The organism is Variovorax sp. Root318D1, assembly GCF_001424835.1.
In the GTDB taxonomy this organism is placed as follows: domain Bacteria; phylum Pseudomonadota; class Gammaproteobacteria; order Burkholderiales; family Burkholderiaceae_C; genus Variovorax.
Genome location: NZ_LMCQ01000001.1, coordinates 450,581 through 562,073 on the forward strand (window position 1 = coordinate 450,581; position 111,493 = coordinate 562,073).

At 65.9% G+C, this 111,493-nt stretch carries 106 protein-coding genes and 1 pseudogene (1 of these 107 only partly in view); 62 read left to right on the plus strand and 45 right to left on the minus strand.

All coding sequences use genetic code 11. The features are described 5' to 3' along the window. Positions 1–956: 956 nt before the first annotated feature. Positions 957–1,130, minus strand: coding sequence for an HHHH-motif protein (locus ASC78_RS27680; protein WP_200934241.1), 174 nt, complete (start codon positions 1,128–1,130; stop codon positions 957–959). A 271-nt stretch (positions 1,131–1,401) separates the two neighbouring features. On the opposite strand from ASC78_RS27680, the gene ASC78_RS02080 reads away from it, so the two are divergent. Then, entirely contained in the window at positions 1,402–1,980 is a 579-nt protein-coding gene (locus ASC78_RS02080; RefSeq protein ID WP_055795652.1) for a hypothetical protein, read from the plus strand. Between the two features lie 303 nt (positions 1,981–2,283). Here the strand turns inward: ASC78_RS02080 and ASC78_RS02085 are convergent, their stop codons facing one another. Then, positions 2,284–4,680, minus strand: a complete 2,397-nt coding sequence (locus tag ASC78_RS02085) for a DNA polymerase II (RefSeq protein WP_055795654.1) — start codon at positions 4,678–4,680, stop codon at positions 2,284–2,286. A gap of 235 nt (positions 4,681–4,915) precedes the next feature. Here ASC78_RS02085 and ASC78_RS02090 point away from each other — a divergent pair, with 235 nt between their 5' ends. Continuing rightward, on the plus strand, positions 4,916–5,374 hold the full coding sequence (locus tag ASC78_RS02090; RefSeq protein ID WP_055795656.1) for a hypothetical protein: 459 nt from the start codon (positions 4,916–4,918) through the stop codon (positions 5,372–5,374). Between the two features lie 183 nt (positions 5,375–5,557). On the opposite strand, the gene ASC78_RS02095 is transcribed toward ASC78_RS02090, so the two are convergent. Next, positions 5,558–6,085: a nuclear transport factor 2 family protein gene (locus ASC78_RS02095; RefSeq protein WP_055795658.1), complete on the minus strand. Its 528-nt coding sequence runs from the start codon at positions 6,083–6,085 to the stop codon at positions 5,558–5,560. Positions 6,086–6,194: 109 nt separating this feature from the next. Here ASC78_RS02095 and ASC78_RS02100 point away from each other — a divergent pair, with 109 nt between their 5' ends. Together ASC78_RS02100 and ASC78_RS02105 are read left to right on the plus strand one after the other, a co-directional pair. Then, entirely contained in the window at positions 6,195–6,878 is a 684-nt protein-coding gene (locus tag ASC78_RS02100) for a hypothetical protein (protein WP_157634352.1), read from the plus strand. A 224-nt stretch (positions 6,879–7,102) separates the two neighbouring features. Next, positions 7,103–8,149: a class I SAM-dependent methyltransferase gene (locus ASC78_RS02105; RefSeq protein WP_055795661.1), complete on the plus strand. Its 1,047-nt coding sequence runs from the start codon at positions 7,103–7,105 to the stop codon at positions 8,147–8,149. A 597-nt stretch (positions 8,150–8,746) separates the two neighbouring features. Here the strand turns inward: ASC78_RS02105 and ASC78_RS02110 are convergent. Together ASC78_RS02110 and ASC78_RS02115 are read right to left on the minus strand one after the other, a co-directional pair. Further along, positions 8,747–9,010: a hypothetical protein gene (locus ASC78_RS02110; protein WP_055795663.1), complete on the minus strand. Its 264-nt coding sequence runs from the start codon at positions 9,008–9,010 to the stop codon at positions 8,747–8,749. Positions 9,011–9,725: 715 nt separating this feature from the next. Beyond that, on the minus strand, positions 9,726–10,619 hold the full coding sequence (locus ASC78_RS02115; RefSeq protein ID WP_055795664.1) for a LysR family transcriptional regulator: 894 nt from the start codon (positions 10,617–10,619) through the stop codon (positions 9,726–9,728). 135 nt (positions 10,620–10,754) lie between these two features. Between ASC78_RS02115 and ASC78_RS02120 the strand changes: the two genes are divergently transcribed. Continuing rightward, positions 10,755–11,681 (plus strand): class I SAM-dependent methyltransferase, encoded by a 927-nt coding sequence (locus tag ASC78_RS02120; RefSeq protein WP_235504957.1) that lies wholly within the window; start codon positions 10,755–10,757, stop codon positions 11,679–11,681. 18 nt (positions 11,682–11,699) lie between these two features. Here the strand turns inward: ASC78_RS02120 and hmpA are convergent, their stop codons facing one another. Then, on the minus strand, positions 11,700–12,890 hold the full coding sequence (gene hmpA, locus ASC78_RS02125; RefSeq protein WP_055795666.1) for an NO-inducible flavohemoprotein: 1,191 nt from the start codon (positions 12,888–12,890) through the stop codon (positions 11,700–11,702). Between the two features lie 144 nt (positions 12,891–13,034). Between hmpA and norR the strand changes: the two genes are divergently transcribed. Next, positions 13,035–14,615 carry a nitric oxide reductase transcriptional regulator NorR gene (gene norR, locus ASC78_RS02130; RefSeq protein WP_055795667.1) on the plus strand — a complete coding sequence of 527 codons (1,581 nt, stop codon included), beginning with the start codon at positions 13,035–13,037 and terminating at the stop codon, positions 14,613–14,615. Here norR and ASC78_RS02135 read toward each other — a convergent pair. Further along, positions 14,604–15,728 (minus strand): substrate-binding domain-containing protein, encoded by a 1,125-nt coding sequence (locus ASC78_RS02135; RefSeq protein WP_055795668.1) that lies wholly within the window; start codon positions 15,726–15,728, stop codon positions 14,604–14,606. The genes norR and ASC78_RS02135 overlap by 12 nt on opposite strands. A 123-nt stretch (positions 15,729–15,851) precedes the next feature. Here ASC78_RS02135 and ASC78_RS02140 point away from each other — a divergent pair, with 123 nt between their 5' ends. The 9 genes from ASC78_RS02140 to ASC78_RS02180 are packed head-to-tail and all read left to right on the plus strand — an operon-like array spanning position 15,852 to position 25,285. Beyond that, a complete protein-coding gene (locus tag ASC78_RS02140; RefSeq protein WP_055795670.1) occupies positions 15,852–16,316 on the plus strand; it encodes a formate dehydrogenase subunit gamma in 465 nt (154 codons plus the stop codon). Next, on the plus strand, positions 16,313–17,869 hold the full coding sequence (locus ASC78_RS02145; protein WP_055795672.1) for a formate dehydrogenase beta subunit: 1,557 nt from the start codon (positions 16,313–16,315) through the stop codon (positions 17,867–17,869). Before ASC78_RS02140 ends, ASC78_RS02145 begins: the two co-directional genes overlap by 4 nt. Positions 17,870–17,897: 28 nt before the next feature. After that, on the plus strand, positions 17,898–20,780 hold the full coding sequence (fdhF, locus tag ASC78_RS02150; RefSeq protein WP_055795674.1) for a formate dehydrogenase subunit alpha: 2,883 nt from the start codon (positions 17,898–17,900) through the stop codon (positions 20,778–20,780). Continuing rightward, on the plus strand, positions 20,777–21,613 hold the full coding sequence (gene fdhD, locus ASC78_RS02155) for a formate dehydrogenase accessory sulfurtransferase FdhD (protein ID WP_055795676.1): 837 nt from the start codon (positions 20,777–20,779) through the stop codon (positions 21,611–21,613). Before fdhF ends, fdhD begins: the two co-directional genes overlap by 4 nt. Before the next feature lie 11 nt (positions 21,614–21,624). Then, positions 21,625–21,849, plus strand: coding sequence for a formate dehydrogenase subunit delta (locus tag ASC78_RS02160; protein WP_055795678.1), 225 nt, complete (start codon positions 21,625–21,627; stop codon positions 21,847–21,849). A gap of 46 nt (positions 21,850–21,895) precedes the next feature. Beyond that, positions 21,896–23,116, plus strand: coding sequence for a hypothetical protein (locus tag ASC78_RS02165; protein WP_055795680.1), 1,221 nt, complete (start codon positions 21,896–21,898; stop codon positions 23,114–23,116). Between the two features lie 51 nt (positions 23,117–23,167). After that, entirely contained in the window at positions 23,168–23,851 is a 684-nt protein-coding gene (locus ASC78_RS02170) for a Vgb family protein (RefSeq protein WP_055795682.1), read from the plus strand. Positions 23,852–23,869: 18 nt separating this feature from the next. Next, a complete protein-coding gene (locus ASC78_RS02175) occupies positions 23,870–24,667 on the plus strand; it encodes a DUF899 domain-containing protein (protein WP_055795684.1) in 798 nt (265 codons plus the stop codon). A 21-nt stretch (positions 24,668–24,688) separates the two neighbouring features. Further along, a complete protein-coding gene (locus tag ASC78_RS02180) occupies positions 24,689–25,285 on the plus strand; it encodes a hypothetical protein (RefSeq protein WP_055795685.1) in 597 nt (198 codons plus the stop codon). Positions 25,286–25,308: 23 nt separating this feature from the next. On the opposite strand, the gene ASC78_RS02185 is transcribed toward ASC78_RS02180, so the two are convergent. The 4 genes from ASC78_RS02185 to ASC78_RS26800 all read right to left on the minus strand — a co-directional run bounded on the left by ASC78_RS02185 (position 25,309) and on the right by ASC78_RS26800 (position 30,744). Continuing rightward, positions 25,309–26,289, minus strand: a complete 981-nt coding sequence (locus ASC78_RS02185) for a tripartite tricarboxylate transporter substrate-binding protein (RefSeq protein ID WP_055795687.1) — start codon at positions 26,287–26,289, stop codon at positions 25,309–25,311. A 55-nt stretch (positions 26,290–26,344) separates the two neighbouring features. Then, positions 26,345–27,847 (minus strand): aldehyde dehydrogenase family protein, encoded by a 1,503-nt coding sequence (locus ASC78_RS02190; RefSeq protein WP_055795689.1) that lies wholly within the window; start codon positions 27,845–27,847, stop codon positions 26,345–26,347. Positions 27,848–27,894: 47 nt separating this feature from the next. Next, the gene (locus tag ASC78_RS02195) at positions 27,895–29,484 is read right to left on the minus strand and encodes a GMC family oxidoreductase (protein WP_055795691.1); all 1,590 of its coding nucleotides are present in this window, start codon (positions 29,482–29,484) and stop codon (positions 27,895–27,897) included. A gap of 231 nt (positions 29,485–29,715) precedes the next feature. Next, the gene (locus ASC78_RS26800; RefSeq protein WP_162246076.1) at positions 29,716–30,744 is read right to left on the minus strand and encodes a helix-turn-helix domain-containing protein; all 1,029 of its coding nucleotides are present in this window, start codon (positions 30,742–30,744) and stop codon (positions 29,716–29,718) included. 220 nt (positions 30,745–30,964) lie between these two features. On the opposite strand from ASC78_RS26800, the gene ASC78_RS02205 reads away from it, so the two are divergent. Genes ASC78_RS02205 through ASC78_RS02245 form a run of 9 tightly spaced genes read left to right on the plus strand, consistent with a single transcriptional unit; the run spans position 30,965 to position 38,937 of the window. Then, entirely contained in the window at positions 30,965–31,492 is a 528-nt protein-coding gene (locus ASC78_RS02205; protein WP_055795694.1) for a 2,4'-dihydroxyacetophenone dioxygenase family protein, read from the plus strand. 5 nt (positions 31,493–31,497) lie between these two features. Further along, positions 31,498–32,556: a 2,3-butanediol dehydrogenase gene (locus tag ASC78_RS02210; RefSeq protein WP_055795696.1), complete on the plus strand. Its 1,059-nt coding sequence runs from the start codon at positions 31,498–31,500 to the stop codon at positions 32,554–32,556. Continuing rightward, positions 32,553–33,278 carry an SDR family NAD(P)-dependent oxidoreductase gene (locus ASC78_RS02215; RefSeq protein ID WP_055795698.1) on the plus strand — a complete coding sequence of 242 codons (726 nt, stop codon included), beginning with the start codon at positions 32,553–32,555 and terminating at the stop codon, positions 33,276–33,278. The genes ASC78_RS02210 and ASC78_RS02215 overlap by 4 nt, the downstream gene beginning before the upstream one ends. Positions 33,279–33,325: 47 nt before the next feature. After that, complete coding sequence (locus ASC78_RS02220) at positions 33,326–34,600, plus strand: ABC transporter substrate-binding protein (protein ID WP_055795700.1); 1,275 nt, start codon at positions 33,326–33,328, stop codon at positions 34,598–34,600. A gap of 26 nt (positions 34,601–34,626) precedes the next feature. Then, positions 34,627–35,322, plus strand: coding sequence for an ABC transporter ATP-binding protein (locus ASC78_RS02225; RefSeq protein WP_235504958.1), 696 nt, complete (start codon positions 34,627–34,629; stop codon positions 35,320–35,322). Further along, complete coding sequence (locus ASC78_RS02230; RefSeq protein ID WP_055795703.1) at positions 35,319–36,059, plus strand: ABC transporter ATP-binding protein; 741 nt, start codon at positions 35,319–35,321, stop codon at positions 36,057–36,059. Before ASC78_RS02225 ends, ASC78_RS02230 begins: the two co-directional genes overlap by 4 nt. Further along, positions 36,046–36,909, plus strand: coding sequence for a branched-chain amino acid ABC transporter permease (locus ASC78_RS02235; RefSeq protein WP_055795705.1), 864 nt, complete (start codon positions 36,046–36,048; stop codon positions 36,907–36,909). Before ASC78_RS02230 ends, ASC78_RS02235 begins: the two co-directional genes overlap by 14 nt. Beyond that, on the plus strand, positions 36,906–37,922 hold the full coding sequence (locus tag ASC78_RS02240; RefSeq protein WP_055795708.1) for a branched-chain amino acid ABC transporter permease: 1,017 nt from the start codon (positions 36,906–36,908) through the stop codon (positions 37,920–37,922). The genes ASC78_RS02235 and ASC78_RS02240 overlap by 4 nt, the downstream gene beginning before the upstream one ends. A gap of 37 nt (positions 37,923–37,959) precedes the next feature. Continuing rightward, positions 37,960–38,937: a helix-turn-helix domain-containing protein gene (locus ASC78_RS02245; protein ID WP_055795709.1), complete on the plus strand. Its 978-nt coding sequence runs from the start codon at positions 37,960–37,962 to the stop codon at positions 38,935–38,937. A gap of 100 nt (positions 38,938–39,037) precedes the next feature. On the opposite strand, the gene ASC78_RS02250 is transcribed toward ASC78_RS02245, so the two are convergent. The 5 genes from ASC78_RS02250 to ASC78_RS02270 all read right to left on the minus strand — a co-directional run bounded on the left by ASC78_RS02250 (position 39,038) and on the right by ASC78_RS02270 (position 44,369). Next, entirely contained in the window at positions 39,038–39,976 is a 939-nt protein-coding gene (locus ASC78_RS02250; RefSeq protein ID WP_157634354.1) for a pectate lyase family protein, read from the minus strand. A 660-nt stretch (positions 39,977–40,636) separates the two neighbouring features. Further along, positions 40,637–41,437, minus strand: coding sequence for an SDR family NAD(P)-dependent oxidoreductase (locus tag ASC78_RS02255; RefSeq protein ID WP_235504959.1), 801 nt, complete (start codon positions 41,435–41,437; stop codon positions 40,637–40,639). A gap of 92 nt (positions 41,438–41,529) precedes the next feature. Next, positions 41,530–42,516 (minus strand): acrylyl-CoA reductase (NADPH), encoded by a 987-nt coding sequence (gene acuI, locus ASC78_RS02260; protein ID WP_055795712.1) that lies wholly within the window; start codon positions 42,514–42,516, stop codon positions 41,530–41,532. 102 nt (positions 42,517–42,618) lie between these two features. Continuing rightward, a complete protein-coding gene (locus ASC78_RS02265) occupies positions 42,619–43,218 on the minus strand; it encodes a TetR/AcrR family transcriptional regulator (RefSeq protein ID WP_055795714.1) in 600 nt (199 codons plus the stop codon). An 89-nt stretch (positions 43,219–43,307) separates the two neighbouring features. Continuing rightward, the gene (locus ASC78_RS02270) at positions 43,308–44,369 is read right to left on the minus strand and encodes an AraC family transcriptional regulator (RefSeq protein WP_162246077.1); all 1,062 of its coding nucleotides are present in this window, start codon (positions 44,367–44,369) and stop codon (positions 43,308–43,310) included. Between the two features lie 153 nt (positions 44,370–44,522). On the opposite strand from ASC78_RS02270, the gene ASC78_RS02275 reads away from it, so the two are divergent. From ASC78_RS02275 to ASC78_RS02305, 7 genes are all read left to right on the plus strand, one after another. Then, on the plus strand, positions 44,523–45,410 hold the full coding sequence (locus ASC78_RS02275; protein WP_055795718.1) for a TauD/TfdA dioxygenase family protein: 888 nt from the start codon (positions 44,523–44,525) through the stop codon (positions 45,408–45,410). Positions 45,411–45,428: 18 nt separating this feature from the next. Continuing rightward, positions 45,429–47,033, plus strand: coding sequence for a phytoene desaturase family protein (locus ASC78_RS02280; RefSeq protein ID WP_055795720.1), 1,605 nt, complete (start codon positions 45,429–45,431; stop codon positions 47,031–47,033). A gap of 123 nt (positions 47,034–47,156) precedes the next feature. After that, positions 47,157–47,399, plus strand: coding sequence for a helix-turn-helix domain-containing protein (locus tag ASC78_RS02285; protein WP_055795722.1), 243 nt, complete (start codon positions 47,157–47,159; stop codon positions 47,397–47,399). 1 nt (position 47,400) lies between these two features. Then, positions 47,401–48,741, plus strand: coding sequence for a type II toxin-antitoxin system HipA family toxin (locus tag ASC78_RS02290; protein ID WP_055795724.1), 1,341 nt, complete (start codon positions 47,401–47,403; stop codon positions 48,739–48,741). A gap of 114 nt (positions 48,742–48,855) precedes the next feature. Then, a complete protein-coding gene (locus ASC78_RS02295) occupies positions 48,856–49,488 on the plus strand; it encodes a TetR/AcrR family transcriptional regulator (RefSeq protein ID WP_055795726.1) in 633 nt (210 codons plus the stop codon). Next, entirely contained in the window at positions 49,469–51,166 is a 1,698-nt protein-coding gene (locus tag ASC78_RS02300; protein WP_082517391.1) for a PEP-utilizing enzyme, read from the plus strand. Before ASC78_RS02295 ends, ASC78_RS02300 begins: the two co-directional genes overlap by 20 nt. Before the next feature lie 15 nt (positions 51,167–51,181). Next, positions 51,182–52,042, plus strand: coding sequence for a PEP/pyruvate-binding domain-containing protein (locus ASC78_RS02305; RefSeq protein WP_055795734.1), 861 nt, complete (start codon positions 51,182–51,184; stop codon positions 52,040–52,042). 408 nt (positions 52,043–52,450) lie between these two features. Here ASC78_RS02305 and ASC78_RS02315 read toward each other — a convergent pair whose 3' ends face one another. Next, positions 52,451–53,410 carry a LysR family transcriptional regulator gene (locus ASC78_RS02315; protein WP_157634355.1) on the minus strand — a complete coding sequence of 320 codons (960 nt, stop codon included), beginning with the start codon at positions 53,408–53,410 and terminating at the stop codon, positions 52,451–52,453. 42 nt (positions 53,411–53,452) lie between these two features. Between ASC78_RS02315 and ASC78_RS02320 the strand changes: the two genes are divergently transcribed. Both ASC78_RS02320 and ASC78_RS02325 read left to right on the plus strand, forming a co-directional pair. Next, positions 53,453–54,619 carry a mandelate racemase/muconate lactonizing enzyme family protein gene (locus ASC78_RS02320; RefSeq protein ID WP_055795742.1) on the plus strand — a complete coding sequence of 389 codons (1,167 nt, stop codon included), beginning with the start codon at positions 53,453–53,455 and terminating at the stop codon, positions 54,617–54,619. 29 nt (positions 54,620–54,648) lie between these two features. Then, a complete protein-coding gene (locus tag ASC78_RS02325; protein WP_055795975.1) occupies positions 54,649–55,626 on the plus strand; it encodes a tripartite tricarboxylate transporter substrate-binding protein in 978 nt (325 codons plus the stop codon). Positions 55,627–55,638: 12 nt separating this feature from the next. Here ASC78_RS02325 and ASC78_RS02330 read toward each other — a convergent pair whose 3' ends face one another. Then, the gene (locus ASC78_RS02330) at positions 55,639–56,583 is read right to left on the minus strand and encodes a LysR family transcriptional regulator (RefSeq protein ID WP_082517392.1); all 945 of its coding nucleotides are present in this window, start codon (positions 56,581–56,583) and stop codon (positions 55,639–55,641) included. Between the two features lie 90 nt (positions 56,584–56,673). On the opposite strand from ASC78_RS02330, the gene ASC78_RS02335 reads away from it, so the two are divergent. Further along, positions 56,674–57,093, plus strand: a complete 420-nt coding sequence (locus ASC78_RS02335) for a nuclear transport factor 2 family protein (protein WP_055795744.1) — start codon at positions 56,674–56,676, stop codon at positions 57,091–57,093. A 21-nt stretch (positions 57,094–57,114) separates the two neighbouring features. On the opposite strand, the gene ASC78_RS02340 is transcribed toward ASC78_RS02335, so the two are convergent. The 5 genes from ASC78_RS02340 to ASC78_RS02360 form a co-directional block, all read right to left on the minus strand. Next, positions 57,115–57,600 (minus strand): DoxX family protein, encoded by a 486-nt coding sequence (locus ASC78_RS02340; protein WP_055795746.1) that lies wholly within the window; start codon positions 57,598–57,600, stop codon positions 57,115–57,117. After that, positions 57,597–58,385 carry an HvfC/BufC N-terminal domain-containing protein gene (locus ASC78_RS02345; RefSeq protein ID WP_055795748.1) on the minus strand — a complete coding sequence of 263 codons (789 nt, stop codon included), beginning with the start codon at positions 58,383–58,385 and terminating at the stop codon, positions 57,597–57,599. The genes ASC78_RS02340 and ASC78_RS02345 overlap by 4 nt, the downstream gene beginning before the upstream one ends. Further along, positions 58,382–59,224: an MNIO family bufferin maturase gene (gene bufB / locus ASC78_RS02350; RefSeq protein ID WP_055795750.1), complete on the minus strand. Its 843-nt coding sequence runs from the start codon at positions 59,222–59,224 to the stop codon at positions 58,382–58,384. Before bufB ends, ASC78_RS02345 begins: the two co-directional genes overlap by 4 nt. 25 nt (positions 59,225–59,249) lie before the next feature. Further along, positions 59,250–59,537 (minus strand): BufA1 family periplasmic bufferin-type metallophore, encoded by a 288-nt coding sequence (locus tag ASC78_RS02355; protein WP_055795751.1) that lies wholly within the window; start codon positions 59,535–59,537, stop codon positions 59,250–59,252. A gap of 206 nt (positions 59,538–59,743) precedes the next feature. Next, complete coding sequence (locus tag ASC78_RS02360) at positions 59,744–60,634, minus strand: MBL fold metallo-hydrolase (RefSeq protein ID WP_055795753.1); 891 nt, start codon at positions 60,632–60,634, stop codon at positions 59,744–59,746. A 116-nt stretch (positions 60,635–60,750) separates the two neighbouring features. Between ASC78_RS02360 and ASC78_RS02365 the strand changes: the two genes are divergently transcribed. The 3 genes from ASC78_RS02365 to ASC78_RS02375 are packed head-to-tail and all read left to right on the plus strand — an operon-like array spanning position 60,751 to position 62,002. Then, on the plus strand, positions 60,751–61,077 hold the full coding sequence (locus tag ASC78_RS02365; protein ID WP_055795755.1) for an ArsR/SmtB family transcription factor: 327 nt from the start codon (positions 60,751–60,753) through the stop codon (positions 61,075–61,077). After that, the gene (locus ASC78_RS02370) at positions 61,074–61,508 is read left to right on the plus strand and encodes a YeeE/YedE family protein (protein WP_055795757.1); all 435 of its coding nucleotides are present in this window, start codon (positions 61,074–61,076) and stop codon (positions 61,506–61,508) included. Before ASC78_RS02365 ends, ASC78_RS02370 begins: the two co-directional genes overlap by 4 nt. A gap of 11 nt (positions 61,509–61,519) precedes the next feature. Next, on the plus strand, positions 61,520–62,002 hold the full coding sequence (locus ASC78_RS02375; RefSeq protein WP_055795758.1) for a YeeE/YedE family protein: 483 nt from the start codon (positions 61,520–61,522) through the stop codon (positions 62,000–62,002). A 62-nt stretch (positions 62,003–62,064) separates the two neighbouring features. Here the strand turns inward: ASC78_RS02375 and ASC78_RS02380 are convergent, their stop codons facing one another. Next, the gene (locus ASC78_RS02380) at positions 62,065–62,868 is read right to left on the minus strand and encodes a Crp/Fnr family transcriptional regulator (RefSeq protein ID WP_055795760.1); all 804 of its coding nucleotides are present in this window, start codon (positions 62,866–62,868) and stop codon (positions 62,065–62,067) included. Between the two features lie 219 nt (positions 62,869–63,087). Here ASC78_RS02380 and ASC78_RS02385 point away from each other — a divergent pair, with 219 nt between their 5' ends. The 5 genes from ASC78_RS02385 to ASC78_RS02405 all read left to right on the plus strand — a co-directional run bounded on the left by ASC78_RS02385 (position 63,088) and on the right by ASC78_RS02405 (position 68,049). Then, positions 63,088–63,597, plus strand: a complete 510-nt coding sequence (locus ASC78_RS02385; protein ID WP_055795761.1) for a hypothetical protein — start codon at positions 63,088–63,090, stop codon at positions 63,595–63,597. A 141-nt stretch (positions 63,598–63,738) separates the two neighbouring features. Next, positions 63,739–64,599, plus strand: coding sequence for an FAS1-like dehydratase domain-containing protein (locus ASC78_RS02390; RefSeq protein WP_157634356.1), 861 nt, complete (start codon positions 63,739–63,741; stop codon positions 64,597–64,599). A 36-nt stretch (positions 64,600–64,635) separates the two neighbouring features. Next, a complete protein-coding gene (locus tag ASC78_RS02395) occupies positions 64,636–65,826 on the plus strand; it encodes a CaiB/BaiF CoA transferase family protein (protein WP_055795764.1) in 1,191 nt (396 codons plus the stop codon). A 10-nt stretch (positions 65,827–65,836) separates the two neighbouring features. Further along, complete coding sequence (locus ASC78_RS02400; RefSeq protein WP_235504960.1) at positions 65,837–66,664, plus strand: HpcH/HpaI aldolase/citrate lyase family protein; 828 nt, start codon at positions 65,837–65,839, stop codon at positions 66,662–66,664. A gap of 38 nt (positions 66,665–66,702) precedes the next feature. Further along, complete coding sequence (locus ASC78_RS02405) at positions 66,703–68,049, plus strand: class-II fumarase/aspartase family protein (RefSeq protein WP_055795767.1); 1,347 nt, start codon at positions 66,703–66,705, stop codon at positions 68,047–68,049. A 4-nt stretch (positions 68,050–68,053) separates the two neighbouring features. Here the strand turns inward: ASC78_RS02405 and ASC78_RS02410 are convergent, their stop codons facing one another. After that, entirely contained in the window at positions 68,054–69,001 is a 948-nt protein-coding gene (locus tag ASC78_RS02410) for a LysR family transcriptional regulator (RefSeq protein ID WP_055795769.1), read from the minus strand. Positions 69,002–69,134: 133 nt separating this feature from the next. Between ASC78_RS02410 and ASC78_RS02415 the strand changes: the two genes are divergently transcribed. The 3 genes from ASC78_RS02415 (at position 69,135) to ASC78_RS02425 (ending at position 73,542) form a co-directional block, all read left to right on the plus strand. Beyond that, positions 69,135–70,106, plus strand: a complete 972-nt coding sequence (locus ASC78_RS02415) for a Bug family tripartite tricarboxylate transporter substrate binding protein (RefSeq protein ID WP_055795771.1) — start codon at positions 69,135–69,137, stop codon at positions 70,104–70,106. 1 nt (position 70,107) lies between these two features. Next, entirely contained in the window at positions 70,108–72,132 is a 2,025-nt protein-coding gene (locus ASC78_RS02420; RefSeq protein WP_055795773.1) for a 4-oxalomesaconate tautomerase, read from the plus strand. Positions 72,133–72,249: 117 nt separating this feature from the next. Then, on the plus strand, positions 72,250–73,542 hold the full coding sequence (locus tag ASC78_RS02425) for a porin (RefSeq protein WP_055795775.1): 1,293 nt from the start codon (positions 72,250–72,252) through the stop codon (positions 73,540–73,542). A 408-nt stretch (positions 73,543–73,950) separates the two neighbouring features. Here ASC78_RS02425 and ASC78_RS28320 read toward each other — a convergent pair whose 3' ends face one another. The 3 genes and pseudogenes from ASC78_RS28320 to ASC78_RS02435 all read right to left on the minus strand — a co-directional run bounded on the left by ASC78_RS28320 (position 73,951) and on the right by ASC78_RS02435 (position 75,614). Then, positions 73,951–74,301 carry a LysR substrate-binding domain-containing protein gene (locus ASC78_RS28320; protein WP_268810379.1) on the minus strand — a complete coding sequence of 117 codons (351 nt, stop codon included), beginning with the start codon at positions 74,299–74,301 and terminating at the stop codon, positions 73,951–73,953. Beyond that, positions 74,302–74,595, minus strand: a pseudogene (locus ASC78_RS28325) (LysR substrate-binding domain-containing protein); the annotation flags it as partial. A 38-nt stretch (positions 74,596–74,633) separates the two neighbouring features. Then, positions 74,634–75,614: a ferritin-like domain-containing protein gene (locus ASC78_RS02435; protein ID WP_055795981.1), complete on the minus strand. Its 981-nt coding sequence runs from the start codon at positions 75,612–75,614 to the stop codon at positions 74,634–74,636. A gap of 374 nt (positions 75,615–75,988) precedes the next feature. Between ASC78_RS02435 and ASC78_RS02440 the strand changes: the two genes are divergently transcribed. The 3 genes from ASC78_RS02440 to ASC78_RS02445 all read left to right on the plus strand — a co-directional run bounded on the left by ASC78_RS02440 (position 75,989) and on the right by ASC78_RS02445 (position 78,468). Continuing rightward, positions 75,989–76,615: a hypothetical protein gene (locus tag ASC78_RS02440; protein ID WP_327198104.1), complete on the plus strand. Its 627-nt coding sequence runs from the start codon at positions 75,989–75,991 to the stop codon at positions 76,613–76,615. Next, entirely contained in the window at positions 76,531–76,869 is a 339-nt protein-coding gene (locus ASC78_RS28275; RefSeq protein ID WP_327198105.1) for a sensor histidine kinase, read from the plus strand. The genes ASC78_RS02440 and ASC78_RS28275 overlap by 85 nt, the downstream gene beginning before the upstream one ends. Positions 76,870–77,112: 243 nt before the next feature. Continuing rightward, a complete protein-coding gene (locus ASC78_RS02445) occupies positions 77,113–78,468 on the plus strand; it encodes a tyrosine-type recombinase/integrase (protein WP_235504962.1) in 1,356 nt (451 codons plus the stop codon). A 27-nt stretch (positions 78,469–78,495) separates the two neighbouring features. On the opposite strand, the gene ASC78_RS02450 is transcribed toward ASC78_RS02445, so the two are convergent. The 5 genes from ASC78_RS02450 to ASC78_RS02470 form a co-directional block, all read right to left on the minus strand. After that, positions 78,496–79,182 carry a GntR family transcriptional regulator gene (locus ASC78_RS02450; protein WP_055795779.1) on the minus strand — a complete coding sequence of 229 codons (687 nt, stop codon included), beginning with the start codon at positions 79,180–79,182 and terminating at the stop codon, positions 78,496–78,498. Positions 79,183–79,252: 70 nt separating this feature from the next. Continuing rightward, a complete protein-coding gene (hydA, locus tag ASC78_RS02455) occupies positions 79,253–80,707 on the minus strand; it encodes a dihydropyrimidinase (protein ID WP_055795780.1) in 1,455 nt (484 codons plus the stop codon). Positions 80,708–80,720: 13 nt separating this feature from the next. Then, a complete protein-coding gene (locus ASC78_RS02460; RefSeq protein WP_055795782.1) occupies positions 80,721–81,449 on the minus strand; it encodes an amino acid ABC transporter permease in 729 nt (242 codons plus the stop codon). A 38-nt stretch (positions 81,450–81,487) separates the two neighbouring features. Continuing rightward, positions 81,488–82,318: an ABC transporter substrate-binding protein gene (locus ASC78_RS02465; protein WP_055795786.1), complete on the minus strand. Its 831-nt coding sequence runs from the start codon at positions 82,316–82,318 to the stop codon at positions 81,488–81,490. A gap of 63 nt (positions 82,319–82,381) precedes the next feature. Further along, positions 82,382–83,278: a dihydrodipicolinate synthase family protein gene (locus ASC78_RS02470; protein ID WP_055795788.1), complete on the minus strand. Its 897-nt coding sequence runs from the start codon at positions 83,276–83,278 to the stop codon at positions 82,382–82,384. Positions 83,279–83,383: 105 nt separating this feature from the next. Here ASC78_RS02470 and ASC78_RS02475 point away from each other — a divergent pair, with 105 nt between their 5' ends. Continuing rightward, positions 83,384–86,332 carry an FAD-dependent oxidoreductase gene (locus ASC78_RS02475; RefSeq protein WP_055795789.1) on the plus strand — a complete coding sequence of 983 codons (2,949 nt, stop codon included), beginning with the start codon at positions 83,384–83,386 and terminating at the stop codon, positions 86,330–86,332. Positions 86,333–86,336: 4 nt separating this feature from the next. After that, positions 86,337–87,614 (plus strand): M20/M25/M40 family metallo-hydrolase, encoded by a 1,278-nt coding sequence (locus ASC78_RS02480; RefSeq protein WP_055795791.1) that lies wholly within the window; start codon positions 86,337–86,339, stop codon positions 87,612–87,614. Here the strand turns inward: ASC78_RS02480 and ASC78_RS02485 are convergent. The 3 genes from ASC78_RS02485 to ASC78_RS27845 all read right to left on the minus strand — a co-directional run bounded on the left by ASC78_RS02485 (position 87,591) and on the right by ASC78_RS27845 (position 89,033). Continuing rightward, complete coding sequence (locus tag ASC78_RS02485; protein ID WP_055795793.1) at positions 87,591–87,965, minus strand: YbaN family protein; 375 nt, start codon at positions 87,963–87,965, stop codon at positions 87,591–87,593. The two genes, ASC78_RS02480 and ASC78_RS02485, sit on opposite strands and share 24 nt — an antisense overlap. Positions 87,966–88,074: 109 nt before the next feature. Beyond that, complete coding sequence (locus tag ASC78_RS02490; protein WP_055795795.1) at positions 88,075–88,647, minus strand: RNA polymerase sigma factor; 573 nt, start codon at positions 88,645–88,647, stop codon at positions 88,075–88,077. After that, a complete protein-coding gene (locus ASC78_RS27845) occupies positions 88,644–89,033 on the minus strand; it encodes a YgaP family membrane protein (RefSeq protein ID WP_235504967.1) in 390 nt (129 codons plus the stop codon). Before ASC78_RS27845 ends, ASC78_RS02490 begins: the two co-directional genes overlap by 4 nt. Before the next feature lie 114 nt (positions 89,034–89,147). Here ASC78_RS27845 and ASC78_RS02500 point away from each other — a divergent pair, with 114 nt between their 5' ends. The 7 genes from ASC78_RS02500 to ASC78_RS02530 all read left to right on the plus strand — a co-directional run bounded on the left by ASC78_RS02500 (position 89,148) and on the right by ASC78_RS02530 (position 94,718). Then, positions 89,148–89,798: a hypothetical protein gene (locus tag ASC78_RS02500; RefSeq protein WP_055795797.1), complete on the plus strand. Its 651-nt coding sequence runs from the start codon at positions 89,148–89,150 to the stop codon at positions 89,796–89,798. Positions 89,799–89,893: 95 nt separating this feature from the next. Next, on the plus strand, positions 89,894–90,562 hold the full coding sequence (locus ASC78_RS02505; protein WP_055795798.1) for a hypothetical protein: 669 nt from the start codon (positions 89,894–89,896) through the stop codon (positions 90,560–90,562). After that, a complete protein-coding gene (locus ASC78_RS02510; protein ID WP_055795800.1) occupies positions 90,559–91,029 on the plus strand; it encodes a hypothetical protein in 471 nt (156 codons plus the stop codon). The genes ASC78_RS02505 and ASC78_RS02510 overlap by 4 nt, the downstream gene beginning before the upstream one ends. A gap of 62 nt (positions 91,030–91,091) precedes the next feature. After that, entirely contained in the window at positions 91,092–91,844 is a 753-nt protein-coding gene (locus tag ASC78_RS27325; RefSeq protein WP_055795802.1) for a hypothetical protein, read from the plus strand. Then, positions 91,841–93,931 (plus strand): SdrD B-like domain-containing protein, encoded by a 2,091-nt coding sequence (locus tag ASC78_RS02520; protein WP_055795804.1) that lies wholly within the window; start codon positions 91,841–91,843, stop codon positions 93,929–93,931. The genes ASC78_RS27325 and ASC78_RS02520 overlap by 4 nt, the downstream gene beginning before the upstream one ends. Before the next feature lie 225 nt (positions 93,932–94,156). Beyond that, the gene (locus ASC78_RS02525; RefSeq protein ID WP_055795805.1) at positions 94,157–94,399 is read left to right on the plus strand and encodes a hypothetical protein; all 243 of its coding nucleotides are present in this window, start codon (positions 94,157–94,159) and stop codon (positions 94,397–94,399) included. A 61-nt stretch (positions 94,400–94,460) separates the two neighbouring features. Then, on the plus strand, positions 94,461–94,718 hold the full coding sequence (locus tag ASC78_RS02530) for a hypothetical protein (RefSeq protein ID WP_157634357.1): 258 nt from the start codon (positions 94,461–94,463) through the stop codon (positions 94,716–94,718). 21 nt (positions 94,719–94,739) lie between these two features. Here ASC78_RS02530 and ASC78_RS02535 read toward each other — a convergent pair whose 3' ends face one another. Then, on the minus strand, positions 94,740–96,725 hold the full coding sequence (locus ASC78_RS02535; RefSeq protein WP_055795809.1) for a sensor histidine kinase: 1,986 nt from the start codon (positions 96,723–96,725) through the stop codon (positions 94,740–94,742). 193 nt (positions 96,726–96,918) lie between these two features. On the opposite strand from ASC78_RS02535, the gene ASC78_RS02540 reads away from it, so the two are divergent. Next, positions 96,919–98,058, plus strand: a complete 1,140-nt coding sequence (locus ASC78_RS02540) for a hypothetical protein (protein ID WP_055795987.1) — start codon at positions 96,919–96,921, stop codon at positions 98,056–98,058. 96 nt (positions 98,059–98,154) lie between these two features. Further along, positions 98,155–99,279 (plus strand): 3-deoxy-7-phosphoheptulonate synthase, encoded by a 1,125-nt coding sequence (locus ASC78_RS02545; RefSeq protein WP_055795990.1) that lies wholly within the window; start codon positions 98,155–98,157, stop codon positions 99,277–99,279. A 10-nt stretch (positions 99,280–99,289) separates the two neighbouring features. Here the strand turns inward: ASC78_RS02545 and ASC78_RS02550 are convergent, their stop codons facing one another. The 3 genes from ASC78_RS02550 to ASC78_RS02560 form a co-directional block, all read right to left on the minus strand. Continuing rightward, on the minus strand, positions 99,290–100,102 hold the full coding sequence (locus ASC78_RS02550) for a class I SAM-dependent methyltransferase (RefSeq protein ID WP_055795812.1): 813 nt from the start codon (positions 100,100–100,102) through the stop codon (positions 99,290–99,292). Between the two features lie 75 nt (positions 100,103–100,177). Next, on the minus strand, positions 100,178–101,089 hold the full coding sequence (locus ASC78_RS02555; protein WP_235504963.1) for a hypothetical protein: 912 nt from the start codon (positions 101,087–101,089) through the stop codon (positions 100,178–100,180). Between the two features lie 44 nt (positions 101,090–101,133). Then, the gene (locus tag ASC78_RS02560) at positions 101,134–102,471 is read right to left on the minus strand and encodes a glycosyltransferase (RefSeq protein WP_055795816.1); all 1,338 of its coding nucleotides are present in this window, start codon (positions 102,469–102,471) and stop codon (positions 101,134–101,136) included. A 132-nt stretch (positions 102,472–102,603) separates the two neighbouring features. Here ASC78_RS02560 and ASC78_RS02565 point away from each other — a divergent pair, with 132 nt between their 5' ends. Beyond that, positions 102,604–103,188, plus strand: coding sequence for a Bug family tripartite tricarboxylate transporter substrate binding protein (locus ASC78_RS02565; protein ID WP_443082701.1), 585 nt, complete (start codon positions 102,604–102,606; stop codon positions 103,186–103,188). A gap of 3 nt (positions 103,189–103,191) precedes the next feature. Here the strand turns inward: ASC78_RS02565 and ASC78_RS02570 are convergent, their stop codons facing one another. Further along, complete coding sequence (locus ASC78_RS02570; RefSeq protein ID WP_055795820.1) at positions 103,192–104,328, minus strand: YihY/virulence factor BrkB family protein; 1,137 nt, start codon at positions 104,326–104,328, stop codon at positions 103,192–103,194. Positions 104,329–104,459: 131 nt separating this feature from the next. After that, positions 104,460–105,992, minus strand: a complete 1,533-nt coding sequence (locus ASC78_RS02575; RefSeq protein ID WP_055795823.1) for a sensor domain-containing diguanylate cyclase — start codon at positions 105,990–105,992, stop codon at positions 104,460–104,462. Positions 105,993–106,191: 199 nt separating this feature from the next. On the opposite strand from ASC78_RS02575, the gene ASC78_RS02580 reads away from it, so the two are divergent. Further along, entirely contained in the window at positions 106,192–107,961 is a 1,770-nt protein-coding gene (locus ASC78_RS02580) for a tannase/feruloyl esterase family alpha/beta hydrolase (protein WP_055795826.1), read from the plus strand. A 44-nt stretch (positions 107,962–108,005) separates the two neighbouring features. Here ASC78_RS02580 and ASC78_RS02585 read toward each other — a convergent pair whose 3' ends face one another. The 3 genes from ASC78_RS02585 to ASC78_RS02595 are packed head-to-tail and all read right to left on the minus strand — an operon-like array spanning position 108,006 to position 110,471. Then, complete coding sequence (locus ASC78_RS02585) at positions 108,006–108,716, minus strand: substrate-binding domain-containing protein (protein WP_082517396.1); 711 nt, start codon at positions 108,714–108,716, stop codon at positions 108,006–108,008. 20 nt (positions 108,717–108,736) lie between these two features. Further along, complete coding sequence (gene ligK, locus ASC78_RS02590; RefSeq protein ID WP_055795832.1) at positions 108,737–109,438, minus strand: 4-carboxy-4-hydroxy-2-oxoadipate aldolase/oxaloacetate decarboxylase; 702 nt, start codon at positions 109,436–109,438, stop codon at positions 108,737–108,739. A gap of 4 nt (positions 109,439–109,442) precedes the next feature. Next, on the minus strand, positions 109,443–110,471 hold the full coding sequence (locus tag ASC78_RS02595) for an amidohydrolase family protein (protein WP_055795994.1): 1,029 nt from the start codon (positions 110,469–110,471) through the stop codon (positions 109,443–109,445). Positions 110,472–110,666: 195 nt separating this feature from the next. Here ASC78_RS02595 and ASC78_RS02600 point away from each other — a divergent pair, with 195 nt between their 5' ends. Then, on the plus strand, positions 110,667–111,493 hold the 5' portion of the coding sequence (locus tag ASC78_RS02600; RefSeq protein WP_055795834.1) for a LysR family transcriptional regulator. It continues 466 nt past the right edge of the window; the window shows 827 of its 1,293 coding nt (coding positions 1–827); its start codon is at positions 110,667–110,669; its stop codon lies beyond the right edge, outside the window.

Sequence of the window (111,493 nt, forward strand, 5' to 3'; positions counted from 1 at the left end):
CCGATTTTGGTGGCGATTTCAGTGGGTCCTTTGCGCACTAGAACAGCGTGAGCACGTGGATCCTGTGCTCGGTCGGAAGGTACTTGAGGCCGCAGCGCACGCGTGCATTGTCGAGCGCTTCTATCACCACCTTGAATTCCGTTAGCCGAATGTTGTCGGCGGAAGATAGTTCGTGTCGAGGAAGGCCGTTTTCGATGTGCAACTTTCTGTCGGCCGACTCTTGTGAGGGGTTCTGCGCCGAGCGTCCCATATCATTTAACATAACATACATTGTGTTATTTATGCGTGTAGCGGCTGATTAGTAATGTCGCGTTTGGCCCGAATAGAAATGTCGCAAAGTTGGCCGCCTCGAGTTCGAAGGCATGGCCGTGGCGACATCTGCAGCGACGGATGACGCATGTCGCTGCGCGAAGCCGATCGCCTCAAGACCCTTCGGCCGCGTAGCGCTCGATCAGCCGCGACACCTGCCTACGCTCAAGCTCATCCGCTGCGCGGCCTGGCCCACGCGCGCCACCGGTCGACCACGCCCGGATGGGACCCGTCGACCTGGTGTCGGGCGAACTCGGGCGCCCGAGCATCCAGGACCAGCGCCTAAAGCGACTTGTTTGATCCGCGAGCGTCGACGCGCGGTCCTGGGTCGATCTTGGCGATCCAACAGCAGGTTGCATGAGGGGCTGCCGCCGGCCATGGCATTCGCGGTGCCGTCCGGCTACCTCGGCTCACGGATCGCGAAGGTCGTGGCCACAGAAATTGTGGGTGCCCTCCTCTCTTCGCGACTGGTCCGACGCGCCGCGGAGATCCTCGTCTCCTAGACTTGGAGTTCGCCAAGATCGTCGCGCAGTCGCGTGGCGAGTTGCAGAAGTTCCCCACTGTCCGCGGCGACGGCAGGAAAGCGCTGGCAAGCGTGGGATTAAGCGCGCCGCGCACACAGGGCACGCGTCTCGGCGCCCGTGAACTCAGCGCACCCAATGGCAGACGCGATGATGGCGGTGCGCGTCCCATTTGCATACCTTGTGCGCACGCTGTGCCTCGTGGCCGCGGTACGGCGCGGCCGCGGCCATGCTCGGCGCCAGCACTGCGAGGCTGGCGAATGCGACAGCGCTGGAGAGAATGATTTGCTTGATCTGCATGAAGTTCTTTCTGGGCAACAACGATGATTGAAAAAAGACCGCCCGGCGCTCGGCTCGGAGGAATCGGCGCACAGGTACGAACGATGCGCGCGCACGGCTCGTTCCCAGCCTTCAGAGGACTCTAAGGGTTCAACAATGAGCGCACGATGAGCGTGAGCCGCGCGTCTGCAATCCCGTCACGAAAGACGAATTCGAATCGATACCTGGAAACCGACCGCGTCTATCCTGAACCTGGTCGGTCTGGCGCGGAATCGGCCCGCTCAACGTGAGGATGAATCTGCGCGGCAACATGCGGCTGTATGGCATCGACTCGGCCATCCAGGCGCGCATGACTCTGTGGACCTCCGGCCTGCAGCCCTGCAATCTTTCCGCGGCTACCCTATTGCCCATGTTTGCCAAGCCCCTGTGCGCCGCAGCGCTATTCGCGTGTCTTCTGTTCCTGCTTGGAAGCGTCACACAATCCCCGGACCCGTGTGCGGCCACCCAAGACTTCGTGTACCCCCTCGCCGCGCCTTTGTTGATCCTGGGATCCTTCGGGTGGCTGGGGGTGTCTTGTTGGTGCCTTCCCTTTGCCGGACGCTGGCCAACTCGCCTTGGCTACGCCGTCCTGTATGCGGTCGTTTCGGTGGTGCTGGCAGTCGGCCTCTGGATGGGCGCGATGTTGGCCGTTCTGAGATACGAACACCTGATGCCGTTTCTGCTGGAACACGATTGCTATGGGGATGCCACCCCCTCGATGCTGGGCGTGACCGTGACGGGCGCGATCGCAATGTTCCTTGGATTGTTGAGCATCAACCGTGCGGTATTGGCCCTGCAAAGCCGTCATCGCAAGTCTGTCGGGGCGCGTTGAACCACCGGGCGTCCAACCATGGCTCGATCAAGGTGGCTCATAGCAGGACCCCAGGTATCGTTTCACGCGACTACCGCACAGACTTCACGCCGGCTTCACTCGCCTCGCGCACACTGCCTCTCGACAGCGGTCGGCGCCGGTAGAGGCAAGGGGAGAAAAGCAATTGCTCAGGGAAACGCCTCGATGCCGACCGCTGTCACCTCGATCGCTGTCACCTTCACCTTTGCATGCGCGAAGCCCGCAAGGCCCACCAAGGCTCAGTGACCGAGCGCGAAGAACGCTTGAGAACTCCCATCCGCCCGGCTAGAAGAGCCCGCGTCGCGGAGTCGTCAAGGCCATGAAACTTTCCCCGAGGGGCTGAAGAATGGCATCGGCGATCGGCTGGAGCTGCCGGGTGAGGTAGTGCTCGTAGTCGATGCGCGAACGGCGGATTTCCAGCGGCTCCGGCCCGTTCCGCGTCATGACGTATTCGATCCAGCCGCCCTTCTGGTATTGCATGGGCCGGCCGAGCCGGCCATTGTGTTCGTCGGCCATGCGGGCGGCCCGGACCTGCGGCGGCACGTTGACCAGGTAAGCGTCGAGCCGATGGCGCAGGCGCTTGCGGTAGATGAGCAGTGCATCCTTGTCGCCAGCCAGCGTCGACTTCGCATAGTCGGTCACGAACGGCTTGTAAGGCTCGCCCTGAAAGATGCGTGAAAGCAGGCCCTCCTGGAACTGCCGCGCCAGCGGCGTCCAGTCGCTGCGCGCCATCTCCAGTCCGCGGTACACCATCGCCTCCTTGCCCGTGGCATCGGCACTTAGCCCCGCGTAGCGCTTCTTGCTGCCGACCTCCGAGCCGCGAATGGTGGGCATGAAGAACTTCTTGTAGTGGGTGTCGACCTCGATCTCGAGAAAGCTCTCCAGGCCTTGCTCCGCCCGCAGCCCGCGGGCCCACCAGTCGTTGATGTCGGCCGCCAGGCTGGCCGCGACGGCATGCGCCGCCTCGTTGGTGTGGGGGCGCTTGAGCCAGACGAAGATGGAATCGGTATCGCCATAGATGGCCTCGTAGCCCCGCTTCTCCACGAACTCGCGCGTGCGCTTCATCATCTCGTGGCCGCGCAGGGTCACGGCGGACACCAGCGCGGGATTGAAGAACCGGCACTCGGCCGCACCCAGCACGCCAGCGAAGGAGTTCATGAGCAGCTTCAGCGCCTGGGACAGCGGCTCGTTCTTCGCCTGCTTCGCTTCGTCACGGGCGCGCCAGAGCGTGGTCACGATCTCGGGCAGGCAATGCCTGTCGCGCGAAAAGACGGTCCCCTGCGGCCCCTGGACGCGCATAGCCGGGTCGCCGGCGTCCAAGCCTTCGACGAGGCCTACCGGATCGACCAGGAAGGTCCGGATGATCGAGGGATAGAGGCTCTTGTAGTCCAGCACCACGACCGAGTCGTAGAACCCCGGCTTCGAGTCCATGACGTAGCCGCCGGGATAAGCCTTGCTCGGAATCTCGCCCACGTTTGGCGCCACGTAGCCCAGCCGGTGCATCCGCGGCAGGTAATGGTGGCTGAACGCGGCGATGGAGCCGCCGAAGTGATCGGCCTGCAGGCCGGTGGCCTGGGCCCGCTCCATCGCGAACTGCAGCAGCTTCGCCTTGTCGAAGATGCGCAGGACCAGCTCGCAGTCCTTGATGTTGTAGCGCGCGAGTGCGGGCTTGTCTTCCTGGTAGCGCCGCTCGATCTCTGCCATCTTGTCGTAGGCGTCGCCAATGGCCTTGCCTTCGCCGAGCAGCGCCTGCGAGACGGTCTCGAGGCTGAAGGACGGGAAGCTCCACACGGCGGCCTTGAGTGCGTCGATGCCGTCGATGACGACCCGCCCCGGTGTGGGCGCGAACAGATAGCCCTGCTTGCCCGGATGGGTTCGCCACTCGATGGGTCGGCGCTCCCGCCCCAGAAGGAGCTGCACGTCGCAGTTGTCGGCCGTCTTCTGCAGCACGCGCAGGTCGAACTGGATGACATTCCAGCCGATGACGACGTCGGGGTCGTTCCGCTCGAACCAGTCGTTGAGCTTCTCGAGCATGACTTGGCGCGACGAGCAGTAGATCAGCGAGAAGGCCATGGGCTCATCCGGTCCGGATGATGCCTCCGATGTCCGCATCGGTAACGCCTCGCCCAGCATGAAGACGACACGCTCCGGCATGCCATCCAGCGCGATGGAATAGAGCGCTTCGTTCTGGCTCGTCTCGATGTCCAGCGACACGACCTTCAACGCGGGCCGGAATTCGGGCGCGGGCTTGAGTTTGCAGTCGACGATGGTGGCGCGCTCTGAACGCCCTCCTTCCACCCGCACGCCCGCGGTGATGAAGCGTTCCATCAGGTATCGGTCGTGCGGCCGCACGTCGGCTTCGAACAAGGGAATGCCCTGCGCCTCGAGGGCGCGTGCCAGCCGACCAAGCTGGCGGAAGTGCTTCGCATAGACGCCGAGGACAGCTTCCCGTTGGAAGGTCTTGAGCTCGAGCGCGCGCAGCTGCATGCCCGGCATGGCCGCAAGTTCGGCATCGACTGCCGTCCGGTGCCGAGAGGCGACGAACGCGACGCTGGTCCGCGAGGTCAGGACCACTTTCCTCGGCCCCGCGGCGGTGGCCAACCAGTACTCGATCTCCGTTCCGGCGGGCGCATCGCGCCAGTGGCGCGTGAGGATGAAGCCCTTGAGTTCAGTGGATGTCACGAGAGCTGGAGAGTCGGGTCAAGCGGGAAGGTGGACTTGGGGTCGGGTGATTTTCACCTGACCGTGTGCAGCTGCTATCTGCAGGAGACGGATACGTCCGGCCAGTCGGAGGTGCAGAACCGTGAGGCTCGAGGGGCACTTTAAGGGTTTGCGTTGACAAGATAGGGGTCAAACCCTGTTCCGGAGCACGGTAAGAATTACGTAAGATTCGCGCCCGCACCCAACCAAGGTACTCATGCTCGACGTCGACTTGCCAGCGCCCGCCGCGACCGTTCGCAGCCTTCTTGCCAGCCGCGGGATCGTTCCGGCGCTGGCCTTGCTCAACGATAGGACGTCTTATCGGTTCACGGCGATCTACAAATTGAACGGCGACGTGATGCGCGCGGCGCATGCCTTCGACCGCGACTCTGAATACCGCACCTGGCTGAAGGTCGTGCCTCTGGGTAAGAGCTTCTGCCAGTACGCGCTCGAGCATGGCGAGTTCGTCACCAGCCATGCCTCCGGAGATCAGCGCCTGACGAACCGACCTTATGTCGGCATGGTCGAGTCGTACTACGGCCGGCTGCTGACGCGAGGATGCGGCACGCCCTATGGCACCTTCATCCATTTCGACTTGGAGTCGCGCAGCATTCCTACAGAGGAAATTCGCTTCCTGCGCGAGGTCATCCCGCAGTTCATTGACTACTTGGAATGAACAGGCGAGAACAAAGGCCCATCAAACGAGCGACTGGTGTTGAGGCCGAATCCGGCTGTCGACATGCGATCAGGGCTGAACCGAGCGCCAAGGCAATTCAATGCGTTGATCAAGCTACGTTCAACCAGATTTTCAACATAGCCACCACGTCCATGCTGGCTGCGTAGTGAGGGCGTGGCATGACTATTCCAGCCCGTCTTTCTTCATCTCAGCCAGCGCCAGCCCCTTGTGCGACGTGAAGTAGAACAGGCGCCACTTTCCGTTGACCAAGCGCCATCGAGACAAGCTTGGCTCGCTCACATCTTCACGCTTGTACTTTCCGTCGACCTTGGGCAGCAGCAGCGCGGTATGACGCAGTACCACGCTGGCTGTGCCGTCAGGCATCATCCGGAGCCGTTGGATTTCCCAACGCAGGTCCGTGTTCTTGACGTCGTACTCGAAGGTGGTCTTGACCGCCTTCTTCCCCTTCATCTGGCCGTACAAATCCTCCGCTGCGGTAAACCAGATATCGTCGGTCATCATCGCGAGCCAGGCCCTCACGTCGTGCCTGTTCCAGACTTTCTCGAACTCGGCCACAGTCCCCCGAAGCAGCGCCTCACTGCCTGGCGCTTCAGGTTTTCCGGATTTTTCCTGTTGCGCAAGTGCCCCTGACCAAGGGGCAACGAACGCGGTCATCAACAGGCTGAGCAAGACGAAGCGACGAAGTTGCATGGCGGCTACCTCCGGGCGCGAGCATGCGCCGAGTGTGCCGCTTTTCCGTCTTGCCCTGTCCCCAAAAAGGTACTAGATTGGTGTGAGTCGCCTGCAAAAAGGACAGCACATGCTGCACCTCTGGAAGTACCGATGCTCGCGTGTTTTGGTATGCGCGGCGCTCTCGTTTGGGCTGGCAGGACCGGCGGTCGGCAAACCTCCAAAAGAGTTTTCCATGTTCTTCGGTCAGCGCGTGCAGATCTGCCAAGGCTGCCACGGTGCACCGCCGTCCCTTCCCCATTCCGATAGCGCGAGCCGTATCGTCGCCACTGGTGCTGCAACGAAGAGCGGCGCCGAGATGCGCAAGCTGATGGGATCCAAACGCCTGGGTGTCGCGATGGAATTGGTGCTTGCCGACCCCGATCTCACCGACGACAAGTTGGAGACCATCCGGCTCTATCTGGTGAAGGTCCGGGATGGAGACGCACCAGCGGCGCTTGAATTCCCGCAGACCCAGGTCGGCGCGACCAGCGAGCCGCTCGTCGTGACCATCGTCAATGAGCGCGCCGCACGCGATCCGCCCGCAACCGTAGCATCCATTCGAATCACTGGCGACTATGCAATGGCACCCGGCGGCACCTGCTCTGCGAACGGACCCTTTAAGGGCGAGAGTTCCTGCGTGGTAAACGTTAGGTTCGCGCCAAAGAGCAAGGGTACGCGCAGCGGGCGGCTGGAGTTTCTCTTCGCCCCCACCCCAGGCCTGACGCCGAAGGCTCGCGTCACCAAACTGACGGGAGTTGGCGTGTTGCCTTAGCACGTCGCGACAGGCGGGCACGTGAGGGTCCAGCGGTCTGCCCATAGGCCTCGGCGCTTGTCGCGTCGGATGCGTACGGGGTCGGGCCACGGGGGCTGCATGCCGCGTTGACCCATCTAACTTAACGGTAGGAGAATTCTTCGTGCACCGGGTGGTGCGCTCACCGGCCGAGTCGCGGGCTACCCGCGCCGATGGTGTCATCCAAGCCCGCGAAGGACGATGTGATGGACGAAGCCAAACTTAACGAGTTCATGGGCAAGCTCGTCGTCGACATGGGTGGTGCAGCCATCATGGCCAACGTGATCCTCGGCGAGGAATTGGGCTTGTACCGGGCGATGGCCGACGGAAACCCGGTTACGCCAGAGCAACTGGCCGAGCGCACCGGCTGCAACGCACGGCTCGTGCGTGAGTGGCTCAGCGGCCAGGCGGCGAGCGGCTACGTCGAACACGACCAGGGCCGGTTCAGGCTGCCCGAAGAGCAGGCCATGGCGCTGGCGCAGGAGGACTCGCCGGTCTATGTGGCCGGCGGAGCGGTCGTGCTTGCCAGCATGTACTTCGACAAGGACAAGGTGGTCACGGCAATGCGTGGCGACGGTGCACTGTCATGGGCCGATCACCACCCGTGCCTCTTCTCCGGCACCGAGCGCTTCTTCCGGCCTGGCTATCGCGCCCACCTGGTCAGCGAATGGCTGCCGGCGCTCGACGGCGTGGTGTCTCGGCTGGAACAGGGCGCAAAGGTCGCCGACGTCGGCTGCGGTCACGGTGCGTCCACAGTGATCATGGCGAAGGCATATCCGAAATCGACCTTCCACGGCTTCGACTTTCATGATCCCTCGATCGGGCAGGCTCGCCAGCGCGCGGCGGACGCCGCTGTCGGGGATCGGGTCCAGTTCACCCGGGCGACCGCATGCGATTACCCGGGCACCGATTTCGATTTGGTGTGCTTCTTCGACTGCCTGCACGACATGGGCGACCCGGTTGGCGCAGCCCGGCGCGCACACGAGGCGTTGAAGCCAGGAGGCTCCGTGCTGCTGGTCGAGCCCTTTGCCAACGACGAGCTCGACGAGAACCTCAATCCCGTGGGCCGGCTGTTCTACGCGGCGTCGACTTGCATCTGCACGCCCAACTCGCTTTCGCAGGAGGTCAAGCTGGGGCTAGGAGCGCAGGCTGGCGAACGCCGGCTGAGACATGTCTTCGCTGAGGCGGGCTTCTCCAGCTTCCGGCGCGCGACCGAGACGCCGTTCAACTTGGTGCTGGAGGCGCGCAAGTAGCACCCGGCCAAGCTCGTTGACGTGGGCTCCTCCGCTGTGACCGGCTTCTGCCAGTACCACGGCGGACCCATGACGCGGCTCGAATGTTCAAGTGCAGATTCAGTCAAGACCAGATGATCGGCGACCTGCGCGGCAGTGCCGCACACCCGCGCGTTGTCCTTGAAGAACCGGGCCCAGGCCGCTGCGCGCGGCGCGTCGGAGGGCGCAGCGCAGATTGGCGCCGCTGTCTGAGCTGTTCTGGGACATGGGAAGAACTCCAGGGATGACGGCAATGCCGATCGCAATGAGCATAGATGCGGCTGGCTGCATGTCCGCGTCGAACCGGGTGCGTACTGCGGCACAGGATTTCGTTGTCGCCCTTCGTCCGGCATCTTCTTCTGCTGGTTCGAAAGCCGGGCAATGGCCGGTGCTCAAGCAATGGAAGGGAACTTCGGCTGGGAGAGCGACCCTGCGCTCTGCGTGCTGCAACCGCCAGGGCGGCCCGTCGCGAGCCGCCTGGGCTGGTGGAGAACGTCAGACGCAGCCACATCACCGGCGTAGCCGCGATGAAATGCTGGCGCATCTGCGCCGAATGAAGCCAGGCGGTTGACCCAGCCCTCAGAAGCTCGGCGAATCCTTTTCCGGCGGCTTGCCGGCGAGGACTCTTTGCTGCTCCGCGAACATTTCGCCGATGTACGTCAAGAGGTTGTCGTCCGCGATCTTCGGCGCCGCTGCGCGCACGCCACTCGGTGCGGACTTGGCTTCGTCGGCCGGAGCCCCAGCGCCCGCAGCTTCAAGCTGCGGGCCGCTTTGCTGACACGCAGCGGCAGCGAGGGTGAGACCCGTGAGCGCTGCCGCCTGGCATATTCTGGTGAAGTCCATATCGACTCCTTGGTGGTTGGGTGGCGGAGAAATTGGAATGCCGTTCGTGGCGGCCAGGCCGTTCGCACCGAAGCGCGCGTCCCGGCTTCCTTGCGCAGCAGATCGAGCCCGGACGTGGCCATGGGATTGGCGCGCGGGGGCTTGCGGGTCGCGGCAACTGCCGCGGTGGAACCGTGCATCGCCGACGCCATGAGGGCGCCGGAGAGAAGCGCGCCGCTCGCGAAGGCGCCAATGAGCTGGATCCGCTTCGAGCGCCGGAACTTGAATGCGCCCTGCGCCCCTGCGGACAGGCTTCGAACGGTGCGGTGGAACATGGGAAGGACTTTCTCGAGGCCGCTTGGATGCTTGCGCAAGGGTAGGCTTTCGACGTGGCTGGCGCGTCATCGGAATCGATGATGCGGCGCTGAGTTGCTGCTCGTCGTGGCGCCTTGAAGCACTGCCGTTGGGCGAGCGGACTTTCAAGGTTCGCGCCACGCCATCCCGTTTCTACCGCGCGGTAGAAACCCCGCTGTCGACCGTTGCAAAGGTCTCAGGTCACGGCAAAGAGGCTGCTCATGGGCGGGCACTCGTCAGCGCAACCGAGCGCAGATTACTCCTCGCGTGCGGTGCCTGCAATGGAACGAAAGGCATAGAGCGACCGAAGAATTTTCAGTAATAAGAACACTGGAAATTTTTCGGTAACGACGGTGACACTTCACTCGGAGCAGATCGAAATCTATCCCGTGATGATCGGACGCAGCGTATCGATCTCTTCGATCATGAAGTCGAAGAACGCCGACACGCGCGGCGTGTGCCGCAGGTCGGCGCGGGTGAGAATCCGCCAGATCCGCGCCAATTCAGGAATGGGCCCGAGCACCCGCACGAGCTCGGGCTCCGCATCGGCAATGGCGGTAGGCAGCGGCGCAATGCCCACGCCGGCTTTCACGGAATAGAGCAGGCCGAGCACGCTGTTGTTGCGCGCGACCACTCTGCCGTGGGGAGCCACGTCGCGCAGCCATTGGGCCGCACGATGGTTGGCCATCGTCTCGTCGAATCCGACCAGATCGTGCTGCCCGAGCGCCTCGATCCCATCGGGCTGGCCGCAGCGTTCGATGTATTTGCGGCTCGCATATACCGCCCACAGCGAGTCCCCGATCTTGCGTCCGACCAGTTCGTTGTCCACGGTATCGCCCGAGCGCAGGGCGACGTCGGCTTCGCCCTTCATCAAGTCGAGATACTTGTCGCTCATCACGAACTCGACGCGCAGTCCGGGGTACCGCGCATGAAAACGGTCGAGCAGCGTGGTCTGGGTGATGCGGTAGACCAGCGGCTCGGGGCAGGTCACGCGGATGACACCCACCGCTTCGAGCTGGGCCGATTCGAGCTGCTGTTCGAGCGCGGCGACGGCTTGCGCCACGCTCTGTGCATAGGGCAGCAGCGCCTCGCCGAACTCCGTCAGCCGGTAGCCGGTGGGATGGCGCTGCACGAGTGGTCGCCCGAGGCGGCGCTCCAGCTCGGCGAGCCGGCGCTGGACGGTGGACTGGTTCACCTGCAGCGCACGGCCGGCCGCCAGCGTGCTGTGGTGGTGGGCAACCGCCAGGAAGTACTTGAGGTCGTTCCAGTCGAACATGGCGCGAGCTATGCGTTTGTGCGGCCCCATTCTGCATTCCTGCGGCTTACGCTGGGGCATCTCGGCGCCTATGCTGGATTTAAACAGGGAGTGACAGCCAGCCGATGCCGCCCGACCCGGCGAATGAAAGGATCGATGATGACCAACCCGTTGATCGCACCCGAAGTGGACGCCCAAGCGTTCAAGACCGCCATCCGCAGCGAGTGGGACCGCGCGGCCCCGGGATGGAACGGCCATGCCCCGCAGTTACGGCAGTGGCTGGATCGCGCCACGGAGGCCATGCTCGAGATGGCCGGCGTCACGAAGGGTGCGCGCGTTCTGGACGTTGCCGCCGGCGCCGGCGACCAGACCCTGGACGTGGCGCGGCGCGTCGGCCCCGATGGCTTCGTGCTCGCCACCGATCTGTCGCCCGTGATCCTGGCGCTGGCACAGGACAACGCCCGGCGCGCCGGCCATGCCAACGTGCAAACCGAAGTGTCCGACGGCGAAAAGCTCCCGGTCGAGACGGCCAGCTTCGACGCCGTGGTGTGCAGGCTCGGTTTGATGCTTTTCCCGAATCCGCTGGATGGCCTGCGCGAGATGCACCGTGCGCTCAAACCCGGCGGCGGCGCCTGCACGCTGGTGTTCGGAAGGCCCGAGCGCAATCCGTGCGTCACGACCCTGATGTCGACGGCGATGAAGCATGCGGGACTGGCACCGCGCGACCCGTTCCAGCCCGGCACCCTGCTGAGCCTGGGACGCCCCGGGCTGATCGACGGGCTGTTCAAGGAGGCCGGCTTTACCGAGGTGGCCACTACGACGATCGATGCGCCGTTCAAGCTGCCCTCGGCGCGCCACTATCTGGATTTCGTCCGGGCATCGGCAAGCCCGGTCCGGCAGATCCTTGGCCGTTTGAGTGACAGCGCCGCGGCCGCCGCGTGGGCCGAGATGGAGGAGCGCCTCGCCGCCTTCAACACCCCGTCAGGCTGGGAAGGCCCGAACGAACTGTTGCTGACGGCCGGGCGCCGATCGCCGCCTCAGCAGCCTTCGACCGCCACCAGCGAGTCGACCGCCGCCGGCTGACGCAGCCTGCCGGCGTCCTCAGGCCTCCAGCGCCTCCAGCGGCCCGAAGAACTCGTAGCGCAGCTGCTGCTTCGGAACGCCGAGCGCCAGGCCGTTGGCGTACACCGCCTTCATGAAAGGTTTCGGCCCGAGGAAGTAGAGGTCCACGTCGCGGTCTTCAGGCAGCTGCTGCGCGAGCAACTCGCGGGTCACGAAGCCCGTAGCGTGCGGCCGGTCGGCATCGCGCGGCGTGTCGTACACATAGACAGGCTTCACGTTGGCATGCTTGGCCGCCAGCGCGTCGACGCGCGCGCGGAACGCGTGGGCGCCGCCATGCCGCGCCGCGTGAATGAAATGCACCGGCCGGCCGGTGTGCGCCATCGACTCGAGCATGCTCATGGCCGGCGTGATGCCGACACCGCCGGTCACCAGCACCAGCGGGCGCGCGCTTTCGCCGGTGGCCGTGGGCTGCAGCACGAATTCGCCGCAGGGCGCCTGCACCTTCAGCAGCGTGCCGACAGTGGCGGCCTGATGCAGCCAGTTCGATGCCTTGCCGCCCTCCTCCTTCTTGACGCTGATGCGGTACCAGGCCTTGCCCGGTGCATCGGACAGCGAGTAGTTGCGCCGCAGGGGTTCGCCGTCGATGTTCAGCACCAGCGTGAGGTACTGGCCCGGCGAGAACGTGAGCAGTGGACCGCCGTCGGTCGGCTCCAGGTAGAACGAGGTGATGACTTCGCTCTCGTCCTCGCGCCTCGCCACGCGAAACTCGCGCTCGCCGCGCCAGCCGCCGGTCTGCGCGGCGTTGGCGCGGTAGACCTCTTCTTCCGCGGCAATCAAGAGTGACGCCAGCGATTGGTAGGCCTCGCCCCATGCCGCGATGATCTCGTCGGTTGCGGCGTCGCCGAGCACGTCCTTGATGGCGCGCAGCAGGCAGGCGCCGACGACCGGGTAGTGCTCGGGCAGCACGCCCAGCGCGGCGTGCTTCTGGATGATGCGCGGCAGCGCACCGGCAATTTCATCGAGGCGGTCGATGTACGTGGCATAGGCCAGCACCGCGCCCGCGAGCGCACGCGCCTGGCTGCCGGCGGCCTGGTGCGCCTCGTTGAAGAACGCCTTCACCTCCGGATGGCTCTCGAACATGATCCGGTAGAAGTGGCTGGTGATGGCCTCTCCATGTGCCTGAAGCGCGGGCACGGTGGCTTTGACGATGGCGATGGTCTGCGGGTTCATGGTGGGTCTGTCTCGGGTTGAAAAAATGAAGCTTGCTGTTCCCTCTCACGTTCCGTGCCAGCCGGCCGGCCCCTCGCAAGTGCCCGTGGGCACTGGGGATTCTCAATGCGTGGTCAAATTCGCAACAGAACCAACGTTGCGTTTATGACCACAGACAGTGTCAATCGGACCACGGCGAGCGAAGGCAGCCGCTATCGCCCGCTCCTTGCCGCGGCGCGCGAACTCGTCCGGTGCGACGCCGCCGCGCTGCTGCAGCTCGACGGCCAAGTGCTCAGGCCGATCGCGGTGGATGGGCTGAGCGACGAGACGCTGGGGCGTCAGTTTCCGATCGCATCGCACCCGCGCTTCGCACGCCTGCTCGAAAGCGACCGGGGCTTGCGCTTCGCCCACGACTGCGGCCTGCCCGATCCCTATGACGGCCTCGTCGCGGGACAGCCGGGCATCCTGCCCGTGCACGACTGCATGGGGGCGCCGCTTCGGCTGCGCGGTGTGGTCTGGGGCTTGCTGACACTGGACGCGCTCGAGCCCGGCGCGTTCGAGACCGTGACGCCGGCGCAGCTCGACGCCATGGTCGCGCTGGTCGAGACCGGTATCGAGGCCGCCCACACGATCCAGGAAATGGAAGCGCGCGCCCTGCGCGAGCACGCCGTCGCACAGGCCCTGCGCTCGGGCCGCGGCACCACGCGCGAGCTGCTCGGGAGCAGCGCCGCGATGAAGCAGTTGTGCAGCGAGATCGACACGGTCGCGGTGTCCGACCTCACGGTGCTGCTGCTCGGCGAGACCGGCGTGGGCAAGGACCTGGTGGCGCAGCGGCTGCATGCGCATTCACGGCGCCGCGAGCAGCCGCTGGTGCAGGTGAACTGCGCGGCGCTGCCCGAGTCGCTGGCCGACAGCGAGCTGTTCGGCCACAAGCGCGGCGCATTCACCGGCGCGGTGCAGGACCGCGACGGCAAGTTCGAGATCGCCGACGGCGGCACGCTCTTTCTCGACGAGGTCGGCGAACTGCCGCTGACGGTGCAGGCCAAGCTGCTGCGCGTGCTGCAAAGCGGCGAGGTGCAGCGGCCGGGCAGCGACCGGACCCTGAAGGTCGACGTGCGCGTGATCGCGGCCACCAACCGCGACCTGCCCGCCGCCATTGCGCAGGGCCGCTTCCGCGCCGACCTCTACCACCGGCTCTCGGTCTATCCGCTGGTGGTGCCGCCGCTGCGCGAACGCGGGCGCGACGTGGTGGCGCTGGCCGGCGGCTTCCTCGAAGAGAACCAGCATCGCCTGGGCGCGCGCAACCTGCGGCTGTCGCCGGCTTCGAAGGCCGCCCTGCTGGCGCACAGCTGGCCCGGCAACGTGCGCGAACTCGAGCACGTGATCAGCCGCGCATCGCTTCGGGCCTTCACGGAGCAGCGCCGCGGCGCGCGCTGGACGGCGATCGAGCCGCATCACCTGGCGCTCGACGCTGCGGCAGTCGGCATTTCGGAGGCGCTGTCTGCGCCGCCCCTGCCCTCCCCCGCGCCCACGGCGGTTCCAGCAGGCGACCAAGCGGGCCTTGCCGCCGCGGGCGGCACGCTGCGCGAAGCCACGGAAGCCTTCCAGCGGGCGTGGCTTGCGGACGCGCTGGCGCGGCACCACGGACACGTGGCCAACGCCGCGCGCGAGGCCGGCATCGACCGCAGCAACTTTCATCGGATGCTGCGCAAGCTCGGCATGAAGCCGTCCGCGTCAGGCGCTTGAACGCGCGCCGCGCTTCGGGGCCGGCGTCGGCGCTGGCGCCGGCCGAAGCGATTCGAAGGCCTCCGACAGCGACAGCACGCGGCCGCAGTTCACCGCCTGGTAGCCCGGCAGCCGGTTCACCGCCTCCTGGTAGGCATCGCTGCGCAGGATGGCCAGCATCCGCTGCACGATGGGCGCGGTGAGCGAGCGCTCGTCGCACAGCAGGAAGTAGCGCTCCACCTGGTTGGAGATGAAGTCCAGCTTGAACTGGCGCGCCGGCGTCTCCACGCCATAGCCCGCATCGGCCATGCCGCTGGCCACGAAGGCCGCCACGGCCGCATGCGTGAACTCGCATTGCTCGTAGCCCTTGATCGTTTCGGGCGCGATGCCCTGCTCGCGCAATTGCAGGTCGAACAGGTAGCGCGTGCCCGAGCCCGCCTGCCGGTTGATGAAGCGGATACCGGGACGCGCCAGATCGGCCAGCGTGTAGATCTTCTTCGGGTTGCCCGGCGCCACCATCAAGCCCTGGTGCCGCGTGGCCATGCCGATGACTTTCTGCGTGTCGGGGTTGAGCCAGGCGCCGTAGTGGGCGATGGCTTCGGCCTCGAACGCCCCCAGCGGCACGTGAAAGCCCGCCACGTCGCAACTGCCGTGGTGCAGCGATGCCACGGCTTCCTCGCTGCCGCAGTAGCGCAGATCGCCCGGCACCTGCGCCGCGGCCAGGAAGCCGTGCAGCGCCTCGATGGCGAAGCCGTGGCTCGCGTGGATGCGCAGCAGCGTGGGCGCGGTGGGAATCAGCTTCTCGATCTCGGCGCCGAGTTCGGAAGCCAGCGAATCGAGCAGCGGCGACAGGCGCGCCGTGATGCGGCGGTCGGCCCACACCAGCTTTTCGCCCAATGGGGTGAGGCTGGAGCCCTTGCCGCGCTGCATGGCCACCAGCGGCTGGCCGAACATGGTTTCGCCCTGGCGGATGAGCTCCCAGGCATGGCGGTAGGACACGCCGCTTGCGGTGCACGCGCTCGACAGGCTGCCGTGCTCCAGCACCTTCACCAGCAGTTCGATCACCCGCGGCGCCAGCGCCGCGCCGTCGGGCTGGCGAATGGTCCATTGCGGCTTGATGTGCACTTCATGCATGAGTTTCGGCTTTTGAAAGCATATTTATTGGGTTGTGCGCTTCATATTGTGGCGTCTTCAGTCGCTCCATACACTCGCGCAACCACGAATATCGCAACTCCGAATTTAGGAGGTTGAAGGCATATGCAAAACCTGGGCATCGCGACCACCATCGCCGCCGCGCACAAGGATGTTCCCGGCGGGCTGCTGCCCGCGCTGCACGGCATCCAGGATGCGCTGGGGCACATCCCGCCGGAGGCCGTGCCCCTCATTGCCGAGCAGTTCAACCTGTCGCGCGCCGAGGTGCATGGCGTGGTCAGCTACTACCACCACTTCCGTTCCGCGCCGGCCGGCCGCGTGCTGGTGCAGGTCTGCCGGGCCGAAGCTTGCAAGTCCATGGGGGCGGATGCGCTGCTCGCGCATGCGGCGGATCGGCTGGGCTGCGACGTGCACGGCACCTCGGCGGACGGCCAGTGTTCGCTGGAGCCGGTGTTCTGCCTCGGCCTGTGCGCCTCGTCGCCGGCCATCGCGGTGAACGACGAGGTGCATGCGCGCATCACGCCGGCGCTGTTCGACGCCATCGTCGAAGAAGCACGGAGCGCCTCATGACCGTCACCCTCTATGTTCCACGCGACTCCGCGGCACTGGCCGTCGACGCCGAGCGGGTCGCCCGACGGATCGCGGCGGAAGCCCGTGCGCGCCATGCGGATGTGCGCATCGTGCGCAACGGCTCGCGCGGCCTGTTCTGGCTGGAGACGCTGGTCGAAGTGGCCACGCCGGCGGGCCGCGTGGCCTACGGCCCGGTCTCGCCGGCCGATGTCGCCGGCCTGTTCGATGCCGGTTTTCTTGCCGGCGGCGCCCATGCGCTGAACCTGGGCCTGACCGAAGAGATTCCCTACCTGAAGAAGCAGGAGCGCCTGACCTTCGCCCGCATGGGCGTGACCGATCCGGTTTCGGTGGCCGACTATGAGGCGCATGAAGGCTTTGCGGGACTGCGCCGCGCGCTGACGCTCGCGCCTACGCAAATCGTGCAGCAGGTGCTCGATTCCGGACTGCGTGGCCGCGGCGGCGCCGCCTTCCCGGCCGGGATCAAGTGGAAGACCGTGCTGGCCGCGGAGGCGCCGCAAAAATACATCGTCTGCAATGCGGACGAAGGCGACTCGGGCACCTTCTCGGACCGCATGACGATGGAAGGCGATCCGCTGATGCTGGTCGAAGGCATGGTCATCGCCGGCCTTGCGACCGGCGCGACCGAAGGCTACATCTACGTGCGTTCGGAATACCCGCATTCCATCGCCACGCTGAACGAGGCCATCCGCAACGCGGAGCAGGCGGGCTTTCTCGGCGACGACATCCTGGGGTCGGGCCGCCGCTTCCGCCTCATCGTGCGCAAGGCGGCCGGCGCGTACGTGTGCGGCGAGGAGACTGCGCTGCTCGAAAGCCTGGAAGGCCGCCGCGGCATCGTGCGCGCCAAGCCGCCGCTGCCGGCGCTGCAGGGGCTGTTCGGCCAGCCGACCGTGATCAACAACGTGATCACGCTGGCCTCGGTGCCCCTCATCCTGGCGCGTGGCGCGGACTTCTACAAACACTTCGGCATGGGCCGCTCGCGCGGCACGCTGCCGTTTCAGCTGGCCGGCAACATCCGGCATGGCGGCCTGGTCGAAAAGGCATTCGGCCTGAGCTTGCGCGAACTGCTCTACGACTTCGGCGGCGGCAGCGCGAGCGGCCGGCCGATCAAGGCGGTGCAGGTGGGCGGTCCGCTGGGTGCCTACGTGCCCGAATCGCAATGGGATCTGCCGCTCGACTACGAGGCCTATGCGGCCGTGGGCGCAGTGGTCGGGCACGGCGGCATCGTGGTGCACGACGACACGGCCGACATGTCGCAGCTGGCCCGGTATGCGATGGAGTTCTGCGCGATCGAGTCCTGCGGCAAGTGCACCCCCTGCCGCATCGGCTCCACGCGCGGCGTGGAAGTGATCGACAAGATCACCAGCAACCAGAACCGGCCGCAGCAGGTCATTCTCCTGCGCGACCTGTGCGACACCATGCTGCACGGTTCGCTCTGCGCCATGGGCGGCATGACGCCCTACCCCGTGCTGTCGGCCATCAATCACTACCCCGAGGACTTCGGCATCGAAGCCCCCGACCGCGCTGCGGCCTGACCGGCAAGACGAACAGGAGACACACCCCATGCTGAACCCATCGCAAGAGATCGACTACGGCACGCCCAGGCGCGAGTCCACCGAGGAAGTCACACTCGAGATCGACGGCACGCCGGTGACGGTGGCCAAGGGCACCTCGCTGATGCGCGCGGCCGTCGATGCCGGCGTGCAGGTGCCCAAGCTGTGCGCGACCGACAGCCTGGAGCCCTTCGGCTCCTGCCGGCTCTGCCTGGTGGAGATCGATGGGCGCAAGGGCTATCCGGCGTCGTGCACCACGCCGGCCGAGGCCGGCATGAAGGTGCGCACGCAAAGCCCGAAGCTGCAGGAACTGCGCAAGGGCGTGATGGAGCTCTACATCTCCGACCATCCGCTCGACTGCCTCACCTGCGCCGCCAACGGCGACTGCGAGCTGCAGGACATGGCCGGCGTGACCGGGCTGCGCAATGTGCGCTACGGCGACGGCGGCGCCAACCACCTGAACAATGCTAAGGACGAATCCAACCCCTACTTCACCTACGACCCGTCCAAGTGCATCGTCTGCAACCGCTGCGTGCGTGCGTGCGAAGAGACGCAAGGCACCTTCGCGCTCACCATCAGCGGCCGCGGCTTCGAGTCGCGCGTGTCGGCGGGGCAGGACCAGCCCTTCATGGAATCCGATTGCGTGAGCTGCGGCGCCTGCGTACAGGCCTGCCCCACCGCCACGCTGCAGGAGAAGTCGGTGATCTGGCTGGGCCAGCCCGAGCACAGCGCCATCACCACGTGCGCCTACTGCGGCGTGGGCTGCGGCTTCAAGGCCGAGATGAAGGGCAACGAAGTGGTGCGCATGGTGCCCTGGAAGGACGGCAAGGCCAATGAAGGCCATTCGTGCGTGAAGGGCCGCTTCGCTTGGGGCTACGCCACTCACAAAGACCGGGTACTCAAGCCCATGATCCGCAGCAAGATCACCGACCCGTGGCAGGAGGTGAGCTGGGACGAAGCCGTCAATTACGCCGCCAGCGAGTTCCGCCGCATCCAGGCCAAGTACGGCACCGATTCCATCGGCGGCCTGGTGTCCTCGCGCTGCACCAACGAAGAGGGCTACCTGGTGCAGAAGCTGGTGCGCGCGGCCTTCGGCAACAACAACGTCGACACCTGCGCGCGCGTGTGCCACTCGCCCACCGGCTACGGGCTGAAGCAGACCATGGGCGAATCGGCCGGCACGCAGACCTTCAAGTCGGTCGAGAAGTCGGACGTGATCATGGTGATCGGCGCCAACCCGTCGGATGGTCACCCGGTGTTCGCGTCGCGCATAAAGCGGCGCCTGCGCGCCGGCGCTCGGCTGATCGTGATCGACCCGCGCACCATCGACTTGGTGAAGTCGCCGCACGTCAAGGCCGACCATCACCTCAAGCTCAAGCCCGGCACCAACGTGGCGGTGATCAGTGCGATGGCGCACGTGATCGTGACCGAAGGTTTGGTCGACGAAGCCTTCGTGGCCGAGCGCTGCGAGGCCAAGTCGTTCAACGAGTGGCGTGAATTCGTCGCGCGCCCGGCCAACTCGCCCGAGGCGATGGAACCGGTGACGGGCGTGCCGGCCGCCGACCTGCGCGCCGCCGCGCGGCTCTTCGCACTGGGCCATGACGGCAAGCGGAATGCCGCCATCTACTACGGCCTGGGCGTCACGGAGCACAGCCAGGGCTCGACCATGGTGATGGGCATCGCCAACCTCGCCATGGCCACCGGCAACGTGGGCCGCGAAGGCGTGGGCGTGAATCCGCTGCGCGGCCAGAACAACGTGCAGGGTTCCTGCGACATGGGGTCGTTCCCGCATGAGTTGCCGGGCTACCGCCATGTGTCCGACAGCACCGCGCGCGGCAGCTTCGAATCCGCGTGGGGCGTGGAGCTGCGGCCTGAACCGGGCCTGCGCATTCCCAACATGTTCGATGCCGCCATCACCGGCAGCTTCAAGGGCCTGTATTGCGAAGGCGAGGACGTGGTCCAGTCGGACCCGAACACGCAGCACGTGGCCGAGGCCATGATGGCGATGGAATGCATCGTGGTGCAGGACCTGTTCCTGAACGAAACCGCCAAGTACGCGCACGTGTTCCTGCCGGGCGCGTCGTTCCTGGAGAAGGACGGCACCTTCACCAATGCCGAGCGCCGCATCTCGCGCGTCACCAAGGTCATGCCGCCCAAGGCCGGCTATGCCGACTGGGAGGTGACGCAGCTGCTCTCGAATGCGCTGGGCTACCCCATGAACTACGCGAGCGCCGAGGAGATCATGAACGAGATCGCCGCGCTCACGCCGACCTTCACGGGCGTGAGCTACGCCAAGCTGGCAAAGCTGGGCAGCGTGCAGTGGCCGTGCAACGAGGCCGCGCCGGAGGGCACGCCGACCATGCACATCGGCGAGTTCGTGCGCGGCAAGGGCAAGTTCATCATCACGCAGTACGTGCCGACCGACGAGAAGGTCACGCGCATGTACCCGCTGATCCTGACCACCGGGCGCATCCTCTCGCAGTACAACGTGGGCGCGCAGACCCGCCGCACCGAGAACAACCAGTGGCACAGCGAGGACCGGCTGGAAATCCATCCGAACGACGCCGAGGACCGCGGCATCGGCGAGGGCGACTGGGTCGGCATCAAGAGCCGGGCCGGTGAAACCGTGCTGCGGGCCACCATCACCGAACGCGTGCAGCCGGGCGTGGTGTACACCACCTTCCACTTCCCCGAATCGGGCGCCAACGTGATCACCACCGACAACTCCGACTGGGCCACCAACTGTCCCGAGTTCAAGGTGACCGCGGTGCAGGTGATGCCGGTGATGCAGCCTTCCGAATGGCAGCAGGAGTACAGCCGGTTCAATGCCCTGCAGGAAGAGCTGCTGAACAAGCGGCTCGAACAGGCGGCAGAAACGGCGGCAACCAAATGAACCTGGCCGACGTACCGCTGCGGCCTGGAGGCGCGGAGCTCTTGCCCGTGCGCGGCGTGCGCGCACGTCAGGCTTTCGACAACCGCGACTGGGTGGCCGTGGAGGTGCCGGTCGCGCTGGAGTTCAATGGCATTGCGCACGCCGTGATGCTTGCAACGCCGACCGACTTGGCCGACTTTGCGCTGGGCTTCGCGCTCAGCGAGGGCATCCTGCTCGGGCGCGGTGAGCTCTACGGCATCGAGGAGGAGTTCGCGCCCGAAGGCATCACGCTCAAGCTCGACGTGGCGAGCGCGGCCTTCGCGCGGCTGAAGGAACGCCGCCGCTCGATGGCCGGACGCACCGGCTGCGGGTTGTGCGGCACCGAAAGCCTGGCGCACGTCGCGCGTGCGCTGCCTCCCCTGCCGCGCGGCCCGGCGCTTTCGAAGAACGCCGTCGCCCGCGGCATGCGGGAGCTTGCATCGCTGCAGGTGCTGCAGAAGGTCACCGGCGCCGTGCACGCGGCGGCCTGGTGCACCGCGAATGGCGAAGCCCTGCTGGTGCGCGAGGACGTCGGGCGGCACAACGCGCTCGACAAGCTCGTGGGCGCGCTCGCAAAAAGCACGGTGGATGCCGCCACGGGCTTCATCGCCGTGACCAGCCGCGCGAGTTTCGAGATGGTGCAAAAGACCGTCGCAGCCGGCGTGCCGCTGCTGGCGGCGGTGTCGGCCTCGACCTCGCTGGCCACGACGGTGGCGCTAGACGCCGGCCTGACGCTGGCGGGCTTCGTGCGCGGCGACGACCTGGTCATCTACACCCACCCGTGGCGGCTGAACGGCTCGCCTGCCAACGTCTGAGGTTTTCTGCAATGCACGTCGAACAGTTGATTCGCATGGTGAACCAGATGGGCAGCTTCTTCGAAGCCATGCCCGACCGCAGCGAGGCCCTGCATGACCTGGCGCAGCATCTCAAGCGATTCTGGGAGCCGCGCATGCGCAGGGAGCTGCTCGCGCACCTGGATGCCGACGGATCCGGGGAACTGAACCCGGTCTCGGCCGAAGCGATCCGGATTCACCGGGCGCTGCTCGAATAGCGCGTCCGCCCGTATCCAGCGCTGCGCCCCGGGGTAACCTCGCGGCATGGATTCCCTGATTGCCGCCTCCGCGCGCGCGCTCGCGGCCGGCGACGCACTCGGCGCCCTCAAGCGGGTCGCCCTGCGCGAAGACCCGCCCGCGCTGGCCCTGCGCGGCATCGCGATGGCCCAGCTGGGCGAGCATCCGCGCGCGCGCGAACTGCTGCGGCGCGCCAGCCGCGGCTTCGGGGTCCATGAAGAACTGGCGCGCGCACGCTGCGTCGTGGCCGAGGCCGAGGTGGCCATGGCCATGCGCGATTTCGGCGGCTCGCCGCGCGCGCTGGCGGCGGCGGCGGATACGCTCGATGCGCACGCTGACCGCGCCAATGCGTTGCAGGCGCGGCTCATCGCGGCGCGGCGGCTGCTGCTGCTCGGCCGATTGGAAGCGGCCGCGGCTGCACTGGCGCCGCTGGACGCACGCGACCTGCCTCCTTCGCTGGCGGCGGTGGCCGAACTCACCACGGCAGAACTGGCGCTGCGCTCGCTGCGCATCGGTCCGGCACGCGCTGCGCTCGCCCGCGCGCACGAGGCGGCCGGCCGCGCGCGCGTGCCGGCGCTGCTGGCTGAGGTTGCGGAGACGCAGGCCGCACTCGACCGCCCCGCCGCCCGGCGCCTCTTTCCCGGTGGCGAGCAGGCGCTGCGTCTGGGTGAAGTCGCGGCGCTGCTGGCATCGAATGCGCTGGTGGTCGACGCCTGCCGCCGCGGCGTGGGTGCCAGCGATTCTTGGCGGCCGCTGGCGCGCCGGCCGGTGCTCTTTGCACTGGCGCGTGCATTGGCCGAGGCGTGGCCCGGGGACGTCGATCGCGAAGCCTTGATCGCTTACGCGTTCAACACCCGCCGCCCGGACGAGACGCATCGCGCGCGCCTGCGGGTCGAGATCGGCCGCCTGCGCGCGCTGATCGCCCCGCAAGCCGGCATCGAGGCCACGGCACGCGGCTTTGCGCTCAAGCCGCGCGACACACGCGACGTGGTCGTGCTCGCACCGCCCATCGACGGCGAGCAGGCCTCTCTGGTGGCGCTGTTGTCCGATGGCGCGGCGTGGTCGACCTCGGCGCTCGCGCTGGCATTGGATGCGAGCCAGCGCACAGTCCAGCGCGCGCTCGTCGAGCTGGAAGCCGAAGGCCGGGTGCGCTCGATCGGCCGGGCGCGGGCGCAGCGCTGGCTGGCACCGCCGCTCGCGGGATTCACGACGATCTTGTTACTCCCCGCCGCGCTGCCGATTGAATAGAGTTGTCTCCACGGCACCGATCCCGGCGCCCGCCCACACAAGGAGCAACTGATGAACAGCACCACAGCCAGCAAGAAAGACAAGTCCCCGGTCGTGCCGCGTGCGGCCGAGATCGTGCGTGAATACGGGCCCTTTGGCGGTGACGGCAGCGTGGCCGGCGTGACCCACGACGGCCAGCGCGTCTGGGCGGCCGCGGGGACGAAGCTGGTCGCCTTCGATCCTGCGAGCGGCGAGACCACGCGCACCCTCGATTGCGTCTGCGATGCGGGTACCGCCTTCGACGGCACCTATCTCTACCAAATTGCCGAGGCGCGCATCGACAAGATCGATCCGGCCAGCGGCAAGGTGCTGTCATCGATCCCCGCGCCCGGCCACGGCGGCGACTCGGGCCTGACCTGGGCCGAGGGCAGCCTGTGGGTCGGGCAGCATCGCGATCGAAAGATCCATCAGATCGATCCGGTGAGCGGCGCAGTGTTGCGCACCATTGAATCGAACCGCTTCGTCACCGGCGTGACCTGGGTCGATGGCGAGCTGTGGCACGGCACCTGGGAGAACGACGAGAGCGAGCTGCGCCGCATCGACCCCGCCGACGGCGCCGTGCTCGAGCGCCTGGAGATGCCGCGTGGCGCAGGCGTGAGCGGGCTCGAGTCCGATGGCGCCGACCTCTTCTATTGCGGTGGCGGCGGCAGCGGCAAGGTCCGCGCCGTGCGGCGCCCGAGAGCCACCAAGGCCTGACAAGCGAAGGAGAAACGCATGAACACCGCCATCGCCGAAACCAGTGCCGCCAACCATCCCGTCGTGTCCAAGGACCGATGGCTCGCCCAGCACAAGGCGCTGCTGGCGCGCGAAAAGGAACTGACCCACCTGCGCGACCAGATCGCCCGCGAGCGTCGCGCGCTGCCGTGGAGCCGCATCGACAAGAGCTACGTCTTCGACACACCCGAGGGCCCGCGCGCGTTGGCCGACCTGTTCGAAGGCCGGCGCCAGCTGCTGGTGCAGCACTTCATGCTCGGCCCCGATTGGGAGCAAGGCTGCCCAAGCTGCTCCTTCATGTCCGATCACCTGGACGGAATGAAGGTGCACCTGGAGAACCGAGACGTCACGCTGTTGGCCGTCTCGCGCGCGCCGCTGGACCAGATCGAGCGCTTTCGCCGTCGCATGGGCTGGCAGTTCAAGTGGGTGTCGTCGCATGGCAGCGACTTCAACTATGACTTCAACGTCAGCTTCAAGCCGCAGGAGTGGGCCGATGGCAAGGGCGAGGTCTACTACAACTACAGCGTGCGCCCCTTCCCGGCGCAAGAGGCACCCGGCATCAGCGTGTTCTACAAAGACGATGCGGGCGAGGTCTTTCACACCTACTCGACCTACGAGCGCGGCGTGGAAGCCATGATGGGCACCTACAACCTGCTCGACCTCACGCCCAAGGGAAGGAACGAACCCAACCCGGTCCATGCGATGGACTGGGTGCGGCACCACGACCGCTACGAGTCCCCGGCGTCGGCCGCGAAGCCGGCGGCCGCTGCGGGCTCGTGCTGCCACGGATCCGACTGAACCTGTCCTCGAGAGCGTCTCATGGCAAACCTTTGGCCATGGCTCGTGGTGGCAGGCGTCGGTGCCCTTCACGGCCTGAACCCCGCCACTGGCTGGATGTGGGCCGCGGCCTGGGGTGTGCGCTCGCGCGACCGCACGCAAGCCTTGCGGGCGCTGGTGCCGATCGCCATCGGGCACGCCGCCTCGGTGGCGTTCGTGGCCGCGGCGGTGGCCTTCGGGCTGTCGATGGACCGCGTCGTGCTTCAGATTTCGGCTGGCGTGCTGATCGTCGTCTTCGCGGCGCTTCACTTGTCGAGCCGCACACCGGGTGCGGCGCGCGGGCCGGCCGGTCACGCCGGGATGGCGGTCTGGTCCTTCATGATGTCCACCGCGCACGGCGCGGGCCTGATGCTGGTGCCGGCGCTGATCCCGCTGTGCATGGGTGACGCGTCGGCCCGCGAGATCGGCGCATCGGGCTCGCTGCTGCTGGCGTTCGCGGCGGTCGGCGTTCATACCGCGGCCATGCTGGCCGTGACCGGTGCGATCGCGGTCGGTGCCTGCCGCGGCTTCGATGCCGGCGCGCGCTGGCTGTCGAAGCTCAAGCGGAAGCCGTCAGCTGCGCCCGCGCATCGCTCTTGACCCGGCCCATTCGACGAAACGTATCAGGACTCCGCCGTAAAGCCGACGAGTTTGATCAAGCGGCGCCATTCCTCGGTATCGGCCTTGATGAGGTCGGCCAGAGCTTGCGGAGTGCTGGATTTCGCAGTCATGCCGACGTCTCCCAATGCAGCGATCATTTCCCCCTGCGCCAGAACTGGCTGAACATAGGCAGCTGCGCGACGCACGATATCTTGTGAGGTCCTTCCCGGAAGGAACAAGCCAAACGACTCCGTGGCCGTGATTGCATATCCCTGCTCACGGTACGTGGGCACTTCGGGAACGAACGCGTTGCGGCCATTCCCCGAAACAGCGATGAGTCGAAGCCTTCCGCTTTTGAGATGCGGCAGGAAGCTTCCCACGGTCGATGAATAAGCGGACACCTGGCCGCCCATCAGGTCCTGCAGTCCGGGCGCGTCTCCGCGATAGCCGACATGCGTCAATTCGGTGTTTGAAAGCTTGGATAGCAGGATGCCAAGCAGATGGGGCGTGGAGCCTGCGGCGGGCGAGCCAAAGTTGGCGTGGGTCGGATTCGCCTTGCACCAGGCGATGTAGTCCTTGATACCCCGTACGCTCGCAGGTACTGCCGGGCCCACGGCGAACCCGAAGGCGAACGAGCAGATCGAAGACACGGGCGCCACGTCCTCTGCGACGTAGGGGAGCTTGCGGTAGGTAAAGGGATAGACGGAGAACGGCGCGGTGGGCGACAACAGCAAGGTGTTCCCATCCGGCGCACTGTCCTTCAGCGCCGAAATGGAAATTTGCATGGCCGCGCCTGGCTTGTTTTCGACCACGACGGTGTTTGCGTAGCTGCCTCGCAGCTTTTCGGCCAAACGTCGCGCCACCGCGTCCGTGGCGCCTCCTGGCGGAAAGCCGACCAGTATTCTCGCGAGCGGCGTGCCTTGCGAATGCGCATCGCGCATCGGGGTCGTGCCGAGGGCCGCCATGGCGGCGAGCTGGCTTGCAAATGTGCGGCGTGTGGGCATCTCTTTGTCTCCTGGCGTTGGCCGTCGGCCTTGTTCTTGTAGATAGAGCGGCACGCTAGATGGACATGCAGACGCTCTTCTGTTCCGTATAAGACTCGACCGCAGCGCGACCAAGATCGCGGCCGAAACCGCTTTGCTTGTAGCCACCGAATGGCAGGTTCGCGTCGAGCAGGTTGTGGGTGTTGACCCAGACCGTGCCGGCCTTGATGCGGGGGATCATCCGGTGCACGGCGGACAGATCGTTCGACCACACGCTGGCTGTCAGTCCGAACGGGGTGTCGTTGGCCTGGCGGATGGCGTCCTCCACATCGTCGAATGGCATGGCGACGAGCACGGGTCCGAAAACCTCTTCGCGCACAACCTGCATGCCGGGGTTCACGTCGACGAACACCGTGGGCTTGATGAAGCAGCCGGCATCGCGTGCGCGCTCGCCCCCGGTCAGTGCCGTGGCTCCGTCGCGGAGTGCGCCGTCAATGAAACCCATGACCCGGTCGAAATGGCGGCGTGAGACAACGGGCCCCAGCTGCGCGGTCGCGTCGAACCCGGAGCCGATACGCATTCCCTCTGCCTGGCGTGCCACTTCGTTCACGACCTGGTCGAACAGGCTGCGGTGAACATACAACCGCGAACTTGCGGCGCAGACCTGGCCCTGGTTGAAGAAGATGCCCATGGCGGCGCCTGCGGCGGCGGCGACAGGGTCGGCATCCGGCAAGACGATCATGGGAGACTTTCCACCCAACTCCAGCGTGAAACGTGCCATGCGGTCAACCGCGGTTCGGCCGATGGCACGTCCGGTTTGCGTGCTGCCGGTAAAGCTGATCTTGTCGACACCCGGGTGCGCGCACAAGGCTGCGCCAGCGGTGCTGCCTCCACACACGACGTTGAGTGCACCCGCGGGAATGCCCGCCTCCAGCGCGAGTGCGGCCAAGCGCAAGGCGGTCAACGGCGTCTCGGGCGATGGCTTGAGCACCACGGTGCATCCCGCTGCCAAGGCAGGTGCAATCTTCCAGAGCGCGATCGCCAGCGGGAAGTTCCAGGGCACGACCGCGCCGACCACGCCGACGGGTTCGCGCTGCGTGTAGGTGTGGTAGCGGGCTCCTGGCGGAAACGGAATCGAGGGCTGCAGCGTGCTGCCTTCGAGCTTGGTGGCCCAGCCGGCCATATAGCGCACGAACTCGGCAGAGAAGCCCACGTCGATCATGCGCGCAACACCCTGCAACTTGCCACTTTGCAAGGTTTCCATGGCGCTCAGTTCGTCCGCGTGATCTTCGATCAGTTGGGAGAGGCGGAACAAGGCGCGCTCGCGGTCAGCGGGCCGCATCCTGGACCAGGCGGAGTCCTCCAATGCCCTTCGCGCCGCCGCGACTGCGGCATCCACGTCGCCCGCGTCACTGTCGGGCGTGGTGGCCACGACCATTTCAGACGCGGGATCGACGACATCGATGCGCTTGCCGCTGCGGGATTCCCGGAATACGCCGTCGATGAAATTGTCGAAGCTGCGCCGCGAGAGGAAGCCGATGCGTGCCAACTCCTGCTGGGAAAGGTCTTTGGGGTTCATGGTGCGGGATGTGGTGGTTGCTGAACAGAGAGAAGAGATCGCACCGCTCAGCGGCCGAGCATGAACTCGGCACCGCGCTCAGCGATCATGATGGTGGGCGCATTGGTGTTGCCGCTGCAGATGGTGGGCATCACCGAGGCATCGCACACGCGCAGGCGTCCCACGCCGCGCACGCGCAGCCTGGAATCGACGACAGCCATCGGGTCGCTTCCTATCCGGCAGGTGCCCACGGGGTGATAAACGGTCTTGGCGTACTGGCGCACGAACTGCTCCAGTTCGCTGTCGGGCAGATGCTCCTGAGGGCCGGGGTAGATTTCCTCGGCGACAACCTTGCGCAGCGAGGGCATCCGCATGATGCGGCGTGCCAGCTTGAGGCCGCGCACGAGCGTATCCACGTCTTCCTGCTCCGACAGGAAGCCTCCATCGAACTGAACCGGATCCATGGCATTCGCACTGATGGCCCGCACGCATCCACGCGACTTCGGGCGCAAGAAGCAGGGGTCGATCGAAATGCCATGCACCTCCGGCATGGGGCGGTCCACGTCGCCCACCAGAACAGGCAACACGTGGAACTGCACATCAGGACGTCCAGTTCCGGCTGTGTCGACGAAGCCGCCGCTCTCGACCACGTTGGAGGTGAGAAGGCCAGTCTTGAACAGCTCCCATTGCACGCCGTGCTTCAAAGCCGTGAGGCCCTTGTCCTGGCCGAGCAGACTGATCGGCTCCTTGCAGCGGCCATGCGCAATGATTTCCAGATGGTCCTGGAAGTTCTCGCCTACGCCCGGCAGGTCGCAATGCACCGGGATACCCAGTTCCCGCAGCAATTCGCCCGGGCCGATGCCCGACACCTGCAGCAGCTTGGGCGACGCGAGTGCACCCGCGCTCAGCACGACCTCGCGGTTGGCAAGCGCCTTCACCGTTCCACCATCATCTCGGCGGTACTCGACGCCGGTCGCGTTGCCATCCTCGATGATCACGCGCAGCACATGGGCACCATTGACCACAGTGAGCTTCGGGTCGCCGAGCACGGCGGCAAGGTACGTCGCCGCCGTGCTGCCGCGCGTGCCGTTGATCGTCGTGGTCTGGTAGAAACCTACGCCTTCCTGGGTGCCGCTATTGAAGTCATCGTTGTACGGAAGGCCCGCCTCCTGCGCGGCCTTCAAGAACGCCAGGCTCAGAGGGTGCCGGTACTTCGTGTCGCTGACTTGCAGAGGGCCGTCGGTGCCATGCATCTCACCGGAGAAGCGCATGTTGCTCTCGGCTCGCTTGAACGCAGGCAGGACATCCTTCCAGCCCCAATCGGCGCAGCCGGCGTCGGCCCATGCGTCGTAGTCCGCGGCCGCGCCACGGATATAGATCATTGCGTTCAGAGAACTGCCGCCACCGTTCATGCGCCCCTGCGGCACATACATCTTGCGGCCGTTCGCGTGCGGCTGAGGGATGGTTTCGTAGACCCACGAGCGCTCCGTCCCGATGACACGAACAAATGTCGCCGGCATCTTCACAAACTTGCTCGCATCGGTCGGACCCGCCTCGAGCAGCAAAACGGAGTGACCCGCCTTGACGAGGCGGTGCGCGATCACACATCCGGCCGAGCCGGCTCCGACCACGATGTAGTCGACAACTTGAGTCTCCAATGTCTGTCTCCGGTCTTTTTAGGTACTGAGACAGATGGTCGATCGACAACCAGTTCGCTCAAAGGCAATCCGCACCGAGTGCGCTCTGAATCAACTCAGAGGACTCGATGGGACAGTCAAGCCGACGCGAAGGGGATTGAGACACGCGTGCAACTGCGCAAGTTGCAGGGTTCATCGCCCGCTAGCAGGTACTTCTTTGCGGTGTTGCGAGACAGGCCTGTGCCTGAAAATTCACCTGCCTCGCGAATCTTTCGATCCGTCGAACAGGCTTGCGCTGGACGGGGCCTCGCGATACTGCGTTGGAGTCAATCCGTAACGCTGCTTGAACTCGCGGGCGAAGTGCGCTTGCGTGGAGAAGCCGCAGTCCAGCGCGATGTCGCCGATTGACCTGGAAGCGTAAGCGGCGTCGGCGAGCTTGCGTTGCGCCAAGGCAAGGCGCTCCTGCCAGATCCACTGCGTGACGCTGCGCTCGTATTTCTCGAACATCCGGTTCAGATTTCGCAACGACATGGCCACGTGGTTTGCGACCGCTTCGGCGTCGAGTTCGCGATTCCCCAGGTGTTCGGCGATAAAGCGCTCGGCCCTTAAGAGTCGCAGAGCGTTGACGTCATCTCCTCGAGGCGCGTCATGCGCCGACGGGCGAAGCAGCATCCGCAACCTCGCGCGAATTTCCTCATGCAAAGCTGGAGCGGTATCGGCAAGCGGGTTGTCTATGAAACCAATGATCCCGTCTCGCAATGGCTGTGTGAGCAGCTGTCCTGCACGAAGGCTGCCATCGATCTTGAGTAACGAAACTCGCGAAATGTCGTCGCCGGACTCGAACAGTTCGTCTGCCTTGACGTCGATCAGCAACTGGCGCATGGGCCGCGTGAACCCATACAGGTACGGCTTCGCCGTGCTGTAGATGATGAGGTCGCCACTGCGGACTAGGTCACAACGGCCGGACTGGTAAAAAAAGGCCTCGCCTTCCAACAGCAGACAGGCAAAGAGCGAGTTCTTCGGATGGCGGCGAACGATGGGCATCGTGCGCTCCACCACGTGTTCGTTTCCGACGATCTCGGCGATGCGCAGCGCGCTCAAATCGAAATTCCGCTGCCGCGCGTTGAGGCCTTCTTCTGCATAGGAAGAACAGCGCAGGCCGACCAGTTCGGACGCGGTATACGACTCCCAGTAGCGCAAGCGCTCTCGCGCCGGCGCGAACTCCGTTGCGCCTTCCCTGAAGGGGACGCAACGACCCTTCTCCGTGGCGGTGGATTGCATGGTGTGGACGACAGGCCGACTGCAGTACAGGAGCGTACAAAGGTTCTCGAAATCCATCTTATCTGTCGAACGGCTGCAGCACGTGGCTGCCCCATCAGGGGAATCCCTAGGGGCATGCCGATTGTCCAAGTCAGGCAAACAGATCGTCCCGCCTGGAACAGCGTCTGCGTTCGTTCGCAGACAAAGTCGCGTCTCCACACCTGTTTGCACGGAGACGACGATGAATGCCGAAACTGAGTTCTGGCGGGGTATTCCCCCGATCGCTAATGTGTTCAAGCCCGACGCCAAGCCGGAGGTGCACATTCCCGATGCAGCGACGGACGACCTGCGCTACTACGTGCCCTTCAGCGAAACCGTGTCCTCACGCCCGCTGTGGATCTCGCCCAGCGAGAACAGGTGGGCCGATGTGCTGCGTTCCGACAAGCCGGGCCTTGTGAACCGGCATTACCACCCGCACGAGGTCTTCGCGTACACGATCTCGGGCAAATGGGGCTATCTCGAACATGACTGGATCGCAACGGCCGGTGACTTCGTCTACGAGACGCCGGGTGAGGGACATACGCTGGTTTCGTATGAGCACGCCGATCCGATGCGGGTGTTCTTCATCGTGAAGGGACCCCTGATCTGGCTCGATGAGAACGGCGGATCGACCGGCCACTTCGACGTGCACGACTACATCCAGATGTGCCGCGAGCACTATGAGAAGGTCGGTATCGGCGCCGCGTACGTCGACACGCTGTTCCGCTGAGCGCCATGAAGGCACTGCGTTGGCACGGGCCACGGGATCTGCGGCTGGTGGACCTGGTGGACTCCGCGTTGCAGCCTGGCGAGGTGCGCGTCCGCGTTGCCTATTGCGGCATCTGCGGAAGTGATCTGCATGAATACGTCGATGGCCCGCACGCCATTCCCGTCGAATGCGCACATCCCATCTCGGGGCGGCGCGCACCGCTGACGCTGGGGCACGAGTTCTGCGGCACGGTGGTCGAATCGGCTGCCCTGGACGTGCGTATCGGCGCGCGTGTTGCGATCGAGCCGGAGTACCGCTGCGGCACATGCGACTACTGCCGCCAGGGACAGTACAACCGCTGCATCTCCATGGGGTTCGTCGGGCTCATGGGCGATGGCGCACTTGCCGAGACGGTCGTGGTACCTGCGTACACCGTCCATGATCTACCGGAGCAAGTGCGCTTCGATCAGGCTGCAGTCCTCGAGCCAGCTGCCGTCGCGCTGCACGCCGTGCGAACCAGCGGGCTTCGGCCGGGCGATGCCTGTGCGGTCTTCGGCATGGGACCTGTGGGCCTGTTGACCGTTGCCATGCTGCGCCAGTGCGGTGCCGGCGAGATCATCGCAGTGGATGTCCATGCCGGACGCCTGGCGCTCGCCGCGGCGATGGGGGCCAGCAGGGCCATTGATGCTTCGCGCCACGACAGCACCAGCGAAATCCTCGCAGCCACTTCAGGCCGGGGGGCTGCACTCGCATTCGAAGTTGCGGGCTTGCAGGCCACCATCGACTCGACGCTCGCGTGTCTACGCAAAGGTGGAGAGGCGGTGCTCGTCGGCCTCATGGGCAAGGCCCAGGTGGACATCTTCGACATCGTCAATCGAGAGCTGCGGCTGACGGCAAGCGTTGGCTACCGGGATGTCTTCCCAACGCTGATTGCGTGGACGGCCAAAGGGCTCATCGACCCGTCCGCGATCGTCACCCGAAAAGTGTCGCTTTCGCAGGCCGTATCCCAAGGATTCGAAGCCCTGATTTCCGACAAGGACCAAGTGAAGGTCCTGGTCGCACCCAATGGAGAGGATCTGAGATGACTTTTACACCGACACTTTTCGACGGGCGCCACGCCCTCGTCATCGGCGGGACTTCGGGCATTGGCGCCGGCACTGCGCTGCGCCTGGCAGAACTCGGGGCGACCGTGCTGGCCGCGGGCCTGAAAGCCGATGGGGAGCACGCACCGATGCACGACCGCATCCGCTGCGTCGAACTCGATGTGACCGACGGGCCGGCGCTGCAGGCGATGCTGTCGCAGCAGGGCTCGATCGACATTCTGGTCCACTGCGCCGGCATCAGCCGCGACCGGGCGGAGTATGAGTTGGACGTGTTCGAGCACGTGCTGGACGTCAACCTCACATCGATCATGCGCGCCTGCAATGCGGCCGTGCCTGCGCTGATCCGCTCCCGCGGCTGCGTCGTCAATGTCGCCTCGATGTTCAGCACCTTCGGCAGCGCGGACCGGCCCGCCTACGCGGCAAGCAAAGGCGGCGTGGTCCAACTGACCAAATCCCTGGCCCAAAGCTATGCGCCCGCGAAGGTTCGTGTGAACGCTGTTGCACCGGGCTGGATCACCACACCGCTGTCGGAAGCGCTGAGCCGCGACGAAGACGCCAGCCGGCGAATTCTGGACCGGACGCCGCTCGGGCATTGGGGCGAGCCCTCCGACGTGGCCGACGCCATCGTCTTTCTCTGCTCACCTGCTGCCAGGTACATCACCGGCGTCACCCTGCCCGTGGACGGCGGATACCTGACCGTCTGAATGAAAAGGCGCATCCGCGCTCCCTCGTAAAAATCCAAGGAGACAACATGACACCCCACGCTCGCAACCGCCGACTCGTTCTTCAGGGCACTGCAGCCGCTGCCTCCGCCGCAGCACTTGGCCTTCCCGGCCTGGCTTTCGGCCAGGAAAAATCCATCAAGCTGGGGTTTGTCAGTCCGCTGACCGGACCCTATGCACTCTTTGGCGAGACCGACCAGTACATGGTCGGCAAGGCGCGCACCTTGCTGGCGTCGGGCATCACCACTGGAGGCAAGACCTACCCGGTCGAGATACTCGTGCGTGACAGCCAGTCCAACCCGAACAAGGCGGCCGAACTTGCCGGCAATCTGATCCTGAAGGACAAGGTGCAGCTGATGCTGCCCTCGTGCACGTCGGAAACCATCAACCCGGTGGCCGACCAGTGCGAGCTCAACGGCGTTCCCTGCCTGTCGACCGTGCAGCCATGGCAAAGCTACTTCTTCTCGCGCGGCGGCAAGCCGGACAAGCCCTTCGAGTGGACCTACCACTTCTTCTGGGGGCTGGAAGACATCATCGCCGGCTTTGTCGGCATGTGGGGTTCCGTTACTACGAACAAGAAGATCGGGTTCCTGTTCGAGCGCAGCACGGACGGCGAAGCCTGGGCCAGCAAGGAGTTCGGCTTTCCGCCGGCGGTCACCAAAGCGGGCTACACCTTCGTGACGCCTCCATTCTTCCAGCCGCTCACCGCTGACTTCTCTCCGCAGATCGCCGAGTTCAAGAAGGCCGGCGTGGACATCATTGCCGGCATCACTTTGCCGCAAGACCTGAAGACCTTCATGGCCCAGTGCCGGCAGCAGGGCTTCAAGCCGAAGATCGTCACGGTCGGCAAGGCCTTGCTGTTCCCCTCCGCGGTGGAGGCGATGGGGGACCTCGGTGAAGGGATGAGCAGCGAGGTCTGGTGGACACCGACTTTCCCTTTCAAGTCGTCGCTGACCGGAGAAACCAGCGCCAAGATTGCCGCCGACTACGAAGCGGCCAGCAAGAAGCAATGGACGCAGCCGCTCGGCTACTCGCACGCGCTGTGGGAGGTCGCCATCGACGTGCTCAAGCGCAGCGGCAAACCGCACGACCCGAAGGCCGTGCGCGATGCGATCCGCGCAACCGATCTCACGACGGTGGTCGGGCCGGTCAACTGGAAAGGGGGACCGGTCGCCAATGTGGGCAAGACCCCGGTGCTGGGCGGCCAATGGGTCAAGGGGCAGAAGTTCAAGTACGAGCTGGCGATCGTGGACAACAGCACCGCGAAGATCGTGCCAGCGGCGGCCAAGCTGAAGCCGCTGTGAGCAAGGTGTTGCTGTCGGCCCGAGGCTTGCAGAAGGCCTATGGCGCGAATGTCGTCACATCCGACGTCGACTTCGATGTCAGCCAGGGCGAGGCCCTGGCGATCCTCGGCCCCAACGGGGCCGGCAAGACCACGCTGTTCAACCTGATCAGCGGCGACGTGGTCGCCGATGGGGGCGAACTGACGTTCGACGGACGTCGGCTGCGGCGCGAGCGCCCCTTCGAGCGATGCCGGCTTGGCATCGGGCGCACGTACCAGATTCCGAAGCCCTACGCCGGAATGACAACCTTCGAGAACCTGCTCGTCGCCGCCATGTTCGGAGCCCGCCTGGACGAAGCCGGTGCCAGCCGGCACTGTGCCGCGGTGCTCGAGCAATGCGAACTCCGGTCCAAAGCGAACATCCCGGCAGGCCAGCTCACGCTGCTTGACCGCAAGCGGCTCGAACTGGCGCGCGCGCTCGCGAGCCGCCCGAAACTTCTGCTGCTCGACGAGATCGCGGGCGGGCTGACCGATGAAGAGGCTGACAAGCTGGTGCAGCTCGTGCTCGACATCAAGCGGCAAGGCGTGACCGTCGTCTGGATCGAGCACGTGTTGCGCGCGGTGATGGCGGTGGCGGATCGCGTGATGGTGCTGGACTCGGGCCGCAAGCTCACGGAGGGGCTTCCTCAAGAAGTGATGGCGGATCCGGCAGTGCAGCGCATCTACATGGGAATCGAAGCATGAGCCGCAATCCGCTGCTTTCCACGCACGGTCTTACCGCGGGCTACGGCGACTTCCAGGCGCTCTTCGGCATCGACTTCGAGATTCATCGCGGAGAGGTCGTGGCTTTCATCGGCGCCAACGGCGCAGGCAAGTCCACGTTCCTGAAGTGCCTCATGGGACTGGTGTCGACCCCGCCGGGCACGGTGCGGCTGGACGGTGAACCCATTGCTCGCCGATCGCCGCACGAATCGGTCAAGCTGGGCCTTGCGATGGTTCCCGAGGGGCGGCGACTCTTCGCCGGCATGTCGGTCGAAGACAACTTGCTGGTGGCGCGGGACCATGGGCGCCGCCTCCCCGAGAACGGCCGCGCGTGGACGCTGGAACGCGTGCATGCGCTCTTCCCCGTGCTGCGCGACAAGCGGGACGCGCGGGTGGAGTCGCTCTCTGGCGGGCAGCAGCAGATGGTGTCGATCGGCCGGGCGCTCCTGTGCAATCCGCGGCTGCTGCTGTGCGACGAGATCTCGCTCGGCCTCGCGCCGCTGGTCATCCGCGAAATCTATGCGGCGCTGCCCACCATCACGGCCGAGGGCACCGCCGCCCTGATCGTCGAGCAGGATGTCGGCCTCGCGAAATCGGCCTCATCGCGCCTGTACTGCCTGCTTGAGGGCCGGGTCACTTTGCACCGCCCTTCGAACGAGGTCAGCCGGGCGGAAATCACGGAAGCCTACTTCGGAACTTCTCACCATGCAGTGGCTTGACGCAGCGATACAGGGCGTGCTCCTGGGAGGCCTCTATGCGCAATACGCGCTGGGGATGTCATTGATGTTCGGTGTGATGCGGATCGTGAACACTGCCCACGGCGATCTCTTGATCCTGCTGTCCTTTGCGGCGATTGTCATCGCCACCTACCTGGGTATCGGACCCTACGCGACGATGTTCGTCCTGGTGCCTCTGGCCGCCGTCGCCGGGTATGCGCTTCAGCGGCTGGTGTTGAACCGCGCGGTCGGAAGCGACCCGCTGCCTTCGCTGATCGCGACGTTCGGCTTGTCGATCACGATCCAGAACGCGCTGCTCGCCGGGTTCACGGCCGATGCGCGATCGTTGCCAGGCAACGGGCTGGAGTCGGCGAGCCTGTCCATCGGACCGCTCTTCGTCGGCCTGCTGCCCGTGCAGATCTTCTGTGCGGCACTGGTGCTGACCGGGGCCATCCACGTGCTGCTGCGCCGCACGCGCTTCGGTCGCGCACTGCGGGCGGCGGCGGCCGATGCCGACGCGGCTTCGATGATCGGCGTGAACCCGCGCCACGTTTACGCGGGCGCCACGGCGCTGGCGGTGGGCGTGCTGGGGGTGGCGGCCGTGTTCCATGCCTTGCGGGTCACCGTCTCGCCCGCCGATGGTCCTGGCCAGCTGATCTACGCTTTCGAGGCGGTCATCATCGGCGGCATGGGGTCGCTCTGGGGCGGGTTCCTCGGCGCACTGCTGCTCGGCGTCGCGCAAGTAGTCGGCGGACGGATCGATGCGGGCTGGGGCTCGTTGGCCGGCCATCTGGTTTTTCTCGCCGTGTTGGCGGTCCGGCCCCAGGGCCTTTTTGGTGGAGGCAGCCGATGACGCAACCAGTCACCCCGCAGGGCGGACTCGTCTCGCGGCAGACGCGCGGGGGGCGTGCTGCACTCGCCATTGCTGCGGTGGCCCTGCTGCTGATGCTTAGCTTGCCCTGGTGGGCCGATTCGGGGGTCACTCGCTCGGTCGTCGAGTTCAGCTGCTATCTGGCATTCGCGTCGATGTGGAACCTGCTCGCGGGCTACGGGGGGATGGTCTCCATCGGGCAGCAGGCATTCCTGGGCGTTGCCGCCTACGCGATGTTTGCGCTGGCCAATCACTTCGGAATCGACCCGTTCGCCGCCGCAGCGCTCTGCCTGCTGGCCCCCGCGCTGCTTGCCGTGCCCACGTACGCGCTGCTGCGCCGTCTGGAGGGGCCGTATTTCGCGATTGGAACCTGGGTGGTTGCCGAAGTGTGCCGGCTCGCTATATCGAACACGGAATGGCTGGGCAGCAGTTCGGGCATGACGCTCCGGGCCATGCAGAAGTACACCCTGGAGGAGCGCCAGGTCGGAGTCCTCTGGTTGGCGGCATTGATGCTGGTGTTGACGGTTGGCGGCAGCTATTGGCTGTTGCGGTCGCGGCACGGGCTGGCGCTCACTGCCATGCGCGATAACGCGGTATCCGCCATGAGCCAGGGCGTCGACGTCGGGCGATTGCGCTTCCTTGTCTTCCTGGGCGCGGCGGTCGGAACCGGTCTTGTCGGAGCGGTCTACTACCTCAGTGCGCTGCGACTGTCGCCGAACGCCGGCTTCGATCCCAACTGGATCGCCATCGTGATCTTCATGGTCATGGTCGGCGGCATCGGAACGCTGGAAGGACCGCTGATCGGTGCGGTGCTTTACTTTGCGGCCGATCGCCTGTTCTCGAACTACGGTGCCGGCTACATGATCATGCTGGGCCTGCTGACGCTGGTCGTCGCGCTTTATGCCCGAGGCGGACTGTGGGGCGCGACTGGCGGCCGCTGGGCATGGCATTGGTTCCCGACGCGGTGGTGGCTTCGGTCTCGCGAAGGCGAATGAAGGACTACTGCCCCGTCCTCGATTTCTGAGGGTCACCATGCACACTACCCATTGGTCAACAAACCGCGTGTTCGCCTGTGAACGCGCCGATGCCTGGAGCAGCATCAACACGCGGTACTTTGGTCGCTTGAGGGTGTCCAGCCTGGATGACGAGCCCCTCGATGCGTCCCTCGATACCTACGATGTGGGTGCCCTGCGCATGTTCAGCATCACCGCGCCAGCGCATCATGTGGCGCGCGACAACACTTGCGGTGAGCTTCCGACGGACGAGTTCTACAAGCTGGTCCTGCAAGTTTCCGGTCGCGGTGTCGTCGAGCAAGAGCACCGGCGCGTGGAGCTTCAACCAGGAGAGTGGATCCTCTACGATCCCCGCGCACCGTACGCGATCACCAACCGAGAGCGTTGCGCGCTGCTGGTGACTCAGGTGCCGCGCGCACTCCTTTCAGGTCTGAAGCTTTCCGGGCCCCTCGCCGGGCAGGCGGGCCACGACAACGTGGCGGGCCTGCATGGTGTTTTCGGCACCTACCTGCGTGCGTTGAGCGAGCAATTGCCCAGCCTGCCCGATGGCGTCGGGCAAGCCATCAGCGAATCGGTGATGGGTCTGCTCGGCTCGACGCTGGCCGAGGCCTTTCGCCGGACCGGTGAGCCGCTCCCCCTGCCCTCTGTCCTGAAGCTGCGGGCGCAGCAGTACATCCAGGCCCATCTTTGCGAGCCGGACCTGAGTATCCAGGGGGTCGCCGACGCGCTACGCTGTTCCAGGCGCTATCTGCATAAGGTCTTCGAGACCGACCCGGTCGGCCTCGAGCGGCAGATCTGGAATGCACGGCTCGAGCGCTGCCATAAGGCACTCATGCACGAAGCCCACCTGGGTCGATCCGCTGGACAAATCGCCTACGCGTGGGGATTCAAGAGCACTGCCCACTTCTGCCGGCTCTTCAAGCAGCAATACGGCATGACACCAGGCGAGTGCCAGCGCCTGTCCTTCGATTCGCGCCGCACCGCGCTTCTACAGTAAGCGACGCTCTCCGCAGCGCGCCTCGGATCGGACCATCGGCCGCGGTTTTCGGATGAGCGACCGGCCCGCCCAACGGGCTCTGGTCGCCACGGCGCCGCCGTCAGCTGCAGCTGAGACGGGCGAGCGCCTTGCCCGCGCCGGCCACCGCGGGCAGCTTCTGCTTCACGCAGGCCGGGTCGTGCGCCGTGTAGGCGTAGGGGATGCCCACCGGGAACACGCCGGTCGTGATCCAGTCGGTCGCGTCGCGCGACGGAGAGGACGAGCTGGCCACCCAGGTGATCCCGAAGGTGCTGAAGTCGGCCGGCGTCTTGATGTTGTTGTTGCGCAGTTCCCAGAAGCCGATGGCCGAGCTGTCGCGAGAGGTCACGGGGTTCTTCGCGTTCTCGAAGTAGTTGCCTTCGATCAGCGAGAAGCCGCCCATGCGGATGTTGGCACCCGAGGTGGTCACGCCGCTATACAGGTTGTTGTAGAGGTGCGTGTAGCCGCCGCGTTGCAGCGGCAGGCGTGAGCCGACGTTCTCGTAGACGTTGTGATGGAAGGTGATGAAGCGATCGCTGGAATCACTGTCGCTCGAGCCGATGAGGCCGACCTTGTGATGGTCGTGGATGTGGTTGTAGGAATAGGTGATGTGGTGCGCGCCGGCCTTGTTGTCGAGCAGGCCGTCGAACTCCAGATCGCCCGCGCCCGAGCACTCCTTCAAGCTGCTGAACAGGGTGTTGTGGTCGATCCAGATGTGGCCCGGGAACTTGCCGCTCTGTCCCTCGATGCCGATCGCATCGATCGAACCCGGCAGCAGGCCAATCGTCATGTTGCGGATGATGATGTTGGTGGCATCGGCCTTGATGGCCAGCCCGAAGTTGGCCGATGAGTTGTCCGCGCCCTCGATGGTGATGTTGCTTTTGTCCTCGATATCAACGATGGCGCCCGCGGGCAACTTCCACTGCGTGCAGGCATCGGTGATGCTGGCGAAATCGAACGTTCCGTTGTAGCGGATCACGAGCCCGCCGTTGCCGGTGTAGCCGTCAATTGCAGCCTGCATCTGCGCCGCGGTAGACACCGTGACAGCCGCGACCTTGCCGCCTCCGGTGACCTCGCCGGCAAACCCGCCGCTCAGACTGTCCGAGGTGAGAGCAGGTCCTGGCCCGGGAGCAGGAGCAGGAGCAGGAGCAGGAGCAGGAGCAGGAGCAGGAGCAGGAGCGGGAGCGGGTGCAGTTGCTGGTGCTGGTGCTGGTGCACTAGCAGTATCGGGAGTCGGAGCCTGAGTAGGCGCAGGAGCTGCAGACGCGGTGAGTGCGGATGCAGTGGCCACCGGGGGCAAGCCCGTCCCGCCGCCACCACCACCACCACCGCAGGCCACCAGCACGAACGGCGCCAATAGAGCACCCGCAGCGCGCGACCGGTGGCTTCTTTGCTTCATTTTCTTCATGGGATTTTTCTGTGTTGATGCCCCGCATGGAATGACGAATGTCAAAGCGGGAGACCACGTCGATACGCACGCTGTGTGCCGGCAATGCATTTCGATTTCTTGTCGCCGATGTGGACGCAATTTGTCGGAAACAGTCGAGATTTCGATGGGAGGGGCAGCCGGCGCGACCCCGTGGACGACAATTTGTGTCTCTTTGTGACAAAACAAAGCAGTGGGAGGCGCTGCTTCGGTGCCATTGCGAACTCGGGCCACGTCAAGGGGCCCGGAGTGCTCTCAAGTCGCTGTTCGCGCCGGTAGCGCCAGCCGCGGCCTACCCAGCACTTGAGTCGCCACCCGCGACGCGAACCGCCGCGTCAAGAAGCGCACACCGAAGCACGACAGCTTGTTGAACAGGCCAGGCACAACCGTTCGCTCGCCGCGCAGCATCGCGCGGATCGCGGCGTGCGCCACAAACTCCGCGCTTTTGGTCGACGCGTTCGCGATCCACGAGTAGTCGCCCCCGCCTGACGCGGCGTGGAACGCGGTTTCGGTGCCGCCAGGGCAGATGCAGGTCACCGAAAGCGAGGTGCCGCGGTGCTCGTCATGGAGACCCTCGCTGAAGTTGCGGACGAACGCCTTCGACGCGGCGTACAGCGCCATGTTCGGCACTGACTGGTACGCGCCGGTCGACGCGATGTTCACCATGTGCGCGGGTCTGGTGCTTGCCTTGTGCGCGTCGACGAAGCACCGCGCGAGCGCGACGAGCGAGGTCATGTTGAGTTGGACGAGCTCCGCGTCGCGCGCCCAGTCGACCTCGTCGAAGCGGCGGAAATAGCCGAACCCGGCGTTGTTGATCAGGATGTCGATGGGCCCGCCGGCGGTCGCTGCGTCCCACAGTGCACGCGCAGCATCGGGCTGGCCGAGATCTGCGGTGACGATCTCGACCTTCACGCCCTTGCAGGTCGCAGCGACCGCGTCGAGTGCGTCGCGGCGCCGCGCCGTCAGCACGAGATCGACGCCGAGCGCCGCGAGCTCACGCGCGATGGCCGCGCCGATGCCGCTGGATGCGCCGGTCACCAGTGCGCGCTTGCCCACGCTGGCGTTTGTGTGTGTACTCAAATCATTCTCCTGGTCGACTTGGCGTTTGCTTTCATGTCTTCCCTAATTCGGAGCAGGCCTCCGCGTACTCATGCGTTGACGTCGACAACGGTGCGGCCCTGGACTTGTCCTGCGAACATTCGCTCAACGACTGCGGACACCTCGGCAAGGCCAACCACGTGTGTCGTTCGCGCGAGCTTGTCCAGATCCAGGTCCCGCGCCAAACGTGACCAAGCCTCGATGCGCACCTGTTGCGGTGCATTGACCGAATCGATGCCGGACAGCGTCACGTTGCGCAGGATGAAAGGCAGCACCGAGGCCGGAAGATCCATGCCCTGGGCCAGGCCGCAAGCCGTGACCACGCCTCGATACTTCGTCTGTGCCAGCACGTTGGCCAGCGTGTGGCTGCCGACCGAGTCGACGGCGCCGGCCCACCGTTCGGTGGCTATCGGCGCTCCCCGTTCCGAAAGCGTGCGGCGATCGATGATGTCGGCTGCCCCCAGGCTGCGCAGATAGTCGCTTTCCTCCAGTCGCCCCGTGGAGGCAACGACCCGGTAACCGAGACCGGACAGGAGGGCGATGGCGATGGAACCAACGCCGCCATTGGCGCCCGTCACGAGAACGTCGCCATGCTGGGGCGTGAGCCCGCCGTGCTCAAGCGCCAGCACAGACAGCATCGCCGTGTACCCCGCCGTTCCGATGGCCATCGCGTCTTTGGTGGACAGGGCTGCCGGGAGCTTGACCAGCCACTCACCTTTCACGCGGGCCTGCTGCGCATAGCCACCGTGATGGGTTTGGCTCAAGCCCCAGCCATTGGCGACGACGCGGTCGCCTGCAGCGATGCCGGGGTAGGAAGAAGTCTTGACCGTGCCGGCGAAGTCGATGCCGGGAATCAACGGGAACCGGCGAATGACCTCCGCGCGGCCGGTGATGGCCATCGCGTCCTTGTAGTTCACGGTGGAGTAATCGACGTCGACCACGACGTCCCCGGGCATGAGGTCTTGTTCATTCAGCGAGACCACGCTGGTGGTGATCTTGTCACCTGTCTTGCTGGCGAGCAGTGCTTGGAATGTCATCGTCTTCTTTCAGGTGGAGTGTTGTTGAGAGTCAGTGGTTGATATGTCGCATGATGCTCGTCATATTCTTGAACGAGCAAAAATCGATGGGTGTCAGTGGCCTCAGGCAATAGGCAGGTGCTTCAGGGCAGCCTCGCGCAGGCTGTCGGATAGCGCAGGCTCGTCGACGACGCGGGCCAACAGCAAGGTGCCGACCATGGTGGCGACGGTCACGAGGGCGCGCTCGTGAACACCGGCCTGCCCCCAATCTGGCGATTGGCGGGCCACGAGATCGACCATTTCCTTGATGTACCGGGTGGTCACGCGCCGGACTTCGGGTGTTTGGCGCACGGTTTCCGAGCCCAGCGCGACCAGGGGGCATCCCCGCTCCACCTGCGCCAGGTTTTCTCGCGAGAGATAGGCGTGGAGCATGTAGGTCAAAGCCTGTTCCGGGGGCACGCTGGCAACCGCATCTGCCACTATGGAGGCCGAATCTGTACAGGCGCGCGCCGCTGCTTCCGCCAGCATGGCCTCGCGCGAGGCGAAGTGGGCGTAGAAGGCGCCATGGGTCAGGCCGGCCTCCTTCATGATGTCGGCCACTCCCGTTCCCTCGTAGCCGCTGCGGCGGATTGCCCGCGCAGCGACGGACACGATGCGCTCGTGAGAGGCTTCCTTGGCTGCTGTCCTGACGGTGTGTTTTGCTCGTCGCATGATGTGCATCATACACATTACCAAAAAAATACTTGATGCAATTTGTGAGCGGGACCCCGGACCTATCTCACCTTTGACAACACGCGGCTACGGGGCGCCACTCAGGACCATGCGCCGGCTGTCGAGGGCGTGGGGCGCCGCTGCATGTCGGCGCCGGCCTCATGCAGGTCCCTGGAGTTGCTTCTCAACGCGCGAGGTGTCGCGCCCCAGCAAGACTTCACCGCATGCCAGAAAGAGCTGGGCTCCGCGTAGCCCAGCCGCTCGGCGATTTCCGGAAGAGGCATGCTTCCCTGCGTCAGCAGAAAAAGCGCTTCATCCATGCGTGCGGCCTCGAGCACCCTGCGAAAGGGCATGCCGGTTTCGCTGAGCCGGCGCTGCAGCGTGCGCGGCGCAACGCCCAGGCTTTTTGCCACGTCGCCGCATGACACGCGGTGAAAGCCGAGGTTGCCCACCGCGGCCCTGACGGCCGCCTCGAGCGACTCGGATGAATTCTGCGCGCGGAGCATGCCGTCGGCCTGCGCACGAAGCACCGCCAGCAGCGCGGGATCGGCGCCCTGGAACGGCGTATCCAGCGTGGCGTCGTCATAGCACACGCGCACCTGCGCTGCGCCCAAGGTGACGGCGCAGCCGAGCAGGTCGACATAGCGCGGCGCGAGCCGTGCGTCCGATCCCGTGAGTTCGATGAGGCGCGGTGCCACGTTCCGCGTGCTGCAGCGCTTCCAGAAAGCCAGCAGCCCACCGAACAGCGAATCGATCTGCATCGAGTGCATGGCGACATGGCAGGGCGTCACGGCATAGCGCAGCTCCAGCCCTCCTTTCACCTTGTGGACGCCAATGCGCCCGCTGTTGCTCACCAGTTGCTGGTAGCGCTCCATGTGCCACACCGCATCCCGCAGCGACGCGCTGTGCATCATGAGGAGCCCGGCCACGTTCATTGCCTGTAGCGGGAGACTCGTGCCGACCTTCACGCCCAGCAACGGATCCGTCGTCAGCCGGGCCGCGCGTTGCCAGAGCCGGCGCGCAAGCACCAGGCCCACCTGGCGTGTCGGCGCCATGCGAGCCGAACCGGGGCCCCAAAGCCCCGCGGTGAGGCGTGACGGATCCAGGTCCTGAAGCTCCAGCTGATCGATCACGGCGTCGAGCCACGTCGAGAGGATCGTCATGTGCGCGGCCATGGCGGGCAAGGCTAGAGGGGCGCGTGTCCTGCGTCAATGAGGGTTGGTATCTCAAGACAATTTTCTGTCGCGCCGAAGCAATGACAGTCCTGCGCGCGCCCCTGAAACTGATACCGCGCAGACAACAACGAAGGAGACAACATGGCAGTGGAAAACCACTACGAGTACATCCGCGTGCAGCCGCAGCCGCACGGCTTCGGCGCCGCCATCACGGGCCTATCGATCGCAGAACCCCTGCCGGCGCCGGTGTTGGGCGAAGTGAAGAAGGCCTGGGCGGCGCATTCGGTCATCTGCTTTCCGGACCAGCCGCTGACACACTCGCAATTGGAGGCGTTCACGCGCCAGTTTGGCGAGTTCGGCGTCGACCCCTACATCGTCCCGATGGAGGGGCATCCGCACATCCTCGAGTTGCGGCGCGAGCCCGATGAGAAGGCGGTCAACTTCGGCGCGCAATGGCATTCCGACTGGAGCTTTCAGGAAGAGCCGCCCGCCGGCACCATCCTGCACGCCAAGGTGACGCCGCCGGTGGGCGGCGACACGCTCTATGCCGACTGCTACCGTGCCTACGAAGATATGTCGGACACGATGAAGCGGCTGCTCGATGGCCTGGTCGCGATCCACTCCGCCAGCTTGCCTTACGGCAAGGAAGGCCTGTTCGCCAAGGAAACCGAGGCGCGCACGATGAAGATCGTGGTGAGCGAAGAGGCCGACAAGACCTGGCCCCATCCGCTGGTTCGCGTTCACCCCGTCACGCGGCGCAGGGCGCTGTATGTGAGCCCCGTCTACACGCTGGGCATCGAGGGCATGACGCGCGGCGAGTCGGCTGCCATGCTGGCCTACCTCTACCAGCATATGGTGCGCGATGAATACGTATATCGGCATCGCTGGTCGCCCGACATGCTCACCCTCTGGGACAACCGCTGCACGGTGCACAACGCCGACGGCGGCTATGACGGGCACTTGCGTGTCATGCACCGGACCACCATCGCCGGCGAACGCCCGATCGGCGTTTCGGCGGCCTCTGCGTAGCTTTGACCTGGATAAAAAATGAACACTCCTGACCTGAGCTTCAAGCGGGCACGCGACCGTGGCGAATTGCATGGCAGCTTCGACACCATCGTCATCGGCTCGGGGGCCGGCGGCCTGACGACTGCCGCGCTGTTGGCGCTGGACGGTCAGCGCGTGCTCGTGCTGGAGCGTCATGCGGTCCTGGGCGGCTGCCTTCAGTCTTTTGCGCGCAAGGGCTTCGAATGGGACGTCGGCCTGCATTACATGGGCGAGGTTCACCGCAAGAGCAGTGGCCTGTATCGCCTTTTCGACAAGGTCTCGCGCGGGCAGCTCGAGTGGGCACCCATGCCGGCGGTCTACAACCGCATTGTGGTGGGAGAGCGAAGCTACGACCACGTGGCCGGTGCGGAGGCTTACAAGGAACAGCTCAAGGCCCATTTTCCGGACGAGGCCGCAGCCATCGATCGCTATGTGGAATTGGTCGTCGATGCGAATCGCGCCGCCAAGGCATTCTTTGGCGAGCGTGCGCTCCCGCATAGCCTGTCCGATGCTTCGGCCAGCGCGCCGCAGACCGCTTTCGCTCTCTATTCCCAGCGCACCGTGCTGGAGGTGCTGAACGAATTGACTGGCAACGCCGAGCTCAAGGCGGTCTGGTGCGGCAACTATGGCGATTACTGCAACTCTCCCGCCGAGGCGTCCTTCGCCATTCATGCGATGGTTTTTCATCACTACATAGACGGAGCGAGCTATCCCGTGGGCGGTGCGCCGCGCATTGCCGAAGCCATGGCGGAGACGGTGCGTGCCGCCGGCGGTGCGTGCCTGGTGGCAGCCGATGTCGTGGGCCTGAAGATGCACGAGGACCGCGTCGTGGGCGTGGTGACTGCCGATGGCAGCGAGATCGAGGCGCGCCGTGTCGTCAGTTCCATCGGCATCGCGCAGACCCTGCCGCTGCTGGCGCACGCCAATTCCGAACTGGGCCGGACGCTGGCGGAAGCCAGCAACGCCCTGGGAACGACACAGTGCTTTGCGGTGCTGAACATAGGGTTGGGTGCCGGCAATGGCGAGCTCGACATCCACCCGTGCAATCTCTGGGTCCACCCCGGCAACGACCTGACGGGCAATCTGGCGCGCTACAAGGCCGATCCCGCGGGCCAGTCCATGCCGCTCTACTTCATCACGCACCCCTCGCTGCGCGACCCGAGTTGGGCGCAACGCTACCCCGGGCGCAGCACCATGGACGTCTGCGGCCTCACCGACTGGTCGGTCTTCGAGCGCTTTGCCGGCACCGAATGGATGCGCCGGGGTGCCGAGTACGCGGACATGAAGGCGCGGCTGACCGAGCATCTGCTCGCGGAGGCTGTTCGCCGCTACCCGCAGATACAGGGACGCGTCGCCCACACCGAACTGGCGACGCCGCTGAGCTTCAATCACTTCCTCAACCGTACGCAGGGCAACTTCATGGGCTTCGAGCAGACGCCGCGGCGTTTTGCGCAGCGATGGATGCGCGCCCATGCACCGGTCGAAGGCTTGTATTTCAGTGGCCAGGACGTTGCCGCCGCGGGTGTCAGCGGCGCCATGGTCGGGGGACTGGTGGCCGCCAGTGCCGTGCTCGGGCGCGATCTGTTTCGCGAACTCAGAGGCTGAAGCCCGGCCGCCTGACGCATTCGGCGGCAGTCCCGGCATTCGCTGTTTTATTCGTCAAGGAGATATTTGACAAATATTCGTTAGGAAGATAAAGTGCACTTATTCGCATCCCGAATAATTTGCATGCAATACCCCTTGTCGAATCCGGTGCAGCTGGCTCACCTTCTCATGTCCGCCCGCAAGGCCAAGGGCTTGACGCAGGCTGCGGCGGCGGCGCGCGTGGGCATCAGCCAGAGCCGCCTCTCGGTGCTCGAAACCGATCCTTCGTCGCTGACGTTCGAACAGCTGCTCGCCTTGATGAGCCTGTACGAACTGCGCGTGGCAGCGCAAGACAAGCGCCCGGCCAGCGCACCGGGGACCTGGTGACATGGGCAGGAAATCCCACGCCCAGACGCTTTCGATCTGGGCCAACGGTTTGCGGGTCGGCACCTGGCGCATTCCGGCGCGCGGCGCGGTCGAGCTCCAGTACGACCGGGCCTGGAAGGATTCGCCGGCTGGCCGGCCGCTGTCGCTCTCGCTTCCTTTCGGCGTCGACGACGCGCCGCTCAGGGGCGAGCGGGTGCAGAACTATTTCGACAACCTGCTGCCCGACAGCGACGCCATCCGCAAGCGCATTGCCAGCCGGTTCGGCACAGGCTCGGTCGATCCCTTCGACTTGCTGAGGGCCATCGGACGCGACTGCGTCGGTGCTGTCCAGTTGCTCGAAGAAGATGAAACACCGGGCAACGTGCAAGGCATCGACGCCACAGCGCTCCGCGACAAGGACATCGAGCAGCTCCTCGAGCAGACGGTTTCCTCCGCGACCCTCGGCGCGAACGTGGACGAAGACGACTTCCGCATCTCGCTGGCCGGTGCGCAAGAAAAAACAGCGCTGCTGCGGCACAAGGGAAAGTGGCTGCGCCCGCATGGCGCGACGCCTACCACGCACATACTCAAACTGCCGCTGGGCCTGGTGGGCAACAGGAAGATCGATCTCGGCACCTCGGTCGAGAACGAGTGGCTGTGCCTCAACATCCTGCGGGAGTACGGGCTGCCGGTCGCGCAGACCGACATCCACACCTTCGGCCGGCAGAAGGTGCTGAGCGTCACGCGCTTCGACCGCCAGCTGCATCCCGACGGCAGCTGGTATCTGCGGCTTCCGCAGGAGGATTTCTGCCAGGCCCTGGGCGTGCCGCCCCACGCCAAGTACGAGGCCGATGGCGGCCCAGGCGTCGAGCACCTCGCCCGCATCCTGCGGCAATCGGAGAATGCCGAGGGGGACCTGCGCACGCTGCTCACCGCGCAGATCCTGTTCTGGATGCTGGCCGCGCCCGATGGCCATGCCAAGAACTTCAGCCTGCACTTGCTTGCGGGCGGCCTGTTCAAGCTGACGCCGCTCTATGACGTGATGTCGATCTGGCCCGCAGCGGGCGCAGGCCCCAACCAGTTCAACTGGCACCGCACCAAGCTGGCCATGGCCGTCTCGGGCAAGAACCGGCACTACCTGATGAAGGACATCCAGCGCCGGCACTTCAATGCCATGGCGGCCAGGTGCTTCTTCGCGCCTTCGGCGGAACCGATCATCGAGCGCATCCTGGAACAGACGCCCGCCGTCATCGACAAGGTAGCGGCCGCCCTGCCCCGCGGCTTTCCGGGCCACGTCAGCGACGGCATCCTGAATGGGCTGCGCGGGTCCGCGAAGCAACTCGCAGGGATGGCGGCGGGCTGATCTTTTCCAGTACCGGGCTCGCACGCCGCATCGACGCCGTGAGGCGGCGCGGCAATTGACGACACGTCAGCATGCCTTCTTGACACGATGCCGTGACATGACTATTCTTTTGTCATGAGCACGACCACCACGTACGAGAGCCCGCTCCGCGCAGAACAGATGGAGCAGACGCGCCTTCGGATACTGGAGGCCACGGCAGATGTGCTGGCGGACGAAGAGGTCAACGAGGTCACGGTTCCGCTTGTCGCTGTGCGCGCCCGCGTGTCGGTCCGGACCGTCTACCGGCACTTCCCGACCAAGGAGGCTCTCTTCGACGAGTTCGGTGAGTGGGCGGAGGAGCACCTCCGGGTCGTCCTCCTTTCCTACCCGGACACGCTCGAGGGCGTCCGCGAGATGGCGCCGGCGCTCTATCGCATGTACGACGAGCGAGCGCCGCTGATCCGTGCCCTTCTATCGAAGCGCGGACAGGAGATCCGGGCCCGCACGCGGCGCCGGCGGCTGGCGACGTTCGAGAAAGCGATGCGGGAGGTCACCGACGGGCTCGAGCCGGCCGAGCGCCAACGCGCCCTTGCGGTGATCTACCTGCTCGTGAGCGCGCCCGCTTGGCAGGCAATGCGCGACCAGTGGGAGCTCGAGGGCCAGGAGGCCGGCAAGGCCGCCGCCTGGGCCGTACGCGTGCTGACGGACGAACTTCGCCGCAATCCGGCAAGCTTGAAGGAGGTTGGTAATGATGACACTCGTCGCTGAACAGACCTTCGCCCCACCCGGTCCCGGGTCGTGGTTCCTCGACCCGACTCACTGGACGCGGCCGGTGACCCGCTTCCAAGCGGAGATCTTTCCCGAGCCGTTCCAGCGCGGCTTCGGCGAGAGCCTCAGCCGCTACGGATCGTTGCTCGAGTACCTGGAGGCGGGCTTCGTCAACGGGTTCCCGTACTATTGCGCCCGTGCCGCCGGTGCGCCGAGGGACGCGGTCGGTCACCCTCCGAAAGAGGCGTGGGACGAGCTCGCCCGCAGTCTCCCCATGATTCGGCGCCGGCTCGAGACAAGCGCGACCGTCTTCGAGCGCAAGCTCTGGCGCGAGGACCTCGAGCGCTGGGACCGGGAGGTGAAGCCCGCGGCGATCCGGGCTCACCTCGCGCTGCTCGCGGTCGACCCGGCGGCGCTCGACACACCTGCGCTCCTCGCATACATCGATCGCTGCCGCGAGAACCAGATCCGTGGCGCGTACATCCATCACCTCTTCAACGTGCCGGCGCTCCTGCCGGTGGGCGACTTCCTCGTGCACGCGCAAGAGTGGACAGGCCGCTCGCCGGCCCAGTTGCTCAGTCTCCTCCAGGGCGCGAACCCCGACCCGCTCGGTGCAGGCGAGGAGCTCGAGCGACTGATCGGCGCGCTCCTACTGGATATGACGGCGACGGCCTTGCTCACGTCGGCCGGAGAGCCGGGCGAGGTGGTCGCCGCGCTTCGCTCGCTGTCCGGCGACACGGGCCGGCTCGCTTCGGCATACGTCGATCGTGTCGCCTGGCGGCCGGTCAACGGCGAGGACGTGGGCGACCCGTCGGTGCACGAGCTTCCGGAGCTGATCGTCGGAGCGATCCGCGCAGCATTCGATCGCCTCGACGCTCCACCGGCGAACGACCTGGACCGCAAGACCTCCGAGTTGCGCGACGCAGTGCCCGCTCGGCATCGCGATGCCTTCGACGCGCTGCTCGAGGAGGCTCGGGCGACCTACCGGCTACGCGACGAGCGGGGCATCTACGCCGACCTCTGGGCGATCGGGATCATGCGGCGCGCGATTCTGGCGGCCGGCCGCCGGCTTGCGGCGGCGGGGCGGCTCGCCGATCCCGGCCATCTCGTCGAGGCGGGCTACGCGGAACTGCGAAGCCTCGTCGAGTCCGGCGACGGCCCATCGGGCGAGGAACTGGCCGAGCGTGCGCGCTACCGGCTCAAGGCGCGCTACGCGGATGCGCCGGCGTTTCTCGGTGGCGAACCGGGCGACCCGCTGCCGCCCGAGTGGCTGCCGCCCTCGGCGGCAAGGCTGGAGCGTGCGATCGGTGCAGCCGTGCAGGCGATGTTCGAGGCGCCGAAGCCACGCACCGATGAGCGAAAGGTTCATGGTCTCGGCGCCAGCCCAGGCGTGTACGAGGGAACCGCACGGGTGATTCACGGCACCGAGGAATTTGGCCGCATCGAGCGGGGCGACATCCTCGTGACGAACTCCACGACGACGGCATTCAACATCGTGCTGCCGCTCCTCGGCGCGATCGTGACCGACCGGGGCGGTCTGCTCTCGCACGCCGCGATCGTCGCGCGCGAGTACGGGCTGCCAGCGGTCGTCGGGTGCACCGATGCAACCTCGGTGCTCCTGGACGGCGCGAGGGTCATCGTCGATGGCACCGCGGGCGAGGCCGAGCTCGTCGCATGAGGGAGGCAGGCGGCGATGAAACCGGCAGCGCTTACCGAGGAGCTCGAGGAGAGCCTGTTCGGCGGCAAGGCCGCGCAGCTGGCCGCCGCGACGCGTGCGGGCCTGCCGGTTCCCGCGGGTGTCGCGCTTCCGTACGGGTTCGTGGATGCAGTCGTTGCTGACGAACGCGACGCGAAGCAGCAGCTGGCTGCAGTCTTTCGCACGCTTTGCGCCCCGCTCGTGGCGCGCTCGTCCGCAGTGGGTGAGGACTCCGAGCAGGCGAGCTTCGCAGGGCAGCACCTGACGCTGCTGAACCTGCGCTCCGAGCCCGAGCTCGTTGACGCCGTGTCCGCCATCTGGCAATCGGCGCGCTCGCCTTCAGCGTTCGCGTACCGCGAGCGCCTCCAGCTGCCCCGCGAGCCGAGAATGGGCGTCGTCGTGCAGGAGCTCGTCGACGCGGACTCCGCCGGCGTGCTCTTCAGTCGTAACCCCGTCAACGGATCGGACGAGCTCGTGGTCGAGGCGGCCTGGGGGCTCGGGGAGTCAGTCGTTGCCGGTCTGGTCATCCCGGATCGGTTCCGCCTGAGGCGTGACGGTGCCGTCGTCGAGCGCATCGCCGGACTGAAGGACGTCGCCATACGCACCGACCCGGAAGGCGGCACAAGCAGCACACACGTTTCCGAGGGGCTCGCCCGCGTGCTCTGCCTGGGCGATGCGCAGCTCGCCGCACTTCATGCGCTCGCGCTCCGCTGCGACGAGGTGTTTGGCGGATGCCACGACATCGAGTGGGCGTTCGCCGGCGGCCGGCTCTACCTTCTGCAGCGGCGAGCGCTTACGGCGATCCCAAGTCCAGCTGCAGGCGGCCACACCGACGAGCAGGTGCGCTTGCCCAACTAGCAGACCCGAAACGACCGGCCGCTGTTGGCCGTTTGCGGCATCACGGGGCGAATCCGTTGATGCTCCAGAAGGCTCGCAGAATCAGCGCCTCCACAAACCACCACTGGCCGAGGAGAAAGCCTATTGCTACCACCGCGATGGGCACGGCCTTCAGTTTGGTTTGTCTAAGAAGCCGCGCCGCAAGTACTACGCTGAACATCATAAGGGCCGCCAAAAACGCGTAATACCATTTGCTTCCGGCAAGACTCTCTCGCACAAGAGCGGTGAGTCCAGAAGCAAGGGCAAACGCCGCCCATGGCCCAACGCTCCGCAATCGACTCGTCGTTCGTCTTACCATGACTGGTTGCTCATTTTCTATGTCCTTGCTCTATCCCCGTCGCGACGAACGAGGAACCAGAACGAGGCCGCTCATTCCCTGATCGCAGCAGTCCAGAATTCATTCGCCGCCTTCCCCAGGAGCTCGCTGTCTCGATAGAGCCTGATTTCCAGCGGAACGGCCCACTCGCTGCTCGCTGCGGCGACAAGGCGCCCTTGGCCGATGTCTTCCTCCACGAGGGTCTGCGGCAGCCATGCGATGCCCCTGCCTTCCAGCGCCATCGTCCTGAGGACCGAGGCGAGATGCGCCGTGAAAACGACCTGGACAGACAGCGGCTCCAGCCGCCGGCTGACCAGGGTACGCATGATGCGTCCCAGCCCGGATTCCTCCGTGTACAGGAGTACCGGTACGGCCGATGCGCCCTTGCGTGAAAGCTGATGCAGCGGCTTGCCAGAGTCATTGGGCGCGGACACTGCGATCAGCATGTCCCCACCGATCCGGGCTGATTTGTACGGGTCTGCATCGAGCGCGCCATGCGCATCAGGATGTGCGTGGCTCAGTACGAACTGAACTTTGCTTTGCAGCATCAGCGATTCGCAACGCTGAAGGACGTCGGACATGAGCTGCACCGGCCCCAGCGTGATGCTCGACTCGAGGCTGCGAATCCATCGCGGCAGAAACGTCATGGAAAGCGCATGCGTGCACGCAATGCGCAGGGTGACCGAACTGGCCTCCGCCACTTTCCTGGCGTCGCCCGGCACGCGGGCCACCCTGGCGGTCAATTCCTGCGCCACGCCAGCAAACCACTCGCCGACTTCGGTGAGTGTGGCGGGCTGCGTGCTGCGGTCGAACAGGTCGGCGCCGATCCACTCTTCCAGCGCGCGAATGCGGCGGCTGAATGCGGGTTGGGAGCTATGGCGCTCATCTGCCGCGCGCGAGAAGTTCCCTGTTGCCGCCAGCGCCAGGAAGTCATCAAGCCAGATCAGGTTCATGTCCGGTTCGTCCAGCGCATAGAAGTTGAGAAATTGAACATTGGCCGAAAAAGAGGGCATGGCCGACCATTCAGTCTCCCACTCACCCCTCTGGAGACAACCGTGAAGATCGTCGAAATCCGCGAGAAGACCATCCCCATCAGCTCGCCCATCCGCAACGCCTACATCGACTTTAGCAAGATGACGCTGAGCCTGGTCGCGGTGATCACCGACGTGATCCAGGGCGGCAAGCCCGTCATTGGCTACGGCTTCAACTCGAACGGCCGCTACGGCCAGGGCAAGCTGATGCGCGAGCGGTTCATCCCGCGCATCATGGAAGCGAATCCGTCGTCCCTCGTCGACGACAGCGGCAATAACCTCGATCCGCACAAGATCTGGAACACGATGTTCACCAATGAGAAGCCAGGGGGCCATGGCGAGCGCTCGGTGGCCATCGGCACCATCGACATGGCGGTGTGGGACGCGGTGGCCAAGATCGAAGGCAAGCCGCTGTTTCAATTGCTGGCCGACCGCTATGGCGACGGCAAGCCCAATCGCAAGATCTTCGTCTACGCAGCGGGCGGCTACTACTACCCGGGGCAGGACCATGGGAAGCTGAAGGACGAGATGCGCAGCTACATCGACCGCGGCTATACCGTCGTGAAGAAGAAGATCGGCGGCGCCTCGCTTGACGAAGACCTGCGCCGCATCGACTCGATCATGGAAGTGCTGCAGGACGGCCAGAAGCTCTGCGTCGACGCCAATGGCCGCTTCGACCTGGAAACCGCGATTGCCTATGCCAAGGCCCTGTCGCAGTACGACCTGTTCTGGTACGAGGAGCCGGGCGACCCGCTGGACTTCGAATTGCAAGCCGCCCTGCGCAATTTCTACAAGAACCCGATGGCCACGGGGGAAGACCTTTTCTCGATGCAGGATGCGCGCAACCTGATCCGCTACGGCGGCATGCGCCCGGACCGCGACTGGCTGCAGTTCGACTGCGCGCTCAGCTACGGCCTGGTCGAGTACCTGCGCACGCTGGAGATGCTGAAGGAACATGGCTGGTCGGCCAGCCGCTGCATCCCGCATGGCGGTCACCAGATGTCGCTGAACATCGCGGCTGGCCTCGGCCTCGGCGGCAACGAGTCGTACCCCGACCTGTTCCAGCCGTTCGGCGGCTTCCCGGATGGCGTGAGGGTCGAGAACAGCTTCGTGACCCTGCCCGACTTGCCGGGGATCGGCTTCGAGGGCAAGGCCGATCTGTACCGCGAAATGCAGGCGCTTTCAGTCTGAAGCAGATGGCCCAACAAGGAGACAACACCATGAAAAGCATTTGGCGCTACGCCGCTGGCATCGGCCTGCTCGCTTCGGCCACGGTGGCCTCTGCAGACTTCCCGGACAAGCCCGTCACGCTGGTTGTCCCATTCGCGGCCGGCGGCCCGAGCGACAAGATCGCCCGCGACCTGGCCGAGGCACTGCGCAAGCCACTCGGCCAGACCGTGGTCGTCGACAACGCTGCCGGTGCGGGCGGCACGATCGGCTCGGCCAAAGTGGCGCGCGCCACGCCGGATGGCTACACGCTGCTGGTGCATCACATCGGCATGGCAACCGCGCCGGCGCTGTATCGCAAGCTCGCTTACAAGGTGCCCGATGACTTCGAAATGCTGGGCCTGATCAACGAAGCCCCCTCGGTGGTGATCGGCAAGCCGAGCCTGGAAGCCAACAGCTTCGCGGACCTGCGCAAGTGGATTGCTGCGAACGGAGGAAAGGTCAACCTGGCCCATGCAGGGCTGGGCTCCGCGTCGCACCTGTGCGGCTTGATGTTCCAGAACGCCTTGAAGACCAGCATGACCCCGGTGCCCTACAAGGGAACCGCGCCAGCCATGACGGACCTCATTGGCGGGCAAGTCGATCTCATGTGCGAGCAGGCCACCAACGCTGTTCCGCAGATCGAGGGCAAGAAGGTCAAGGTCTACGGCATCACAAGCCTGAAGCGCCTGCCGCTGCCATCGCTCAAGGACACCGCCACGCTGTCGGAGTCCGGGCTCAAGGACTTCGACGTGCAGGTCTGGCACGGCTTGTATGCCCCCAAGGGGACGCCGCCTGCGGTGCTGGAGAAGCTGAACGCGGCGCTTCGCACCGCCTTGAAGGATCCGGAACTCATCAAGCGTGAAGAGGCGCTGGGCCTCACCGTGGTGAATGACGACCGCTTGTCCGCGGCCGGCCACAAGAAGTTCTTGGAAGCTGAGAAGGTCCGCTGGTCGAAGGTCATCAAGGACGCCGGCGAATACGCCGACTGACCGACGAAGTGCCTACACGTAGTTCAAGAGAATCTTCGTGCGTTCTGCTGAATGCGCAGGTCCTGGCGCCTTGGAAATCAACTCCGCCTGTTGCTTCAACGTGGCGAACACGGGCCCCAAGACGCGACGCGATCGAATCGGTGTGAACAGATGCATCTCGTAGCGCGGAAGTGCCTCGCGCAGACGCAGGGGCACGATCTGGCCGTTCGATGCGCTGTCCAGCAAGGCCGGGTGCGGGAGCACGCCGAGCAAGTCGCTGTGTTTCATCAGGTGCAGAAGGCTGGCGTAATCCGGGCAGGACACGGCCACGCGTGGCGGCCTCATCCGGCGGACGGCAAAGGCCTCATGCAGTACATCCACGGGTCCGCTCACGCTGGGTCCGACGATGCCCCAGGACGCTGCTTGCAGTTCTGCCAGCGACCGCGCCTTGACCAAGGGATGAGCGCGATGGGCGTAAGCCTGCGGCGCAAGCTGATAGAGCGGCTGGGTGGTCAAGCCGGCGCCAACGTAGCCCCGAGGCTTCGGGGAAATTACCAGGTCGAGTTCGCCGGCCTGCAATCTGGCCAGCAGGCGCCCTTCGTCAGCGCTGGACATGTCGAGGCGCCGGCGAGGATGGCCATGGCACCAGGCAGCGTACAAGGACGGGCCGCAGACCAAGGCCGCGGACGGGGTCACCCCAACGCGCAGCGTGTCGCGGTTGTGCGGGCAGGCATTCGTCGCCGCAAGTGCGTCGATCCGCTCGGCGAAATCCATGCTCTTCAGCGCCGCTTGCAACGCCGCTTCGGTGGGCAGCACCCTGCGCCCGGACGGCACGAACAGCGGCGCGTCGAACTGTCGCTGGAGCTGCTTCATGCCGTGGCTGATCGCTGGTTGCGACACGCCACCAGCCCGCGCCGCCGCGGCGAAGCTGCCGTGCTCGATCACCAGCCTGAGGTATTGCAGGTACCGCAGATTCATAAACAACCTTTATCGATTGGCTGCCATTCTGGCTTGTCTGCGGGCGCGGTGTCTGGAACCATTCGCCCCTGAACTGACAAGGAGCCATGAATGAGCCAACTTCAACTGGAAACGGTGCGCACCTACCTGCGCCTTCTGCATGCGAGCGATACGGCGGGACTGATTTCCACTTTCGAAGACGACGGCGTCGTGCACTCCCCGTTTCTCGGGACCATGAAGGCACGCGACTTCTTTCCCAAACTGGCACAGGCCTCGAGCCAGAGTGTGATCACGCTGATCGACCTGTTCGCGTCGGTGCAGCTCGCGGACGACACGGTGCGCGTGGCGGCCTACTTCCGCTACGACTGGACGCTCAGTGACGGGAGATTGGTCGACTTCACCTGCGTAGACGTGTTCGGCTTCCGTCCGGGCAGCGACCGCATCAACAGCATGCACATCGTTTATGACACGCATCCCCTGCGCGAGCGGGTGGGTGACAAGTACGCGCCAACCCCTGTGCTCGACGCTTGAGCCGGCAGCCCGCGGGACGGTTCAGCGTACCCCCATCGCGTGGTCGAGCGACAAGCGGCCGCCGCCGCGTCCCACCAGGTACAGCAGCAGCGCAGCCCATGAAAGGTGCGTGGGCCATGCGTCCGGGTAGACGAAGACCTGGATCACCAGTGTCATGCCCAGCAGGGCCAGCGCCGACAGGCGCGTGAACAGGCCCAGCACCAGCAGCATCGGGAACAGGTGCTCCGAGTAGGCGGCCAGGTGCGCGGCAATGTCGGACGGCACGAAGGGCAACTTGTATTCGGTGCGGAACAGCTCATAGGCACTGTCGGTGAGGGTCAGGAAGCCCTCGACCTTGGTGCGCCCGGAGTAGAAGAAGATCGCCGCCACGCCCACGCGCGTGGTTAATGCCAGTGCGTCGTGGCTCACGATGCGCGTGAGCCGCTCGGCCACTGCGTTCCAGCGGGCGCGAAGACCGTCGTTGCTGCTGCTCTCGATGGGCGCGGGGGTCTGAAGGTGGGTGGTCATGGTGCTCTTTCGTTAATCGCGGACGATGCGGATGCGCCGATGAAAGCGCCGGCGCGCAGCAGGCTTGCAAAGACGCCCGAGATGTCCGCCTCGGGGACGGCAGCCAGCGCGTGTTCCGCCGCGTCGGCAAGGCTCGACCCGTCTGCACACGCGTCGAGAAAAGCGCAGCCGGCCCGGGTGATCTCGTGCCAGTTGACTGTGTCATGCGGCCGCGTCAGCAATGCGCCCTCGCCGCGCCAGTCCAGCTCTTCGCCCAAATCACCCTGCCGGCGATTGCGCTCCCAGATGCTGTAGACAGGCTGCGCATCGAACCAGGTCCAGCGTGCGGCCGGATGCGGCGTGAGTGTCAGGCCGGCGATTTGTTCGGGGGTGTGCTGCGCGATCCGTGCGGCGTCGGCGGCCGGTGCATCCGATGCGGCATGGGCTTCGCGCCAGAGGATGTCGAGTTGCGCAACGCCGGGCAGGTAGACGAGTTCTGCGGCCGGTTCGAAGCCGCGCAAAAAATCGGGAAAGCCGCCGCCGTAGTGCAGCAGGCGGCCGTCGCGCGGTACATCAGCGGCCACGTAGAGTGTGGCGGCGGCGCGAAACCATTCCTCGCCCACCAGCTGCGCCACCGTCGGAAAATTGGCCTGCAATGCGTCGATGCAAGCCTTCATCACGGTGTTGCGGTACACCGCGAAGGCCGGCTGTTGCGCGAGTGCCCGCACCGCCGGATGCATGGCTTGCGACGGATCGAACAAAGCCTCTGCAAAGGCTTGCTGGAAGGCGCCGCCTGGGGTGTTCATGCGGAGGCCTCCTGCGATACACGCTGCAGTTCGGCCGCGGCGCAATCCTGTTCGGCCATGAGCTCTTCGAAGGCCGGCACGTTGCCGTCACGCTCGATCAGCGTGGGCCGTGCGCCGGCACGTTCGACGAAGCGCCGGTACAGCTGCCAGACCTCCGGCGAAATCGGCGCGTCGTGCGAATCGATCAGCAAGGCATCGCCCAGCGTAGGGTCGGCCGTGTGGCCCGCAAGATGGATCTCGCCGACCAGCGCGCGCGGAAATCGATCGATCCAGTCCGCGGCGGAAAAACCGAGGTTGCGTGCGGACACATACACGTTGTTGATGTCGAGCAGCAGCTTGCAGTCGGTGCGCCGCGAAAGCTCGGCGAGAAAATCGATCTCGTCCCATTCGTGGCCGTCGATGTGCAGGTAGTGCGATGGGTTCTCGATGGCGATCTCGGTGCCCAGCGCGTCCTGCGTGCGCGCAATGTTGGAGGCGATGCGGTGCAGCGCGGCGGTGGTGCGCTGAAAAGGCAACAGATCGGGAAAGTACTGGCCGTTCCACGTCGACCATGCCAAGTGCTCCGAGATCAAGGCGGGCTGGATACGCCGGACAAGTTCAGCCAGCCGCTCGAGATGCGCGGCGTCGGGTTCTGCTTCGCCCGCGAGCGAGAGCGAGACGCCATGCAGCGACACCGGATGGCGCGAGCGAATCGCTTCGAGCCATCCGATGCGCGGCCCGCCCTCCACCATGTAGTTCTCGGGGTGCACCTCGAACCAGAGGCCCTCGGCACGCGCGCCGAGCGCGGCCTCGTAGTGCTCCGGCTTGAGGCCGACACCGGCCGCAAGAGTGGCAGACATGGCGGCGTAAGCGGTGCGTCGTCGATCAGGACTTGATCGGGGCCAGCGAGCCCATGCCCTTGGGCGTCTTGATCGTGGTGCAGGTGCCGGCCGGAACGTTCTTCCAGGCGTTGCCCTGGTAGTCGACCTTGGAGGTGCCCGCGCAGGTGGTGCCGGGGCCGGCGGCGCAATCGTTCTTGCCGGCCATGGAGATGCCGTAGCACTTTTCCATCGTGGCCATCTTGTCGGCCATGGGTTTGTCTTGCGCCATGGCGGAGCCGACGGCAAGGGCACCGAGCGCAAGAGCGGTGATCGCAAAAGAACGGTTGATCATGGATGAACTCCGAAGATTGATTGAGGTTTGCAACCACGCCTGAATGCGCGGTCACTTGCTAGTTCGCAAGCTGCGCAGCAAGGGTTACAGGGACGAGCTGGATCAGCAGATTTTTTTGCAGCCCGCAAGCGCCGATGCATGCACCGGTCACCCATCGTTGGGACGAGCAGCCGTGTCGAAGAGGGCGATACCGCCCAGCCCCAGGCTCACCCGCCGGCGATGCGGCGAACCGGCAGCGCATTCAGCGGAATGCGCAGGTAGCACACGCCGTTGTCATCCGCGGGCGGCAGCCGGCCGGCGCGCACGTTGACCTGGATCGACGGCAGGATGAGCGTTGGCACATCGAGCGTGGCGTCGCGCGCGCGGCGCATGGCCACGAACTCGTCCGCCGTGATGCCGTCGCGCACATGGATGTTGTGCGCGCGCTGCTCCGCCACCGTGGTCTGCCACTTCGCGACCCGCGACGCGGGCGGGTAGTCGTGGCAGACATACATCGGCGTCTCGGGTGGCAGGTCGAGCAGCCGCCGCATCGATGCATACAACTGGTACGCATCACCCCCAGGAAAGTCGGCCCGCGCGCTGCCCAGGTCCGGCATGAAGAGCGTGTCGCCGACGAACGCCGCGCCGCCGATGAGATACGCCATGTCGGCCGGCGTGTGACCCGGCACGAGGATGGCCGTGGCTTCGATCGCTCCGATGCGAAAGGTCTCGCCGTCCTTGAACAGGTGGTCGAACTGGCTGCCGTCCGGCAGGAAGCTGCGCTCCAGGTTGTAGAGCTTCTTGAAGGTGTCCTGCACCATGCGGATGTTCTCGCCGATGGCAATGCGCCCGCCCACCCGCGCTTGAAGGTAGCCGGCCGCCGAAAGGTGATCGGCATGCGCATGGGTCTCCAGGATCCATTCGACCTGCAGGCCATGCTCGGCCACGCACGACAGCACCCGGTCGGCGCACGCGGTGCCGGTGTGGCCCGACTTGAAGTCGTAGTCGAGCACCGGGTCGATGACTGCGGCTTGCAAGGTGGCCGGGTCCCATGCGACGTAGGTCACGGTTCCGGTGTTGGGGTCGAAGAAGGCCTGGACGGAGGCGGTTGTGTTCATTGGGCACCTCGCGGTTCGACCGGTCGATTTGATCAATGGGAAAATATTCTATATATTCATATAATGTTGTCAACGCCGATGAATGGAACGACCGACCGATGCCTGCTGCGCGAGCCATGAAATCCCCGCACCCCGTTTTCGATGCCGAAGTGCTGCGCGGCGCCGCCTCGCGTGCGGTCGGCGTGATGAAGGTGCTGGCCAACGAAGACCGCATGCTGCTTCTGTGCCAGCTCTCGCAAGGAGAGATGTGCGTGAGCGAACTCGAAGCGCAGCTCGACATCCGCCAGCCGACACTGTCCCAGCAGCTCGGCGTGCTGCGCAATGAAGGCGTGGTCACCACGCGCCGGCAAGGCAAGAACATCTTCTATGCGGTGGCCGACCCGGCGCTGCTCGAGATCCTCGCCCTGCTCTACCGCATCTACTGCCCGAAGGAGGAACAATGACCATCGACTGGCCTTCATTCACCCCATGGGCCGCACTCGCGGGCGGCGTGCTCGTCGGCGCGGCCACCGCGATGTTCCTGCTGCTCAATGGCCGCATCGCCGGCATCAGCGGCATCGTCGGCGGACTGCTTCGGCTCGTCAGCGGCGACGTGGCGTGGCGCGTGGCGTTCATTGCCGGCCTCGTCATCGCGCCGATGGCCTACGCGCTTTTTACGGACTGGCCGAGGCCGCAGATCGAAGCCGGCTACGGCACGCTGGTGTTGGCCGGTCTACTGGTCGGCGTGGGCACCCGCTACGCAGCGGGATGCACGAGCGGCCACGGCGTCTGCGGCCTGTCGCGCCTGTCGCCGCGCTCCTTCACGGCAACCGCGGTCTTCATGGGGGCCGGGTTCCTGACCGTGTTCCTGATGCGCCATCTTCTGAGCCTCTGAGGAACACTGCCATGGCCTTCTTCACTTCATTTCTCGCGGGCCTGGTGTTCGGCCTGGGCCTGATCGTCTCCGGCATGGCCAATCCCGCCAAGGTGCTGGGCTTCCTGGATATTGGTGGGCGATGGGATCCATCGCTTGCCTTCGTGATGGCAGGTGCGATCGCCGTCGGAGCCGTCGCGTTCGCAGTGGCAAGAAGGCGCACGCAGTCGCTGCTCGGCGCGGCCATGCGACTGCCCAGCCTGCAGTCGATCGATCGGCGCCTCATCATTGGCAGCGTCGTTTTCGGCATCGGCTGGGGCATCGCGGGCTTCTGTCCGGGTCCGGCATTGGTGGCAGTCGGCATGGGACAAGCCAAGGCGCTGGTGTTCGTGATCGCGATGTTGGTCGGCATGGGCGTTTTCGAATGGCTCGAGGGGCGCAAGGAAGCGAAGCACCAGCGAGGGAACCGTTCGAAGGCTTCTCATCGCGGTAGCCCCTCTCGCCGCGCACATTGATACGGCGTAACGCCGGGGGCGCGCGACGTTCCTGAGTAGCGACCAGCACGCTCTGCCAGCGGTTACTGCAGCAGCGCAGGCGCCGGCGCAAGGCAGCGCTGCACGAAAGCCGACAAAGCACTCACGTCGGGGATCTGCACGTCGCGGCGCCCCTTCTCGACAAACTCGATGACTTTGTCGCGCGCCAGCCGCGACAGCGCCCGGCTCACACTTTCCAGCGTCATGCCCAGGTAGTTGCCGATCTCGGCACGCGTCATGCGCAGCGTGATCTGGTCGGTGCGCATGCCGCGCTCGGCCAGCGACTCGGCCCAATAGCGCAGGAAATCCGCCACCCGCGCGTCGGCAGGCAGCGTGCACACCGACATCAGGGAATCGCGGTCATGGGAAATCTCGCGGCTCATCGCGGTGTGAAACACCTGCAGCAGCGCCGGCTCGGCCAGGCAGGCGGCGAGCAGCGATTCATACGACACCACCCAGACTTCGCCCGTGTCCATGGCCACGGCATCGCACGAGTAGTGTCCGCCGGCGATGCCGTCGAAGCCCAGCCAGTCGCCGCGGAATTTGAGGCCCACCACCTGTTCGCGGCCGTCCGCGGACAGGTTCACGATCTTGAACAAGCCCGAGTTCAGGATGTACAGGTTGCCGAAGCGCTCGCCGGACTGATAGATCACGTCGCCGGCGTGCACCACGCGGCGCTGAGGCGCGAGGCGCTCCTGCAGGAGCTTTTGCGTTTCCACCAGCTTCTGGCTCGCCCGCTCATGACCTGCCCGCTCTTGAACGGCCTTGCCGACCGGCGCCAGTGCGCGGGTGGCGAGAAAGCCGGTCATCGCCGGGGCGGCGGTTTCGGTGCGGGCGGGGTTGAACATGTGGGAGCTCCTGAGGTGTGTTGTGCGCATGTCGCGGGTCGATGAAGGGATGCTAGGAAGCGCCCGGCAACACAGTGACAACACTCGGAGTCGGTGGGTAACGCTGGGTGAATGGTTTGTGTCCGGTGCGTAACAGCGCCCGGCTTGGTGCGGCTTTGATCTGCATCAAGAACGGCGCGCATCGCGGGACTAGTCTTCCAGGGTTACACAAGGGAGTTCATGCGCTTTCCCTTCGAAATTCACAATTCGTCGGCTTTTCAGCTCTTGTTGCCCGAGGACGAGGCCGCCCTGATCGGGCGCGCACGTCTGCTCCAGGCGGCTTCGTTGCGCGCCACGCTTTCGCTGCAACTCAAGGGGAAAAATCTCGGGGTCTTTTGCGACGAAGGAAGCGAAGGCGGCGAGTGCCGGACGTTGTTCCAGCGTGCGGCGGAGGAAGTGGGCGCGCATGTCGCAACCATTCGCCCCGCCCTCGCCAGCCTTGGCAGCCCCGGTGAAATCCGGAATACGGCACGCATCCTGAGCCGCCTTTACGACGCGGTCGAATGCCAGGGCATGGCGCCGGATCTCGTGCGACAGATCAGCCGGGAAGCGGCCATTCCGATTTATGACGGCATCGCCTGTGCGGCCCATCCCACGGCGGCACTGGCGAACCAGCTCGACGACCGGAGTCTGCCCGCGGACAACAGGCGCTTCGTATTGCAGGCGTTGCTCTTGGGCAGCATCGGCTAACTCTGAGCCCGTGCACGCATTGTTTTTCATGCGCGGGATGCATCAATCGATCTGAATCTTGCAATTCACTTTCTTCTGCCATGGCGCGAGACTTGTTCGCAAGGGTCCTCGGAAGCAGGAGCCGCAACCGGAGACAAGTGAGTGACCCTGCAAGCTGAAGAACTTCGCGCCTGGATCGGACGCAGCGAGACCATCCAGGACGCCATCAACCCGACGCCCGTCATTGCACTGACCGCCACGCTGGACCACCCTGCGGCGCCCATAGAGGCCGGCACCTCCTTGCCGTACCTCTGGCACTGGTTGTACTTCCTGCCCATGCATCGACAGTCGGAAATCGGCGCCGATGGGCACGCCAAGCGCGGCGGCTTCCTTCCGCCGGTGCCGCTGCCGCGCCGCATGTGGGCCGGCAGCCAGTTCGAGTTTCGCTCGCCCATACGGGTCGGCGACCGCGTAGCGCGAACCTCGACCATCGACGACGTGACCATCAAAGAGGGCCGCACTGGCACGCTCGTCTTCGTGAAGGTCCGGCACGAGGTGCGCTGCAACGACAGCAGCGATCCGGCGCTCGTCGAGTTCCACGACATCGTCTACCGCGAGGCGCAGGGTCCGAACGACGTCGCCCCACCGCCGCAAGCCGCCCCTCTGCAAGCCCAGTGGAAGCGCTCCATCGTGCCGGATGACGTGCTGCTGTTTCGCTATTCCGCGCTGACCTTCAATGGCCATCGCATCCACTACGACAGGCAGTACGTCACCAAGGTCGAGGGCTATCCCGGCCTCATCGTGCATGGTCCGCTGATTGCAACGCTGCTGATGGACCTTCTTCGGCGCCAGATGCCGCAGGCCGATGTGGCCAGCTTTCGATTCAAGGCGGTGCGGCCGACCTTCGACCTTCATCCTTTCCACATTCAGGGACAACCTGAAGCGGACGGAAAAACCATCCGGCTTTGGGCCTCCGACCACGAAGGCTGGCTCACGATGGACGCGACTGCGGTCCTGCGCTGATCTCCATCACCCCCATCCACCCAGACAGAGCAACACATGCAGCCACTCAAAGGCCTCACGGTCGTCACGCTGGAGCACGCGATCGCGGCGCCTTTCGCCACGCGCCAACTCGCTGACCTCGGCGCACGCGTCATCAAGATCGAACGGCCGGGCTCCGGCGATTTCGCTCGGGGCTATGACGAGCGCGTGCGCGGACTGGCATCGCACTTTGTCTGGACCAACCGCTCCAAGGAGAGCCTCACGCTGGACGTCAAGCATCCCGAGGCGGCCGCGATCCTGGAACGCCTGGTCGTGGAGAAGGCAGATGTCGTGGTACAGAACCTCGCGCCCGGTGCCGCCGCGCGCCTTGGCCTGGGCTATGACAAGCTGTCTGCCGCAAAGCCGGGGTTGATCGTGTGCGACATCTCGGGCTATGGCGACGACCCGATCAATCCCGGGCCGTACCGTGACAAGAAGGCCTACGATCTTCTTATTCAGAGCGAAGCGGGGTTCGTCTCGGTCACCGGCACGCCCGATGAGCCTTGCAAGGCCGGTCCATCCATCGCCGACATCGCCGCAGGCATGTATGCGTACAGCAGCATTCTCGCGGCGCTGTTGCAGCGCGGCCAGACCGGCAAGGGCCAGCGCATCGACATCTCCATGCTGGAGTCGCTCGCCGAATGGACCAGCTATCCGCTCTACTACGCCTTCGAGGGGGCGGCCCCACCTCCGCGAACCGGCGCCAGCCACGCAACGATCTACCCCTACGGCCCGTTTCCCACAGGCGACGGCAACATGGTGATGCTGGGCCTGCAGAACGAGCGCGAGTGGGCCAGTTTCTGCGAGAAGGTGCTACAGCGGCCGGCACTGGCTACCGACCCTCGCTTCACCGCCAATTTCAAGAGAGTGGCCGAGCGCGACGCGCTGCGCGGAATCATCGTCGAAGCCTTCTCCTCCCTGACCAGGGCGCAGGTGGTGGAGAGGCTCGAGTTCGCGCAGATCGCCAATGCTCAGGTCAACACCATGAACGACGTCTGGGCCCACCCGCAATTGAAGGCACGCAAGCGTTGGACCGAAGTCGGCTCGCCGAATGGCCCGCTGCCCGCGATGCTGCCGCCCGGCACGTGGGAGGTGGGCCCGCGCATGGATCCCGTGCCGGCACTCGGCCAGCACACCGACGCTATCCTGGCCGAGCTGGGCTACGGCGCGGCCCAGATCGATGCGCTGCGCGCATCCAGGGCTGTCTGAGGTGGGCATCGTGTCCGTTGCTTCCAGCATCCCTCGCACCTACCTCTTCGTTCCCGGCACGCGGCCTGAACGCTTCAGCAAGGCGCTGGCCAGCGGCGCGGATGCCGTCATCCTGGACCTTGAAGACGCCGTTGCAACCGACGACAAGGCGCTCGCTCGCAACGCCATCGCAGATTGGTTCCGCACCGCATCCGCGGATGATCAGTCGCGCGCCGTGGTTCGCATCAACGACGCCGCGTCGCCGTGGTTCGATGACGACCTGGCGGCGCTGCGCAAGGTCGGGGCCCGCAGCGTTCTACTGCCCAAGGCCGAGTCTGCACAGCAGGTCGCGGCCACGCTTGCCGCGCTGCCCGGGGCCAGCGTCCTGGCGCTGATCGAGAGTGCACGCGGCGTGGCCGGAGTCGACATCGTTGCGGCCGCGGGCGTGTCGCGCCTGGTGTTCGGAACGCTGGATTTCGCATTGGACCTGGGCATCGAAATTGAAGACGACGCGTCGGGTCTCGCCTACGCGGCCAGCCGCATCGCGATTGCCTCGCGCGTGGCAGGTCTGCCGGCGCCGGTCGCCGGAGTCACGCCGCAGCTGGACGATCGCAAGCGCCTCCTGGCCGACCTGGCTTCGGCGCGTGCCCTGGGCTTCGGCGCCAAGCTGTGCATTCATCCGAGCCAGGTGGAGCCCATTCACACCGCGCTGAGACCCTCCGCAGAAGCACTGGAGTGGGCCGAGCGAGTGCTGGCAGCCGATGCAGCATCTCCGGGCGCTGCGCGGCTCGACGGCCGCATGGTCGATCGACCTGTGGTCCTGCAGGCACAACGCACGCTTGCCCTGGCCCGCAACTGACCCTCCCCTCAACATCCAGCCCAGAAAGATCCAACCTCATGGCCTCCACCATCATCGACTCGCGCATCTTTGGCGACATGTTCAGCGACGCGCGCATGCGCGACGTGTGGTCCGACGAGAACCGTACCGCCAAGTACCTGGACATCGAACGCGCACTGGCCAAGGTGCAGGGCGAGCTCGGCATCATCCCCAAGGAAGCGGCAGACGAGATCGTCCGCAACTGCGAGCTCTCCCAGATCGACTGGGCAAAGCTCAAGGCCAAGACCGAGCAGATCGGCTACCCGATCATTGCGGTCGTCAACCAGATCAACGCCAACTGCCGCGACAAGCTGGGTGAGTATTGCCACTGGGGCGCCACCACGCAGGACATCACCGATACGGCCGCGGTGCTTCAGATGCGCGAGGGTCTCGCTCTGGTCGAGCAGGACTTGGACGAGATCGGCGACGCGCTGGCCGCGCTGGCAAAGAAGTACCGCGACACACCCGTGATCGGCCGCTCCAACCTGCAGCAGGCCACCCCCATCACCTTTGGCTACAAGATGGCAAGCATCCTGGCCGGCATCGACCGTCACCGCGAGCGCCTGCAGCAGCTCAAGCCACGGGTGCTGATGGGGGAATTCGGCGGCGCTTCGGGCACGCTGTCGTCGCTGGAGAAGGGCGCGATGGAAACCCAGGCTGGCTTGATGAAGGAACTCGGCCTGGCTCAGCCGCTGATCTCCTGGCACACGGTGCGCGACACCATCGCGGAGGTAGGCGCCTTCCTTGGACTGGTAGGCGGTTCGCTCGGCAAGATAGCGATGGACGTCAAGCTGATGATGCAGACCGAAGTGGCCGAGGTGTTCGAGCCTTTTGCACCCGGCCGCGGTTCGTCGTCGACCATGCCGCAGAAGCGCAACCCGATCTCGTGCCTGTACATCCATGCCAACATTTCCGTGGCGCGCCAGCACGTCGCCGCGCTGATGGATGCGATGGTGGCCGACCACGAGCGCTCCACCGGCCCATGGGAGATCGAGTGGGTGTCATTGCCCGAGATCTTCTGCCTGATGTCCGGTGCGCTGAAGCAGACCAAGTTCATTCTCAAGGGCCTGGAGGTGGACGCTACCCGCATGCGCGCCAACATCGACCTCACGAACGGCCTGGTGATGTCGGAAGCGGTGATGATGGGTCTGGGGCCGTACATCGGCCGCGAGTACGCTCACGATCTTGTGTATGACCTGTGCCGCGAAGCGATCAGCAAGAATCGCCCGCTGATCGAGATCCTGTCCGAGCACCCGGAGATCAGCAAGCACGTCACGCGCGCCCAGCTCGACGCAATGTGCGACCCCGTCAACAACCTTGGCCAGGCTGGCGTGATGGTCGATCGGGTGCTGGCGGCGCGTCGCTGAGCCTTCAAGCCGAAGCGCGCTTTTTCCCCGCCTGGACGCGCCTGCCCTTCATCTCGGAGAAAAACTCGAAGAACTGCAGGGCGGCCGGAGAGAGGGTGCGGCCCTTGCGCCGGATCAGGCCCACCTTGCGGCTGACGACCGGGTCGACCAACGGCACGCTGACCAGCAGCGGATGATCGGCGCCCGGCATGGCGATCGAGGGAACCGCCGCGACGCCGAGCCCGGCTTCGACCAGGCCCAGCATCGTCGTGACGTGCTGCGCCTCGTAGATCGCCTGCGGACGACCTGGCAGACCTGATAGCGCCTGGTCCAGCAGCAGGCGATTTCCGGACGCCTTGCTCACCGAGATGTAGTCGTACTGCGCCAGTTCCGTCCAGCTCACCTTTCGCTTGCCCGCGAGCGGGTGGTCTCGCCGACAAGCGGCGACGAAGCGCTCTTCCATCAGCGGCTTGAACTCGATGTCCGGTTCCTGGCCGCCAATGAAGTTCAGTCCAAAATCCGCCTCGCCGCGCAACACGGCGGCCAGCACCTCGTTGGCGCTCGCATCGAAGACCTTGACCCGGACCTTCGGATAGCGCTCGTGATAGCGCGAGATCACCTGCGACACGAAGTAATAGACCGTCGATGGCACGCAAGCAATGGTCACCTCGCCCATGCGCGTTGTCGCCACGCCGCGGATGCCCAGCAGCGTGAGGTCCAGATCGTCAAGCAGCTGCTGCACCTTTCGATCGAAATCGCGCCCAACCGCCGTCAGGCTCACCCGCCGCGTGGTCCGCTCCAGCAGCCGTACCCCGAGTGCTTCTTCCAGCTTCTCGATGCGCCTGCTGAACGCGGGCTGCGATACGTGCAGTGCTTCGGCCGCCTTGCGAAAGCTGCTCAGTTCGGCAACGGCGCGGAACGCCTGAAGGTCGTTGAGGTTGAAGTTGATTGCCACGTCTCGTACCGCCAGCATGTTTTGACTGATCGACAGTGTGCATCAATCGATCCTAAACATGCAATTCACAGCAGGCTTCGAACCGAAGACCATAGGTCCACGGTCAAGGAACCGACCTGGATGACAAATCTTTCAACTATCGGAGACATCAATGCCAATTCGTAACGCACCCGTGCTGTGTGCCCTGGCCTCGGCGACTGTGCTCTTCTGCAGCAGCGCACTCGCCGCCTATCCCGAAAAGTCGATCACCATCGTCGTTCCGACCGCCGCCGGGGGCGCCAACGACGCGATGGCGCGAGTCATCGGCCAGGCCATGTCGGCTGCGCTCAAGCAGCCTGTCATCGTCGACAACAAGGCGGGCGCCAATGGCGCGATTGCCAGCGAGTTCGTGATGCGCGCCGCGCCGGACGGCTACACGCTGATGCTTGGCTATATCGCCACGCATGCGATGAATCCCGCATTGCAGAAGCTGCGCTACGACCCCGTGAAGGATTTCGAGCCCGTGGCCATGGTCGGAACGTCAGCGACGCTGATGGTCGTCAGTCCCTCCGTCAAAGCAAACAATGCGAAGGATCTTGTCGCCGAGTTGAAGGCCGCTCCCGACAAGACGAGCTACGCGTCTGCCGGCAACGGGACCGCACCGCATTTCGCCGCCGAGATGTTCAAGCTCTCGACCGGCACCAGCATGCTTCACGTGCCATACAAGGGATCGGCGCCTGCGATCAACGACACCATCGGGGGGCAGGCACAGGTGATGTTCCCAAGCCTTTTCACTGCGATGCCCTACGTGAAGGCTGGCAAGCTCAAGGCGATCGGCGTGGCGGGCATCAAGCGCTCGCCGCAGATGGCGGACGTGCCGACGCTCAAGGAGCAAGGAATCGAAAACGTGGATGTCTCGCAGTGGTACGGCATCTTCGCACCGGCCAAGACTCCGAAGCCTGTGATCGAGCAGCTCAATAAAGTGCTCAACACGGTGTTGGCCGACAAGAGCGTCGTCAAGAGACTTGAGGACCACGGCGCAGAAGTCGAAACCATGACTCCCGAGCAAATGCGCACCTATGTGCAGCAGGAGCAGGTCAAGTGGAAGAAGGTGGTCCAGGCTGCAAAGCTTTCGGCCGACTGAGATGAGCAGAACCATTCCCTGCGTGCTGATGCGTGCGGGTACCTCACGCGGCCCCTTCTTCCTGCGGGAGTGGCTGCCCGAAAGCGACGAGGAGCGCGACCAGGCGCTGATCGGCGCCATCGGTGCCTCCGATCCGCTGCAGCTCGACGGTTTGGGCGGCGGAAGCACCCTCAACAGCAAGGTTGCCATCGTGTCCCGCTCGAACGAACCGGGCTGCGATCTGGACTACCTGTTCGCGCAGGTAGGCGTCGGACACCGTTCCGTCGACACACGGCCGAACTGCGGCAACATGCTGTCGGGCGTCGCGCCCTTCGCGATCGAGCAGGGGCTGGTCGAGGCGCAGGACGGAGTCACGCGGGTACGCGTCTTCAATGTCAACACGCGATCGCGCATCGACGTCACCGTCAGGACGCCCGGCAAGCGCGTCACCTATGAGGGGGACGCGCGCATCGATGGCGTGGCCGGTACGGCTGCCCCGATCCTTCTGAACTTTCTGGACGCCTGGGGCGCGGTGACGGGCAAGGTCTTTCCGACCGGTCGGCGGATCGACACGATCGACGGCGTCGAGGTGACGTGCATCGATGCGGCGATGCCGCTCATGATCGTCCGCGCGTGCGACCTGGGCGTCACCGGCAGCGAAAGGCCCGCAGCGCTTGATTCGAATGCGGCACTGCTGGAGCGGCTCGAAGACCTGCGCCTGCAGGCCGGCCAGTTGATGGGACTCGGGGATGTCTCGGGCAGCGTCATTCCCAAGCCGGTTCTGGTTAGCGCGGGAGACTCTGCGGACAGCATCACCTCGCGCTACTTCACCCCGCGCCGCTGCCACGCCTCGCATGCGGTCACCGGTGCCATTGGCGTTCTCAGCGCCTTCGCACTCCCGGGCACGGTTGCAAGCGCCGCTGCTCGCGAGCCGGGACGTCACAACCTGGTGCTTCTGCATCCTGCAGGGCAGATCGACGTGGAAGTCGAGCTTGACGGCCGGGCGGACGACGCAACGGTGAAGGCGGCGGCGCTGGTGCGTACCGCCAGAAAGATCATGCAGGGCGAGATGCAGTTGCCCGACTACGTCTTTACGCGGCCTGAGGCCGTTGCACGTGGGTCGGCCGCGTTTCCGCGCAAACCCATCACGATCATCGTGCCAACGCGCGCGGGCGGCGGCAACGACACGATGGCCAGGATCATCGCGGCCGAACTGAAGCTGTTGCTCGGCCAGGAAGTTCTCGTGGACAACCGGGCCGGCGCAAATGGTGCCATCGCGAGCGAGTACGTGGCCAGGGCAGAACCCGACGGCCACACCCTCATGTTCGGCTACGTGGGCACCCACGCGATGAACCCGGCACTCCAGAAGCTGGGCTACCACCCCGTCAAGGACTTCGAGCCGGTCGGCTTGATCGGATCGTCGCCGACCCTGATGGTGGCCAATCGGCACGCGGATTTCGACGACGTTCGCAGTCTCCTCGAGCATCTGCGCAGCGCCCCAGGCAACGTCCGGTATGCGTCGGCCGGTGACGGCACGCCGCCACACTTCGCGTCGGAGCTGTTTCAACTCAACACGGGGACGAGGATGGAGGGCAGAACCCACGATGGTGCAGCGCCTGCCATCGTGGACACGCTCGATGGTCGTTCGGCGGTCATGTTCCCGAGCCTGTTCACCGCGCATCCCTTCATCCTCGACGGCCGACTCCGCGCCCTCGCCGTCGCGGCCCCGTCGCGTCTCGAAGCATTGCCTGCAGTGCCTACGTTGTCGGAGTCGGGCATCGAAGGGGTCGATGTCTCGCAGTGGTATGGGCTGTTTGCCCCCGCACGCACCTCGCTAGCGGTGATCGCACAGATCAACCGCGCGTTGAACGAGGTGCTTGCCAATCCGCAAGTGGTTGCTCGTTTCGAACGCCAAGGTGCGCGAGTCGAGGCCGGCCCTCCCTCTGCGCTGCGGGAACGCGTTCGCCGCGAGTTCGATCGTTGGCGGGACGTTGTGGCCGAAGGCGCCCTCGCGCCGCAAGACATCCGCCTGCTCGCGGCGGATTGATCCGCCGAACTTCCCAATCCGGCCATCGCAGCCGAACCTTTTTGCGGCAGTTGCCGCAACCACCGCCAGCGTCGCAGGGCGCCGGCAACCCTTGTTCGTCCCTTGGAGACACCTGCTATGCGCAAGTCCTTGATCACCTTTGCGGCACTGGCCGTTTCGGCCGCTGCTTCGGCGCAGTCGTCCCTGACGCTGTTCGGCGTCGCCGATTCAGCAATCAGTCATTACAGCGTCAAAAGCGCCTTCTACAACAATACCTTGGCGCTCCCGCCAGCGTCGGCGCTCGCCTTTGCGGAGGTGACGCGCTCGCAGACTGCCTTGTCGAGCGGCGCCAATTCGTCGAGCCGGATCGGCTTCCGCGGCACCGAAGACCTGGGCGGTGGATTGGCGGCAGGGTTCTGGCTCGAATCTGGCATTACCCAGGATAGCGGCGCAACCGCTTTGGCCACCTTCAGCCGTCGCTCGACGGTGAGCCTGTCGGGCGGATTCGGTGAACTCAGGCTGGGCCGTGACTATGTTCCGACCTACTGGAACGAGAGCGTGTTCGATCCGATGGGCGCAGTCGGCGTCGGCGAAAACCTCATCAAGAGCATCAGCGGCAACATTGCCACGGCGCGTGGCCCGGGCTCCGCCATTGCTGCGAATGACAACGCGATTCGGGCATCGAACAGCATCGGCTACTTCCTGCCACGCAATCTGGGCGGTTTCTACGGCCAGGTCATGTACGCCCTGCCTGAGACCGTGAAATACAGCTACCTGTCCGACAGCCCATCTCAGCGCGGACGCTACTACGGCGGGCGGTTTGGCTATACGAGCGGCCCGTTCGATGTGGCGGTCGCCTATGGAAAGAGCACGGCAGCCGACACCTTGGTGATCAGCGAGGCCGGGGTCGTGGCCGGCACGCGGCTTTCCGAGCAGCTGCGCACGATCAACTTGGGTGCGTCCTACGATTTCGGCTTCCTCAAGCTGATGGGCGAGTTGTCGCAGGTCAAAGACAAGGCCGAGACCACCACCGCGCCCTTGAGCGCCGGCAGGCGAACCTTCACCGACAACGACGAGTACAACGGCGCCATGATCGGCATGACGGTCCCGGTCGGTGCCGGCGTATTGAAGGCTTCGTACGCTCGCGTCAAGTTCAAGAACGACCAGAGTTCCGCCGCGCCGGCTTTGCAGGCACTGGATCGCGACGCGTCGGTGAACAAGCTCGCGCTCGGCTACGTCCACAATCTCTCGAAGCGGACCGCGCTCTACGCGACGGTGGCTCGCGCCCGCATCAAGAACGGACAGAACAACCCTGCCATCATGGCCGTCGGTCTCGGTGGCCCCGCATTCGCGTCGACAGGTGCAGGTGTGGCGGGTTTGGCGCCGCGCAGCGCTACGGGCTACGACTTCGGGCTGCGCCACGCATTCTGACGACGAGTGTGGCAGCGCTTCGCGGCCCGCTTTTTCAGTCGGATGGTCGAAATCCGGGAAGAGAAAGCATCCTGGCCCTGAGCGCCTCGATGAATGCGGTCACCCGTGCCGGCCTGTAGATGCCCGGGGGCAGTGCGACGTGAATGACGATGGGTTCGAGCCACCAGTTCGCCAGCACTTCTCGGCAACGTGCTGCACCGTTTCGGCGTGACGCCGTGTGCAATCTCGCACGAGCGCTCACGGGGCTGGCGCCGGTTTCAAAAACACCCCGCGAGGTGTGAATGATGGACGGCGGCCGGGGACCCGGCTTCATCGCGCGGGCCTTCGCCTCCAAGGCGGCGGCGCAAGAGATTGGCGCAGCATCGTCAGAAAGGCCGTTGCCCGCGCACTTCGCCCGAAGCGGGTGCTTCATCGCGCGGGCCTTCGCCTCCAAGGCGGCGGCGCAAGAGATTGGCGCAGCATCGTCAGAAAGGCCGTTGCCCGCGCACTTCGCCCGAAGCGGGTGCCCAGCATGGCGACGACGTCGGCGGGAGGAACCTCCCAGCTCGCAAGCACCCGCTTGAGCCGACCGGCTGCCAGATCGGCAGCGACGTTCCACTCCGATCGCATCGCGATACCCCGGCCCGCCACYGCCCAATCGCGCACCACCGCGCCGTCATTGCTGCACATGGTGGGACGGATGCGGACGGTCTCCGGCTCGCGCGAAGCGTGCACGAAGCGCCACAGCGTGACGTCCTCGTCGTTCTCCCTCACCACCAGGCACCGATGCTGAACCTCCCAGCTCGCAAGCACCCGCTTGAGCCGACCGGCTGCCAGATCGGCAGCGACGTTCCACTCCGATCGCATCGCGATACCCCGGCCCGCCACTGCCCAATCGCGCACCACCGCGCCGTCATTGCTGCACATGGTGGGACGGATGCGGACGGTCTCCGGCTCGCGCGAAGCGTGCACGAAGCGCCACAGCGTGACGTCCTCGTCGTTCTCCCTCACCACCAGGCACCGATGCTGCAGCAAGTCTGACGGCGACTGAATCGGCGAAGCACTGGCGAGATAGTCCGGGCTCGCCTGTCGCGCACCCTAGGCGCAGGGGGTTAGGCGCGCGCGGCGCGTGCCTCGTTGCGCAGGTCACGGATTTGATCATGATTGCGCTGCGCGGCCTGCGCTTGTGACTGCACCACCTGGCGTGCATCCTGGGGCAACGGCTGGCGCAAAGCCTTGCGAAAGCGCGCGACTGCGGCGTCCTCGCCGCGCTCGCATTCCTCGAGGATCGACAGCTCGCTGTTCGCACCCACCGCGCCCTTGAGGTGCACCCAGCCCCGGTGCAGCGCGCCCGAGGCGGTGCCCCCGTCCGCAGGCTCTCCGCCATAGGAAATCACCAGTTGGGAGAGTTGCGCCGCGGACTCGCGACACTGCGCGGCACGCGTCGCGAACAGTTGCTTCAGCCGGGGAGATTCCACTTCTTCCGCGCAGGTGCGAAATCCGGCCTCGCCGTCGCGCACGTTCTCGATCACATCGTTAAGCACGTCGACCACCTCATCGTTCGATAGCGGATCGCCCTCGGGAAGCGAGGTGTCCTCGTCACGCATGTAGAGCCGGTCGGCGCGCTCCCATGCCGCATGCGAGGCAGGCCGCGCCTGCTCCCACGTGAGCGACGAGGTGCCGCGGCGTGCTTCCCACTCGCGGGCCAGCGACGGCTCGACGGCCGCGAAGGAGTCGTCCAACGCCGCACGGCGGTTCCAGCCGAGTTCATAGGCGGGCGCATAGTGCTCGTAGCTCAGGCCTGGCTCGTAGTAAGGCTCGCGCGTGTAGACGCCTTCCCAGTGGCTGTGTTCGACGGTGGGGTTGATGCGCTCTGCAACGGCCTTGCCACCCATGCCCCCGGCCACGGCACCCACGAGCATGCCGGCGACCGCACCTGCCGGTCCGCCGACGGCACCGACAGCGGCGCCGGCGAGGGCACCGCCCGTGGCCCCCGCGCCCGTGCCGACGGGGTGCGAGCCCGGCTCACCGGTGATGGGGTCGAGGTTCAGGTCGTAGCGCTCGGAAGGGGTCTTGGCTTGGGTCACGGGCATTCCTTGGATGGTTTGGTGGTCGAGGTCGGGCGAGTTGTCAGCCTTGTTTGGGAGCATCATTCGCTCCCCGCCGGTGGCACAAGGTGGGTGGATGGCGCGGCGTGCTGTAGTCCAACCCGTTGGGGTGGCCAATGCATCATCTGGCGGATGAATTTCGCCACGCTCGTGGCCGGTGTGCACTTGGGGCGGGGCGCTGCCGCTCCGCGCGACGGCTGCGTGCCCCAATACAACATGAATGCGGCATCCACTGCCGCTCATCCATTACCTCGATTCCTCGAGTTCCCAGCCCGAAGCGCCTATAGTGGCCACTGAGCCTCCGACGCACGAGCTGCTGGCCCGCCCCATCGCTTCGTGCACTGGCAAAGGAGGTCTGTATGCACCGTTTTCTTTCCAACAACCGCGACGAACTGATTGCTCGGTGCAAAGTGAAGGTTGCACAACGCCCCTTGCGGGCGGCGACCGACAAGCAACTGGCCCATGGTGTGCCCATGTTCCTGGACCAGCTCGCGAGAACGCTCGCCGCAGAAGAAGACGACGAGATGGACGTGAGCATCGCCATCTCGGGGCCTTCCGGGGGCGATACGCTTGCCCTGTCCGAAATAGGCGTGAGCGCTACCGCCCACGGCAAGGAACTGCTCAATCTGGGCTACACCGTGGACCAGGTCGTTCATGACTACGGCGATCTCTGCCAGGCCATCACAGACCTCGCGTTCGAACGGGATGCACCATTTGCCGTGGCCGAGTTCCGTACGCTGAACCGCTGTCTGGACAACGCCATTGCGGACGCCGTCACCGAGTTCAGCGCTCAACGCGATGCGCAGATTTCGGTGAAGCAGATCGCAGGCGAAAAGCAGCGGTTGGGATTCGCAAAGGCGCAGGCTTCGAGGTGCGGACCGTGGATCCCTCGCTGGCGATCATGGCCAACCGGGATCTGCTCCATGCGGCGCTGGCCAACCTGCTACAGAACGCCTTCAAGTACACCCAGGAGAACGCCATGGTGACCCTGAGCGCCTACGCCTCGGGGGACCAGGTCCTCATCGATGTCGAGGACCATTGCGGAGGATTGCCGCCAGGCGGCGCCGCAAAGATGTTCATCCCCTTCAGGCCCAACAACGACAGCCGGGCGGGCCTGGGGCTTGGGCTCTCCATCGCTCGTCAAACCATCGAAGCGGACTATGGAACGTTGACGGTCCGGGACGTGCCGGGCTCGGGCTGCGTCTTCACCATCAGCCTTCCTCTGCACTCTGTCCAGTAGGTAGTGTGCGGGGCTGACCCTCTCATGCAGAGCGGCCCATGGTGGATCTAGAACTCAAACATCCTATCGCCTTGGCCAGCTGGTTCATCGCGTTTCGAGCATTTTCAATCTGCTGCTGGAGAGCAGCGCCGACCACCTGAAGCACCAGGCCATCCACGATGTACTGACGGGACTTCCGAACCGCCGCTGCTGGGAGATCGCCTCAAGCAGGCCATTTCGTATGCGGACCGATACGGACGGTTGATGTTCATCAACCTGGACGGCTTCAAGCTGGTCAATGACAGCCTTGGCCACAAGGCGGGCGACGAATTGCTGAAGGTCATGGCCGAACGCATGAGCCAGTGCCTGCGCAGCGTGGCACCGTCGTGCGGACAAGCGGCGATGAATTCGCAATCGATTTGTACGGCCGGCCCGGAGAGGGGACACAGGTCGCGCCGGCTGAAGAGTGAACTGCCCCGAGGCGGCTCAGCAAATACACTAACGGCGATCGCATTACCCATATCACACGACGAACTCAGCGCCCACCCCACTTGCCAACAATTCCCCTCCAGCACAAAATCCCCTGCCGTTAGCGTATTTTTAATGTCGTTATCTCTTCCTCTGTTCCACGAACCTCCTGGCGAATCGCACCACGCGGCGTTCGACCTTTGGCTCGCCGCGCAACAGGAAAACGGAGCCTTGCGTCAGCCCTCTTCCATCGCCGTCTATCGCGACATGTGGGGCAGTTTCACCGCCTGGTGCCTTGGCCAGTCGCCCACGGTGACGCTGGCGTCGCTGGACACCAGCGATCTGTCGGCTTTCCAGCAGGCGCGCTTCGGCATGAAAAGCGACGACCTGTCGCTGTCTCCGCGTTATGCGCTGCGCCTGCTTCGGCTGATCGACCGGGTGCTGCGGCACCACGCGGAGGCCCACGGCACGCCCGCCAACGCCGCGGCCTCGGAATGGATCGCGACGCAGCCCGAGGTTCGCTATGCCGATTCGGCCCGGGCAGATCCCCTGCCGGAATTTCTCTCGGTTTCCGAAGCCAGGCATCTCATCACCTTTCTCTCCAGCGCCCGGCCCCGGCCCGGCGACCGGCATGGCCAGCTTGCGCTGAGCTGGCAGGCGCTACGCAATCGCGTGGCGGTCGCCTTGCAGCTGGGCGCGGGACTGACGCCCGGTGATGTTCGCTTGCTGCGGCTCGACGCGCCGACCTCACAGATCGCAGGCCGCCGCGCACGTCCGTGGAAGGTTGCGGTGCCAGGCAACGGCAACTCGCCGGCACGCGAGGCACCCATCGCTCCCTGGGCGGGCGAGCTGCTGCAGCACTGGCTGAACGTGCGCGCCGAGGCGTCGATTGCGGGCGACTACCTCTTCCCGGCCACCCGCACGGGCAAGCCCTGGAGCAAGGAGGCTCAGTACGTGGCCGCCAAGCAGGTGCTCGAAGATGCGGGCATCGATGCCACCGGTGGTGGCTCGTTCCTGCTGCGCCACACCTTCGCGCTGCGCCAACTGCGCAGGGGCGCCAAGCTTGACCAGGTCGCACACTGGCTTGGCATCGAGCCCGAGGCGATGGGCAAATATCAGCGCGTGCTCACGGGTCCGGCCAAAGTCATCTGAGGGCCAGCCGGCGGCTCTGCGCCGGAATCAGTCGACAAGCGCGCGCTTGACGTCTTCCTGGAGACTGCGCAGATGCGCGCGCATCGCCGCGCGCGCCCGTTCGGGATCCCTCGCGCGCAATGCCGAGATGATCTCGCCGTGCTCTTCATGGTTTTCACGCTGGCGGTGCAGCGGGCTGTGCAGCCGGAACAGCCGTGCGTTCACGCGCAGTTCCTCGACCAGGCGCGGCAGCACCACATTGCCGCTGGCCGATGAAATGAGTTGATGGAATCGGTCGTCGAAGTGCCAGTGCTCGACCTCGTCATGCACCCCGGCGTCGAGGGTCTTTAGATCGGCGTCCAGTTCATCGAGCTGCGCTTCGGTGATCTTGTCGACCGCCAGCGCGATGGCCTCGCACTCGATGATCTCGCGCGCCCGCATGCAGTCGAAGTATTCCTTGGTGCCCAGCGCGCGCACCGCGTATGAACGCGCGTCGCGGCGCACGAGCAACCCTTCGCCCGCAAGCCGGACGAGTGCTTCGCGCATCGGCGTGCGCGAAATCCGCAGCTCGTCCGCGAGGCGGCCTTCCTGTAGCGGGCTGCCCGCCGAAATCTTGCGATCGAGGATCAGCGTGCGCAGGCTCGCATAGGCCTGCTCGGCCAGGCTCGCGGAGCGGACTTCGAGCGGCGCGATGGTGATTGTGGCTGGCTGAGCCGGGCTGGGAAGGCTTGGCATGCGGGAGAAGTTGATTGCCACGAAAGGTGGGGAAACGCCTGGAAGGCCAGCCGCGGCGGGGCCGAAAGCTTCACAGCCATTTGGCGAGCGGATTCTCGGCGTTGGGCGCGCGCGGGCGCAGGCAGGGCTGGAACTGTCCCGCACCTGCTTCCGCCGAGAACACGCCATTTTCCCATACCACCTGCCCCCTCGAAAGCGTGATTCCCGGCCAGGCGCGCATCTTCATGCCCTCGTAGGGCGTGTAGTCGGCCGCATGGTGGAGCATGTCGTTGCGGATGACTTTCTCGTGGCCCTCGCCGAATGTGTCCCACACCACCAGGTCCGCATCGCTGCCGACCGCGATCGTGCCCTTTTTCGGATACAGCCCGTAGAGCCGTGCCGGATTGGTCGACGTGAGTTCGACGAAGCGGTGGACGTCGATGCGCCCCGTCAGCACGCCTTCGCTCATCAGCAGCGGAAGCCGGGTTTCGACACCTGGAATGCCGTTGGGAATGCGGTCGAAGGACGCATCCTCGCCGGCCATGCGCTTGCCGTCGCTGCCATGGATGTTGAAGGGCGCATGGTCGGAAGAGAAGATCGTGAAAAGGCCGCTCGAAAGAGCGTTCCAGATGAACTGCTGGTTGGCCTTGTCGCGCGGCGGCGGGCTGCAGATGCAGCGTGCGCCGTGCATCGGATCGTCGGGGTCCACCCCCAGGTCTTCCGCGCTCAGGAAAAGGTACTGCGGGCAGGTCTCCGCATGGATCGGCAGCCCGCGCCCGCGCGCCCAGTGAATCTGCTCGACCGCCTCGCGGCCCGAGACGTGGACGATCAAAATCGGTGTATCGATCAGCTCGGCCAGCGCAATCGCGCGGTGCGTGGCTTCGCGCTCCACCGCCATCGGCCGCGAGCTCCCGTGATAGCGCGGCGCCGTCAGCCCGGCATCGAGCAACTGCTCGGTGAGCCAGGCGATGCAGTCGCTGTTCTCGGCATGGATCATGGTCATCGCGCCGTGCCGGCGCGCCACCGCGAGCACCTCGATGATCTGCCGGTCGTCGAGCTTCAGGTCGTCGTAGGTCATGTAGATCTTGAACGAGGTGTAGCCCTTCTCGATCAATGCCGGCAGCTCGCGCTGCGTCACGTCCTTGGTCGCGTCCGCGACGATCAGATGAAACGCATAGTCGATCACCGCCTTGCCTTCGGCGCGCCGGTGATAGTCGTCCACAGCTTCCTGCATGCTGCGCCCCTTCTGCTGCGCGGCGAACGGCAGCACCGTGGTGGTGCCGCCGCAGGCCGCCGAGCGCGTGCCGGTGAAGAAGTCGTCCGAGAAGCGCGAGCCGTCGCCGGTCGGCTGGTCGAAGTGGCAGTGGCCATCGACACCGCCGGGCGTCACCAGCCGGCCGGCCGCGTCGATCTCTCGCGCGGCGCTGCCGTCCAGTTGATGAGCGATGGCGCTGATGCGCCCGTCGCGCACACCGATGTCGGCGCGGTAGCGGTCGCCCACGGTGGCAATGTCGGCATTGCGAAGAATCAGGTCGTAGGAGCTCATCGATGGGTCCCGGTCAACGTTGTTCGAGCACGGCATCGGCCACCACCGGCGCGTCGGCGGCGGTGGTGCCGGTGCGGTAGGCGCGGCCGTAGTGGCGCTCGATGCGGCGCTGGATGAAATCCCACGCCGTGGTCATCAGCAGGTAGTAGATGGCGGCGACGATGAACAGCTCGAGCACCATGAATTTCTCCTGGATCAGCACCTGGGTGCGGCGCAGCAGTTCTTCCATCGAGATCACCGAGGTGATCGAGGTGGTCTTGAGCAGGCCATTGATGCTGTTGCCCAGTGTCGGGATGATCAGCCGCATCGCCTGCGGCATCACGATGTAGCGCATGCTCTGCGCACTGCTGAAGCCCATGGCGCGCGCCGCGTTGGTCTGGCCCACCGGCACCGACTGGATGCCGCCGCGCACCACCTCCGCGAGGTAGGCCGCCTCGTTGAGGATCAGCCCGAGCAGCGCCGACTCGATCACCGACAACTTGAGCCCGAGCTGCGGCAGCCCGGTATAGATGATGATCAGCTGCACCAGCAGCGGCGTGCCGCGGAAGACCCAGATGTAGAAATGCGCCGGTGCCACCAGCCAGCGGTGGCGCGACAGGCGGGCCAGGGCCAGCGCACATCCGACGACCAGGCCTCCCGCGATCGACGCGAGGGTCAGCCAGAGCGTGGTGAGCGCACCGTTCAGGATGTACGGATTGAACAGGTAGTCGGCAAACCCCGACCAGCTCCAGCCTTGTCCCATGGACTTTCCCTCTCGAACTCAGTGGTGGTGCGGTGCGCTCAGCTGGCGGGGCCCTTGACGACGACGGCACCGTCGATCGCCTTGACGCCGTATTGGTCGAACAGCTTCTGGAAGCTGCCGTCGGCCTTCATGTCGTTGAGTGCCTTGGCCATCGCAACCGACAGGTCTTTGTTTTTCGCGGCCAGCGCCACCGGGGTGGGGAACAGGCCGCTCAGCACACGGTCGAAATCGCCGCGCCTCTGATACTCGGCACCGGTGGAGTCGATCGACAGCGCCACCTCCACCTGCCCCGCGCGCAGCGCCTGGAAGGCCATCGCGAAGTTCTCGAAGGTCCGGATGGTCATGCCCTTCATGCCCTTGTCGGTCAGCTGCTTGTCGAGTTCGCGCGCCTTGCGCTCCTCGAATCCGCCGATCTCGACACCGATGCTCTTGCCCGCCAGGTCCTCGGGCTTGCTGATCTTGAGCGGGTTACCGCGCGCGGTGCTGATGCTGATCGCCTGGTCCTCGTAAGGCAGCATCTGCATCAACTTGGCACGCTCGTCGGTGTAGAAGATGCCGGTGTTGATCACATCCCAGCGGCCCGCCTGCAAGCCGGGAATCATGGCCGAGAACTCGATGCGCACGTATTCGGGCGTCAGGCACAGGCGCTTGGCAATCGCTTCGCCGAGTTCCACCCGCATGCCCTTGAGGGCGCCGGTCTGGTCGACGAACTGCATCGGCGGCAAGGTCGGGTTGACCGACATGATCAGGGTGCCCTTCTTGATCAGCGCCGAGTCGGGCACCGGCGACTTGCAGGCCTGGGCGTTCGCGATGCCCATGCCGAGGATGAAAAGAACCGTGGCCGACGTGAGAGCGGGAAGCAGTTTCATGGTGATTTCCTGGTGGAGATGGAGCGAGGCAAAAGATGGGCGATTGAGGGAAAGGACGGGCGCTCAGGCCTTGATCGAACCGAGCAGGCCGAGGCGGTCGAGCTCGCGCCGCAGGTCGAGGGCGTCGGCTTCGGGCAGCGGCAGGCGCGGCGCGCGCGGCTGGCCGACCGGCAGGCCCATCATTCCGAGTCCGTGCTTGGAGGCCGCGACATAGCGGTGGCCGCCGACCCAGCGCACGATCGGCAGCATTTCCTTGTAGAGGGCGAGGGCCGCGGGCATGTCCTGCTCGTCGGCGACCAGTTCGAACAGCCGCGCCGACATCTTCGGGATCAGGTTCGAGCAGACCGCGACCCAGCCCTGCGCGCCCAGCCAGAACGACTCGTAGCCCAGGATGCCCGCGAACACCGTCATGCGGTCGCCGCAGAGCTCGATGATGTCGCGCACTCGCGTCACCTCGAGCGTCGATTCCTTGATGTACCTGCAGTTGTCGATGCGCGAGAGCCGCGCCACCAGTTCCGGCTTGAGATCGACGTTCGCCGTCGCCGGATTGTTGTAAACCATGATCGGCACGCCGATCGCCTCGCCCACCTTGCGGTAGTGCGCGAACAGTTCGTCGTCGGTGGGCGTGCTGTAGAACGGCGGAATGATCATGACGCCGTCGGCGCCCATGGTCTCCGCCTCGCGGCTCAGCCGCACGCACTCGTCGGTCCACTCGGCGCCGGTGCCGATCAGCACGGGCACGCGTTTTGCTGCCGTCTGCACACAGGTCTCGATCACCAGCTGCCGCTCCTCGGCCGTCAACGACAGGAATTCGCCAGTACTGCCCAGGGGAATCAGCCCGTGGATCCCCTCTTCGATCTGCCAGTCGACGAGCCTCTTCAGGGCCGGCACGTCCACCTGCTTTCCGTCGGCGGTCATAGGGGTGATGAGCACCGTATAGGTGCCTCGGAACGCTGTCATTCCAGTCCTTGTTGAAAAAATTGGGGCGACGAAGTATTTGTATACGTTCAGTATACGTATACATTAGACCATGTCCAAGTGGTTTTTTGCTTCGCACCTGTTTCAATGAGCGCCCGACTGACCCATTCCTCCATCGCTGCCGGCGGACGCCCGATCCGCTTCTGGTACGACGGCCAGCCCGTGGACGGTCTCGAGGGCGAAACCGTGGCTGCCGCGCTCGCGGCCAGCCATCTCCGGCAGATGCGGCACACGCAGGGCGGCGGACGCCGCGGCCTGTATTGCGGCATGGGCGCCTGCTTCGACTGCCTCGTGACCATCGACGGCCGGGCCAGCCAGCGCGCCTGCCTGACCAAGGCCGCGGACGGCCAGCAGATCCGCTCGGCCATGCCGGCGGGGACGTCTGCGGATCCATTGACGCAGCTGGCACCCGACGCGGGAGCCCGGCCGCTGGCGCGCGAGGTCGACGTGCTGGTGATCGGCGCCGGCCCGGCCGGTCTCTCGGCGGCGCTCGCGGCCCGGCGCGCGGGCGCCCGAGTGCTGGTGCTCGACGAGCGGCTGCAGTCCGGCGGCCAGTTCTTCAAGCCGCTGGCACCGTCGCACCAGGCCGCGACACCGCCGGACCGGCAGTTTGCGGACGGCCTGGCGCTGGAGCGCGAAGTGCTCGCCGCCGGCGTCACGATCCGGCAGGACGCGCAGGTCTGGGCCGCGTTTTCGCCGCACGACGTCAGCGCGCTGATCGACGGGCAGGCCACCCACATCCGATGCCGGCAGCTGGTGATCGCGCCGGGTGCCTACGAGCGGCCGGTGCCCTTCCCGGGCTGGACGCTGCCGGGCGTGATGACCACCGGCGCCGCACAGACCCTGGCGCGGGCCTACCGCGTCGCGCCGGGACAGCGCGTGGTGATCGCCGGCAACGGACCGCTCAACCTGCAGCTGGCTGCGGAACTGCTCGCCGGCGGCGCCCAGGTCGTCGCAGTGCTCGAATCGGCGGCCCGCCCGTCCGCGCGCGACTGGCGCCAGCTGCTCGCCGCCGCCCGCACCGCGCCCGATCTGCTGCGCCAGGGCTGGGGCTACCTGCGGGAGCTGCGCGCCCACAAGGTCCCGCTGCTGTGGGGCCATGCAGTGGTCGCCGCCGAAGGCGCGGCCGAGCTGCAGGCGGTGCAGGCGGCGCGGCTCGACGCCCAGGGCCGTGCCACGCCTTCCCCGGCGCTGAGCTTCGAGGCCGACACGCTGTGCCTGGGCTACGGCTTCATCCCCTCGACCGAGCTGGCGCGCATGCTCGGCTGTGAACACCGTCTGGCCGACCGGCACCTGGGCTACCTCGCGACCGTGACGGGCACCGACGGCGCCACCAGCCTGCCCGGCGTGTTCGTGGTCGGCGACGGTGCCGACATGGGCGGCTCGCGCGTCGCATTGGCGCGCGGCACGCTGGCGGGCACGGCGGCGGCACGCAACATCGGCCTGACCGCCTCTGCACCGCCCGGCGCCGGGGATCGGCTGCGCCGCGCCGAGCGCTTCCAGCAGGCGCTGTGGTCGCTCTACCGGGCGCCGCCCGTGGCGCTGGCCACGGTCAGCGACGACACGCTGCTGTGCCGCTGCGAGGAGATCAGCTTCGGTTCGGTGCGCGAGCTGATCCGGGCCGGCCGCGACACGCTGGCCGCGCTGAAACGCAACACGCGGCTCGGCATGGGCCGCTGCCAAGGCCGCTATTGCGCGGTCACCGCGGCCAGGTTGATCGGCGAGACGACTGGACGCCCGACCGAGGTCGAGCAGTACTTCGCGCCGCGGCCGCCGGCCAGGCCGGTGCCCGCGGGCGCGCTCGGCTTCGAGAAGCCCGAATGGGGCGGCCACAAGCCGGCGATCACGCCGAACCTCGCGCGCCCTGTGGAGCGCGCGCCCTTTCACATCCTCCGCACCGACGTGCTGGTGATCGGCGCCGGCGTGCTCGGTTCCTGCCTGGGGTACTACCTGGCGAAGGCCGGCCAGGACGTGACGGTGGTCGACCGCGACGACATCAATCTGCAGGCCTCGGGCGCCAACGCGGGAAGCCTGCATGTCCAGCTGCTGTCTTTCGACTTCGGCGCCAAGGCGCAGCAAGGTGGCGGCCCGGCCGCGGCCACCCTGCCCCTCGGCCCGATGTCAGTGCGGCTCTGGCAGGAAATCCAGGCCGACTGCGGCGAAGAAGACCTCGAGATCAAGATCACGGGCGGGCTGATGGTGGCCGACAGCGAGGCCGGCATGCGCTTCCTCGAGGCCAAGGCCGCACTCGAACGCAGCCATGGCATCGACGCGCAAGTCATCGACGGCGCTGAACTGCGCCGGCTCGCACCCGCGCTATCCGGAAAACTGCTGGGCGCCGACCTGTGCCCGATGGAAGGCAAGATCAACCCCCTGCGCGCGACCTATGCGGTGGCCTCGCGCGCGCAGCAGCAGGGCGCGCGCTTTCTGCGCGGCTGCGACGTCATGCGCATCGAACGCCGGCCGGGCAGCGGCGCCGGCTTCGTCGTTCACACCTCGCGCGGCACCATCCACGCAGGCCGCGTGGTGAACGCCAGCGGCGCCTGGTCGAGCACGGTCGGCGACATGCTCGGCATCAGGATTCCCGTCAAGGGCGCGCCGCTGCAGATGATCGTGACCGAGCCGGCGCCGCCGCTGGTCAATCACCTGGTCGCGCATGCCGACCGCCACCTGAGCCTCAAGCAGGCGGCCACCGGCGGCCTGCTGATCGGCGGCGGCTGGACGGCCGCCTTTCACGAAGGCATGCGCCTGAACCGAGCCGAGCGCGACAGCATCGAAGGAAGCCTCTGGGTCGCGCGCCAGGTGCTGCCGGCCGTGAGCGGGCTGCACATGGTGCGCTGCTGGGCCGGCATGAACGTCAACATCGACGGCGCGCCGATCATCGGCGGCGTTGCCGGCCTGCCCGGCTTCTACAACGCCGTGACCTCCAACGGCTACACGCTGGCACCCATCACCGCTCACCTGGTGGCCGACCTGATCGTGCGCGGCCGCACCGACATCGACATCACTCCTTTCCACATCGACCGCTTTCTTTGACGCCATGACAGACCTTTCAACCGCGCGCGACACGCTGCGCCAATTCATCGACACCCATTTCGACCATCAGGTCCAAACCCTCGCGCGGCTGGTGCAATGCCCCTCCGACAACCCGCCCGGCGACTGCGCCCCGCATGCCGAACTCACGGCCCGGCTGCTCGAGGCCATGGACCTGAAGGTCGAACGCCATCCGGTGCCGGCCGCATTCGCAGCGCAGCACGGCATGCTCAGCGTGACCAACCTGATCGTGCGCGAGCGCTTTGGCGACGGGCCGGTGATTGCACTCAATGCACACGGCGACGTGGTGCCGCCCGGCTCAGGCTGGAGCGGTTCGCCCTATGGCGGCGAGGTGCGCGACGGCTGGCTGTACGGCCGCGGCGCCGCGGTCTCGAAGTCGGATTTCACGACCTACGCTTTCGCGATGCGTGCGCTCAGGCAGTTGCGGTCATCGGGCGCGCCACTGGCCGGCACGGTCGAGCTGCACTTGACCTACGACGAGGAAACCGGCGGCATGACCGGCCCGGCATGGATTCTTTCGCAGGGCCTGAGCCGGCCGGACTACGTGATATCGGCCGCCTTCTCGCATCACGTGGTGGTGGCGCACAACGGCTGCCTGCATCTGGAAGTGACGCTGCGCGGCAAGTCCGCCCATGCGGCGAGGCCCGACACCGGCGTCGACGCGATCGAGGCTTCGGCGACCTTGCTGCCGGCGCTCTACCACTATCGCGACCAGTTGGCGCAGCGGCCCTCGCAAACGCCTGGCATCACGCATCCGACGATGGTCGTCGGCCTGATCGAAGGCGGCATCAACACCAACGTGGTGGCCGACGCGCTGAGCCTGCGGATCGACCGCCGCATCGTGCCCGAAGAAGTGCCCGAGGACGTCGAGGCCGAACTGCGCCAGGTCATCGAGCAAGCCTGCGGCAGCCTGCCCGGCATCTCCGTCGAGATCCGGCAGATCCTGCTGGCCCGGCCTTTCGCGCCCGCCCCCGGCGCACAGGCCTTCGCGGAGCTGATGTGCCGCGAAGCCAGCGCCGTGATGGGCAAGCCGGTCACGCCGATCGGCGTGCCGCTCTACACCGATGCACGGCTCTACAGCGAAGCCGGCATTCCGACCGTGATGTACGGCGCCGGTCCTGCGTCGCTGCTCGAAGCCAACGGCCATCGCGCCGACGAGCGCGTGCCGCTCGATGAACTGCACAAGGCAACTGTCGTCGTCGCCAACACGCTGCTGCAACTCCTGACCCAGCCGGAGAAATCACTGCTCGGGCCGACGCCATAGCCAGATTGCGACGGCCGCCATGAAGAGCGGTGCGCCAATCTTCACGGCGATGGATGCGCCGGTTGCCAGCAGCACAAGCGAGCTGAAGGTCATCATCACGGTCGCGGCCCACTTCGCGCGGCGCGGCACCGCGCCCCCTTCCTGCCAGCGCCGGATGTACTCGCCGTAGCGGGGATGTTCGAGCAGCCAACGCTCCAGCGCCGGCCAGCCGTGGCCTGCCGCCCAGGCGGCCGCAAGCAGGAACGGCACCGTCGGCAGAACCGGGAGAAAGGCACCCAGCAGGCCGAGTGCGACGAGCACCAGCGCCAGCACACGCCAGAGCAGCCGCGCGACGGGACCGGGAAGCCGCATCAGGGAGCGCGCTCGCGGAGACGGTCTGCGGGGAACTGCGTGGCGGGCATCGACGGATGGTAAGCCAAGGGTCCACCGGAACGACGGCGAGCGCAAACCGGCGCGTGGGTCACCGCGCGCGGCCTGAGGTGGCATCGGACCCGTCGTCCTGGTTCCAGTAGCCGCCGTTCATCAGGCTGTCGCGCACCATGGCGCGGGCGCGATGCAGCCGGCTCTTCACCGCCTCGATGCTCAGACCCAGGCTTTCCGCCACTTCGGGCGCGGTCAGCTCCTCGACGTCGCGCAGGATCAGCGTGACGCGATAGGCCTCCGGGAGCGCGGCAATCGCCTTCGTCAGGTCGAGCCGAAGGTCGGTCGGAATCTGCGGCGCCGCCAGTTCGTCGGCGAGCGGCTCCGACAGCCGAGCGGCCGTGGCGGCGCTGCGCCTGAAGATCCGGTAGCACTCGCGCTCGACGATCCGGAACAGCCAGGTGGCAAAAGCGGCCACGGTGCCGAGCGTGCCGATCCTCCGGTGCAGCTGCCACAGCGCGAGCTGCACCGCGTCTTCGGCATCCTCGCTGTTGGCGCACGTGCGGCGCGCAAAGCGCTTGAGATCGGGCTGGCACGTGCGCAGCAGCTGCGAAAGCGCCCGTTCATCCCCCGCACAAGCGGCTTCGATCAGCGGCGCGGACGCACGGATCATTTAAGCGGCCCGATGGCCCGGCGCCCGAGCATCGCGCAGGCAGGGCAGAACCCGACGATGGCCGTGGCACCGAGCATGGCCGCCACGGCGAAGCCCAGCACCCCGAGCGCTCCGGACGGCAGGAAATAGATCGCGCCGAGCGCGGCGATGGCGCCCAGACACAGGCGGATTGCTCGTTCCCAGAGGGGAACGTTGCGTTTGAGATGTAACACGTTGCGGCTCTCCATGATGTTGACTTCTACATGGAGTGCTGCGTGAGGCTCGAAGGATTCAGCGAAGGAAAAAGAAATTGGTTGGGCAGCGGAAGTTAGTTGCTTGACCAGTGCCCGTTGCAGCGGCACGACAGATGGAGGCGGCGAATTGTGTGACTTATTACCGAAGTTCACTTTCAGCAACACTCCACGCCAGAATGAGAACTTAATAACTCACACAAATGTGATTGTTTAGTTACACTCGCGCCTGCCTCCGCCTTAATCCTTAGCCCAAAAGCACTCATTTTCATGAAAAAACTTCTTCTGATCGCCGCAGTGGCCGCCACCGTGGCTCCCTTCGCCAGCCAGGCCGAATCGAACTTCGTGACGACCACCGGCTCGACGTCGCCGGCCGCCAGCGCCAAGCTCGACTTCAAGATTGTCGTTCCGAAGGTGCTGTTCCTGCAGGTCGGCACGGGCTCCAGCATGGCGGACAACACGACGGTGGATATGGTGACGTTCACCGTGCCCGCCAACGGTATCGGTAACGGCACTGCGGTGGCAGGTACCGGCGGCAACCTCTCCGGCGGCGCCGTCACTGTTCGCGTGCTCGGCAACACTGGCGACGTCACCCTGTCCAACATTACCGCGGGCCAGCTCAGCAACGGCGTCAGCGGTGATCCGACTGTGCCATGGACCGACATCACCGTGACCGGCGGCGCTCTGGCGGCGACCACAACCGGCTACACCAACGCCGCCATCGCCCACCCGCCCTTCAACAATGACGCGGCCGGCGGTGCATCGGCAACGGCCACCACCCTGACCGCATCGGGCGGCCTCGTGCGCCGCGAAGGCAGCTGGACCTTCGCCTATGCCAACACCTCCGTGATGCCGGCCGGCACCTACGGCGAGACGGAGGCAAACAAGGGCCGCGTGACCTACACCGCGACCGCCCCCTGAGCGCCAGCACAACCACCCGATAAGCGCGGCTTCCAACACACGATGACCGAAGGCGGGCTGAGTCCTGCCTTCGCGATTCGTTGAGAACGAGCGGCATGAAACCTTCGCCATTCCAGCTGTCCCGCGCCGCGCGCGCCCTGTTCGGGCTCGCCCTTTCGTGCGGCGTCTGGTTGCCCAGCGCGTACGGCTTCACGGTTGGCATTACCGCCGGGCAGCGCGCGTTGTTCCTGCAGGTGGGCGTGGGCACCATGTCCGGGGGCTTCTTCAACAACGGCGGCACGCCCGGCGACAACCCGACAGTCAACACCGCATCGGTCACGGTCCCTGTGGCCCAGTTGGGCTCGGGCGCACCGCAGCTCATGACGACGGACAGTACCGTCACGGCCAGTCCCTGGGAAGGGGCCGCCTTCTGCAACTCGCCCGCCACCACCGGACAGGTGTATGTGGGCGGCTTCTTCCGCCGGCCCGGCCAGGGCGCCGGAGGCAACGAAGCCATACTGAGCGTCACTACGCCGGCCGCCCTGACCAGCGTCAACGGCGACACGATTCCGTTCAGCCGGATTGCATGGACCTCTTCGGGCATCGGCGACGCCACCGCGACCATCCCGCCCGGCACGTTCGTTGGCGGTGGTACGCAGACCCTGCTGCCCGTCAGCCGCAACACGTGGTTCGAAAGCTGCCTCGCCTTCAGCTACCTCAATACAGAGATCGTCCCGGCCGGCACCTTCACAGGCAGGGCGACCTTCACGCTCACGGCCCCATGAAAGCCCGACTCACGCTTGTCATGTTGGCCGGCCTGTTGGCCCTGGGCGCCATGCTCCCCGCCGCTGCCGCCACCTATCGCATTGACGACACAGGCACCTTTGCAACCCAGCCGGTCACGCCGATGCGCTGGCGCCAGTTGGCACCCGGCCGCGCCGGCGACCACACGGTGGAAGGCCGCGTGCAAGTGCAGCTGCGGCTCAACCTGTCGCAATGGGTCAGCCGGCCCGCGCGCATCTACCTGTCCCTGGCGCCCACCGACGGCGAACAGCTGGTCGCCACGTGGCGCACGCAGGGTCGCCTGCTTCCGGGCACGGTCCGCGGCGGCGGCCGTACGCTGGTGTACGAGGGCGTGGTGCGCGACTCCTTCCTTCAGGAAAGCATCGTGCTCGATCTCACGGCCGACGGTCGCAAGGTCGAGCACGCGCAGTCCCTGCAATTCTTTTTCGAGATCGAGGTATCCCCGTGATGCGCCGAGTCGCACTTCTTTGCCGTGGCCGCAGTGCGGTCATTTTTCTGCTTGCAGCCCTGATGTTGGGCACAACGGCGCAAGCGCAGTTTTCGCTTGCCGTCTCGCCGCCGCGCTTCGAACTTTCGACCAAGCCCGGCGAGCGCGTGCGCGAGGTGATCGAGCTCACGCACCGCGACACGCCAACCGGCGGCTACAAGCTCAAGACCGCCGACTGGACCTTCAGGCCCGACGCCTCGGTCGACTTCAGCGACGAGCTGTTGCCCGGGAGTTGCCGGCCCTGGGTCGCCATCGAGCGCCGCGAGCTCAGCATCACCTCCGGACGCCCCTACCGCTTTCGCTTCGAGGTGACGCCGCCGCCCGACGCGCCGCCGACCGAATGCCGCTTTGCGGTGCTGATCGAAGGCCAGCAACCGGCCACGGCCCCGGGCGTGCCGATGGCGCTGGGCGCGCGCATCGGGGTCATCGTCTACGTGGCCGTGGGCGACGTCGCACCGGTGCTGGAACTCGTGGGCACCTCGGTCCGAACGATCGACGGGCGTCCCACGCCCATGCTCAAGATCCGCAACACGGGCACGGCCCATGGCCGCCTGGCCGGCTTTCTCTCGGGCACCGACGCGGGCGGCACGGCACTCGAGCTGCAGGCCGGCACCACGCCCATCATGCCCGGCGAAACCCGCGAGATCGCGCTCGCGGCCAACAAGCCCGGCGACACCGAAACCACGGTCGCGGTGCGTTTCCCGATCACCATCGCCGGCAAGCTGGAGTGGGGCAAGAGCGGCTCGCTGCCGATCAATCAACGCTTCGCTCCATGAAGCGCTGGCTCCGCAACGGCGCCCTCGGGTTGTGCGGCGCGGGGCAGGTGCTGGCCGGCACATCCGCATGGGCGCAGCCCGTGGCGGCGCAATACATCGACCGCGTCCTCGACGACAGCCCGCAGGCCGCGCCGGTCGATGAACCCCAGGCCCAGGGCAGCGGCTGGCCGCGCGGCTGGACCGTCGAGGGGCAATCCACCCGTCAAAGCGGCGCCACGAGGACGCAGAGTAACTCGTTGCTGTTCTCGGGTTACCTCGACACACCCGACTACGGCACCTTGTCTGCCAATCTGAACCTGAACCGCGATTCGGTGCCAGTGAGCGGCATTGCGCTGTACGGCACCACCGGCACGCCACTGACGCAGGTGCCCTATACCTACCGCAACGGCAGCACCTGGCGCATCGACCAGCGCGCCATGCCCTTCAACGGGGGCTGGTTCGGGAACAACAGCATCGGCAACATCAACATGGCGAGCACGCCGCTCGCACGCGGTGTCGGCCGGGTCTACCTGCCCAGCCTGCCGATCGAGGGCGCGTCGCTCAGCATCGAGCAGCCGGGGCGAACCACGCTGAATGCATCGGCCGGACGGCTGGGCTATTTCGACGGCATTTCGTCCCAGGGCTTCTCGTCCGGGCGGGGCACCGCGGCGGGCGCCGGCGCCCAGACCCAGCTGAGCGGCAGCGACGGCCCCTACGCGCTGGGCCGCACCGATGCGGCGGTCCAGCTGGTGGAAACGCGCAACTTCAACGCCAACGGCGTGCCCGGCTTTGCCCAGGACACCCGCTCGGTGTGGAGCGCCGTTTCATGGCAAGGCCAGGCGCCGTGGGCCGATTCCGTCGGCAAGGGCTACGGCGGCGTCGGCGAGCGCGTGGGCGGCCTGCGCGTCCAGGCCAACCTGGCGCACAGCACCGGGCAACCCTCCGACGCGTCGTCGCGCGCGGCGCGCGATTCAGCCACCGGCGGCTGGGTCGACGCGACCTGGCGCACGCAGCTGATGCAGCAGAGCGCGACCGTGTTCTATTTCCAGCCCTCGCTGCGCTGGGGCGGCGACTCGCTGCCAAGCGACCTGCGGGGTGCCTCGTGGCGCGGCGACGTTTCCACCCGCCAGTGGCAACTGGGCGGCAACATCGAGGTGAGCGACAGCGTGAGCGGGCTCCAGCGCCGCTCGCTCTACGGCAATCTCTTCGGCCGCTTTCGGCTGGACTCGCGCGACTCGATCTCCGGCAACGTGGCCGCGCGCACCGGCAGCTATGCGGCGCAGTCGGCGCAGTTCACCTGGGAACACAAGTCCGACTGGGGCTACAGCCAGTGGCGAACCGACGTTGCGCGAGGCACCGACCTGCGCGTGCTGCGCACCGGCGTCGACCACGCCTGGCGGGTCAGCGAGGACCAGACGCTCTCGACCTCGCTGGCCTACGAGCAATCGCGCCAGTCCGGAATCGATGCGCGCACGGTCCACTGGGGGGTGCTCGGCACTACGCCGCTGGCCGCCGGCGCCCGGCTCGACCTGAGCCTGCGCGGCAGCAACGGCATCGGCGACACCGATTCGCGTTTTCTGAGCGCCAATGCGCGCCTGAGCTGGCCGCTGGGCCTGGGCTGGTCGTTCATTGCCCTGTACGCCGCCGCCCGCGGCCAAGAGTCGCTCAACCCGGCCGTGGTGTCGGCCCTGACGACGGCCATGCAGCAGGCCGTGCGCGTGCTGCCCTCCAACCGCTCGTTCATGGTGGCGCTTCGCTACGAGAGCCGCGCCGGCGTGGCCAGCGCCCCCATCGGCGGCCTCCCGGGTGCCGGCGCGGGCAAGCTCGAGGGTTATGTCTTCTTCGACCAGAACAACAACGGACTGCGCGAGGCCAGCGAAGGCGGTGTTCCCGGCGTGACGGTGGTGCTCGACCGCGGCTACGTGGCCCGCACCGACGCCCAGGGCCGCTACAGCTTCCCCTCCGTGGCCGCCGGCAGCCACCAGATCGAGCTGGTTCAAGACAACCTGCCGCTGCCCTGGAGCAGTGCCGGTTCCCCGACGCGGCGCGTCAACGTCTACGTGCGAGACGCCGCCATGACCGACTTCCCGATCCAGAAAGAACATTGAATCCGACGAAAGGCAGTTGCGCTTCCGCTCCCTGCTGTATTTACTTGCTAAGCCGGCCTTCATTTGTGAAATTGTCTGCCGATCAACGAAGGCCGGGCATCGCCGAGATGCCTCCATCCGAGTGTTTTTCGGGGGGAAAGCCTTATGTCCGGAAGCAGGTTATCGACAGGGGTGTGCGCGAAATGCGCCCTGTACGCATGGCTTCTTCTTTTGCCGCCCGTCTGCATGGCGGAGACCGCGCTCGGGTCAGGCAGAGCCACTGCCCAGTTGGGCTTTGCGGTGGTCGTGCCGCCGGTGATGCGCGTGCTGCAGGTCACTTCCCTGAAGGACGGCGTCGAGTACCGCATCTGGACCAACACCAGATCGGCCTTCTTCAATGGCCGCGAGTACCGCTTCCCCAAGGTGGGCGAGTACACGCTGAAGATGCCTTCGTCCCCGCAGGGGACGTACCTCATTCACGGCCTCTGAAGCCGCCGGGCCGCGGCTGCAAGCGCCGGCCGGCGCCGGCCGTCTCACTGCTTCCCTAGCCATGGCGACATCCTATTGGACCCGCATGTGCGCGAACTGCCGTCATGGCCGGCTCGTGCTGCAGCACGACCTCACCAATCGCCGCGTCTATGCACACTGCGAAGACTGCGAAATGGGCTGGCTGCGCGCGGCCGAGCAGGCCGATCCCGACAAGGGGTTTCTCACGCTGCTTGGCGATTTTGGCTTCGTCGACGCGAGCCTTGACGAGATCGCCCGCTCCGAATGGGTGGAGCACGTCTGCGGGTCGTTCGACAAATGAGTGCCGAACCCTGCCACGTGGTCAAGCCCCCTCGGGTTTGAAAGCACTCGGGGTCGGCACAGCCCCGTGATGAAGGGGCAGCCAGAGGGTGAAGCGGGTTCCGGCACTGCCCGATTCCCAGCTCACGGCGCCGCCGATGGCCGATGCGCGCCGCTGCTGGTTGCGCAGCCCCCGGCCGCTGCGGCGCAGGGCCTCGTCGACGTCGAAGCCAGCCCCGTCGTCTTCGATCACCACGCGCACGCCTTGTCCATCCGAGGCGGTGCTGAAGCAGATGAGGGTGGCGCGCGTGTGGCGCAGCACGTTGGCCACGCATTCCTGCATGATGCGCAAGATGTGCAGGGCGCTGCTCGGGTCCAGCCAAGGCAATGCAGGCACCGACTGCACTTCCCAGCGCAGCGCGAGGCCGGCGCTCTCGATGCGCGGCGCCAGCCGGAAGCGCAGGGTCGCCAGCAGCAGCAGCAGATCGGCGTCCACGCTTTCCATGGAGTCGATCGCCAGCTTCAGGTCGTCCATGCAGCCCTTGAGCACGCCGGAGATCTCGGCCTCGTTCATGGCGCCCTGCTCCACCGAACGGATGGCGCTGATCAGCGACGAGCCCAGGCCGTCGTGCATGTCCTGCATCAGGCGCCGGCGCTCGGCACCCAGCATGTGCTCGTTCTCGATCACGCGCATCCGCTGGTAGCTTTGCTCCAGTTCGGCTTCGCGCGCCTGCAGCCGCTCGGCCAGTCCCTTGTTCAGCCGACCCACCTCGGCGAACGCGCCCGTGTAGCGCTGGAACATGATGTAAGAGAAGATGAAGAACAGGCCGATGATGGCGTAGGGCGAGGTGTACACGCTCTCCGGGCTGACCAGGTTGTTTTGCAGCAGCCCGTCGTACGAGGTGAATGCGACAGCCAGGACGGCCCAGCCCGCCACCAGCCGTCCCTCGGGTAATCTGGCGCGCAGTGCCTTGCGCAAATTCACCGTGAAGATCAGCACCGCCACGGGCAGCACCATCAGGTTGAGCAGCGGCGTGACCAGGTACAGGCTGGCCAGCGCCGCATGGGGCAGCGTCGCGATGCTGATGGCCGTTGCGAGCGCCACCGACGAACGGGTCAGCCAGGCCGAGGGCTGCTGGTGCAGGCGCTGCAGAAACAGGTGGATGAGAACGATCAACCAGAGCAGCGAGGCCACGGTGATCCATTCGAACCACTCGTCCGAGACCGGAAGGTGGTCGCCGCTCACGTAATAGTGCAGCGTGCGCAAAAAGGCCATCGCAGAGATGGCAAAGAACAACAGGTAGAGCGATCCACGCCTTTTGCCCCACCACACCGCGAATGCAAACGCACCCACCGCGAGGAACGCGGCGCTGCCCATGAACGGCAACTGCACCTGCAGCAACTGGCGCACCTGGTAGCGCCAGTTCAGCGAATCGTGGTCGCCCACCCATAGCGTCGAAAAACCGCTGCCGCTGCTGCGCAGCCGGTCGACGCGAACCAGCACCGACGACGGGGACAGCGCATGCGCGGTCGCATTCAAGGGCAGCAACAGCGGATGGTTGTAGCCGTTGTGCACCGGACTCCCGTGCGATTGATACAGCAGGACGCCGTCGCCATACACCGCGATGTGGCCCAGCGTCTTCCAGCGCGGAAGGTAGAGAAAGCGCTGCTGCGCCGACGGCGCGAGCTGGGCCAGATCGATGCGGTACCAGTCGGTGACGGTTCGCACGCCACCGGTCGACGTGGGGACCAGTTCGCGCCCGGCCGTGTACGGAAGGCTGACCGCCTTCCATCCCTCGCTCGGCAGCTTGGCATCCTCGGCGCGCCGCGGCGGGGCGGAATAGCCCGAACCGGAAACGGACAGCAATTCGGCATGGGTGACGTGAAGAACGCCGCCCGGCTGCTGCACCTCGTCCGCCCTCGGGGCTTCATTGGCGTGCGCACATGTCACGGCGGCCAGCGACAAGGCAAGCCACAGTTTTGCGGTCCACCGGCCGGCCCGTGAACCACCCTTGCGTCCGGGCGTCATGAAAGGCTTCTGCCCGGGATGCCAGCATGACCCGCCACCATCGCGACAGGAAGACTGCGGTGGCCAGGGACAACGGGAGACGCTTTCATCAGGTCACAATTATGTGCCGGACCCTCTCGCAGCGCACTGCATCGCATCGCGCCAGGCGAGTCGACCAATTTGCCCCGGCGCCATGGTCTGGTACAAAGCCTCCATGACGGTCCCACTCGCGGCCTCCATCGTCGATCTCCTGCTCGGGCTGAAACTCGGGGCTTCCGACAAGGCCGCTCGCGATCGCTGGTCGCTCGAGGGCGTCACCTGGAAATCGGAACAAGATGGCGCGATCGAAGTCGGCGCTCGCCAGTTCGAGGCGATCGCGCTTCGGCTGGCGTCGGGCGCGCTCACTCTGGAGATCGACCGCATTGCCGTGCGTGAACTCGTGGGGCAGCTGCGGACTGACGCCGGCGCGTTGCATCTGTCGGCCTTGGAGGCCGCCGAGGCCGAGCTCTCGGGCGTGAGGCTGCAGGGTCCCTTGACCGTGCCGCCGCAACTGCTGGCCGCGTGGCAGGCCTTGCGGAGTGCGGATGAGGCGGTCACGCCCAGCACCGCCGCCGACGCTTGGTGCCTCGGCCCGCTCGACGCGGCAGACGGCACGATCCGCGGAGAGATCGCCGACGCGCACCTGCTGTTCGACGCCGATGTCACCGTGCCCATTCGGCAGGGGCACATCGACTTCAACGACGCCACGGTCGAGCATGTGGGACCGGACTCGCGCATGGGCGTGAGTCGGCTGGGCCTGTATGTCGACGCGCCGAATGGGCGCAGCTATCTTTACCAGTTCGCATCGGCACCACTCGCAGGCGTCGAATTCGAGCGTCGCGGCGCTTTGCTGAGCCCGTGGGTCTCGGAGCGCGGCAAGCTGCACCTGAAGACTTTCGCCGAGACGATGCTGCGCCAGAGTGCCGGGGGCCAGGGCCACGGCTTGACGGAGCAGGCGCGCCTGTTGCTCGGCCGGACCGCGCTGTCGGGCGAGGTGCAGCTCAGCGACGGACTCTTTGCCGTACCGGGCCTGCACGTGCGATTGGAGGGGCGCGCTGAGGGCCGCAATGCGGTTGTCATGCGCTCCGATGCCCTGGGCCAGGGATTGACGGTGGAGATGGCCGCGCTGTCGGCCGGCAAGGCCTTGGTGGATTGGCGGGGCGCGCAACTGGCCTGCGACAAGATCACGGCACGGCTCAAGCTCCAGCTGCGGGTCGAAGGGCAGCAACTGCGCTTCGTCCTCGAGATCGAGAACTGCAAGGTGGTCGGAGCGCGGGTCGATCTTCGTCCACATCGGGACGCTCGAAACGCGTAGCGGACGGCGGCAACCTGGCTGTATCGCAAGCGCGCCGGCCGTGGGCGCCTTCGAGACGACAATCGAAGGAGCCCGTTTGAAATCACAGCCATGACCATGCCCCGCCTCGACGACCCTCTCCACGACGCCGAAATCGGCTCCCGCGACAGCACGCTCGACACCACCCGCATCGACGACGTGCGCATCGGCGCCGTTCGTCCGCTCATGACCCCTGCCCTGCTGCAGGAACGCGTGCCCGTGCGCGACAACACCCTGGCGCTGGTTGAAGGCAGCCGCGCGGCCATCGCCGACGTGCTGCACGGCCGCGACGACCGGCTGATCGTGGTGGTCGGCCCCTGCTCCATCCACGACCACGACCAGGCCATCGAATATGCGCAGCGCTTGAAGGCGGTGGCCGATTCCCTGCAGGACGACCTGCTGATCGTGATGCGGGCCTATTTCGAGAAGCCGCGCACCACCGTGGGCTGGAAGGGCTACATCAACGACCCGCACCTGGACGGCAGCTTTGCAATCAACGAAGGGCTGGAGCGCGCGCGGCGCCTGCTGCTCGAACTGACCACGCTGGGGCTGCCCACCGGCACCGAGTTCCTCGACCTGCTGAGCCCGCAGTTCATTGCCGACCTGATCGCCTGGGGCGCCATCGGCGCCCGCACCACCGAAAGCCAAAGCCACCGGCAGCTGGCGTCGGGCCTGAGCTGCCCCGTGGGCTTCAAGAACGGCACGGACGGCAGCGTCAAGGTCGCGGCCGACGCCATCCTGGCGGCGCGCGCGCCGCATGCCTTCATGGGCATGACCAAGATGGGCATGGCGGCCATCTTCGAGACGCGCGGCAACGACGACTGCCACGTGATCCTGCGCGGCGGCAAGGCGCCCAACTATTCGGCCGCGGACGTCGCGGCGAGCTGCGAGGCGCTGGTGGCGAACGGGCTGCGGCCGCAGGTCATGGTCGACGTCTCGCACGGCAACAGCAGCAAGCAGCACCAGCGGCAGATCGTGGTGGCCGAAGACGTGGCAGCGCAGATCGCGGCCGGCGAGCGGCGCATCACGGGCCTCATGATCGAAAGCCATCTGGAGGAAGGACGGCAGGACCTGAAGCCTGGCGTGGCACTGAAGCACGGCGTCTCGATCACCGATGCCTGCATCGGTTTTGCCCAGACCGTTCCGGTGCTTGAAGGCCTGGCGACCGCGGTCAAGGCGCGGCGGCGCTTGTCGAAGGTTTGAGGCTGGGGGGCTATTCCGCCGCCACGATCACATGCGCCTGGATCTTGCCGGCCACCGGGCCTTTGCCGTGGCGGCTTTCCATGGCTTCCGCGGCGCGGTCCGTGGCCAGCTGTAGCAAGCTGGCGTCGCGCGCCTCGATCTCGTTGCGCAGCGGCGTTCCCTGGCAATAGGCCATGGCCACGTCGCGCGCCGAAGGCCCGCGGCTCAGCTTTTCTCTCGTTTCGATCTGGACATTGGCAAAGCCCGCGCGGCCCAAGTCGTCGCGGATCCGGGCGACGTCGTGATAGCCGTGCGGGGTGCGGGCCAGGAATCGCGGCGGATCGTTCGGAAACAGCGTGGCCACCGCGTTGGTGATGTCGTCGGCGAAGGCGTTCTCTTCGATGCGATCCCAGACACTGAACACAAAGCGCCCGCCCGGCCTCAGCACGCGGCGCGCCTCAGCGTAGCCCGCGACACGGTCGGGAAAGAACATGGCGCCGAACTGGCAGCAGACCACGTCGAACGAGGCATCTTCGAACGGCAGGTCGAGTGCGTCCGCCTGCCGCCATTCGATACGGGAATCGGGCGGCTGCCGGCTGGCGGCATAGTCGAGCATGGGCGGATTGAGATCGGTCACCACGTAGCGCGCGTCAGCGCCGAGCTTTGGCGCCAGCGACCGCGTGACCACACCGCTTCCCGCTGCCGTTTCAAGGACCGCGCCGGGCGAGAACCCCGCGACCAGCTCAGCCGTGTCGTCGGCATAGGCCTGGAAGATCAGGGGCACCATCAGCGTGTCGTAGAGCTTCGGGATCGAGCCCGCAAACACCTTGTCGCTCTCAGCCATGGAGATCTCCTTGATAGCCCTGCCGGCGAGACGCCATGGTGGCCCGCGCAAGCCATCCGCGTCAATGTGGGCCGCTCAAAAAAGAATGATCCACTCGCCGCGCACGTAGCGGTACTGGTAGCTGGGTCCCGAGAAGGTGGTGCTGCGGCTGTAGCCGGCACCGAAGCGAAACACCTGCGACCCCCTCACGGGACTTTGCAGGCTGAAGTCCAGCAGTCTGGTCGGCTGGCGCAGTTCGTGATTGATGGTCTCGTTGCCAAGCCCCGCCGTCACAGCGGCAGTCCATCCCTGGAAACGCTGCCGCCAGCTGACCGCGAGCATCGACTCGGCGTAGCTCTTCGGATTGAAATAGGCCCGGTCGACGTCCTCATGGGTGCTCCGGTACGTGCGATAGCGCGCCTGCAAGGTCAGGCCCAGGTCGAGCGACGGCTGATAGATCAGCCGCAGGCGACCGTGGTCCCGCCGGTTGCCGTCGGAGAAATACTGCTGCGCCACCAGTCCCACCAGGGTCACGTGGCTTCCGAGCCCCTGATCCACGGCCACGCCAACAAAGGAAAAATCGATTCCCCGGTCGAGGGACTTGGGTGTTTCCACCCAGTCGCGCGTCAGGAGAAACTCCACCGCCGTGCTTTTTGTGGGCGAAATCCGGTAGTTGCCGTCGAGCGTCAGCAGCGTATGCCCGCCCTGCTGGAACACGCCGGCCTCCATCGCCCCTCCGTCGCCGGTCCTGGTTTCGATCGAACGGGCGAGGAATGAGATCTTCTGTCCGGCGCGCCGCCAACTGTCCTGCCTGTATTGGTAGTCGCCCAGCCGGAACCCCAGGAAGCGATCTGCATTTTCAAAGGCAGGAAAGAATTCCACCGACACGCGCCGCGATTGAAAATGATCGCTGTCGTTGGTGAGGAAGAATTCCGTACCGAAAGCCATGCCGGCTGATTTTTCCTTCTCTTTCGTTTCTTCCGCCTGGCAGGGCGCCGCGATCAGCACCACGAATCCCAGAGGAAGCGCGGCAAGGTATCTCGTCACTCCGCTCATTTGGTGCCCCAGGCTTTGGGCTTTCTCAACAGCTCATCCAGGTAGCCGAGGATGCTGGCGGGCTGCAGAATCAGGCTGTACAGCAGCACGTAGACAAAGAACCCCTGGACATTTTTGCGCACGACCAAGCCTGTCTTCTTGAACATCTGGCGTTCGATGGAAAACATCAGAAGACTCAATGCGAATGCGGCCGGCAACAGCGCGAGCGTCATGAGCCCCACGATCCAGTAATAGCCGAAGAGGGCCAAAACCAGTCCCGGGATGAATCCGATGGTGAACGCCAGGTCCAGCCAGGGAAACAACAGGTTCCAGTACACGAAAAAAGTCGACAACCGGGATTTGAGGAGGATCCCCGGATGCTTGATGAAGGCTTCCGTCATGCCGCGCGCCCATCGCTGGCGCTGCTTCACCAATTGCTTGACGGTACTGGGCACATTGGTGAACAGGCAGGCGTCCTCGCAGTGGCCGACCCGGTAGCCGGCCTTCAGCAGGGCCCAGGTGAGCACGATGTCTTCCCCCACGCACTCGGGCCATCCGCCCACTTCGGCGAGCGCGGCCCGGTCGTAAACCGAAAAGGCACCCTGCGCCACCAGGGTGCCCTGGAACAGCGATTGAACCCGCTTGATGGCGGAAATGCCGTGGAAGTAGTCCCATTCCTGGCAGCGCGTGATCCAGTTCTGGCGTGAGTTCCGCACCAGGATTTTTCCCGCCACGGCGCGCGTGTTCGGTGGGTCCGCCTGATATCGCTCGACGATATTGGCCAGCGCTCCCCGGTACAGAAACGAGTCGGCATCGACCGTGATGACCAGGTCGTGCAGGACTTCCTTCAATCCGATGTTCAACGCGCGAGCCTTGCCCCCGTTCTTCTTCAGGTCGACGAAGGTCAGCCACGGGTATTGATCCAGCGCACGTTCGACGACCGCAGCTGTGTTGTCCGTCGAACCGTCGTTGATCACGATGACCTGCAATCCGCCGGGGTAGTTCTGATGGCCGATGCTGACGAGCGTCTCCTCTATGGACGCTTGCTCGTTGTATGCGGCAACCAGGATGGATATCGGAGGGTAGACAGTCAACGGGCGATGCGGCGGCCTCTTGTCCAGAATCAGGCTGATGGCCAGGAACGCATTCATGAAACCCGGAATGATGGCAATGCCATACACCAGGAAAACAGCCAGCACCAAGCCCACGTGGTCTTGCAGATCCGCGAACCACGGCTCCGCGGCCCAGATTGAAAAACCCATCCAGGCACTGGCGCCGATCAACGCGATAAGAAACTTGCCCGATACCGGCAGGTAGAGCATTCGCCGCAGCGCTTTCCGGCCGTCTTCGTTCATGTCGCCCTCGATAGTCCTAAAAATGTAACGCGCACGGCGCTTTGTGAACAGTCTGTTTACATTTGTCGAGGCGAGTTAGCAACTATGTAAACGAGGAGCCTGCGTCGCCCGGCCCGCTTCGCGCCGCTGGTCATCATGGCCAGCAAGCTCTCCGGCATCCGGAGCTACGCGGAATTCGAGGCGGCGGCGCGCAAGGACGGCCGCATCGACTTCGGCTCCGGAGGCCCCGGCTCCATCGGACACATCCACGGCGAGCTGCTCAAGAAGATCACGGGGATCAACATGGTGCACGTGCCCTATCGCGGCGGCGCGCCGATGACCACCGACCTGATCGCCAACACCATTCCGGTGGGCATCGACGTCATCACGGCCTATGTGCCCTTCTTCAAGAGCGGGCAGCTGCTGCCCCTGGCCGTGACGGGCTCGCAGCGCTCGCCCCTGATGCCGGAGGTGCCCACCATTGTCGAACTCGGGCAGCCCAGGCTGGTGCTCGAGAACTTCTTCGGCCTGTCCGGTCCGGCCAGGCTGCCGGCGGACGTGGTCGCGCGGCTCCATGCCGCCTGCAACGACGTGCTGGTGATGCCCGAGATCCAGAAGAAGCTCACCGAACTCGGCATCGTGGCCAAGCCTGAAACGACCGCTGCGTTCAACACCTTCGTCAAGGCGCAGGTGGACGTGCTCGGCCCAACAGTCAGGAGCGCGGGAATCAAGCTCTAGCGTTCAGCGCACAGCCCTCGCGCCGCGCGCGCGGGCCGCGCCACGGCGCCTCAGCCTGCGCCGATGCCACGTCACCAGGCTGGTCGCCACACTGATCGCGAACAGGCCGACCACCTGCTGCAGGAGCTTGGCGGCGGCCACCCGCGTGCGTTCCTCGAGCCTGTCCCGGGTGACTTCGACCTCCTCGAGCGTTTCGATGTCGCCCGTTGCGTGCTGCCGCACGGCAGCGCTCTCGGTGCCCTGTTCCGCTTGCTGCGCCGCCACTTCCGTCGCGGCCTTGGCCTTGCTCGCGGCGACCGAGCCATGAGCGTTGGCATAGACCTTGGTGAATTCCGCGCCGAGCAGGAAGACCTGCGCCGCGTAGTACACCCACGCCAGCAGCACCACCAGCGATCCGGCCGCGGCGAAGGATTCGGTGACGCTGCTCTTGCCAAGGTAGAGGCCGATCAGCACCTTGCCGACCTCGAACAGCAAGGCCGTCACTGCCGCGCCGATCCACACATCGGGCCATGCGATCGGCGCGCTCGGCATGAGCTTGTAGATCATGGCGAACAGCAGCGTGAGAATGCCCAGCGTGACCAGGGCGTTGAGGGTTTGAAGCAGCAGCTCCCAGCCCGGAAAGAACCCGACACTCCAGTTCCCCAGCGCCGCGAGCACGGCACTGACGACGAGCGACACCATCAGCAGGAACGCGAGCCCCAGGATCAGCCCGAACGACAGCACGCGTGCACGCAGGATGCCCCAGATGCCGCTGGGCTTCACGCGCTCGGGGACATGCCAGATGCGGTCGAGCGCGCTTTGCAGCTCGGCAAACACGGTGGTTGCGCCGACGATCAGCACCACGATGCTGATGCCGCCGGCAATCAGCCCGCGCGACGGCTCGTTCGCGCTCTTCACCAGCGCCTGCACTGCCAGTGCGCCTTCCTGCCCGATCAAACCCGCCAGCTGCGCGGCGATCTGGCCCTGCACCGCCTCCACGCCGAAGAGCGCGCCCGCCACCGCGATCACGATCACCAGCAGCGGCGCCAGCGAGAACATCGTGTAGTACGAGATTGCCGCGCCCATGCTCGGCGCGTAATCGTCCACCCAGGCCACGGCGGCCTCCTTGCACAGGCGCAGCAGGTGCTTGAGCTTGTTCATGGCCCATCGAAGCTCGCTCTTTCATGCAAGCGTTGCTGTAGGTAGACACCGCTTCAGCGTGCAAGGTCCGCGCCGTCGGCATGCGGCGCCCGCCGCGCTCGCGCTCGCCTCTGCGCTGCTGGCGCTTCTGCCTAGGCGGGCACGGCCTTCGGTGATGGGCACACGCGATTGCGGCCGCCCGCCTTGGCCGCATACAGGGCCTGGTCCGCGGCGCGGATCAACTCCTTTGGCTGCGTGGCGCCGGGCATCGGCTGGAGCGCATCCACGCCGGCGCTCAAGGTCACGAAGCCGTCCGCAGTGCCGGCGTGAACGATCTTCAGGTCGCGAACGGCGCTGCGGATGCGCTCCGCGAGGATGACGGCGCCGGCCACGTCGGTGTTCGGCAGCAGCACCGCCAGCTCTTCGCCGCCATAACGGGCCGCCAGGTCCCCCGGACGCCGGCCCGCGACGCGCGCGATGGTGCGGCCGATCGTCTGCAGGCACTCGTCGCCGGCCGCGTGGCCGTAGATGTCGTTGTACTGCTTGAAGCAGTCCACATCCATCATGATCAGCGCGAGCGTGCTCGCATTGCGCATTGCGCGGCCGAACTCGTTGTCGAGCGTCACGTCGAACTGCCGGCGGTTCGCGAGCCCGGTCAGCCCGTCTTCCATGGCCAGCGTATTGAGCGTCTTGTTCAGCGACTCGAGCGCATCGCGTGCCTGCCGCAGCTTGTCCTCGGTCTGGACCTGGAGCTGGAACTGCTTGACCAGCCGCCATCCGACAAAACCGACCACCAGCGCGAGCAGCAGCACGCCGACCGAATGCCAGATCGTTTCGCGCCACCAGTTGGCCAGGATCTCGTCCTTGGACAAGGCCGCGGACACGAACAGCGGATAGTTTTCGAGGCGGCGGAAACTGTTCAACCGCATCGTGCCGTCCTGCGCCGAGCGGATGTACGCGGTGCCGACCGCGCCCTGCTCGACGTAGGCACGAAAGAGGCCCGTCTCCCGCATGTCGCGCCCGACCACGTCGGGGCTGTAGGGCCGGCGGGCCATCATCGTTCCGTTGTCAAGCACCAGCCCCACCGCGCCCGCCTCGCCGATGTCGAGGCTGTCGTAGAACTTCATGAAGAAGTCGACGTCGATCGTCGCAAGCGCCACCCCCGCAAAACTGCCGTCCGGATGGTTGATGCGACGAGACACCGGCACGAGCAGTTCGCCGCTGGTCCGGCTCTTCACCGGAATGCCGATGTGCGGTCCGCGCTCCTCGTTCGTGCGGTGAAAGATGAAGTACTCGCGGTTCGCATTGTTGAGGTTCTGCGGCGGGATCCGCCGCGAGTTCGCGACCCAGTTGCCGTCCTGGTCGTAGATGTGCAGGCCGTTCAGGTGCGGAAATTCATCGACCTGCGCGGCAAGCACCTTGCGAAGCCGCTCGACCGCCGCCGGACCGGTGCCGTCGTGCTCGACACGCTCGACGATGCCGACCAACGCCGAGTCGGCCGCCTTGAGCGTGTCGTCCGCCTGCTGCGCCATGGCGCGCGCGAGGTTCGACGCCGCCACGTTCATCTGATGCAGTTGCTCCGTGCGCGACTGCCAGCTGTTCCATCCGTCGATCGCCAGCAGGCCGAGGCAGACCATGGCCACGAAGGCCACCGTCCGGTAGGTGATGGAGGGTCGGCGAAACACGATGCGCTTTGAGTGAATCCTGTAAGTGTCGGTCGCACTTTGACACATCCCGGGACCCATCGCCTGACCAAGGCGAAAACAAGGCGCAACCCGTCGCCTGGTTTGAGGGTTTGCCCTATTTTTTAGTTATTTAACAAAACTATATTGGTTATCTCAAATAACTTCATCAAAGCCGGCACGACCCGGCAAGGAGACACGGATGAACCGGATCATGTTCTCTTCATGGCGCCCGACCTGCGCCGCATGGGCCGCAGCCTCGCTGCTCGCCGCCTGCGGCGGCGGTGGTGGTGGTGGTGGCGGCGCAGGTGGCTTCGGGTTCGTTCCAGCGACGCCTTCGTCTGGCGGCTCCCCGCTGACTGAAGCGCGCCCCGGCACGCTGCAGGCGTGCGCCGATCTGGCAGGCGCGGCGGCATTCGGCAATACGGTCTACACCAGCATCACGACGGTCGCGGCCGGCACGCTCGTCGTCGCCGGCGTAGGCACGCCAACGCCGGAGCACTGCCTGGTGCAGGGCCAGATGAACCAGCGCACCAGCAGCGTCGATGGCAAGACCTACGCCATCGGCTTCGAGATGCGCCTGCCGGTCAGCTGGAACGGCCGGTTCTTCTACCAGGCCAACGGCGGACTCGACGGCAACGTGGCGCGCGCAACGGGCAGCATCGGCGGCGGCGCACCCACGAGCACCGCGCTGCACCGCGGCTTTGCAGTGATCAGCTCCGACGCGGGGCACTCGGGCGCGCAGATTCCGACCTTCGGCATCGACCCGCAGGCGCGCCTGGACTACGGCTACAACGCCGTCGCCCAACTCACGCCGATGGCCAAGAACCTGATCGCCAAGGCCTACGGTCGCGGGCCCGACCGTTCCTACTTCGGCGGCTGCTCCAACGGAGGCCGCCATGCGATGGTGGCCGCGGCGCGGTCCGCGAACCAGTACGACGGCATCCTGGCCGGCAACCCCGGTTTCAACCTGCCGAAGGCTGCGGTGGCCCAGCTCTATGGCGTGCAGCAATATGCCAAGGTGACCACCGCCACCACGCCGGCCGGCAAGCCGGACCTGCAGACCGCCTTCACGCCCGCGGAAATGACCACGGTGGCCAATGCGGTGCTCGCGCGCTGCGACGCCCTCGACGGCGCAACGGACGGCATCGTGGCGGACGTGCAGAGCTGCAAGCAGGCTTTCGACCTGGCGAGCGCCGTGCCCACCTGCGGTGCCGCGCGCAACGGCAGCTGCCTCACGGCCACGCAGAAAACCGTGCTCGACAACATCTTCTCGGGCGCGCGCAACAGCGCCGGCACGCCGCTGTACAGCAGCTTTCCGTACGACGCCGGCATCAAGGGCGCCGACTGGCGCCAGTGGGAGTTTGCCAACTCGCAGAACCTCGACACGGCCGCCGTGGGCTTCGTCTTCAGCACGCCGCCGCTGGGCACCAGCCGCCCGCCGGGCATCGACTTTGCGCTGGGCTTCAGCATGGACACCGATGCGCCGACCATCTTCGCGAGCACGACGCTCTACACCGAGTCCGCGATGTCGTTCATGACGCCGCCCAACCCCGCCAACCTGTCGGCGCTTCGCGAGCGCGGCAGCAAGCTCATCGTCTACCACGGCACCAGCGATGCGGTGTTCTCGTCCGACGACACGACGCACTGGTACGAGCAGCTGCGCGCGGCCAACGGCGGCGATGCGTCCGGCTTTGCCCGCTTCTTCCCGGTGCCCGGCATGAACCATTGCAGCGGCGGCCCGGCCACCGACCAGTTCGACATGCTGGCACCGCTGGTCGCGTGGGTGGAACAGGGCAAGGCGCCCGCGGCCGTGACTGCCAACGCGCGCGGGCCCGGCGCCAACGTGGTCAACGCCGAAGTGCCGGCCGACTGGTCGCCTGCCCGCACACGGCCGCTGTGCCCGTACCCGCAGACGGCGGTCTACATGGGCGGCAGCCTCGAATCGGCCGCCAGCTTCGCCTGCCGATAGCCACAGGCCGTTCCCGCCCCCAGACCTGCGCCAGGCGCAGTGCTTCAGGCGGGTTCCATGCCGTGGCGGCGTTTGGCGCCGGCGCTCTCCACCGAGCCCATGAACGCGAGCAGCGCGCGCACCGCCTCCGGCTGTGCGCCGCCGCCGATACCCGGTGGGGCCGGTGCGGCCGGCGCAGCCGAGAAGACGGTCGTGATCTGGATCGCAGGCGGCAACGAGCCGATCAGCGCGATGCCGCAGGCGCCGATGAGCTCGCTCAATTGCTGGAATCCCAGCTCGGCCTCGCCGCGTGCCAGCAGCGATGCGACAGGCACGCCCGGGGGCGCCTGCACCAAGTGGCTCTGGACGTCGCCGGCGATGCCCCAGCGATCGAACAGCGCCATCAGCGCGATGCCGCTCGGGCCGGTTGAGTAAGCGATGCGCGGTGCTGCCCGCACGGCGCGGCGCAGCGCCTCTTCGGTGGAAATATCGGGATGCGGCGCACCGGCAGGAACCGCCACCGCCACGCCCGAACGCACCAGGTCGACCCTGCCCGCGGCATCGAGTTTGCCCGCTGCCACCAGCTTGTCGATGGCGTCCGAGGCCAGCACCACCACGTCAAACAGCTCGCCCGCCGATACGCGCCGGGCGGCCTCGACACCGCCGATGGCCATGAAGGAGACCGGCACGCCCGTGTGCTGCGCATACGTGGCCGCGAGTTCATCGAGCAGCCCGCGAGTCGCCATCGAGCAAAGGCCCTGGATCGGTGTCGTCATTCGTTGCCTCATTCGCGTGGTCAGTCGACGTAGCGCAGGCCGGCCTTGGCCAGCAGCTCGCGCATGGCATACACGTCCAGCCCAAGCTCGCCGGCCGCGAAGCGCTCGCGCTTGGCCGTCTCGTTGGCTTCGCGCGCTTCGGCCGCATCGGCCACCTGCTGCGCGCGCGCAGCGGGCACCACCACAACGCCGTCGATGTCGGCCACCACCACGTCGCCCGGATATACCAGGGCGCCCGCGCAAACCACAGGCACGTTGACCGAGCCGAGCGATGCCTTGATCGTTCCCTTCGCATGAATGGCGCGGCTGAACACCGGGAAGCCCATGGCGTTGAGGTCCCGCACGTCGCGCACGCCGCCGTCGATCACCAGGCCCTTGCAGCCGCGCGCCTTGAACGAGGTGGCGAGCAAGTCGCCGAAGAAGCCGTCGGTGCTGTCGCTGGTGCAGGCCGCAACGACCACGTCGCCGGGTTGGATCTGTTCGGCCGCCACATGCAGCATCCAGTTGTCGCCAGGCTGCAGCAGCACGGTGACGACGGGTCCGCAGAAGCGCGCATCGGGATGGATGGGACGGATGCGCGGCTGCATCAGGCCGAGCCGGCCGAGCGCCTCGTGCACAGTGGAGACGCCGAAGCGCGAAAGCTTTTCGACGGCGGCGGCGTCCGCACGCGTGATTTGACGGTGAACCACGCCGAGCTGTTGAAGGGTGTTGGAGGTAGTCATGAGATCAGAGTCCCTTGGCGATGAGTGCGCGGTCAAGGCGCGGGTACACGCGGCGTGCATTGCCTTCGAACACCTTGTGCCGCGCCTCGGCATCGAGCATGGGTGTCGAATCGATGTAGCGACGCGTGTCGTCGTAGAAGAAGCCTGTCTCCGGATCGATGCCGCGCACAGCGCCGATCATTTCGCTTGCGAACAAAATGTTGTCGACCGGGATCACGCGCGTCAGCAAGTCGATGCCCGGCTGGTGGTACACGCAGGTGTCGAAGAAGATGTTGTTCAGCAGGTGGTCCTTGAGCAGCGGCTTCTTCATCTCCTGCGCCAGCCCGCGGAAACGCCCCCAGTGGTAGGGCACGGCCCCGCCGCCGTGCGGAATCACGAAGCGCAGCGTCGGAAAGTCGGTGAACAGGTCCGAAGTGAGGCACTGCATGAAGGCCGTGGTGTCGGCATTCAAGTAGTGCGCACCGGTGGTGTGGAAGCAGGCGTTGCAGCTGGTGCTCACGTGCACCATGGCCGGGATGTCGTGCTCGACCATCTTTTCGTAGAGCGGATACCAGTGGCGGTCCGACAGCGGCGGCGAAGTCCAGTGTCCGCCCGAGGGATCGGGGTTGAGGTTGATCGCCACGAAGCCGTATTCGCGCACGCAGCGCTCCAGTTCCTGAATGCAGCTGCGCGGGTCCACGCCCGGCGACTGCGGCAGCATGGCCGCGCCGATGAAGTGGTCCGGAAACAGCTCGCTCACGCGAAAGCACAGCTCATTGCAGATGGCGGCCCAGGTCGACGACGTTTCGAAATCGCCGATGTGATGCGCCATGAAGCTCGCACGCGGGCTGAAGATCGTCAGGTCGCTGCCGCGCTCCTTCATGAGGCGCAGCTGGTTTCCCTCGATCGACTCGCGCAATTCGTCGTCGCTGATCTTGAGGTCGGCGGCGCGCGGCTTCAGCGCGGGATCCGCGAGGCCCGCGATCTGCTGGTTGCGCCAGTTCTCCAGCGCCTTGGGCGCCGTGGTGTAGTGGCCATGGCAGTCGATGATCATTGGCAGTTCCGTGGGTGGCTTGGTGGTGCTTGCCGGCGCAAAAGCGTGCGCCAGCCCTTGCGGCAAGTGTGATTCGCCGAACCGCCGCGTGGGGTGAGTTCGGGTTGGCCTACCATCAGACTTTTTTATCGTTCAGGGTTTACCGCGGAGCCGGCCGGCTCCTCCTGGAGAGAACATCTGCAAGAAGCAAAGCCCGTGCACCCACGAGACAAAGTTATCGACCGGGCGCATGCTGGTGCGCTGGCCATCAACCTGCGGCACCTGCACGCGTTCTCGGCCGTGGCCGCGGCCGGCAGCATCGCCAGGGCCGCGGAGGAGCAGCTGTTCCGTGTTGCCTCGGGCGTCACGCGGTCCATTTCCGAACTCGAAGGCACGCTGGGCCAGGCACTGTTCGACCGCGGCGCGCGCGGCATGACGTTGAACTCGTATGGCGACCTCGTGCTGGTGCGCGCGCGTCGCATCGAGCGCGAGTTCGAGGACGCGCGCACGCAGCTCGTGGCGCGCGGCGGCCTCGGCGCCTCGGCCGACGCGCATTCGCTTTTCGCGTCGATCCTCAACGGCCGGCGCCTCGCGGTGATCGCGAGCTTGGTGGAGAAGCGCAACATGCCCGCGGTTGCGCGCGAATTCGGCATCACGCAGCCTGCCATCAGCCGCGCGCTGAAGGACCTCGAAGGCGGCCTCGGCGTCGCGCTGCTCGAACGCAGGACGCGTGGCCTCGTGCCCACGCCGGCGGGCGAGATCGTGGCCTTCCACTTCAAGCGCGTGCTCGCGGAGCTGCGCCATATCGGACCCGACATTGCCGCGAGCGAGGGCATGCTGCAAGGCAGCGTGAACGTCGGTGCGCTGCCGCTCGGGCGCACACAGATCCTGCCGCTGGCCATCGCCTCGCTGCTGGCACGCCATCCAGGGCTGCACATCGCGACCGTCGAAAGCCCGTACGACGCTTTGGCGGCCTCGCTGCGAAACGGCGACATCGACTTCATTCTCGGCGCGCTGCGCAGCGGCGCGGAGGCCGGCGACCT

What these genes read in the sequence shown, in the direction of transcription:
- ASC78_RS27680 (WP_200934241.1), bottom strand. Translation starts at nt 1,130, where the DNA reads ATGCAGATCAAGCAAATCATTCTCTCCAGCGCTGTCGCATTCGCCAGC.
- ASC78_RS02080 (WP_055795652.1), top strand. Translation starts at nt 1,402, where the DNA reads ATGAATCTGCGCGGCAACATGCGGCTGTATGGCATCGACTCGGCCATC.
- ASC78_RS02090 (WP_055795656.1), top strand. Translation starts at nt 4,916, where the DNA reads ATGCTCGACGTCGACTTGCCAGCGCCCGCCGCGACCGTTCGCAGCCTT.
- ASC78_RS02095 (WP_055795658.1), bottom strand. Translation starts at nt 6,085, where the DNA reads ATGCAACTTCGTCGCTTCGTCTTGCTCAGCCTGTTGATGACCGCGTTC.
- ASC78_RS02100 (WP_157634352.1), top strand. Translation starts at nt 6,195, where the DNA reads ATGCTGCACCTCTGGAAGTACCGATGCTCGCGTGTTTTGGTATGCGCG.
- ASC78_RS02105 (WP_055795661.1), top strand. Translation starts at nt 7,103, where the DNA reads ATGGACGAAGCCAAACTTAACGAGTTCATGGGCAAGCTCGTCGTCGAC.
- ASC78_RS02110 (WP_055795663.1), bottom strand. Translation starts at nt 9,010, where the DNA reads ATGGACTTCACCAGAATATGCCAGGCGGCAGCGCTCACGGGTCTCACC.
- ASC78_RS02115 (WP_055795664.1), bottom strand. Translation starts at nt 10,619, where the DNA reads ATGTTCGACTGGAACGACCTCAAGTACTTCCTGGCGGTTGCCCACCAC.
- ASC78_RS02120 (WP_235504957.1), top strand. Translation starts at nt 10,755, where the DNA reads ATGATGACCAACCCGTTGATCGCACCCGAAGTGGACGCCCAAGCGTTC.
- hmpA (WP_055795666.1), bottom strand. Translation starts at nt 12,890, where the DNA reads ATGAACCCGCAGACCATCGCCATCGTCAAAGCCACCGTGCCCGCGCTT.
- norR (WP_055795667.1), top strand. Translation starts at nt 13,035, where the DNA reads ATGACCACAGACAGTGTCAATCGGACCACGGCGAGCGAAGGCAGCCGC.
- ASC78_RS02135 (WP_055795668.1), bottom strand. Translation starts at nt 15,728, where the DNA reads ATGCATGAAGTGCACATCAAGCCGCAATGGACCATTCGCCAGCCCGAC.
- ASC78_RS02140 (WP_055795670.1), top strand. Translation starts at nt 15,852, where the DNA reads ATGCAAAACCTGGGCATCGCGACCACCATCGCCGCCGCGCACAAGGAT.
- ASC78_RS02145 (WP_055795672.1), top strand. Translation starts at nt 16,313, where the DNA reads ATGACCGTCACCCTCTATGTTCCACGCGACTCCGCGGCACTGGCCGTC.
- fdhF (WP_055795674.1), top strand. Translation starts at nt 17,898, where the DNA reads ATGCTGAACCCATCGCAAGAGATCGACTACGGCACGCCCAGGCGCGAG.
- fdhD (WP_055795676.1), top strand. Translation starts at nt 20,777, where the DNA reads ATGAACCTGGCCGACGTACCGCTGCGGCCTGGAGGCGCGGAGCTCTTG.
- ASC78_RS02160 (WP_055795678.1), top strand. Translation starts at nt 21,625, where the DNA reads ATGCACGTCGAACAGTTGATTCGCATGGTGAACCAGATGGGCAGCTTC.
- ASC78_RS02165 (WP_055795680.1), top strand. Translation starts at nt 21,896, where the DNA reads ATGGATTCCCTGATTGCCGCCTCCGCGCGCGCGCTCGCGGCCGGCGAC.
- ASC78_RS02170 (WP_055795682.1), top strand. Translation starts at nt 23,168, where the DNA reads ATGAACAGCACCACAGCCAGCAAGAAAGACAAGTCCCCGGTCGTGCCG.
- ASC78_RS02175 (WP_055795684.1), top strand. Translation starts at nt 23,870, where the DNA reads ATGAACACCGCCATCGCCGAAACCAGTGCCGCCAACCATCCCGTCGTG.
- ASC78_RS02180 (WP_055795685.1), top strand. Translation starts at nt 24,689, where the DNA reads ATGGCAAACCTTTGGCCATGGCTCGTGGTGGCAGGCGTCGGTGCCCTT.
- ASC78_RS02185 (WP_055795687.1), bottom strand. Translation starts at nt 26,289, where the DNA reads ATGCCCACACGCCGCACATTTGCAAGCCAGCTCGCCGCCATGGCGGCC.
- ASC78_RS02190 (WP_055795689.1), bottom strand. Translation starts at nt 27,847, where the DNA reads ATGAACCCCAAAGACCTTTCCCAGCAGGAGTTGGCACGCATCGGCTTC.
- ASC78_RS26800 (WP_162246076.1), bottom strand. Translation starts at nt 30,744, where the DNA reads ATGCAATCCACCGCCACGGAGAAGGGTCGTTGCGTCCCCTTCAGGGAA.
- ASC78_RS02205 (WP_055795694.1), top strand. Translation starts at nt 30,965, where the DNA reads ATGAATGCCGAAACTGAGTTCTGGCGGGGTATTCCCCCGATCGCTAAT.
- ASC78_RS02210 (WP_055795696.1), top strand. Translation starts at nt 31,498, where the DNA reads ATGAAGGCACTGCGTTGGCACGGGCCACGGGATCTGCGGCTGGTGGAC.
- ASC78_RS02215 (WP_055795698.1), top strand. Translation starts at nt 32,553, where the DNA reads ATGACTTTTACACCGACACTTTTCGACGGGCGCCACGCCCTCGTCATC.
- ASC78_RS02220 (WP_055795700.1), top strand. Translation starts at nt 33,326, where the DNA reads ATGACACCCCACGCTCGCAACCGCCGACTCGTTCTTCAGGGCACTGCA.
- ASC78_RS02230 (WP_055795703.1), top strand. Translation starts at nt 35,319, where the DNA reads ATGAGCCGCAATCCGCTGCTTTCCACGCACGGTCTTACCGCGGGCTAC.
- ASC78_RS02235 (WP_055795705.1), top strand. Translation starts at nt 36,046, where the DNA reads ATGCAGTGGCTTGACGCAGCGATACAGGGCGTGCTCCTGGGAGGCCTC.
- ASC78_RS02240 (WP_055795708.1), top strand. Translation starts at nt 36,906, where the DNA reads ATGACGCAACCAGTCACCCCGCAGGGCGGACTCGTCTCGCGGCAGACG.
- ASC78_RS02245 (WP_055795709.1), top strand. Translation starts at nt 37,960, where the DNA reads ATGCACACTACCCATTGGTCAACAAACCGCGTGTTCGCCTGTGAACGC.
- ASC78_RS02250 (WP_157634354.1), bottom strand. Translation starts at nt 39,976, where the DNA reads ATGCAGGCTGCAATTGACGGCTACACCGGCAACGGCGGGCTCGTGATC.
- acuI (WP_055795712.1), bottom strand. Translation starts at nt 42,516, where the DNA reads ATGACATTCCAAGCACTGCTCGCCAGCAAGACAGGTGACAAGATCACC.
- ASC78_RS02265 (WP_055795714.1), bottom strand. Translation starts at nt 43,218, where the DNA reads ATGATGCACATCATGCGACGAGCAAAACACACCGTCAGGACAGCAGCC.
- ASC78_RS02270 (WP_162246077.1), bottom strand. Translation starts at nt 44,369, where the DNA reads ATGACGATCCTCTCGACGTGGCTCGACGCCGTGATCGATCAGCTGGAG.
- ASC78_RS02275 (WP_055795718.1), top strand. Translation starts at nt 44,523, where the DNA reads ATGGCAGTGGAAAACCACTACGAGTACATCCGCGTGCAGCCGCAGCCG.
- ASC78_RS02280 (WP_055795720.1), top strand. Translation starts at nt 45,429, where the DNA reads ATGAACACTCCTGACCTGAGCTTCAAGCGGGCACGCGACCGTGGCGAA.
- ASC78_RS02285 (WP_055795722.1), top strand. Translation starts at nt 47,157, where the DNA reads ATGCAATACCCCTTGTCGAATCCGGTGCAGCTGGCTCACCTTCTCATG.
- ASC78_RS02290 (WP_055795724.1), top strand. Translation starts at nt 47,401, where the DNA reads ATGGGCAGGAAATCCCACGCCCAGACGCTTTCGATCTGGGCCAACGGT.
- ASC78_RS02295 (WP_055795726.1), top strand. Translation starts at nt 48,856, where the DNA reads ATGAGCACGACCACCACGTACGAGAGCCCGCTCCGCGCAGAACAGATG.
- ASC78_RS02300 (WP_082517391.1), top strand. Translation starts at nt 49,469, where the DNA reads ATGATGACACTCGTCGCTGAACAGACCTTCGCCCCACCCGGTCCCGGG.
- ASC78_RS02305 (WP_055795734.1), top strand. Translation starts at nt 51,182, where the DNA reads ATGAAACCGGCAGCGCTTACCGAGGAGCTCGAGGAGAGCCTGTTCGGC.
- ASC78_RS02315 (WP_157634355.1), bottom strand. Translation starts at nt 53,410, where the DNA reads ATGCCCTCTTTTTCGGCCAATGTTCAATTTCTCAACTTCTATGCGCTG.
- ASC78_RS02325 (WP_055795975.1), top strand. Translation starts at nt 54,649, where the DNA reads ATGAAAAGCATTTGGCGCTACGCCGCTGGCATCGGCCTGCTCGCTTCG.
- ASC78_RS02330 (WP_082517392.1), bottom strand. Translation starts at nt 56,583, where the DNA reads ATGAATCTGCGGTACCTGCAATACCTCAGGCTGGTGATCGAGCACGGC.
- ASC78_RS02335 (WP_055795744.1), top strand. Translation starts at nt 56,674, where the DNA reads ATGAGCCAACTTCAACTGGAAACGGTGCGCACCTACCTGCGCCTTCTG.
- ASC78_RS02340 (WP_055795746.1), bottom strand. Translation starts at nt 57,600, where the DNA reads ATGACCACCCACCTTCAGACCCCCGCGCCCATCGAGAGCAGCAGCAAC.
- ASC78_RS02345 (WP_055795748.1), bottom strand. Translation starts at nt 58,385, where the DNA reads ATGAACACCCCAGGCGGCGCCTTCCAGCAAGCCTTTGCAGAGGCTTTG.
- bufB (WP_055795750.1), bottom strand. Translation starts at nt 59,224, where the DNA reads ATGTCTGCCACTCTTGCGGCCGGTGTCGGCCTCAAGCCGGAGCACTAC.
- ASC78_RS02355 (WP_055795751.1), bottom strand. Translation starts at nt 59,537, where the DNA reads ATGATCAACCGTTCTTTTGCGATCACCGCTCTTGCGCTCGGTGCCCTT.
- ASC78_RS02360 (WP_055795753.1), bottom strand. Translation starts at nt 60,634, where the DNA reads ATGAACACAACCGCCTCCGTCCAGGCCTTCTTCGACCCCAACACCGGA.
- ASC78_RS02365 (WP_055795755.1), top strand. Translation starts at nt 60,751, where the DNA reads ATGAAATCCCCGCACCCCGTTTTCGATGCCGAAGTGCTGCGCGGCGCC.
- ASC78_RS02370 (WP_055795757.1), top strand. Translation starts at nt 61,074, where the DNA reads ATGACCATCGACTGGCCTTCATTCACCCCATGGGCCGCACTCGCGGGC.
- ASC78_RS02375 (WP_055795758.1), top strand. Translation starts at nt 61,520, where the DNA reads ATGGCCTTCTTCACTTCATTTCTCGCGGGCCTGGTGTTCGGCCTGGGC.
- ASC78_RS02380 (WP_055795760.1), bottom strand. Translation starts at nt 62,868, where the DNA reads ATGTTCAACCCCGCCCGCACCGAAACCGCCGCCCCGGCGATGACCGGC.
- ASC78_RS02385 (WP_055795761.1), top strand. Translation starts at nt 63,088, where the DNA reads ATGCGCTTTCCCTTCGAAATTCACAATTCGTCGGCTTTTCAGCTCTTG.
- ASC78_RS02395 (WP_055795764.1), top strand. Translation starts at nt 64,636, where the DNA reads ATGCAGCCACTCAAAGGCCTCACGGTCGTCACGCTGGAGCACGCGATC.
- ASC78_RS02405 (WP_055795767.1), top strand. Translation starts at nt 66,703, where the DNA reads ATGGCCTCCACCATCATCGACTCGCGCATCTTTGGCGACATGTTCAGC.
- ASC78_RS02410 (WP_055795769.1), bottom strand. Translation starts at nt 69,001, where the DNA reads ATGCTGGCGGTACGAGACGTGGCAATCAACTTCAACCTCAACGACCTT.
- ASC78_RS02415 (WP_055795771.1), top strand. Translation starts at nt 69,135, where the DNA reads ATGCCAATTCGTAACGCACCCGTGCTGTGTGCCCTGGCCTCGGCGACT.
- ASC78_RS02420 (WP_055795773.1), top strand. Translation starts at nt 70,108, where the DNA reads ATGAGCAGAACCATTCCCTGCGTGCTGATGCGTGCGGGTACCTCACGC.
- ASC78_RS02425 (WP_055795775.1), top strand. Translation starts at nt 72,250, where the DNA reads ATGCGCAAGTCCTTGATCACCTTTGCGGCACTGGCCGTTTCGGCCGCT.
- ASC78_RS02435 (WP_055795981.1), bottom strand. Translation starts at nt 75,614, where the DNA reads ATGCCCGTGACCCAAGCCAAGACCCCTTCCGAGCGCTACGACCTGAAC.
- ASC78_RS02440 (WP_327198104.1), top strand. Translation starts at nt 75,989, where the DNA reads ATGCACCGTTTTCTTTCCAACAACCGCGACGAACTGATTGCTCGGTGC.
- ASC78_RS28275 (WP_327198105.1), top strand. Translation starts at nt 76,531, where the DNA reads ATGGCCAACCGGGATCTGCTCCATGCGGCGCTGGCCAACCTGCTACAG.
- ASC78_RS02445 (WP_235504962.1), top strand. Translation starts at nt 77,113, where the DNA reads ATGTTCATCAACCTGGACGGCTTCAAGCTGGTCAATGACAGCCTTGGC.
- ASC78_RS02450 (WP_055795779.1), bottom strand. Translation starts at nt 79,182, where the DNA reads ATGCCAAGCCTTCCCAGCCCGGCTCAGCCAGCCACAATCACCATCGCG.
- hydA (WP_055795780.1), bottom strand. Translation starts at nt 80,707, where the DNA reads ATGAGCTCCTACGACCTGATTCTTCGCAATGCCGACATTGCCACCGTG.
- ASC78_RS02460 (WP_055795782.1), bottom strand. Translation starts at nt 81,449, where the DNA reads ATGGGACAAGGCTGGAGCTGGTCGGGGTTTGCCGACTACCTGTTCAAT.
- ASC78_RS02465 (WP_055795786.1), bottom strand. Translation starts at nt 82,318, where the DNA reads ATGAAACTGCTTCCCGCTCTCACGTCGGCCACGGTTCTTTTCATCCTC.
- ASC78_RS02470 (WP_055795788.1), bottom strand. Translation starts at nt 83,278, where the DNA reads ATGACAGCGTTCCGAGGCACCTATACGGTGCTCATCACCCCTATGACC.
- ASC78_RS02475 (WP_055795789.1), top strand. Translation starts at nt 83,384, where the DNA reads ATGAGCGCCCGACTGACCCATTCCTCCATCGCTGCCGGCGGACGCCCG.
- ASC78_RS02480 (WP_055795791.1), top strand. Translation starts at nt 86,337, where the DNA reads ATGACAGACCTTTCAACCGCGCGCGACACGCTGCGCCAATTCATCGAC.
- ASC78_RS02485 (WP_055795793.1), bottom strand. Translation starts at nt 87,965, where the DNA reads ATGCGGCTTCCCGGTCCCGTCGCGCGGCTGCTCTGGCGTGTGCTGGCG.
- ASC78_RS02490 (WP_055795795.1), bottom strand. Translation starts at nt 88,647, where the DNA reads ATGATCCGTGCGTCCGCGCCGCTGATCGAAGCCGCTTGTGCGGGGGAT.
- ASC78_RS02500 (WP_055795797.1), top strand. Translation starts at nt 89,148, where the DNA reads ATGAAAAAACTTCTTCTGATCGCCGCAGTGGCCGCCACCGTGGCTCCC.
- ASC78_RS02505 (WP_055795798.1), top strand. Translation starts at nt 89,894, where the DNA reads ATGAAACCTTCGCCATTCCAGCTGTCCCGCGCCGCGCGCGCCCTGTTC.
- ASC78_RS02510 (WP_055795800.1), top strand. Translation starts at nt 90,559, where the DNA reads ATGAAAGCCCGACTCACGCTTGTCATGTTGGCCGGCCTGTTGGCCCTG.
- ASC78_RS27325 (WP_055795802.1), top strand. Translation starts at nt 91,092, where the DNA reads ATGTTGGGCACAACGGCGCAAGCGCAGTTTTCGCTTGCCGTCTCGCCG.
- ASC78_RS02520 (WP_055795804.1), top strand. Translation starts at nt 91,841, where the DNA reads ATGAAGCGCTGGCTCCGCAACGGCGCCCTCGGGTTGTGCGGCGCGGGG.
- ASC78_RS02525 (WP_055795805.1), top strand. Translation starts at nt 94,157, where the DNA reads ATGGCGGAGACCGCGCTCGGGTCAGGCAGAGCCACTGCCCAGTTGGGC.
- ASC78_RS02530 (WP_157634357.1), top strand. Translation starts at nt 94,461, where the DNA reads ATGGCGACATCCTATTGGACCCGCATGTGCGCGAACTGCCGTCATGGC.
- ASC78_RS02535 (WP_055795809.1), bottom strand. Translation starts at nt 96,725, where the DNA reads ATGACGCCCGGACGCAAGGGTGGTTCACGGGCCGGCCGGTGGACCGCA.
- ASC78_RS02540 (WP_055795987.1), top strand. Translation starts at nt 96,919, where the DNA reads ATGACGGTCCCACTCGCGGCCTCCATCGTCGATCTCCTGCTCGGGCTG.
- ASC78_RS02545 (WP_055795990.1), top strand. Translation starts at nt 98,155, where the DNA reads ATGCCCCGCCTCGACGACCCTCTCCACGACGCCGAAATCGGCTCCCGC.
- ASC78_RS02550 (WP_055795812.1), bottom strand. Translation starts at nt 100,102, where the DNA reads ATGGCTGAGAGCGACAAGGTGTTTGCGGGCTCGATCCCGAAGCTCTAC.
- ASC78_RS02560 (WP_055795816.1), bottom strand. Translation starts at nt 102,471, where the DNA reads ATGAACGAAGACGGCCGGAAAGCGCTGCGGCGAATGCTCTACCTGCCG.
- ASC78_RS02570 (WP_055795820.1), bottom strand. Translation starts at nt 104,328, where the DNA reads ATGAACAAGCTCAAGCACCTGCTGCGCCTGTGCAAGGAGGCCGCCGTG.
- ASC78_RS02580 (WP_055795826.1), top strand. Translation starts at nt 106,192, where the DNA reads ATGAACCGGATCATGTTCTCTTCATGGCGCCCGACCTGCGCCGCATGG.
- ASC78_RS02585 (WP_082517396.1), bottom strand. Translation starts at nt 108,716, where the DNA reads ATGACGACACCGATCCAGGGCCTTTGCTCGATGGCGACTCGCGGGCTG.
- ligK (WP_055795832.1), bottom strand. Translation starts at nt 109,438, where the DNA reads ATGACTACCTCCAACACCCTTCAACAGCTCGGCGTGGTTCACCGTCAA.
- ASC78_RS02595 (WP_055795994.1), bottom strand. Translation starts at nt 110,471, where the DNA reads ATGATCATCGACTGCCATGGCCACTACACCACGGCGCCCAAGGCGCTG.